This window comes from Chryseobacterium cupriresistens (genome assembly GCF_046614675.1).
Taxonomy (GTDB): Bacteria; Bacteroidota; Bacteroidia; order Flavobacteriales; family Weeksellaceae; genus Chryseobacterium; species Chryseobacterium cupriresistens.
The window spans coordinates 230,686-346,028 of the sequence record NZ_JBKKJT010000002.1 but is presented as its reverse complement, the minus strand read 5'-3'; the positions used below and the strand labels follow the sequence as shown (position 1 = coordinate 346,028).

Below are 115,343 nucleotides of genomic sequence, written 5' to 3'. Positions count from 1 at the left end.
CTGATAAAGTCTTTGTTATTTTTAGTTGTGAAATGCACTTTCTGTTGTAAGAAACCATCAACTTTTTCTATTTTTTCAATAAAAAAATTCGAGGCTGTATTGGTGCCAACTGTTACATTATATCCTAGTTTTTTAGCAAATTTGTAGGTACTGTCAGTTGAAACTTTATTACTTTTTAGGTCTAAAAATATATTTTCATTTATATGGTCGAAAATTAAAGGAAATAATTCTTCTCCAGTCCCCTCAATAAAATTTATACCATAACTACTTAGCTTATTCTTTTTAGGTTGTGTTAACGAAGGAGCAATAAAGAATACCTCTTTTTTATTGTCACCAAGTTGTTTTAAAATATCAGTAAAAATAAAATCGATATTAGTATCTTCTAGAGAATAACCTATAAATAGGATACAGTTTGACGCCATTTTATCCTTTACTGCATTCCAAAAAACAGAATTTTGGCTGTTAGGATTAAAGAAATTCGTATAATCTGTTTTTCTAATAATTATTGAATTACTGTCAGCTAAGTGTCCATGAATTTTATATATATGTGTTTTTTTAGGATTAGCTAAACTAATATGACTATTATTATATAAAACTTCACAATTTTCCTGGTAAGCACCTTCAAATAGTCCATCGTAATTTGTAGTTATGATTGTTTTAAAATGAGGAATTGATGAAATTATATCGTGGACAAAAGTAGAATCTGGTAGCTTTGCATAATTGTCTTTCAATATATTTATAACTTGATTATTGCTTTGATATAAGTGAAAAATATCATCAGTCAAATCTGCTAATGAACGTGTTGGCTCAATATATTCTTTTGCGCTAGCTGGTAAACTATTGTAAAAAATACTTTGAAGTTGAGCTCCCATAGGATAGCCAGCATATTTTGATAAACCAGCTCCAGCAAAAAGAATCACATCCTCTCTACGAATTAATTCCAATAACCTCTCTAAATTTGGTGTTTTCTGCATTAGTAATTATTTGTACTAAATATTATCTTATTATTATTTTCTTTTATTATACTAACTTTTAACTATTTTATAAAAAGTTGCCTTACTTCCAATATTAAAAGCTTTCATAATTTCCTCAATTGAAACATTCTTACTTTCATAAGAACTCTTTACTAAAGGTGCGATTTTTTTATATTTTTCGGTCATACCCTTTGGTCTTCCTCCGTTTTTACCTCTTGCCCTCGCAGACTTCAATCCAGCATTTGTTCTTTCAATCAAAACATTTCTTTCGTGCTCAGCTAAAACACAGAAAATCTGGAAAATTAATTTTCCACTTGCTGAACTTGTATCAATGTTTTCAGAAATAGATTTAAAATGTATTCCTTTTTCGTTCAGCTCTGTCACAAACTGAATTAACCCAACTGTAGTCCTCCCGATCCTATCTAATCTCCATACGGTTAAGGTATCCCCTTTACGGATGAAATTTAATAAATCGCTAAGTTGCGGTTTTTCTGATTTAACACCACTAACCTTATCAATAAAAATTTTTTCAATTCCTATATTCTTTAAAGCATCAGTTTGTAAATCGAGATTCTGTTCAAACTTGCTTACCCTTGCATAGCCAATTAACATAAGTTCATTTTACTCATTTATTTCAAATATACTGTAATTTGTTTTCGTGTACAACGAAAATGAACTAAGAACATAACAAAAAAGCTTTGCTAACGAGATATTAATAGAGGTACAGGAAACCGACCGAATTATTTATGAAATATTACAGGGGAAATAATCTTAATATAAGCTTATTAATAGTAGAAAAAATTTACTTAGATCACGAATTTAATTCTGCCAACATTTCCAAATCAGCAACTAATTGGTTCGACATTTGTTCATCTTGGACTACAAACCATCCTTTTTTAAGGATGGTTTTTGTTTTTATTATCATCTTTTATTTCTGAGTGAAATCAGAATAAACAATTTAAAACTATAGCTATGAAAAAACACTATTTCTTATTATTTTCTATTTTCACCATTTTTTTGAATGCACAAAGCTTCAGTTTGGACACTACTTTTGGAAATGGCGGATATTGCATGTATGATAATTTCAGAGAAACATCAGATGTGGTGATACTTCCGGATGGCCAATTCATTACTGCAACTTCCACAGGCTCTATCACCATAAGAAAGGTAAACCAAAGCGGAATTCTTGATAGCTCCTTCGGAGAAAAGGATTATGATATGGGCAGCAATTCATTGGATAAAAGCGAATCTATCAAAAAAATTATTTTAAATAATAATAAAATATTGATTTATGGAAGGGTAAATGCTACTCCAACCCACAGCTTATATGATTGGTTTTTAACCAGAATTAACCTGGACGGATCTCTGGACACCAGCTTTGGCACCAATGGTTTTACCACTCAATCTGTAAGTCAAAACGGTACAGCAGATGATTTTGCAGTAGATCAGAATGGAAACAGTTACCTTCTTATTTCCAACATGGGTTCTTATATGGTAAAAGTAGATTCCAACGGAGTCATTGATAACAATTTCGGAACCAATGGAAAGTTATTGCTTAATACATTTTATCCCAAAAAGTTTTATATTCAGAATGATGGGAAACTGGTAATGGCGGGAACCAAAACCAATACATTAACCTACACAGAAGATTCTTATATCGAAAGAAGACTGCCTGACGGCACGTACGATTCTACATTTGGTACTAATGGTTCTGTTTTTATTCCTAATACGCAAGGTTCTGTTGCCAGAAATTTTGAATATAATTATACTGATAATTCTATTTTATTACTGCATAGTAAAAATACGATATATGGGGGGACTTTCTTTTTATCTAAAATTCAAATTTCAGATGGCGCCTCTGTTTCCGGATTTTCCAATAATGGAAGAACACCTGATTATAGCTTTACCACTGCAAAGCAATTGTCATTGGGCCAGATTACCGTATTGCCCAATTCAAAAATAATAGTGACAGGAGGTATAACGAATATGTATAATGGTACCCCGAATCTTATTGCACAATTATTTGTAACAAGACTGAATGCTAACGGAACTGTAGATTATACTACATCAACTGCGGGCTTTCAATATTTTATGGCCGCACCTCCGACTACATCGCTAAGAGCTGACTATATTAAAAAGTTATTTAATTTAAATGACGGCTCACTTGTTCTTGCTTATTCCGGCGGCAGTGTAACACATGGCTCCAAATCTTTTCTGACAAAGTTTAACAGTGGTTTCCTTGGGGTGGATGATATTTCTGCAAAAGATCATAATACTTTTACCCTTCATCCTAATCCGGCCAGGGATCATATTACCATACAATATAAAAAAGAGGGTAATAAAAGTTTTGAGTACAGTATTGTTGATATGTCCGGGAAAAAAATTCAGAGCGGTTCTTCAATATTCAATGAACAAATCAATATTCAGAAATTAGAAAAAGGGAATTACATTATTCAGTTTGAGACTAAAAAAAGAGACAGACAATCGTTAAAATTAATAAAGAAATAAAAGCAGATGTTTGCCTTACTTAGTACGAATTTTGGAAGTGGATTCTGGACCTTTACTCTATTTTTAATAATAAAAGCTCCCATCTTTTAACGGGAGTTTTCTATTCTTCTAAAGAAAGACAATATATCTCAAAATCAAGCATTTACTTCTTTTACAAAAGCATTATATCAGATCGCATAAAAAAGACCTTTCATTGAGGTCTTTTTTTATAATAGCATGCTGTACTTTTATATTCTGTAAAAACTAAAAAAGTCTTGTAAGGATCACTTTATACTGTAAGCTTGCATCTCCATTGTTAGTAAGATCTATTGTTCCGGCTGTGGGCATTGTTAATGTATAATTAAATGCAATGTTAGTACCTCCTGCAGCACAATTTGGAATGCCTGACCAAACAACTGATGTTGTATATCTGTTTACTTCAGTAAAAGCAGGCGCTTTATCGGTGGTGTCTGTGTTTAAACTTCCATCCATTCCTTTAATAGAGAAAGAATTGTTAAGAGCATTATTAGTGACGTAATACTCTGCAATACCAATACGCCCACAAGTATTGCTGACATTGACCACAGCTTTATATACCGCATTATTGGCAAGTCCTGCAATCAAAGTATTTGTAGCACCTGGTGCTATGGTAACGGTGTTATTAATAACCGTTCCATAAATGTTATCAACAGCTTTATTCAGGACACCATTTGCGTCTGAATATACCGGCGTAATAAGGGTAGCGCCTGCAGCTACATCTATGGTTCTTACTCTGGTACTACCGGCAACATCCAAGGTATTGGTAGGAGTATTGGTAGCAACACCTATATTACCCAGGGTTAGATCCATTGCCCAATCACTTCCCCCAGGAATACGGGAAATAATAAATACCCCGTTATTCCCGTTGAAATTAGGATTTATACCCATTACTGCCTGTTTTACTCCCGTAGTTCCCGTAGTTCTTAAGATCGATAATAAGGAGTTATTGGCGATAGGATTTTCTATCAGCAATCCCGTATTGGTAGCTTCACCTCCTCCAATACCTGTGGCTGTTCCCTTATTTTTTATATGGAGATTCGATAAGGGTGTGAGATTACCGATACCTACATTTCCTGCCGAGGTTACTGTGAAGTCATTGGCTTGTTGTACGTCATTAGGAACACCGGTTGCAGGATTATCTTTTGCCCCATCTACATGGAGCATGCCTTGAGGGTTTGATGTATTTATCCCTACCTGTGAAAACCCAATGACAGAAAACAATATCATTGCCAAAGAGATTAAATTTTTTTTCATTTTTTAAGATTTAAAATGGTGTAATTTGAGTATTTAATTCAATACATTTATTTATGCTTTTCATTCAAATAAACATATATTAAAACCAAATTTACACTTTTTAAGCATTTATAATATTAAATTAACATAAACAACTTGCGATATAAATAATATTCACAACACAACAATTATAATTTACAATAGACCTACGCTATAGCAACTCCAGATCTCAAGAGGTAGTATTTTATATTTTGGGAAGTCCATAGTGTATTGTTTTAATTTTTTCGAAAATCGGGTCTTATTATAAAAACAGAGGTTACCGTTATAATCAATATTCCAACTTCTAATAATAGTCCCCATAAACCCGCGATAAAACACCTCAAAATAATTTCGGCTGTAAATTCTGCAGGGTTAGTATCTTTGTTGTACGTCATCCAAATCAGGAGTTCTCCCTGATAGGTAAAGATTCCAGCCCTATAATCCTTGAACACTGCACCTATTTCCTGGTAAAAAATTGATGCAGAACAAACTGTCATATACACACCTATAAGAATAAAAGGAAGAGAGATTAAGAAACTAGAATGTTTAATCTGCTGATTCGTGATATTTCTCTTTAAAATAAACAACAGTTTCCAGATCGGAATAAAGCCGAGAATAAGAAATTCAATTTCAATAAGGATTAAAAAAATCGAAATACAAAGCAAAAATTCGCTGGCATTAAAAAATATTGCTGCCACCAGAGGGACTAAAAATACAAACATTGCAACGGTATTAACGCAAAGTATTATATCTGACAATCCAGTGTTTCTTTTCACTCTAAAGCTCTTATTGTTAATATTTCTAATATTCTGTTTTGTACACGGGTATATTCTTTGTATCTGTCAGGAAAAATAGTAAAACAATAAAAACTACTTTTTCCCAAAACACCTTGAAAAAAAGTAGTTTAAGGCATTAATTGCACTTTATACCATCTGATAAATATAAAATATCCTGAACCTGATATCCTTTTATATTAATTTACTGCAACAGCATAAATCGCATTTTCAGACCATACTCCTCCCACTTTACCCAATCCGGCCCCTGTCACAGTACCACTAGCCTGAGTATTCCCTACAATATATCTATACGTTTTGGTTGTCCCGGATGTATTATTAATTTGTACTGTACCCGTAGCAACACTATATTTTTGTCCACCATTAAATGGTCCTTCCAATTGAAAACTCATTAAAGTAGGTCTTATGACATCTGCTGACTGAGTGCCTGTTTGTCCAATGGTTGTAAGATTTGCTTCTGAGAAAGTACTTCTTACAAACATCCAGTCACTTGCTGTAATTGTTCCCTGCGGTATTAATAATAATGAAATGGTAACCATCCATCTTCCCGGAGGTAAAGTAATGGAAGAACCTGTATATCTAAAATCAGAAAATTGAGAAAATGGTACATCATACCCTCCACCCAATGTTCCTACAGCAACATTTGATGCAGCTCTCTGCCATGTTGCCACTCCATTGGCATCAGAAGTTAATATTTTATTGGCCCCTTGTGTACCATCTACAATTTTCAATGCACCATTCGTTGAGGAACGAACATCCAGCACATTTGTGGGCGCCGTTGTACCAATACCTACTCTGCCATTTTTATTCAAAGTCATTAACGGGTCTCCTGCAGCCGGAGCTCCTGCAAACAACTGTAATACATTAGCAGCATTTCCCAATCCATAAAAATCATCTCCTGCGGCACTGTTCCATAATGCCAGTTTTTTTCCGTTACCGCTTCCCAAATCCAACATATTCTTAGGAGTTGTTGTTCCTATACCCACTCTGTTGGTAACTGCATCTACCGAAAATGTACTTCCATCCACTGAAAAGTGATTGGTTCCTGCGGTAGCAGTACTTGTAAAGGCTAAAGAACTGGTTCCCTGAGCTACTGTACGGGATCCTGTAAGTGTTCCGTTTGAATTGTAAATATTAGTATTTGCAGGAAGGTCCTTCCATGTTGCAACACCATTCGCGTCTGATGTTAAAACTTTGGCATTTCCCTGTGTTCCATCGACAATTTTTAGAGCTCCATTGGCTGTAGAGCGGATATCCAATTTATTGGTAGGGTTTACTGTTCCTACTCCGACATTTCCGTTACTGAGCACTGTAAAATCATTAGCCTGCTGAGCTGTAGTTGGAACTCCTGTTGAAACATTATCTTTGCCACCATCCACATGAAAAGAGCCTTGAGGATTTGGAGTATTTATCCCTACCTGAGAGAAGAATAAATTTGAGAAAAGCATTCCTGATGAAATGATTATTTTTTTCATTTGTTTACGTTTTAAAAAAGGTTTGATGTTAATTTTTTTTCTTGTGTGCATTTAGAATCGTACTGAAAAATATGACCGGTCTGAAATTTTCCAACGTTCGAATTAGATGATGCAAACTTACTGCCTGCAAATAAAAAAAATTCTACATCAAAGACACGTCAAAACACAACCAACTTAAAAACAACAAATTACAATCAACATGAAGTAACTTTGAAGCAAGTAAAAAAAGTGAATTATTAGCTCTTCATGAACAAAATTCAGAGATAAAGAAGGAAATTATAAAGCTCTGTAACTTCAATGGCTTTATCCTTAAAAGGCAGGGACATTACTATCCCCGCCCAAAACACAAACACTTAAGAATGAAAAAAATTTTCGTAGTAAATGTATCAATATTATGTACCCTGATTATTACTTCAAAAATACTTCACAACTCAATGAATTAAAAAACAACATTTTATATATTCAATGGAGTATTTTTGAAGTGTATCTTTTATGAATATTCCAGGTAAAAATTTTTGTTATTGCTTAATTTTTTAAAACATATTCATAAAAAAGTTATTTTTGTTTTAATAATTTTAAAAAATATGTTCCCCAATTTTAGAATTAAAACATTATACCTGATTTTCTTTTCTTTCTCTGCATTTTTTGATGCTCAAGACTATTCTTTTCAGCCTGAACCTATAAAAACAACATGGGAATATAAAAGTAAAGGTGATTTCGAAGGTGCTTTAAAATATAATACCAAGGCTCTTACCCAATATGAAGCGAATGGTGACACCAAAGGAATCATTATGGTATACACGAATATTGGCGGCATATTATGCAATTTCAGCAGATATAAAGAAAGTCTGGAATATCTTGACAAAGCTAAAAAGGAACTTAAAAATATCAGTTCTCCTCTTCTGATAGGAAATTTATATAATGAGTATGGTAAAAATTATACTCAACTGGGATTACTAGAACAATCTAATGCTGCATTCAACAAAGCGGAATATTATATTAAAAAGCTCACTGACGAACGTCAGAGAAAAGCCATTCTGTTTTATAATTATTCTTGGAAGCGTGCGAATTTTGTAAGGATGAAAAATCAGGATTCTTTACAGCATATAGAGAAAAAAATGCTGGCTGTTAACCCCGGAATACTTACTTATACGAGGATCGCTGATGGCTTTATAGCCAAAAAAAAACACCTGGATTCAGCAGAATTCTATATGAATAAGGCCATGCACAGCTTCAGTACTGCAAGAAGAACTGAAAAAGGGATCGCTTTATTTAGTTATGGAGATCTTTATAATGTAAAAGGTGATCAAAAGAAAGCATTAGAATATTATTTAAAAACCATTGATTTCTTCAAACAAACAAAAAACAAAACGGCATTACTTACCGTTTATGACACCATTTCCAGTGTCTACAAATCCCTCAATGAAATTGAAAAATCAAATGACTATTTAAGGCAATACACAGCTCTTAACGACAGTCTCAACAACAATGAAAAAGAAGCTGTAAATCTTGCTGTGAATACATTGGTAGAATTAAATAAAGAAGAAAAAGAAAAAGATAGAAAGACATTTTATGCAATAGCTCTGGTTATTATCGTCATATTTTTAATAGTATTCTATTTTATCCGAAAAATCTATATTCAAAAAGAACTTAAAAAAGATAAAATTATTGAAAAGAAGATTCTTGAAACGGATGTTCTTAAATCGAAAGTAAATGATTCATTTGATGAAATTATACAGCTGATGGAGAACAGAAGTCCCTTGTTTCTGATGCGTTTTAAAGAAGTGTATCCTGAATTTTATGAAAAATTAATTACCCATACCCCCGAACTTACAGAGCATGATGTAAAATTCAGTGCATATATCAGATTAAATCTTACGAATAAAGAAATCTGCCAATATGAAAACATTAGTTTGCGGGGAATAGAAACAAAAAGATACAGACTTAAGAAAAAACTGAAGCTACCCTCAAACACTGAACTTCAGAAGTGGATTCTGGAGCTTTAAGATATTTTGCTTGATTAAAAAAAGACCTCTATTTGAGGTCTTCTTTTGTTTATCATGTAAATATGTATTATTTTTTGAGCTCATCAATTTCTTCCTGTATCGATTTGATTCTATCCCTTAATTCCTGGCTTACTTTCCCTGGAATTTTTTTGACTTTTCTTAAGTCTAAAGCCAGCATAATGGAAGCTATTCCCATAAAAATAAAGGAAACACCGGTAAGGGTAACTAATGAAATTCCCGTAAATACCGGATTGAAAATCAGCAGCAGGGAAAATATAATGCCTCCCACACTGGCAAGAGCAACATTTCCCCAGCTCATTATCCTCATGCTTTTCAGATCAAATGCAAAACCCAGTAATTGAAATGAACGGAACAGCAAAGTAAATCCGATGACAAAAGGAAGTACTGCCATAGAAATCTGAGGGTTTGCGATAAGATAAATTCCTATTGCAGTGGTTAATAATCCACTCACTAGAAACCAGCCCCAACCCTGCAGGGATTTGCTGTTCTGTAAGGAAAAAAATATTTCTGTGATTCCTGAAAATAAGAATGAAACACTGAAAAAGATGGAGAGTGTAACATACGTTGCCAGCGGCACACTGAATACATAAAAACCACAAATAAGGAAAAGAATTCCGAAGATTAACGGGATGTACCAGTGCTTTACGGTATTGGTAAAAGTTTGAAATAAATTGGCCATAAGAGTGTTTTTTGGTCGTGCCTACTTTTTTGTAACGGTTTTCGGCTTCTCCGCAGATATCACAAACAGATTATAATTTTCACCTGAATTTGAAATATAACGTCTTACTAATATATGAAAAATAAGCGGAAATACGAAGTACTCACTCAATGAATGTTGCATTTCTCCTTCACTTAGAAAGTATCGCTAAAAATTTTCAGAAACAAAAAAGGTGAAAATCTTGTAATTTTCACCTTTCCAAAAACATATTTTTAAATGTCTTTACTATTTAATTCGGTTTATATAATTTATACATCACGAACAAAAAGCCAATCCATATCGGGATCAGAATTACCTGAATTTCCATACCTGTAATACTCATTAACCCTAAAATCAGAATTAAAAATGCAATACAGATATAGTTGGATACCGGATAAAATATAGATGGGAATTTTGAATGTATTCCTTCTGCATTTATTGATTTTTTGAACTTTAAATGGGTGTAGCATATCATCAGCCAGTTGATGATCAGTGTAGATACAACTAAAGCCATCAAATATTCAAAGGCTTTCTCCGGTACCAGTTTATTGATGATAATACAGATTCCTGCGAAGCATGAAGATATAATGATCGCATTGGTAGGAACTGAGTTTTTGTTCAGTTTTTTCAGGAATTTCGGAGCATTTCCCTGCTGAGCCAATCCGAAAAGCATTCTGCTGTTGCTGTAAACGCTGCTGTTGTACACTGACAACGCTGCTGTCAGAACGATCAGGTTAAGAACATTCGCTATTAATGTATTGAACTGAATCACTTTCCCAAAAAGGTTGAATTCGAGACCATTCAGATTTTGAAATACCATTACAAACGGGCTGGATCCTTCTGTAATATCTCTCCAGGGACTCAAAGAAAATAAAATAACCAACGCTCCTACATAGAAAATAAGGATTCTGTAGATCACCTGATTGGTTGCCTGTGGAATCGTTTTCTCCGGATTTTTAGCCTCTGCCGCGGTAATTCCGATAAGCTCAAGTCCTCCGAATGAGAACATGATCATTGCCATGGCTGCAAATAGTCCTGAATATCCGTTTTCTGTTTTGTTAAATAATCCTTTTGGAAAAAAACCTCCGTCATTCCACAGATTGGTAATTGTCGCTTTTTCTCCTCCTGTCCCACTTATCAAAAGATAGACTCCGAAAATAATCATCGCAATAATAGCCACCACTTTGATAATGGAAAACCAAAATTCTGTTTCTCCGTAAACTTTTACGGATGCCAGATTAAGCGCATTGATTACCACAAAGAAGAATAAACTGGAAACCCAGAGTGGTATTTCCGGCCACCAAAAATGGATGTAATGTCCGATTGCCGTAAGTTCTGCCATACTCACCAGAATATAGAGAATCCAGTAGTTCCATCCGGAAGCAAATCCCGGAAAATTCCCCCAATATTTGTAGGCAAAGTAGCTAAAACTTCCCGAAACGGGTTCCTGAACGACCATTTCACCCAGCTGACGCATAATAAAAAAGGCAATAATACCTGCTAAAGCATAGCCTAAAATTACGGACGGTCCAGCCAGTACTGCTGCCGGTCCGATTCCCAGAAATAACCCTGTTCCGATGGCTCCACCAAGGGCAATTAATTGTATATGTCGATTTGTTAATCCTCTAACTAAAGTCTCGTTTTGTCCTGTTTTATTTTCGTTGCTCATTAAATGAATTATTCGGTCGCTAAATATATAAAAACTTTTCAGAGAAATTCACATTCTCAGGGGTAAATTGAGAATTCGGCCTCATCCGTATATTTTCTTTTTACATCATTCTAGATAAAGTTCGGAATACAGTTACAAAAATAGTTTTAACGATTGTAGTTAAGATTCTATTTTAGCCCGTCAACATTAATATTTAACATCTCATTCAGATCAAAAAAAATGATCTCTTTCTATTTTTTGAAAAGAGATCATTCTTAAGAAATTATCTAAGCAATTAAGGTTTATAAAAATTCTTTCGGAACGGAAATATTATTCTTTTTCATGTATTCCAACAGACTTTGGTATTTATCTTCATATTCATCGTTTCCGCACTTATGCGAAATACTGCAGATGTCAGATGGCTTGATTTCTAAAATATCAGATATTTTAGTCAGTATTTCCAGGTTGATCTTCACCTTGGAATTCTCAATATCGGAATATGCCTTTTGGGAAATGCCCATTTCAAAGGCCATATATTCCTGCGTAAGATCTTTGCTCCTACGTATTTTCCTGATATTTTGTCCACATACTTTCATCGTTTTTGTTTTAGTAGTTTTCGGTATATTTTAGAAGATTATCTATTAGCCTCTAACAAAGTTAATAAATACCTTTGGCAAAACATTACACACGTTACATGATATTTATTTTCAACATAGAAAAGGTTTAAAAATACGCCTTTTTTCAGAGAAAATATCACTTCGGTAAACACTATTGGAATTTATGGAGACGCAAAAATTTAATTATGACAATAATATTGTCAGAGCATTCCTCTATGCGACTATCGCATTCGGACTTGTAGGATTTCTGCTGGGGCTTACAGCTGCATTGATGCTTTTTTATCCTGAATTGCCTGAATTTTTATTCGGTACGGATGATACAACTATTAAAAGCTTGGCTTCAGGTAATATTCAGGGGCTAATCAATACACAGGGAGCCATGGGCTTCGGAAGAATCAGAATGCTTCATACCAGTGCCGTAATTTTTGCTTTTGTATGTAATTCCTTTTTCTGCGGTGCTTATTACAGTATGCAGAGGCTTCTTAAAACCAGAATGTATAGTGATACCCTTTCATGGATTCATTTCTGGTCATGGCAGCTGATGATCGTCAGTGTGGTTATTACATTCCTTATGGGAATCAATACTTCTAAAGAATATGCCGAACATGAGTGGCCCATCGATATCTTAATTGCATTCTCATGGATCATTTTCGGAATCAATATGTTCGGAACTATTGCCAAAAGAAGAGTAAGACATTTGTACGTAGCCATCTGGTTCTATATGGCAACCTGGCTTGCTGTAGCAATGCTTCACATCTTCAATAACCTGGAAGTTCCGTTATCTTTCACAAGCTGGAAATCTTATTCTGTATATGCAGGTGTAAAAGATGCATTAGTACAATGGTGGTATGGGCACAATGCAGTTGCATTCGTATTAACCACCCCTGTATTAGGTCTTATGTATTATTTTATGCCAAAAGCAGCTCAGCGACCGGTATTCTCATACAAACTATCCATTATTCACTTCTGGTCGCTGATCTTCGTATATCTTTGGGCCGGGCCTCACCACCTGCAATATACAGCTTTACCGGCATGGGCTCAGGCGGTAGGAACAGGGTTCTCTATTATGCTTATTGCTCCGTCATGGGGAGGAATGCTGAATGGTCTTCTTACCTTAAGAGGAGCCTGGGATAAGGTAAGAGAAAATCCGATTCTTAAATTCTTTGTAGTAGCGGTTACATGCTATGGTATGGCTACTTTCGAAGGACCTTTACTCGCTACAAAATCATTAAATAAAATTGGTCACTATACAGACTGGGTTATCGGACACGTACACATTGGTGCACTCGGATGGAATGGTTTTATGGCATTCGGAATTGTTTATTACCTGGTTCCAATTATGTGGAGAACATCTCTTTGGTCTAAAAAACTGGCTAACTGGCACTTCTGGCTGGGAACTTTAGGAATCATCTTCTATGCAGTTCCAATGTATATTTCTGGATTTACACAAGGATTGATGTGGAAACAGTTCAACCCGGACGGAACCTTATTATGGAAAAACTGGCTGGATACTGTAACAGCTGTCATTCCTTACTATAAAATGAGATTCTTAGGAGGACTATTTTATCTTTCAGGGGCTATCCTGATGGTTGTAAATGTTATTAAAACAATCAAAGCCGGTTCATTCCAGAAAGAAGTTCCTGCAGAAGCTCCTGCCTTAGCCAATATCGGAAGTTCAAGAAAAGAAGGTGAAGGCTTACACCTTTGGCTGGAAAGAACGCCTACTCTTCTTTCTGTATTAGCTTTCATTACAGTAGCAATTGGTGGATTGGTGGAGATTGTTCCTACACTGTCACTGAAGCAAAGTGTTCCGACAATTACTGCTGTAAAACCATACACGCCACTGGAACTGGAAGGTAGAGACTTATATATCCGTGAAGGATGTAACTCATGTCACTCACAAATGATCAGACCTTTCCGTGATGAAGTCGTAAGATTTGAAGGGAAAAACGGACAGTACTCCAAAGCAGGAGAATTCGTATACGACAGACCATTCCTATGGGGATCTAAAAGAACAGGTCCTGATCTTCACAGAGAAGGAGGAAGAAACCCGGATTCATGGCATTTTAAACACATGTATAACCCAAGAATTACTTCTGCCGGTTCCATTATGCCACGTTTCCCATGGTTAATCAGTAATAAACTGGACAGAACACAAATGGTGGATAAAATGAAACTGATGAAAAATGTCTTCGATGTTCCTTATACAAAAGCTCAGATAGATTCTGCCAGCCAATGGGCGGACAACCAGTCCAAAGCAATTGTACAGAGAATTTATTCTGAAGCAACGGATGTAAAAGATCAGATGACTAAAGAAAAAACAGCAAAAGGATCTGCCTATGTACCGCTTGAACACAGAGAAATTGTAGCCATGATTGCTTACCTGCAGAGATTAGGTACAGACATCAAAACAACACAGGTACAGACTGCTAGCGTAGAATAATATTTAAAATTAAACTGCAATGAAAACGAGAACCCCCATTTCAATATATATCGCAACAACGATAGGTTTAACGATCATGGCCTTTGAAATGTTTGCCGGAGATTCAGGATATTTTTCTTCTCCTTTTTTCTGGGCGCTGATACTAATTGCCATTATCCTGCTGCTGATAATGAATTCGATTGGTGACCTGGTAGAAAATGAAAGTTTCAACAGATTATCCGAGGAAGAAAAAAAACAATATCTGGAAGAAAAAAAGATTCCTTATTACCAGAAATTATGGAACTCTGCGTTCAAAAAACAAAGCGCTACAGAAGAAAAAGATATTCTTATCGACCATGGTTTTGATGGAATTACAGAGCTGGACAACTCGCTTCCGAAATGGTGGATTGGCTTATTCTGGTTCGGATGTATTTTCTGTGCCGTATATCTGGTAGCCTTCTCTTTTACAGATTATGCCCATCCGGATGCAGAATACACGAAGGAAACAAAAACCATGCTGGCTTCCATAGAAGAGTATGAGAAAACGGCGCCTCAGATCAATCTGGAATCTGCAAAATACAGTGCTGATAATATTGCCGAAGGACAGGAACTTTTTAAAACAAATTGTGTGACCTGCCACGGAGACGGAGGAAAAGGAGGTATAGGTCCGAACCTTACCGATACCCACTGGATCAATATTAAAGAAAAAAGCTTATTTAAAAATGTATTCTGGATGCTTGAAAACGGCTCTCCGAACAATCCTACCATGAGACCTTTCATTAAAGAAGGAACCATTACCGGAAGAGATGCAGAGAAAATTGCCGCTTATATTTACCACATCAATCAGGAAACCGCTCCTATCACAACGGCACAAGGTGGTGCAGCTCCTCAGGGAGAAGAAGTGAAATGGGAGAACGGAAACAACTAAAATTATTATTATCTATCAATAAACCATGCCACGCCCCCTTCACAACTACTAACATTTGAATTTCATTTTTGCTAACTAACCTTTTCAACATTAAAAAATGATAAAAGGGGGCGTTTTTTAAACATAATAATCCCTGCCTTGACTCGTCTTACTCAACTATTCACTTGACAACTACAAACTAAAAATTCCATAATAAGACAGCCAAGGCAGGATTTTTGCATTCGCAAAGGGTACCACAACAAAGACCAAGTAAAATAGTATTGTTATCTTTGTTAGAAACCTCATCGCATTTGAAACTGAAAATCAACACCACAAAACTCTTAAGGCGTATTGTAATAACCTTTATTTCAATATTGGTTCTTCTTACCCTGTTGATACTAAGCTTAAAGCTTCCAGCCGTTCAAAATTTCATCAAAGACAAACTCATTGTTTACCTTGAGAAAAAAATCAAAACTCCCGTAAGCCTGGAAAGAGTCTATATAGGATTCCCGAACAGCCTTGTCATGGAGAACCTTTATCTCAAAGGGCAGGATGTAGATACTCTTCTGGCAGTGAAGAAACTGGATGTAGGTTTACATATGCTGAAGCTTCTTAATTCTACGGCAGATATTACTTCTGTTGAAATGGAAGGAGCACGTGCCAATGTAGTGAGGAAACCGGATGGCAAATTCAATTTTGATTATATCATTGATGCTTTTGCTTCCAGTGATAAAGAAGAAAGTCCCTCCAAACCCTTTATTATTTCCCTTGATAAAATCAATTTAAAAGATGTTGGGGTAACATTTAACGACCAGCAATCGAAGAATGATATTCAGCTCTATTTTAAGTCATTCGATACCAGAGTTAAAACTTTTGATCTTAACAAAAACAACTATGCTGTTAATGATATCAATCTCGACGGTTTAAAATTAAAGTTAAAGCAGGGACTTGTAGAAGAAGTTGCCAACAAGGTGGAGAAAAAAGTAGATTCTCTTAATGAAAAAAAGCCTATGAATATTGGCTTAAGAGGAATAATACTTACTCATTTCGACATTGATTACGGCGATGAAAATACAAAGACATTCGCAAAAGTTATCTTCAAAGAACTGAGTACAAAGGTTAATAAACTGGATCTTGAAAACAACGCTTTCAACGTAGCGAATGTATTTCTTTCGGGGGCAGACATTAATGCCAACCTTTATCTTCCCGCTCAGAATGCCAACCCAAAAAAGACCAAAGAACCTGAAATTTCAAAAGTTTCCGATCAGGATAAAGCCATGAAACTGCTTTTAGGAAAACTTGTTCTGAATGATGTGAAGGTCAATTATAACAATACCGCTATCGCTCCCACTAAACAGGGAATAGACTTCAATCACCTTAATTTTTCAAAGATGAACGTGGAGGTGAGAAGCTTCAAGATGGAGAACAACACCTTTGCCGGAACAGTGAATTCGGCGGAAATCAAAGAAGGCAGAGGACTGGATATTCAGAAGTTCAATACGGATTTTGTGTATGCTGAAAAGGAAGCTTATCTTAAAGATCTTTATCTGCAGACTCCAAAAACACTATTGCGTGATGAGGTTATTTTAAACTATAATTCCATTGACCAGCTAAGCTCAAACTTAGGCGCCGTAAAAATTTCAGCCAATATCAAAGATTCAAAAATAGGGTTTTCCGATATTCTGAATCTGGTTCCGACATTGAGAAATACGGTTCCATTCAATAAATACCCGAATGCTATCCTGAATGTAAACGCCAATGTAAAAGGAAGCGTTAACGATCTTTTAATTCAGGATCTGAAAGTTTCAGGTTTGGATCAACTGAGAGTAATGGCCTCCGGAAAAATCAAAAATGTGATGAATCCGGATCAGTTATATTATGATCTGAGAATCGGAGAGTTTTCATCCAATGCCAAAACAATATTCAATCTTGTCCCTAAAAATACAATTCCTTCGAATATTTCGCTTCCTTCCCATTTCAGCATCAAAGGAAATGCAAAAGGAACAACGAAAGTGGTGAATACAGATCTTAACCTCTACTCTACTTTGGGGAACGCTGCCATCATCGCTCAGGTAGACATGCGCAGAAAGAATCATGAATTGTATGATGTGAAAGCCAATCTTCAGGGTATACAGGTTGGGAAAATCATTCAGAATAAAGATATTGGTCCTGTTACAGCACAAATTGCCGCCAAAGGAGAAAGTTTTGATTTCAAAAATGCCAATGCCGACTTAAAAGGCCATGTTGCTTCCGCAGTCTACAAAGGATATCGTTACCAAAACATGAACCTTACCGGAAAGATCAAAAAAGGAGCTTATCATGTGATTTTGGATTCAAAAGATCCGAATGCCAGTCTGCAGCTGACCGCTTCCGGAGTTTATGATGAAAAAAATCCTACGGTAAAAGTGAATGGAGAAGTCATCAAACTGGATGTCAACAAACTTGGTTTCTATGAAAAGCCGATGATCATTGCCGGAAAAATTGATGGAGATTTTACTAGTTTAGATCCGAATAATCTGAATGGATATCTCAACCTTAAAGATTTTGCATTCTCGGATACCAAAGAAGTGTATCCTGTACAGGAAGTTAATCTGAAAGCTTCCTCTACACAGGATTCCACACAAATTGTTTTCAACTCTCAGGTGGCAGATGTGGAGCTGAAAGGAAAATACAAGCTTACCCAGATTTTTGGTGCTTTAACGCAAACGGTCAATCAGTATTATCAGTTCCAGAAGCCGGATAAAAGCCAAAAAATTGATCCGGGGCAGCATTTTAACTTTACTGCAAAGATTAAAAATGACGATCTGATCAGAAAATTTGTTCCGGATCTGAAAGATTTTGAAACCATTAATCTTGTCGGGAATTATGATGCAGATTCTCAGAAAATTGAAATTGACGGACAAATTCCAAGGTTATTATATGGTGAAAATACCATTGAAAAAGGTGCTTTAAAGGTAACGAATGAAAATCAGGCATTACAATACAGCCTTAATGTAGCGGCTTTAAAAAGCTCAAGCTTTTCTTTAAATAAAATCAATATTGACGGAGATGTTGCGGACAATACCATCCGGTACAACGTTACTACAAAAGACGAGAAAGATGCCACTCAGTTCCTGATTGCAGGAAATGCAAAATCGTTGAATGACATTACCGAAATATCTCTTAACCCGAACGGACTTAAGCTCAATTATACGGATTGGAATGTTGCAGAAAACAATAAAATTCAGATCAGCAACAAAGGAATTCTGGCGGATAATTTCATTCTTTCCAATGGCAGCAGTGAAATCGCTGTTCAATCTGAAAGCAGCAGCCCAGGCAGCCCTTTGAACATTTCATTGAAAGATTTCAAGATTGAAACCATTACGGAACTTATCAAAAAAGATACAGTTCTGGCTAGAGGAACCATTAACGGGACAGCACAGCTTCGGGATATTACTAAAAATATGACCTTCACTTCCGATCTGAATATTTCCGACCTGATTGTCTATGGAAGTCCTGTCGGAAACCTTGCTGTAAAAGTAAACAATGCTTCACCGAAGGTTTTAAATGCAGATATTGCCCTTTCCGGAAATAACAATGACGTAAAAATCCTTGGGGATTACAATACCTCTTCCAGTACTTTCGACCTGAATATGGCAATTAATCAGCTTCAGATGAAGAGTATTCAGGGATTCTCCATGAATGCCATTACCAATACGGAAGGTTATCTTTCAGGAAACTTAAAGATTACCGGAACGAGTGACAAACCAAATATTTTAGGAAAAGTAAAATTCAATGATGCCGGATTGGAAATTGCCAAAACGGGAAGTGATTTCAGACATCTGAGTGATGAAATAGACTTTACCAGTCAGGGAATAGAGTTTGATCAATTTAAAATCAAAGATAAAGACGGAAATGCCCTTGTAGTGGATGGGCAGGTTCTTACGCAGACCTATAGGGATTTTGCTTTTAACCTTAATGTAAATGCAAAAGATTTTAAAGTAGTTAATTCGGAGAAATCCAATGATGCGATCATGTATGGTATTCTGGCCATTGATGCCGGACTTCATATCCGCGGAAACCTTGATCTTCCAAAGGTAGACGGAAGGTTGAGCGTGGCAGACAACACCGATTTCACTTTTGTTCTGCCTCAATCCAGCCCTTCTCTGCAGGAGAGAGATGGTATTGTAGAATTTGTGGATCAGGATCAGGTGGTTTTAAACAAAACGATCAAAGCCGATTCTCTTAATGCCCAGAGCCGTATCAAAGGAATGGACGTAAGCGTTAATATTGAAGTCAGCAAAGAGGCAAAACTATCGCTGATCATTGATAAAGCCAATGGTGATTTTGTACAGCTTCAGGGTGAAGCAGAATTAACCGGAGGAATAGATCCGTCAGGCAAAACCACATTGGTAGGTGTATATGAAGTGGAAAAAGGAAGCTATGATCTTTCGGTGAGTTTCCTGAAGCGTAAATTTGACATCCAGAAAGGCAGTACCATTACATGGACAGGTGAACCTACGATGGCTCAAATGGATATTACCGCCGTATATAAAACAGAAGCTCCGCCTATTGACCTTGTGGAGCAGCAGATCAGTGGAGAAAGTGCCTCAACGATGAATCAGTTTAAACAGAGGGTTCCTTTTAATGCCTTGTTAAAAATGAAAGGTGAATTATTGAAACCTCAGCTTACTTTCGATATTACTACAGATGAGAAAAATAATTCTGTATCTACGAATGTAAAAGATGTTGTTGATCAGAAGCTTGCTCAGATCAGAACCCAGGAGTCTGAGCTGAACAAACAGGTATTTGCCTTATTGCTTCTGAACCGTTTTATCGGAGAAAATCCATTTGAAAGCGGTGCCGGAATGTCTGCGGAGACCATGGCAAGGCAGAGTGTAAGTAAGATCCTTTCCCAGCAGCTGAATAATCTTGCAGCAGGGCTGATTAAAGGAGTAGATCTTAATTTTGGTCTTGATTCTTCAGAAGATTATTCCACCGGAGAAAAAAATACCCGGACTGATCTTAACGTCGATATCAGCAAAAAACTGTTGAATGACCGACTGAAAGTAACGGTAGGAAGTAATTTCGGACTGGAAGGCCAGGCACGCCAGAATGAAAATATGACCAATATTGCCGGTAACGTTTCTGTAGATTACAGTCTTTCCAAAGATGGAAGATATATGCTCCGGGCGTATCGTAAGGATGAATATCAGGTAGCACTTCAGGGACAGATCATAGAAACCGGAGTTGGATTCATTATTACATTGGATTATGACAAATTCCGGGAGATTTTCCAGAAATCTAAAGAGAAGAAGCCGAAAAAAAATCAAAATAACCAAGTGGTAGAATTTAAATAATGAATAGTAAGTTCCATATATATTGTAAGTATCTGTTGGTTTCCGGAATGGCATCCACGGTAATCTCGTGCAGCAACACCAGGTTTTTGAAAGAAGGCCAGATGCTCTATACGGGAGCCAAAGTAAAGATTGAAAATGATACGATTTCCAAGAAAGAAAAAAAAGATCTTGAGTCTGCACTGGAAGCAAACCTCACCCCAAAGCCTAATTCTACATTTCTGGGATTGCGCCCAAAGCTGTATTTCTATAACATAGCCAAGGAGCCTAAAAAAGACAAAGGTTTTAATTACTGGCTTAAGTACAAAGTGGGTGAAAAACCAGTATTATTGGGAGATGTAGATCGTGAGTTCAATAAAGATATCATTGAAAATTATTCTGAAAACAAAGGATATTTTAATGCCAGAGCAACTTATGATACGGTTTCAAAGAATAAAAAAGCTCAGGTTATTTATACAGTAAGGCCTGGCTCAAGATATCTGATAGACGGTGTAAAATTCCAGAAAGATTCTACACTGGTTAACCAGGAAATTCAAAACCTTACGGATAAAACTCTTCTTAAAAACGGAAAACCGTTTGATCTGGATGTCATCAAAGCAGAAAGAGAAAGAATTGACAACAGGTTAAAGGAACGAGGTTTTTATTATTTCCATCCTGATAATATTATCGTGCAGGCCGACAGTACGGTGAGTAAGAATCATAAAGTTGAGCTTAATGTAAAATTGAAGGATAACACTCCTGATTTAGCAACACAGCAGTTCAGTATTGATAATGTTATTGTATTTCCCAATTACAATATTCAGGATGTAAAAGATGGTAAATACAGCATCCCGATGGATAAAGATTCTCTTTCCAAATATCGTTTTGACGATATTTATGTCATTGATCCGCAGCATAAATTCAAACCGAAGATTTTTGACAGAGCCTTATATTTCAAAAAAGGAGATCTTTACAACCGTTCCAACCACAATCTTACCCTGAACCGATTGATCAGTCTGGGAGTATTCAAATTTGTAAAGAACGAGTTTATTGTATCTGATTCTTTAAGCCATAAATTTGATGCGTATTATTTGTTGACTCCAAGACAGGTACAATCGCTCCGTCTGGAAGCTTTGGGAAGAACCAATTCCGCCAACTATGCGGGTAGTGAGCTGAACCTTAACTGGACCCACAGAAATTTCTTCAGAGGCGCAGAACAGTTTAAAGCAGCCATCTACGGAGCTTTTGATTTCCAGATGGGAGGTGCCCAGAATGCCAATAATATTTTCCGTGCAGGAACAAACGTACAGCTTTCAATTCCGAGAATTGTAGCACCATTCCGTTTTCATTCTTCCAGTGAATTTGTTCCCAGAACGAATATCACATTGGGATATGAATTCCAGAACAGAACACAATATTATACCCTAAATAATTTCACGGGATCATTCGGATATGTGTGGAAAGAAAATGCAAGGAAAGAACATGATCTGAAAGTGATTGATATTACTTTGGTATCGCCAGCAAATGTTACAGATGAATATAAAGCTAAATCTGCCAAAAATCCTGCTATGCAGCGAATTGTCGATAAACAGTTAATTTTTGGCCCAACCTATTCTTATACCTATACCAACACCATGCTGCCAAAGACCAATACCGTTTATTATAAAGGAACGCTGGATCTGGCAGGAAATATCACGGGATTGGTTACCGGAGCTGATGTAAAGAAAGATAAGGAAAAGAAAATATTCGGAATTCCTTTCAGTCAGTATGTAAAGATTGAAAATGATTTCAGATTCTATCATAAGTTCACTGAAAAATCTTCATTGGCTACAAGATTTATCGGAGGAATCGCCTATCCATACGGAAATTCAGAATTTGTTCCTTTCTCCAAACAGTTTTTCTCAGGAGGAAGTAACAGTATCAGAGCATTCCGTGCGAGAACATTAGGTCCGGGTAGTTTTGACCCGAGAACGATAGAACCGGGTGCTTATTTTGACCAGTCCGGAGATATTAAACTGGAATTAAATGCAGAGTACCGTGCCAATCTTTATAAGTTCTTAAATGCTGCCGTTTTTGTAGATGCCGGAAATATCTGGCTGCTACATGATGATGAAAACAGACCCGGGGCTAAGTTTTCAAAAGATTTTTTAAATGAAATTGCGGTGGGTGCCGGAGTAGGTCTGAGACTGGATTTTTCTATCCTGATTTTGAGACTGGATCTTGCCATGCCACTGAGAGTTCCTTACTATCAGAAAGGGGACAGATGGGCCTTCGATAAAATTAACTTCGGAGACTCAAGCTGGAGGAAAGATAATCTTGTTCTCAATATTGCCATCGGATATCCATTTTAATATGATTAAAACTGCCAAATTTTTCTGGGAAGTTCTGAAAGACACCTTTACAGAATGGAACAATTCTTCCGCATCAAAAGATTCGGCAAGCCTTGCGTACTATGCCATTTTTTCTATTCCGGGTTTATTGATCATTATTATCTGGGTACTTGGAAATTTCTTTGGGGAAGAAGCCATTCGCGGGCAGATCAGCACCCAGATCAGTGGTATTATGGGACCGGATGTGGCTAAAAGTATTGAAGGTATGCTCGCCGGTGCTTTGATTGACAAAAAGAATATTTTTATGAAGGCAGTAGGGGTAGGATCATTGGTTTTCGGTTCTACTACGCTTTTCTTTCAGCTGCAACATTCATTAAATACACTTTGGGAAGTAGAAGCTGCTCCCAAAAAGGCATTAGTGAAATTTTTACTGGACAGGGCGAATTCTTTAGGAATGATTCTTATTCTGGGATTTCTTTTGATGATCACCATGATTTTATCTTCTCTGATCAGCCTGTTTAATACAATTATCACCCAGTATTTCGGTTTTGAGACCTATATGCTGGTAGAATTTGTCAATTTCGCCGTAGGTTTTGGCCTTGTGATGCTGTTATTTGCCTTAATGTTTAAAGTACTGCCTGATGTTTTGATCAGCTGGAAACCGGTATGGAAAGGAGCATTTCTGACAACGGTTTTATTTACCCTCGGAAAATTTTTATTAAGTCTTTATTTTAACCAGGTAAAACCTACTTCAGCCTTTGGCGCTGCCGGAACAGTTATTCTGATTATGATGTGGATCAATTATTCGTGTATGCTGATATTCTTTGGTGCAGAATTCACTAAAGTGTATACCTACAAAAAGGGCTATAAAGTAGTTCTTTCCAAACATGCACGATGGACTCCTGCTAAGTTGTACGCGGATAGTCTGAAACAGATGCAGGGTGAAAGTAGTGATAAAATGTAAATTTGGGTTGCGAGGTTCGGGTTGCGAGATTTTGAGATCCGGGATATTTCTGATGCGAGATTATTGATATATAAAAAATAGAAAGAAAGCCTCCTGAAATTTTTCAGGAGGCTTTCTTTCTATTTTTACATTCTGTTTACGGTTCCGATTCCCAAGAGTTCCAACGATTTTTTAATCGTCTTTGCTGTGAGATCTGATATATTTAAACGGAATTGTTTTAAATTCTCATCTTCCAGTTTCAGAATAATATTACTTTGATAGAACGAATTATAAGATTTAGCCAGATCATAAATATAATTGGCAATCAGGGCCGGGCTCAATGCATCTGCTGCTCTTTCAACAATTGTTTTGTAACTGGTCAAAAGCATAATCAGTTCTTTTTCATACTGGTTTAAAGTTACATCCGATATTTCTTTATACTGGTAATCTGCTTTTGCCAGCAAAGACTGCGTACGAGCGTAGGTATATTGAATAAACGGTCCTGTATTTCCATTAAATTCAATACTTTCTGCCGGATTGAACAACATCTTTTTCTTAGGATCCACTTTCAGCATGAAATATTTGAGTGCTCCCATTCCAATGATTTCATAAGAAGCTACTTTTGCTTCTTCTGAAAGACCTTCAAGTTTTCCCTGTTCTATAGCTTTTAATTTTGCCGTTTCATGCATTTCTGCCATCAGGTCGTCTGCATCTACAACGGTTCCTTCACGGGATTTCATTTTGCCTTCAGGAAGTTCAACCATACCATAAGAAAGGTGGAATAACTGATCTGCCCACTCATACCCCAGTCTTTTAAGAATCTTAAATAAAACCTGGAAGTGATAATCCTGTTCGTTTCCTACAGTATAGATCAGTTTCTGAATATCATTTTGCTTAAAACGCTCAACTGCCGTTCCAAGATCCTGAGTCATATAGACTGAAGTACCGTCTGAACGAAGTAACAGCTTCTGATCAAGCCCTTCATCTGTAAGGTCACACCAAACAGAACCGTCTTCTTTCTGATACAGAACGCCTTTATCCAACCCAGCCTGAATAAGATCTTTTCCTAAAATATACGTATTGCTTTCATACTGAACCTGGTCAAAATCAACACCTAATCTCTTATACGTTTCATTGAATCCTTTGTAAACCCATGAGTTCATTTCTGCCCAAAGCGCTCTCACTGTTTCATCTCCACTTTCCCAATCCAACAACATCTTCTGAGCTTCCTTCATTACCGGAGCATCTTTTTTAGCCTGCTCTTCTCCTACCCCTTGTGCTACAAGCTCTGCAATTTCTTTTTTATAATTTTTGTCAAATTCTACATAATAGTTTCCAACAAATTTATCGCCTTTGGTATCGGTTGTTTCAGGAGTTGCTCCGTTCCCGAATTTCTCCCATGCCAGCATAGATTTACAGATATGAATACCTCTGTCATTGATAATCTGGGTTTTGATTACATCATATCCAGCCTCTTTTAAAATCTGAGCAACTGAGAATCCTAATAAATTATTTCTGATATGCCCTAAGTGCAATGGTTTGTTGGTATTCGGTGAAGAATATTCTACCATTACCGTAGCATTTTTCTTTTCTATAGTGGAAAAATTCTTGCTTACAGATCTGAAGTTGTCCACAAACAGCTGGTTTTTCACTTTAACATTCAGGAAACCTTTCACTACATTAAAGCTTTCGAAAAGTTCCGTCTGTTCTGTTAACGCTTCACCTAATTCAACCCCGATACTCTCAGGATTTTTCTTCAATTGTTTGACCAACGGGAAAGTAACAATAGTAAAATCACCCTCAAATTCCGTTTTATTTTCCTGAACTTCCAGCTTGATGTCTTTTAACTGATATACATTTAAAATGATCTCCGAAAGTTTTTGTTCTATAATATCTTTAATATTCATGTTTCTAAATTCTCTTTTTAATGCTTATCGCTGAAACATTTTTACAGTCTGTTTCAGCTCAAAATCTGAGTTACAAATATACGGAAATAAAAAAACCGCCCGAAGGCGGTTTAAAAATTTAAATGGTCCTAGTTATCCCACCAAACGGGTATACTTACATCACTCACGACTGCTGCATTATTATTTAATGTTCTTTCAGCTTTAGGAGTTATTAATCTCAAAGGTATTTTTTTAGATTGGCTATTCTGATTAGGCGTTAATACAGGGAAACCTGTACGTCTCCAATCATTATAAGGCTCCATTGTGGTAAACAGGGAAGAATATTTTTGAGTAATTATATTCTGTAATGTTACTGCAGCTGAAGCTGTAGTAGCAAAGACAGGATTATCAGTACCAGTAACATCTATCAAAGATGCACTTACAGCAGTTTTCAGGGCAGCTTGAGCACCTACAGTATTTCCAAGTCTGAATTGTGCTTCTGCTTCTATGAATTTAATTTCACTATAGCTAAATATTATATTCGATGTACTTGCACTTCCTGCAAAGTAACTCCCAAAAGGAGAAGCATCTGTGTTGCTATCTTCCGGAGCTGATCCGGAATATCCCCCGGATGCATCTAATCCTGCATAATGAGGTAGCCTTGGATCACTACTATTCTTTAAAAGATCTATAAAATATTTTCCCATAGACATATAACCTGATCTTTGATTATTAAATGCAAACCAAAGATTTTGATTATTTCCTCCATCAAACCGAGCCACCAAGTTATCTGAACTGGAAGTAAACGAGTTTTGCAAGTAGTTTAAAGCCTTCTGAGCTGCTACAGTACTTCCTTCTCTTTGAGTTAGTCTTAATGCATATCTTGCCTTAATGGCATAGGCTAATTTTTTCCATTTATCTATATTTCCTGCATAAAAGATATCATCACCTGCCGGTAACCCTAAATTAGCATTTTCAGGTTTTGATAAATCTATTATTGCACTATCCAAATAACTTTGAATCTGAGAAATGATATTTTGCTGAGAATCATATTTTGGAGAGAAATTATTGACTCCTTGAAACGCTTCTGAAAAAGGTACATCACCCCATGTATCAGTAGCATACCCCATATTTAAGGCTAATAAAATCTTAGCCATCCCTGAATAATAAGGATATTTATCCCCAAACTGAGTGATAATCTGATGAAGATTTACTCCAGTCTTATAAATATTAGACCAATCTGTTTCATTATCCAGTTCTGTTAAAAAATAATTAGTATAATCTAATGACTGAAACAGATTACCATTGGTATGCTGAGTCAACAAACTTATTTGTCTTGTCAAATTACCTGTTGAATTATTAATTGTTCCTACTGCTGCACCTGTAAATAAAGTTTTAGGAGATGTAACTTGCGTAGGACTATTGGGATTTTCATTAAATGTATCTAGCTCATGCTGACAAGAATTTAGAAATAATCCGGCAATAATTATAGGTATGTATATTATTTTTTTCATAATTAGAAAGTAAATTTAAAGGATAGTGTATAACTTCTCGTCCCGGGATTATTGAAATAATCAAATCCATTAGTATTTGAACTTGCACCGGCAATAGATGTTTCCGGGTCTACACCTTTGTAGTTAGTAATTAAAAATAAGTTTCTAGCAGAAAAAGTAATCTGAGCATCTCTTATAAAAGATAGAGTTTGAGTATTAGATAGCATTTTACCAAAATTGTATGATAAACTTACATCTCTTAGCCTAAGCCAATTTATATCTCTTTCCATCTGTTGTTCATTTGCACTACCAGATCCATCTCCTAAAAAGCTTGAATAATACAGTTTGTTATTAATTGCTTTCGTATTAGGAGCACCAGTTTCAGTAACGCCTGGTATTGTATACATTGCTGACCTATCATCAGCAGAAGTCTGGGTTATTCCTAATCTATGCAATCTCGCTAATGTTCCGTTCCAGATATCACCACCTTTACGAATATCCAGTAAAAAACTTAAAGACAAGTTTTTATAACTGAAATTATTTCTGATTCCTCCTAACCAGTCCGGATTAGGGTTTCCAATAATTTGAGATTCTGCTGAAACTAATGGTAAACCATCAGATCCTATAATTAAGTTCCCAGCCGAATCTCTTTTCCAAGCCGTACCATAAAATACTCCCAAAGGTTCACCTTTAATGATGGCAGGAACAACATTTCCAGAAAAGAAATCACCTCCTTCACTAGAAAAATTTAAATTGTCTTGTATTTCAACAACTTTATTTACGTTTTTAGCCCAATTAAGATTTACACTCCAGTTAAAGTTTTGATTTTTAAGAATATCATACCCTAATTCTACTTCTATACCTTTATTTTCAACTGTAGGACCGTTGGTAAAATAATTCTGAAATCCCGAAGACGGTGCAACTGGAGCTTGGATAAGTAGGTCATAGTTGGTTGATTTGTAAGCACTCGCATTTAAGCGTAACCTTTTAAATAATTCTAATTCTAAACCTACTTCAAATTCGTCATTTCGCTCAGGCTTTAAATTTGGATTTTTCGCAATGGTAGTCAGTCCATAGGCACCAACTCCCATATATGGAGAAGTTAATTGCGGACCAAATGTATCAAAATAAGTTGGAGTTCCATAAGTGTTAACAATATTGTAAGGATTAGCAGATGCAAAAGTTTTCGCATAAGCTACTCTTACTTTTCCTAAATTAACCCAGTTTGGTAAATTTAATGTCTTATTAAACAGCCAAGATCCTGAAAAAGAAGGATAGAAATAGGAACTATTTTGTTTAGGCAGTGTACTGCTCCAATCATTTCTTCCTGTTAATGTTAAATAAAATTGGTCATAAAATCCTAATTCTGCCGAAGCCAATATCCCTCTTTTAATTTGTTTAAAATCTGTATTATTGGAGACAAAAGTCGTAAAATTAGAAAGGTTGAATTGATTAGGTTCCAACATTGTAGATCCTTGAGTATATTGATCATTTCCAAATTTAGAAATTATCTGCCCCCCAAAACTATAATTCAAATTAATGTTATCAGTAAAGTTAATTAATCCACTAAAGATCAAATCTAAATTGTATTGACTTTGTGTATAAATGTCTACAACGACCTGGCCTGTTCGGTCAGCTGTTGAATTACCATTACTTGAGAATGAATAATTCTGCTGAGCATGGGTTGTATATGTATCTACTCCCGCTCTCAACAATACATTCAAAGCTTTATTATAATTATATGTTAAATAACCACTGATAATGGACCTATTTGTCTCATCTTTATATGGATTATTGTATACTGTATAATATGGATTGTCATATGCTGCAAAATAATTTTTATTATATCCTTGTACAGTCTGATAATCTCTAAGGTCATAAGTTGCTGGTGTTCTCAGTAAAGACAACATTACTCCAGCAATATTACTCCCTTTCTGAGCTCTTACCCCATTTGTATTGGAGAACTTTACATCAGCTCCAGCTTTTAGCTTATCGGTTAATTTAAATTCAGAATTTACACCAAAACTTGTTTTTTTAAGCGAAGTATTTGGAATAATCCCGGTTTGATCAATATGTCCAAATGAAGCTCTGAAATTACCATAATCCCCGCCTCCTGAAAATGCCAGGTTATAATTTTGTGCAGTACCAGTCTCAAAAAAGTTTTTAGCATTATCATAGGCCTTCAAACCAGATACACTTGAAATTAAGGGTCCCCAACTTTGATTGGTTCCCCCTGTGACAGGAATACCATCAGAGCCATATTGAGCAGGTGCAATATAATTAACTCCATTAGTTCCGGCGGCATAAGTATTTTGAAGTTTCGGCAAGCGGGTAATCATATCAAAAGATACAGCTGTGGAGAAATCAATCCCAATTCCTTTTCTTTTTCTCCCTTTCTTGCTTGTATAAATAATTACACCATTTCTGGCATTTTCTCCATATAGTGCCGCTGCTGCACCTCCTTTCAAAATTGATACACTCTCAATATCATCAGGGTTTATATCAATAGCTCTGTTTGAGTCATCTACTCCAGCCAGATTACTGCCCTGCCCCGCATTATTATTGACAGAGTTATCAATGATCTGGCCATCTAAGACAATAATAGGCTGACTTGAAAGATTAATTGACTTTTGACCTCTGATCAGAATTTTACTTGATGCTCCCGGAGTACCAGATGAACCTGTAACCTGAATCCCGGCTGCTTTTCCTGCTAAGCCTTGAATAATATTTGCCTCTCCTGATTTTTTTAAATCATCTCCGTTTACTTGTGATGTAGCATACCCTATTGTCTTTTTCTCCTTTTTAATCCCGAGTGCGGTTACCACAACACCTTCAATCTCTTTTGTCTGTGTAATAGTATCTTTTTTCTTCTGCTGGGCATTTACAATAGCAACAGAAGAAGTTAATACTACAACAAGCAGACTCATTGTTAGTTTCTTCATATCAAAATTAATTTTTAGCCCGTAAAATTGTATTTTAATTAACAATTCAGCAAGAAAAAAATTAAAAAATAACAAATAAACCAACAAAAGAAAGCAAAAACAATTAAAAAAATTAAAAAATTACATAAAAATTAAGAAAATTAATAAAAAAAATAACATCAATATTTCGATTGATACTATTAACATAGATCCAGACATAATACCATATAAATCTGACGTTTATACATAGAATACACAAAATACGTTTTTTATTTTCTAAATAAATCCATTTCTAAATGATATTAAATTTAAAAAAACATTATTTGCACAAATAAAAAACCACCCGAAGGCGGTTTAATTTAATATGAATGTTAATAAAATATGTGTTAATTTTTATCCCAGAAAAGTTTTGTTGTAGCCTTATCTCCGCCAATTTTAGTACCCGCAGCTTTTACATTATCTCCGTTTAGCACATACTCCTGATCAGAATAAGGCATTCTATAGGGTACAGAAGATAAATTTGACTTCGGAGGATTCACAAGAATCGGATAGTCTAAACGTCTGGTAAAATTCCAACTTGCAAATCCTTTGTTAAACATAGCAATCCAAGCTTGTACACCTATAGACTGTTTCCAGTTTGCCGGATTATAAGGATGTGCAAGCACATATGCATCTGCAATAGTAGCGCTTACACCATTCTCCCTCATAGATTCATTCACTGCAATTGCATAAAGCTCTGCTGCTGTACCTCCTGCTGAATAACCTCTTGCAGCAGCCTCTGCTTTTAAGAAGGCTACTTCCGCATAACTAAAAAGGTTGGATGCTGCAGTAGCACTTCTGAAATAAGAGCTTAATTGAGAGAAGTTAGTGTATGGATCATTCAGCTCTCCAAAAACTCCTCCTTTATATACTCCTCCTACTTTGGTAAACCACACATCCATTCTTGGATCGGAAAGAGAACTCATAGTATTGATTGTTAATTCACTAGGCAAAAAATCATTTCTATTTGATGCTACTAAATTATCAAATACCGGATTTGAGAAAGTTCCGCCGTCATATTTAAATTTGTAAGCGTCGTCGTCAGAAGAAATAACCCCACTGGCTATTGCAGATTCAACGGTAGTTTTTGACAATGCAGGATCAACATCTGCTAAATTTATTCCTAATCTTAATTTAATAGAATTTGCAAATTTCTTCCATTTGGTCATATTACCTCCATAAACCAGATCTCCATAACCGGTAGCTGCAGGTTTTATAGTAGCCGTAACAGCATCGATTCTTTTGATCAAGTCAAGATAAATAGTCTTGGCATCATCATATTTAGGGGTTAATATTTCATCAGGTTTGAAAGCCTCAGAATAAGGAACATCTCCATAAGTATCCACGATATTTTCCCAAATAAATATTTCTTCAATTTCTAAAGTAGCCAATTTATTGATTCTAACATTTTCATCTGGTTCTACTTCTTTTACCAGGTTAACCTTTGCTTGTTTCAGATTATTAATACTGTAAACATACATTCTGTTAAAATGATTACGAGGCTGATTACGGGTTACTAAATTATATTGAGTTTCGTCCGGATATTGAGTTTCTGCCCATTGTTGTGTAAAGAATCTGTAATTATTAAAATTCACACTGGGGTTATCCATATAATAAGATGACTGATATAAGGCAGTAGCTAATAAATTGTCAGACGGAAGGATTGATGGATGTTTAGGGTCATCGTTAAGAGAAGTCAAATCACTTTGGCATGAACTTAAAGCCAACCCAATGCATGCAGACGCCAAACTTATTTTTATAATATTTTTCATTTTTAAAGTAATTTAGAATTTAAATGTAACATTGATACCCAAATCTCTTGTCGTAGGCATGGAACCAATTGACCATCCATAAGAGCTAAGTCCGCCGCCTACCATGGCTTCAGGATCAGCATATGGTAAATTTTTATGAATTATCCACAGATTTCTACCTACAATTGAAATCTTGGCATCATAAATCTTGGTACCTGCCAGTAAAGATTTTGGAAGCATATACCCAATACTTGCTTCTCTAAGCTTAATAAAAGATCCATCATAAACAAATTCGCTTGCTGGTCGGGTTTTGTATCCGGGAGAACCATTATTATCAACCGGTGATAATCCAATATTATTTGGAGTACCGTCAGGAAGAACACCAGGTAAAACAATAGGTTTATCCCTAAAATCTCCTTCAGCTGTTTCTTTGTACAGACCGGATGACAATCCATAATACATATCTGTTGAGAATATATCCCCTCCTTTACGCATATCAATTAAAAAGCTTAAAGAGAAACCTTTATAGCTAAAGCTATTTCTAATACCTCCAATCCAGTCCGGGGTAGTATTACCTATCACCTGATTTGGGTTTTGTAAATATTTTCCTGTCTTAGGATCGATAACTTTTTGTCCATTTAAATAGGTATAATCAGCACCAATCAATGTTCCCCAAGCTTCACCAACTCTGGCGTTTAAAGATACCCCACCCTGAAAACTATTTAATAGATAGTTATTAATTCCCGGATATAATTCTACTACTTTATTTTGATTTTTTGACCAGTTGGCATCAATATTCCAAGTAAAATCTTTTGTCTTTATTGGCACTAGTCCTAGCTGTACTTCAACCCCGCTATTATCAATTCTACCAGCGTTGAATATTTTACCTGTATATCCTATAGCTGCAGAAGTAGGAAGTGGAGAAAGTATCTGAGGAGTAGTTCTTGTTTTATAATAGGCGAAATCAACCGTTATTCTGTCTTTTAAGAAATGTGCTTCAGTTCCGACTTCAAATTCATTGGCCTTTTGCGGTTGCAGACCTGGGTAAGGTTGATTTAAAATAGAGTTATAAATTCCTTGATTAGATAAAATTCCAGCAGGTCTATAATTATTAAATAATTGATAAGAAGCAGCAGATCCTCCAACCTGAGCATAATTTGCTCTTATTTTCCAGAAATTCATCCATCTTTTAGTATCTAGAATTTCGGACATAATTAACGATCCTGTAATAGAAGGGTAGTTAAAAACATTATTACCTTTTAAAAGGGTTGATGTTTCTTCTATTCTGAATGTTGCATCTAAATAGAATTTTTTATAAAAATCAAAGGAAGCTGTTGCGTACCATGAGTTAGTTTGTATTGTATACTCAGTTTCATCTGCAGCTAGTGGTGCCTTTTTAGAGTTGGATAGGGCATAAATCCCAGGTACAATTAGTCCTCCTTCTGTTGATGCATAGACTGAATTATAATAATTTCGACGTATATTTCCTCCTACAACTCCGGAAAGGTTAATATTATCCGTGATATCAAATTTGTAATTCACCATTAAGTCATAGTTGGTCTCTGTCTGCAGTATGTCTCGTCTTCCATATCCAGAACCAATGGTGTTATTTGATTGTCCAAAAGCCTGAGGCAAAGAACCAACTGCCAATCTAGTTTCTGCTATAAGATTTGATCTGTCATATGAAACTTTTCCGGTAACAGAAATATTATCAAACAGATCATATGTTACCAGGCCATAAGTGAAATTCCTGTATCTTTTGTCTGAAGAATAATTCTGATAGGCCTGAAAATATGGATTGTTCCAATATGCAGGTGCTCCATTTGCTGCAGACTTTCTGTTCCAGGTAACATTACCAAAGTTATTGGATGCATTGGCTACATTTGGATCTACATTTGCAAAATATAAGTTTTGCAGAGCATCAATATCTACGTTAGTCTGCCACCATTGTCTGAAACCGGTAGCTATATTGTTTGAATAACCCGTAATACTCCTACCTTTAGTATCCTGTAAAGTTATTGTTGAATAGAAAGACGAATGCAATTTAGGCGTTAGATCATAATTAATCTTTAAAGAGAAATTATTTTTATTAAGATGAGAGTTAGGTATTAACCCATCGGACATCATATTTTCATAGGTAAAACTAATATTTTTTCCTTTTTGCCCTTTTTCTAAAGTTACGCTGTTAATATATGAGGCTGGATTTTCGAAAAATTTAATCGGTCCATTCTTAGCGGCCACCCAAGGAGTTGCTTTTTGATAATTGGGGGATAAAGGATTAAATGAATCCCACTGATATACCAATAAATTAGGATCAAATTTAGGGCCCCATGAAGCATCTGCTCCAAAATTCGCATTATTCAAACCATCAGAAGCCTGTGTACCGAATTTTTGAGAATAACCGGCACCATATCTTGTCTGATATTCAGGAAAAGTAGACTTATCAATAAATCCTACCTGTACTGCTGAGGAAAACGTCACACCCCAAGAACCATCATCTTTTCCTTTTCCATTTTTAGTTGTAATAACAATTACTCCATTTAACCCTCTTTCACCGTAAAGGGCTGAAGCCGCTGCTCCTTTTAATACGTTTATGGATTCAATATCTTCCTGGTTGATATCAGAAAGAGCATTACCGTAATCAATTGAGTTTTCCCGGGTACTGGTGTTGTTAACAGGTGATCCATCAATAACAATTAACGGATTTCCGCCGGCAAGCGACTTCACCCCTCTTATAACCAAATTGGAAGATCCTCCAAAGTTGTTATTTGTAGTAACATTAAGACCGGCCACCTTACCTGATAATTGCGCTGCAATATTTCCTGTATTTGTTGTCCCGTCTGACAAAGCGCTTGCTTTAATTTCCTGCGACGCATACCCCAAAGATTTTTTTTCTCTTTTAATACCAAGTGCAGTGACTACCACTCCTTCAATTTCTTTTGCTTTAATTGTATCTTTCTTCTCCTGAGCACTTACAATTGCCATAGAGGAAGTCAATACTAAAACAAGAAGACTTGTTGTTAGTTTCTTCATATCAATTATTTTTATATCCGTACAAATTTGTCGAATATATTCAATAATTCAAATAAAAATGTTAAAAAAAATAAAAATTTATCACGAACAAGCAGTAAAAACTATTAATTAACAAAAATTTTAAATTAAAAAAAAGATATATACAAATAAAATACTATAGTTTTAACAAATTAACAAAAATATTTCAATCAACTTAAGCACTTAAAATAATTTAATTGCTAAATAAATGATATTATTAAATAAAAAAAACCGCCCGAAGGCGGTATAATATGAATGTTGTTAATACGTTTTAATTTTTATCCCAGAAAAGTTTTGTTGTTGCTTTATCTCCTCCAATTGCATTCGCAGCTGCTGAAACGTTAGCATTATTGACTACATATTCCTGATCAGAATATGGCATCCTGTAAGGCATCCCCCCAATATAAGATGATGCTGGAGCAGTAAGTACAGGACTATCTAATCTTCTCACAAAATTCCAAGCAGCAAAAGGATTATTCCACATAGCAACCCATCCTTCATATCCGATAGATTGTTTCCAGTTTGTTGCATTATATGGATTGGCTAAGATGTAAGCTGCAGCATCAGTTGCAGATATTCCATTTTCAGTCATAGATGCAGTAACTGCTGCAGCATATAGACCAGCTGCTGTTCCTCCTGCATTATATCCTCTTGCCGCAGCTTCAGCTTTCAGGAATAAAACTTCAGTATAGCTTAATAGATTTGCAGGAGCATTACCTGTTAAAAAAGTAGGATTTACATGAGAAAAATTAGAAAATGTGTTTAAAGTACCGTAGACACCCCCCTTATAAGCTCCTCCAATCTGAGTAAAATAAGCTCCTCTTCTTGGATCTGATTTAGCATTCATTGGGTTTACAATAACATCCGATGGTAAAAAATCATTCCTCCCTGAAGCTACTAAATCATCAAATAATGGATTTGTAAAAGTATTTCCATCAAATTTCAATGAATAAGAGCTATCATTTGAATCAATTACTCCACCACTGATAGCACTTTCAGCTACTGATTTTGATGTTGCAGGATCAACATCTGCAAGATTAATTGCTAATCTTAATTTAATTGAATTGGCAAGTTTAACCCATTTATTCATATCTCCTTTGTAAACAAGATCTTCAGGGTATCCAGCTTTAGTCTTATTAATTTTTGCTATTGCTGCATCTAATCTCGTTATTAAATCAAGATAGATTGATTTAGCATCATCATATTTTGGAGATTTAATAGTTTCTGCTTGCAAAGCCTCTTTATAAGGTACATTACCAAATGTATCCACAATATTTTCCCAAACAAAAATGGAAGCAATTTCTAGAGTAGCCCATTTGTTATTAACTACATCAGCATCAGCATTAATCTCTGTTGGAAGATCTTTTTTAGCTTGCTCAAGAGGTGCTAATGTATAAACATACATTCTTCTGAAGTGATTTCTTGGCTGAGCTCTAGTAGTCAAATTATAATTGGTTTCCTGTACATAGGTTGTCTCTGTCCATTGTTGCGTAAAAAAACGATAATTATTAAAGTTTACACTACCCGTATACATATAATAGAATCCTTGAAACATACTTGTTGCCAATAAATTCCCTGTTGGTACAGTTGAAGGGTGCTTGGGATCCTCATTCAGAGAGGTAAGATCGCTTTGACATGAGTTAAACAATAATAACGAAGCAACAACACCTCCAGCGTATAATATATTTTTAAACTTTTTCATTTTAATAAATTTTATTTTTAGAATTTAAAGGTAAAATTAACACCCAATTCTCTTGTTGTAGGAAGAGCTCCCACAGATGATCCATATGAATACAATCCACCCATTTGAGATGATTCAGGATCTGCATATGGAAGATTCTTATGAATAATCCAAAGGTTTCTACCCACGATAGAGATTTTAGCCTCATTCATGAAGGTATTTGCCAATATACTCTTAGGAAGAGAATACGTAATACTAGCTTCTCTTAGCTTTACAAAAGATCCATCATATACAAATCTTTTGTCAGGAGCAATGGCATACCCATCATTTGGATTGTTACCATATTCTAAAGGATTAACTACATCTGTGTTAACTGGTGTTGTATTTACCTGACCATTAGGATTAACTCCGGCTAATACAGGTATATTTGTTCTATAACCATCAACAGCAGTTTCAGGGAATAATCCACTCGCTAATCCATAATACATATCTGATGAAAATACATCCCCTCCGTGACGAACATCTATTAAGAAACTTAATGAGAAATTTTTATATCTAAATGAATTTCTTAATCCACCTGTCCATTTAGCTTGAACATTTCCGATTACTTTATTACTCTCTGTTTGATACAATCCTGTCTCAGGATCCACCACTTTCTCACCATTTAAGTAAACATAATCACTACCATAGATATCTCCCCACTGGTTTCCAACTGAAGCCACTATGGAAGCGCCTCCTACTAATCCTACGAGTTGATATACCTGCAGACCAGCATCTAGCTCTACAACCTTACTTTTGTTTTTAGCCCAGTTGACATCTATATCCCATGCAAAATCTTGTGTTTTTATTGGGCTTACTCCTAAATGTAATTCGATCCCTTTATTGTTAATTTGTCCCGCATTGATTGCTGCACCAAGTTTCCCGGAACCAGCTGAAATATCCGGAGTAATAAGTTGGTCAAATGTCTTTGTATCATAATACGCCCCATCAAGAACAATTCTGTCTTTTAAAAAGTGAACTTCCGTACCAAACTCAAATTCTCTGGATCTCTGAGGTCTTAAATTTTCATTTTTTAGAATTGTTTGAGGTCTGTAGATATTAATATTTCCATTTCCTGTATTAAAATATCCTGCTGTATAATAAGAATATTTCAATTGGTAAGAATCAGCAGTACCTCCTACTTCTGCATAGTTTCCTCTTAATTTCCAAAAATTCATTACTGATTTATCAGATTTTAAAAGTTCTGATAAAATTACTGATCCGGAAACAGACCCATAAGTATATTTGTTATTACCATCAGGTAAAGTTGAACTCGCATCTCTTCTAATTGTTCCATCCAGATAGAATACTTTATTAAAATCAAATGAAGCCGTAGCATATAAACTGTTAGTTTGTATTGTTCCTTCAAACTCTACTGGGTTTAATAAAGGAGCTTTGGAATTATCTAATGAGTAATATCCTCGCTTAATTAGACCACCTTCCGTTGATGCTTCGATAGAACTCTCATGATTTCTTCTTACATTTCCTCCAACTATACCACTGATGTTTAACCACGAAGTAATATCATATTTATAATTTGCGAATAAATCAAAGTTTGTTTCACTTCTACTTAAATCATATCGATGATATCCAGAGCCTATAGCTTTTCCTGAAACTCCAAAATTTTGAGGATACGACCCCTCAGCAAGCCTTCTTTCAAAAACTAAATTAGTATTATCGTAACTAAGCTTACCTGTAATATTAATATGATCATTTACATCATAAGTTAACTGAGCATACGAAAATGTTCTTGTTCTATCATCAGTAGAATAGTTTTGATATCTCTGAAAATATGGATTGTTCCAAAAGGCAGGCTTTCCATTTGATCCACTTTTTCTATTCCACGTAACATTTCCGTAGTTATTAGCTACTGTAGGATTTCCAACATTATTAAAGTAAGCATTTTTCAACGCTTCCAAATCAACATTTGTCTGCCACCATTGTCTGAAACCTGTAACAATATTGTCGTTATAACCAGTCTCTGTTCTACCTGTCGTTCCCTGTATTGTTAGGGTTGTATAGACTGTCGCGTGTAATTTAGAATTTAAATCGTAGTTTACTTTAGCCGAAATTGTATTTTTTCTTAAATCTGAATTTGGTAAAAGACCACTAGACATGTTATTATCATATGTCAAATTAAAATTAAATCCTTTACTTCCCTTTGATAAGGAAATGGAATTAATAAATGACATAGGTGTTTCGAAAAATTTAAGAGGCCCATTTTTTGCCGCTACCCAAGGGGTTGCTTTTTTATAATTAGGGGATGTTGGATCAAATGAATCCCACTGATAAACTAATAAATTAGGGTCAAACTCTGGCCCCCATGATGCATCTTCTCCAAAATTGGCATAATCTTTACCGTCTGCTGCACTCCCATAATAAAATGAAGGATCATATCCACCACCATATCTAGTCTGGTATTTTGCAAATGTAGATTTATCTATAAAACCAGCCTGTACTGAGGATGATAAAGTTACCCCCCAAGAATTGTCTTCTTTTCCTTTACCGTTCTTTGTTGTAATTACAATTACACCGTTAAGTCCTCTTTCTCCGTATAAAGCAGAAGCAGCAGCTCCTTTTAGTACGTTTACAGACTCTATATCTTCTTGGTTAATATCTGATAAGGCATTACCTAAATCAAACCCTCCATTCTGATTACCAAATGAGGTAGATGAATTATTGACTGGAGAACCATCAATTACAATTAAAGGATTACTTCCTCCTAAAGATTTTACTCCTCGAATAACCAAGTTTGAGGATCCTCCGAAATTAGAATTCGTTGTTACATTTAAACCAGCAACTTTACCAGATAACTGAGATGCTATATTTCCCGTATTTGTAGTTCCATCAAAAAGTTTATCCGCCTTAACTTCCTGCGACGCATAACCTAAAGATTTTTTCTCTCTCTTGATTCCAAGTGCAGTAACGACTATACCTTCAATTTCTTTAGTCTGTGAAGTTGTATCATTTTTCTTCTGCTGAGCATTTACAATTGCAACGGAAGAAGATAATACAACAACAAGAAGACTCATTGTTATTTTCTTCATATCAAATTAATTTTGTACGCTACAAATTTGTAAAACTTTCTTAATAACACAAAGAAAAAAACAAAAAAAATAACAATATTTCAACATTATATAAAAAAAACTAATGAAAGTATACTATTTTTTGTTAAAAAACAAATATTTAACAAAAATAAACCATTAAGACATTATATTTTTTTAAGAAATATTAACAATAATAAATATTTATATTATCTATAGAAAAAATGCACAAAAAGTACATCAAACCAACTGATTAACAATAAAATAAGTCACTTATAAAAGATAAAAAACTCTATAAAAATCAAAATACAATGCAATGCATATGATATTTTCACCCTGAAAAAGGAATCAATTACCCACAAATAGTGAAAAAAATATATTTAAATTACCAGAATCCGAATAGAAATAAATAATAACTGAAATAATGACAATAATAAATCCTATAAAATACTTTCCTGTAAAATTTTATATTTTTGCAGTATATAACAATTCATGGAGCTAATAAAAAACTGGTCAAACCTTTACATCGAAGCAGGATGTGATGAAGTAGGAAGAGGGTGCTTAAGTGGGCCGGTGGTAGCGGCAGCGGTAATTTTGGATGATGATTTTGAACAAAATCTGGTTAATGATTCAAAAAAGCTAACGTTTAAAACACGTATGGAACTGGATAGCTACATTAAAGATAATGTGAAAAACTACGCCATCGCAGAACTACCTCCATCCTTTATTGATGAGCATAATATTCTCAATGCAAGTATCCATGCAATGCATCGTGCGCTGGACAGACTAACGATAACTCCTGAACTTATTCTGGTGGACGGGAATAAATTTCATCCTTATAACTACATCCCTCATCAATGTATTATCAAGGGAGATTCTAAAGTATTATCGATTGCTGCAGCGTCTATTCTTGCCAAAAATTATAGAGACAAGTTAATGATTCAGCTTCATGAAGAACATCCTGAATATGGGTGGGATACCAATTTTGGCTATGCTACTAAAAAACATCAGGATGCGCTTATTAAACATGGACCGACCCGATATCACAGACAGTCTTTCAGACTGAAATATGATTAAAAGTAACTGATTTTCAATTATTAAATTTTCATCCACTGATTGAAAATTTAAAATCATTCTAAATAAATTACAGATAAAAAAAGAGAAGCAATTGTTCAATTGCTTCTCTTTTTTAACGTATTATTAAGAATTTATTTCTTTTTATTTCTTTGTTGTTCCTGAGCTTTTTGCTGCTCCTGAGCCTTCTCCATCATTTCTCTCATTCTCTTCTGGAATTTACCTTCCGCTTTCGGTTTTTCCTTATTAGACTGAATCTGGGCATGGATTTTCTTTTCATCCAGGATCAAATACTTAATAACAAGGATAATCAGAATATTAATCGCATTCGATACAAAATAATACCATGAAAGACCTGAAGCCGAAGTATTAAGGAAGAACAGGAATGTAATCGGGAAGATATACATTAATACCTTCATGTTTGGCATTCCTTCCTGCTGAGGCTGCTGCATATTTCCTGAAGTCATAACAGTATAGATTAAAATAACAACTGTACAGGCTAAAGCGAAAATACTTAAATGGTCTCCAAGGAAAGGAACTTTAAACGGAAGCTTGATCAAATCATCATACGCTGTCAAATCTTTGGCAAACCAGAACCCTTGACCTCTAAGATCAATAAAGTTCGGGAAGAAACGGAATAAGGCATAGAAAATTGGAATCTGTACCAATGCCGGTAAACATCCCGCCATCTGATTCACTCCGGCTTTTCTGTAAACCTCCATCGTTGCCTGCTGCTTCTTCATCGGATCTGCATCCTTAAACTTCGCATTCACCTCGTCAATTTCCGGACGAATCACCTTCATCATAGCACTTAACTTGTGCTGTTTATACATAATTGGCGACAGGATCAGCTTTACGATGATCGTCATTACAAAAATCACCCAACCTGCTGATAATCCCCACGCAGCAATAATACTGTATAACCACATGAAAAAATAACGGTTCATTGCCCCGATGAATGACCAGCCTAACGGAAGGATTTCATCAAAATTCTTATCGTAAGATTTAAGCAATGGCAAATCCAATGGCATAAAATACCATGTGAAATCCTGATTCAGCTCACTTCCGGTCATCTGAACAAAACCTTCGTAGTTGAATTTCTTCAGATACTCTCCTTCTTCAACATTTTCCTGATTACCTTTACTTTGTGTAAATCCGTTTTTAGCTTCAATCACTGAAGAGAAAAACTGCTGCTTTACACCAATCCAGTTAAGAGTCTCTTTTTCTTCCTCCATGGTAGTTCTTCCATCATAATCATAGTCTTTATAATTATTGAAGGCATAAGAAAATTCTGAGTGAGACTGTTCCTGAGCTCTACCTTTTTCAAGGTTTCTTACGTTATAATCCCAGATAAAATCTGCTTTGTTATCAGAAGTAATTTTAGAAAGTCCCTGAGTTCTTACTTTAAAATCAAGGGTATATTTTGGTAATAGTGTGTAAATGAATTGAATGACGGCACCATTGTAATCTGCAGTTAAGGTTACAGCATTTCCATTAACAGCTGGTGAGAAAACTAAATCTTTAGTATTAACGATTTTCCCTGTTTTATCTTTAAACTGAAAACCGTAGTTTGAGTTATTCTTTGTGATAAGATAAAGCGGCTGATCTGCATTATCTGTTTTGTGGTTGTAGGCTTTATATTTTAAAAGTTCTACTTTGGAAACCTGTCCTCCTAAGCTTGAAAATTCAAGTTTCAATTCATTATTCCCAAGACTTGCTGTCTGAATGGCATTAGGAGTTACATTTGGATTGATATTGCTTGCCTGAGTTTGCTTTACGGCATTTTTTGCCTGTTCCGTTTTCTGCTCCTGAGCTTTCAACTCCGCTTCTTTCGTTTGTTTGTTCTGAAAATAGAACATAAAACCGAAGAGAACAAGGCATAAAACCGCGAAACTAATCATTTGCTTCTTATCGATTCCGTTGTTTTGTTGCATTTTATTTTATATTAAAATTTTAAATTTAAAATGTACGTACGGGTGTACATAATTTGAGCTGACAAAAATACTGTTTTTTTATCAAAACTCTATGCTTTACGTTGTTACTATATAATAAACTCAGGCTGATTATTCTCAGCCTGAGTTTATATGTAGACGTTTATGATAAAATTTTACCTTATTTCTTTTCGCAAGCTTTGATGAAAGCTCTGAATAAAGGATGCGGTGTTGCTACCGTACTCTTATATTCCGGGTGATACTGAACCCCTACATAGAACGGGTGATCAGGAAGTTCAAGCGCTTCTACCAAACCTGTTTCAGGGTTAGTACCTGTAGCAAGGAAACCATTCTTTTCAAATTCCTGAAGATAATCACTGTTGAATTCATAACGGTGACGGTGTCTTTCAGAGATATTTTTGTTTCCGTAGATATCGTATAATTTAGAACCGTTTTTCAATGAGCACTTCCATGCTCCAAGACGCATTGTTCCTCCTTTATCTACTACATTTTTCTGTTCTTCCATCAAAGAAATTACAGGATCAGGAGTAGCGGTATCAAATTCCATGGAGTTTGCTTTGGTATGTCCTAAAACATTTCTTGCAAATTCAATCGTCATAATCTGCATTCCTAAACAGATTCCCAACATTGGAATTTTATTTTCTCTTGCATATTTTGCGGTAAGAACTTTTCCTTCAATTCCTCTGTCTCCGAAACCTGGAGCTACAAGAATACCATTCACACCTTTCAGTGTATCTTTGATATTTTCTTCCGTAATATCCCCACTGTATACCCATCTAACTTTGACTTCAGTTTCAAGGTCAGCTCCGGCATGTTTGAAAGCCTCAGCAATTGAAATGTACGAATCCTGAAGGGAAACATATTTTCCAACCAAAGCAATTTCAACGGTTTTCTTAGGATTCTGGAATTTTTTAAGGAAACTCTTCCAGTCTTTAAGATCAGCATCTTTATCACTTTTCAGATCCAGTTCTTTCAAAACTACATCATCAAAGTTCTGCTTCTGAAGGTACATCGGAACTTCATAAATGGTTTCAAGATCTTTACATTCAATAACATTATCTAAAGGAACGTTACAGAACTGAGCCAATTTTGCTCTCTGATCTTTAGGAATTTTATGTTCTGTTCTGCACACCAAAACATCAGCCATAATTCCGCTTTCCATCAGCTGACGAACGGAATGCTGGGATGGTTTTGTTTTTAATTCTCCACTTGAAGCCAGATAAGGCAGTAAAGTAAGGTGAATCACCATAGAATTACTCTCTCCCAATTCCCACTTCAACTGGCGAACAGTTTCAATGTATGGTAAAGATTCGATATCTCCTACAGTTCCTCCGATCTCAGTAATAATGATATCGTAGTTCTGTTTTGAAAGGATTTTAATTCTACGTTTGATTTCGTTAGTAATATGAGGAATTACCTGAACTGTTTTTCCAAGGAAGTCTCCTTTTCTTTCTTTTTCAATTACAGTCTGGTAGATTTTTCCTGTAGTAACGTTGTTGTTTTGGGATGTAGGAGCATCAAGGTAACGCTCGTAGTGGCCTAAATCCAGATCCGTCTCTGCACCATCTTCAGTCACATAACACTCTCCGTGCTCATAAGGATTCAAAGTTCCTGGGTCGATATTGATATAAGGATCTAATTTTTGGATCGTTACATTAAAGCCGCGTGATTTTAGTAGAAGTCCCAGAGAAGCAGAAACGATTCCCTTTCCCAAAGATGAAGTTACACCTCCTGTCACAAAGATGTACTTTGTATTCTTTTTACTCATTAGATTAGGTTTGTGCAAAGTTAGGGGAAAAAGAAATACAAAGCAATCTTTTACATTTTGAAAATGATAAAACACCCCTCAAACAACTATAAAACCAGATAAAAATTTTTATTAATATTGATCTAAACAAATGAAACAAAGCTACAACCCAAAGGATTGTCGCCTATCAGCAAAAAAGGTTTTCCATTTGAGCGGAAAACCTTTTTATATTTTATATTCTGAATATTATTGCTTAGTCAGTTCAAAGTAAGCTGTTACTTCAACATCTTTCGCGATTCCGGCTCCTGACGGGTCATATTTGATTCCATAATCCAGACGATTCACGGTAAATTTGGTCTGAATTCCCATAATCTCTTTTCCGTCCTTATTTTTTGTAATTCCTCCAAACGTAACCGGAGCAGTAATTTCTTTTTCCACGCCCTTCATCGTCAGTTTCCCTTTTACGATGTAATTATTGTTCTTATCTTTTGTAACGGAAGAACTCTTAAATTCAATCGTAGGATATTTGGCAACATCGAAAAACTCTTCGCTGATAAGATGTCTGTCTCTCATGTCCACTCCTGTATTAATGGAAGGGACACTGATAGAAAAACTCAAATCGGCATTATCCAGATTAGCACCACCAGTGGCTGCTTTTCCGTCAAATTTATCAAACCTTCCCTGCACAAAACTGATTCCCATGTGCTTGATATTAAAATTGATTGATGAATGCATCTGGTCTACCTGCCAGCTTCCCTGTGCAAAAGCAACAATACTTACAAGCGTAAATACGAAAGATAAAAATACTTTTTTCATTGTAATGATATTTTACATTAATATATTTTAATTGAATAAAGCTAAGATATGAAAGATATTCCTATCACAGACGTATTAGTTTTTTTATATTAAACCCATTTACATTCTGAAAAAAAAATGCTTTTTTATAACTTCGCAGTATGGCAAAACTGAAAACAGCATATTTCTGTCAAAACTGCGGAACCCAGTACCCTCAATGGCTGGGGCAATGTAAAAACTGTGGAGAGTGGAATACATTAGTGGAAGAGATTGTGGAAAAACCTTCTCACAAAACACCTCCCTTTTCGAAAACCAAACAACATGTTATCAATATTGTTGAAGTAGAAACCAGCGAAGAACCTAGAATAAAAACACCTTCCGAAGAGCTGAACCGTGTTTTAGGAGGCGGCATCGTTTTGGGTTCTGTGACCCTGATTGGTGGTGAACCGGGAATCGGGAAATCTACCCTTCTGCTTCAGCTTGCTTTAAAAATGAAGAAAAAAATCTTCTATGTTTCCGGGGAAGAAAGTGCTTCTCAGATCAAAATGAGAGCAGACAGGCTTACGGATATTCAGAATCCGAACTGTTTTCTTTTTACTGAAACTTCACTGGAAAAAATCCTTCATGAGGCCAAAAAACTGGAGCCGGATTTCATGATCATCGATTCTATACAGACGCTGCAGTCTCAGCTGATAGAGAGTTCTCCGGGAACCGTATCCCAAATCCGGGAATGCTCCAATGAGATCATCAAATATGCCAAAGAAAACAATACTCCGGTATTTCTTGTAGGCCACATCACCAAAGACGGACAGATTGCCGGGCCAAAGGTTCTTGAGCACATGGTGGATGTTGTTCTGAATTTTGATGGAGACAGGAATCACCTGTTCAGATTACTAAGAGCCAATAAAAACCGTTTCGGGTCCACTTCAGAAATCGGAATTTATGAAATGATCTCACAGGGATTGAAAGAGATTAAAAACCCTTCGGAAATATTGATTACCAAGAAGTTTGAGGAACTTTCAGGGAACTCCGTTGCAGTAACTCTGGAAGGAAACAGACCTATGCTTCTTGAAATACAGGCACTGGTAAGTACCGCCGTTTATGGTACTCCTCAAAGAAGCAGCACCGGTTTTGATTCCAAAAGGTTGAATATGCTTTTAGCCGTACTGGAAAAAAGAGCTGGTTTTCAATTGGGGGCAAAAGACGTTTTCCTTAATATTACCGGAGGAATAAAGACAGACGATCCGGCACTGGATCTGGCGGTGATCGCTTCTGTTCTTTCATCCAACGAAGATATTGCTATTTCCGAACATTACTGCTTTGCCGGAGAAATTGGTCTGAGTGGAGAAATACGTCCGGTAGCCCAGATTGAGCAGAGAATTACTGAAGCAGAAAAACTGGGTTATGAAAAAATATTTGTTTCCAACCTTAATAAAATCCCGAAAAGAAAATTTGGAATCAAGATTGAAGAAGTGAGTAAAATTGAGGATTTTCACGAGAGACTGTTCTAGAGTGAATGGTCAATTTTGCTTCGCAAGTCAATGGTCAATTGGAATGAAGATAAAAAAATTCACAAGCGAAGAGGATTCATTATAGGTAAAATTGTGAATGGTTAATTTTGCTTCGCAAGTCAATCGTCAATTGAAATGAAGATAAAAAAATTCACAAGCGAAGAGGATTCACTATCGGTAAAATTGTGAATGGTCAATTTTGCTCCGCAAATCAATCGTCAATTGGGGTGTGGATAAAAATTCACAAGCGAAGCGAATTGACAATTGATAGAATTTTGACTGGTCAATTTTACTACGTAAGTCAATAGTCAATTAATATCACGATAAAAAATTCACAAGCGAAGCGAATTCACTTTTCACCTTTCACTATCCACATTTAATTCATACCTTTAAATTATGAATTATCTGGCTCATTCTTTTCTTTCTTTTACCGACGGGCAAATCGTGGGGCAATTTCTCGAAGATTTCATCCGCAACAGAGATCGTTTTTCTTTCCCGAAGGAAATTCAGGACGGAATTACCCTGCACAGAGCGATTGATACATTTACAGATTCTCATCCTGCTATTCACGAAGCCAAAAAAGTATTTGCTCCTTTGGTAAGACTGTACGCCGGTGCATTTGTTGATGTTTCAATGGACCATTTTGTAGCCAGAGATCTTTCCCTGAATTCCCTGGCAGAATGGAAAGCACATTCTCTTCATGTTTACAATGTTTTGAATGCCCATGAACAGTGGCTTCCTGAAAATTTTAAAAAGATTCTGGTTAAAATGGAACAGGATGACTGGCTTTATAATTACCGTGAAGACTGGGGAATTAAATTCAGTATTCAGAATGTACTGAATAAAGCCAAATATCTGGATAAAGATATTCCTGTTTTTGAAGCTTTTTTAAAAAATAAAGATCTTTTTCAACAGTGTTATGATGATTTTTTTCCTGATCTGCTGGCTCACGCCAAAGGAATCAATACATTGCTTCAGCTGGAAAACTGATATTCTTAAAACTGTTTATAGAGATAACGGTTGGGATAGGTAAGTTTTTCACTGTTTCTTTGCCCGTTTACAATGATATGAACAATATTGATCTGATCATCAAAAAGGTTATATAAAAAACTGACAGCAGCTTCTACTTTTTTCGGAACGGGCACCGGTTCTGACTCAAGAAAGATATCTACAGATTCCTGATCTTCTTTATAACCAATATAATTTACTTTTAAAAATTTGTTATCAGCCTTTAACCTGAAATATTCTGAACAATATTTTTGCAGGGCATCATTCAGTTTCGCCTTATATTTTTCGTCATTAAAATGGAAAGCACTTCCATATTTTTTCCCCAGCCCATTTTCCATGTCATCAAGAAAGAATCTTCCGGTTACTTCAAAGGTTCTGGATTTTGAATTATAATTAATTTCAACAGATCCTACATGGTATGGATGAACCGCATCACTGCTCACAAAGCTCTGAAAAACAATTGTCATCAAAAAAAGAAATCCCCAAAAAAACTTACCCGGCATGAATTTTATTTTACAGCAAATATAAAAAAAGCAGCAGTTATACAACCGCTGCTTTTGATTATAATGGATTGATGAATTTATTGCTTCATTACTTTTTTCGTAATTTTTGTGTTATCATCCAATGCAATGGTAAACAGATACGTTCCTCTTACCAGTTCTGAAACATCAATTTTACCGGAATTTTTATCTACATTGACCGTTTTAACCAATTTTCCTGAAGCATCATAAATAGTTACTGTCCCTTTAGAATATCTGCCTAACGATACATTTACAAAATCTTTTGCAGGATTCGGGGTGATGTTCACTTCTGAATTTATTTTAATATCTGCTGTTCCCAATGTTGTTCCTGTTTTTACAAAATATCCGCCAAAACCTGTCGTCTGGAAGCTCACTTCCCAATATTGGTAAGTATCATTCCAGATAATATCTGCAATATTCGGGGTAATCATTGTGGCAGTTCCTCCAAAAGAAGCTACGGTACCTGTAGTACTTGTTCCTGTATATTTTTCAATAAGAAGATTTGCTTTATTCGCAACATCAGTAGGTGAAGTAGGTAATTTCACTGCATTGGTCAGATTATAGGCATCGAAATCACTCTGTTTGAAATATAAGGTTACTTTACCGGTAGCTGTGGTAGTGTTTGCATCCGAATTGATTTCATATCTTCTTGCCACATAGTTGGGCTGTGCATTATCAACCCACACTTTGGATGTTACATTTCCTGTTACGGTACTGGCTGTTTCTTTTTCTATTCTTGAGATAAGCTGGCAGGAATTTGTAAAATAATTGTAACCATTTGTCACCGTACCGGCTTTCGTCTGGTTGGAAGTTGCCAAATTCTTTACTTCAGCAACATTTTCGTAGACCACGGCTCTCATTTTAAGATCAAATGTTCTTGAAGTCCAGGTAGTACCGTCTGTAGAAGTCTTAGATCTGTTATTCACTACTGCATTTTCAGCTTTCATGGCAATCCTTCCTCCTAACCCGTTTACGACAATATAAAATTCTTTTCCGGTTACCATTTGAATATTCAGATCTGAAAGGTTCACATAATTCCAGGTAAATCTTTGAACGTTATTAAGCCATGAAGTAATGGTTTTAGTTGCTATAATATCTCCTGGGTTTCCATTGGCATCCACTTTTCTGATTTGGATATCAACCGGAATATCCGAAGGAAGAGAAGTACCTGTTAAGAATGAAAAACCGCCCAGTTTTCCTGTCAATGTCGGCGTATATCTTACTGCCAGGGCAATATTATCAAAGTAATAATTAGATTCTGTATTGGCAATAATATAAGGTTCATCGTATCCTACAGTTTCAAAATTAGATTTTACACAACCTAATTCATCCGTAACAGCTTTGTAAATATCTAATTTCCCATATCCCCATCTCATATTGGGAACAGTTCCTGTTGCCCCATCCATTCTTGCATTGGAAGTAAGACGTGCTTTCACCTGAGCTGCCGTTAATGAAGGATTAGCCTGAAGCAGTAAGCCGACAGCTCCTGCTACCCCCGGTGAAGACATACTTGTTCCCTGGTTTTTTACATAATAATTGGTTCCGGCAATAATATCTGTTGAGCCAGGAGCAGAATCAGCTGATCGGGAAGAAATCACGTTCTGTCCTGAGCCTGCAATATCCGGTTTCTGAACACCATCTACTCTTGGTCCCTGGGCACTGAATGAAGAGATGGATTCTTGCGGAGTAAGTGTAAAGTAGCCGCTTGCTCCACTGTACCAACTGGCTCTTCCCATATAGGAAGCTACCGTGATGGCGTTGGAAGCATTTCCCGGTGATCCTACAATATATTCATTATCCCCGTTTTGTAAGGTGGTTTGCACTCCCTGACTATACAGCCAGCCGTGGGCTGTGATCTGCTGGGTTCCGTTGTTGGTAATTTCCAATGAATAATTCCCCTGAACATTGGTGGTTCCGGAGGTTCTGGTTACTACCAGCTGCACATACCTTTTATTGTTGTCGTTACTCCAATAGTTGTACATAGTTGCGGTAAGACCTCCTCCCAATATAGTGTGAGCAGTGTTTGTACTGATATTCTGTGTATACTGCTGTCCGTCCGGAGTGGTTAATTTTGCAGTAACGGGAGTATTGTCATTGGCATACATAATGAATGAGAATACTGAAGCTGCGGAAGTGTTGCTTGCTACGGTAAAGTTATATGTTTGTGCCGCACCGGCTGCAATATCTACTTTTCTGTGAAGATTAGCTCCATAATCATTTCCTGCTGAAATCACAACAACTCTTCCCGCTCCTGAAGTGGTAAAACTATTCACTGCTACTTCATGGCTGGAGGTTCCGTCGTGGGCACTACTCTGACCACCGATACTCATATTAACGACAATGGGCTTATTAAGAGCCGTTGCCACGTTCTTGAAATACGTTAAAGCATTAATGGTATTGGTTGTGGGAAAAGACCCGTTGCCACCTTTTACAAAAACAATATCTGCATCAGATGAGAATCCCTTATGTCTTTTATCGGCAAAGGCTGCACCATTCCCGGCTGCTGTACCTGAAACGTGGGTTCCGTGACCATTAATATCATTTTCACGAACAAAACCTGTTGGTGTTCCGTCCAGTTCATCTTCAATCTGCGCTCGGGTATATTCTACACCAGTAGAAAACCCTATCGGGGCGGTTTCTCCCGCCTGTGCAGTTAATGTCTGATCCCAAATGGAAACAATTCTGCTTTTGGTCTGATCATCGGCTTTTCTGAAATCCGGGTGTTTCCAGTCTATTCCGCTGTCATAAATTCCTACCAGAACACCTGTTCCGTTATAAGCGGTGTTATTGAAAACTCCATCCTGCAAAAGGCTTGCTCCGGACTGAGCTCTGCTCACATCATTATGAAGTTCATCAAATTCCGGCGCCATTACAGAGGTTACATAAGGAAGCTGCATCAGTCTTTCAATATCTTCAATGGTAACCAAAGCTGTGGAGAAAGCCGGCAGCTGGCTCTGAATAATAAAACCGTCTGCTTTCAGTTTTTCCGGTTCTTTGGTATAAATAATACATGAATACATGGTTTGTGCTCCCTTTGAAGTCACTACCAGATGCTTATCAAGTTTCATATCAGGACGTTCCAAATCCCTAACAGATCTTCCATTGGCTATATTTTCCTTATTTTTCAATAAAATATCAAACCGGGAGTCCAGTTTTTGTACCTGTCCGTAAAATGCATAGGAATATAATCCTAAAAACGCTGCTGCAGCATTTCTGAGAAGCTTCGCTCCTCCGGGTGAAATGTTTACATTTGTAGAAAATAATTTTTTAATATCCATAATTCATTTTTAAGCAATACAATTATACAATTTTTATTCAACATATCAATAAGCCAAGATATTAACAACAATCAAGCTTAAAAATTAAACCAAATAATAAAATCAATCATATTTTAACAATATATTCAAAATATAAATTTTTTTAACCAAAATGCAGGATTTTCTTTTTTATTTAAACCTTGGATGGGAACACATTATTTCACTGGATGCCCTTGATCATCAGCTTTTTGTTCTGGCTTTAATTGCTGTTTATTCTTACAGTGACTGGAAAAAAATTCTGATTCTTGTTACGGCATTCACCATTGGACATTCCATTACATTAGCACTGAGTATTCTGGATATTTTCAGAGTTCCTTCCGACTGGGTGGAATTTTTAATTCCTTTAACCATTGTTCTGACCTCTCTGGATAATATTATCATGAAAAACCAGAAACAAACTCTGATGCGGGCCAACTATTATCTTGCACTGATCTTCGGCCTTGTTCATGGGATGGGATTTGCCAACACCGCAAGAGTAATGATTGCCAAAAGCCAGAGTATAGCCTTACCTCTGCTTGGCTTCAATATCGGACTGGAGCTTGGCCAGATTGTAATTGTTTTTGCTATTTTGATCGTCCTTTTCATTCTGCTCAATCTTTTTAAAGTGAATAAAAAAGACTGGATTTTATTTGTCTCTTCAGGCGTATTTGCTTTATCCCTAAAAATGACTTTGGAAAGAATTCCTTTTTAAAATTTAAATATTCATATTAATTCAACAGGTAATTACTATCTTTGATCATCAAAAAATCATTTCGGTTATGAAACTAAAAGTTGTTATACTTTCACTTTCTGTATTTGCATATACAGGTTTCACCGCACAAAATATTCAGAATAACCCAGGCAGCAATCATGGTAACAAGTTTGAGCAGCTGGGCACTATTCTGCCAACACCCAACATTTACAGAACGGCATCAGGAGCTCCCGGTCACGGATACTGGCAGAACAGGGCCGACTACAACATCACCGCTTATCTGGATGAGGATAAAAGAAACCTGAAAGGTTCAGAAACGGTAACTTATTACAACAATTCGCCTGATGATCTGGATTATATCTGGCTTCAGCTTGATGAAAATGAACATTCCAGCATTAGAAATGCCGGGTATGATACTTCATCTGTTCTTCACCCTTCAACAACAGACCAGCAGCTTAAAGTAACAGAACTTCCTGTTAAGGATAACGGGTATGGTGTAAGTCTTGAGAAAGTGACTGATGTTTCAGGTAGTCCTTTGAAATATACAGTCAACAAGACTATGATGCGTATTGATCTTCCCAAGGTTTTGAAAAAGGGTGAGAAATTCGTTTTCAAAGTAGACTGGAACTACAATATTCCCAATAGAATCAAAATGGGCGGCCGCGGCGGTTATGAAAATTTCCCTGAAGACGGCAACGATCTGTATACCATGGCACAATGGTATCCGAGAATGTGTGTGTATAGTGATTTCCAGGGCTGGCAGAACCACCAGTTTACCGGAAGAGGTGAATTTGCGCTGGTTTTCGGAGACTTTAAAGTTTCAATGAATGTTCCTTCCGATCATATTGTTGGCGGAACCGGAGAGTGTAAAAATTATGACCAGGTATTAACGTCTGATCAGCTGTCAAGATACAGAAAAGCTGAAAATGCTTCTGAACCTATTGAAATTGTAACTTTGGATGAAGCCAAGAAAGCGGAAAAAAATCATTCAAAACAAAGAAAAACATGGGTTTTTGAAGCGAAGGATGTTCGTGACTTTGCCTGGACTTCTTCCCGAAAATTTGTATGGGACGGAATGCGTGTAACCATTCCTGAAAACAATAATAAAGTAATGGCAATGAGCTTTTATCCAAAGGAATCTTATGGTCTTTACAGAAATTTTTCCACAAAAGCGGTTGCTCATACCATTAAAACCTATTCGGAATTTACCATTCCTTATCCATACCCTGTAGCCCAATCTGTAGAAGCGGCCAACGGAATGGAATATCCGATGATCTGTTTCAACTTCGGAAGAACCGAAAAGGACGGAACCTATTCTGAAGGGACCAAAAACGGAATGATCGGAGTTATCATCCACGAAGTTGGGCACAACTTCTTCCCTATGATCATCAATTCTGATGAAAGACAATGGGCATGGATGGACGAAGGTCTGAATACTTTTACAGAATACCTTACAGAAGAAAAGTGGGATAATAAATTCCCATCCAAAAGAGGACCGGCATGGACGATCGTAGATTATATGAAACTCCCGAAAGATCAGCTGGAACCTATCATGAGTAACTCTGAAAATATTGTTCAGTATGGGCCGAACGCCTATTCAAAACCTGCTACAGGACTGAATATTCTTCGTGAAACAATCATGGGAAGGGAACTTTTCGACAAAGCTTTTAAAACGTATGCCAAAAGATGGGCATTCAAGCATCCTGAACCCGCAGATTTATTCCGTACCATGGAAGATGCCAGTGGTGAAGACCTGGACTGGTTCTGGAGAGGATGGTTTTACGGTACAGATCCTGTAGACATCGCTATTGATAAAGTGACGGTAGCCGTTCCTGATCTTGAGACGAATCCTAAAGCTGCTGCTGAAGTGAAATATCAGGTAGAAAAACCATTGGTCAACAATTTTGAAGATCTTTCAAAAATCAGAAACAGAGAAGATAAGAATATTAAATTCTATGTAGACGGCGATAAGGATGTTCAGGATTTCTATTACAAATATGACAGAGGCCAGGAAAAGGTAGATAATAATAAGCAATATAGCATCAAAACCGAAGCTGGTCTTCCTTTAGATGCTAAGGATAAAGAGAAATTCAAAAATATTACAGGATATCAGATCGATTTTGTCAACAAGGGCGGATTGGTAATGCCTATCATTCTTGAGTTCACGTTTGAAGACGGTTCAAAAGTGTATGATAAATCTGCTGCACAGATCTGGAGGCTGAATGAACAAAAAGTTTCCAAGACTTATTATTTTGATAAGAAAGTGAAATCTATTCAGCTTGATCCCATGAGAGAAACTGCTGATATTGATACCACCAATAATTTCTGGAGCAGTACCGGAGCGGGTACTGAAACTTCTAAATTCCAGCTTTTCAAACAAAAACAGGAAGGCGGAAATGTAAGAGGAGGCTCAACCGGAAAGGTTAATCCAATGCAGGCTGCAGGAAAAAGTTAAAACCAGGAAGTTGTAAACTTTAACAAATACAGCACTACTTCGTATTAAAAAGAATAATTCTTTTTTTAATATGAAGTAGTGTTTTTTTTTGCTTAAATCTGCCTATCCAAAAGTTCAGTAATCAATTGAACTCCTGCAAATACCAACACCTGTTTTCCGTCTATAAAAAAATATAACAACCTGACTTAAAAAGTTTTATATTTGAATCACCATAACACCAAATGTCAAAAACCTGATTGACAATAAATGCTCAGGATTAAAAAAACAAAATATTACTTATGAAAAATGCCAAATTACTAAGCAGAGATGCTCAGAAAACCATCAATGGCGGGCTTGCTGCCAGACTCGTATGCTGCGAACGCGACGACAACGGAAAATGTACTTTATGGATCGGACCGGGACAAAATTGTCCTTAATCTGTAACCTGATAACAATTAAAATAAAGCCGGAGTTTTCCGGCTTTTCTGTTTTATATTCTCAAGCTCCGGATTTCGGATAAAAACCATTAATAACTGATAATCAAAATTTTATTATAAAAATTACAAACAAAAATATATCACATTATAAGGAAAAATAGTATCTTTGATTCACTTCTTTTACACCAAATGTCAAAATCCTGATTGACTTTAAATGTTCAGGGATATACAAAACAAAATATTATTAACTATGAAAAACGCTAAATTATTAAGCAGAGATGCTCAGAAATCAGTCAATGGCGGAGCAGCAGGACGTATTTGCTGTGAGTACAATTACAAAGGACAATGTATCCTGTGGATCGGACCGGGACAATATTGCCCATAGTTCCAATCCTTAGATAACAATTTAAGATAAAGCTGGAAATATTCCGGCTTTATTTTTTAACTTAAATGTTCTTTTACATTCTTTTTATAAGTTCTCCCTAACGGAAGCTCATCGCCGTTTTTCAAAAAAACATGGCTGGAATTATACGAATTAATATGTTCGGACAATACAATATAAGACTTATGGATCCGGATAAATCCCAAATGCTGGAATTTCTCTTCAAAATTGGACATTCTCTCCAGAATCATATATTTTTTCAAAGGCGTCATCAAAACAATATATTCACCGAATCCCTGTATCCACAGAATATCTTTAAGGAAAACCTTGTTCATCACATAATTGGATTTGAACATAATAAAGTCTTCCTGCTGCCGGCTGCCGGCCGAACTTTTAAACTGAACAAAATCCCTTGCTTTATGGACTGCTTTTTTAAAGGTATCAAAATCCACAGGCTTGATAAGATAATGAACGACATCCAGCTCAAAGGCTTTCACTGCATATTTTGTTTCCAGCGTAAGAAAAATACATAGCGGCGGATCAGGAAGCTGCTGCAAAAGCTCTACTCCATTAATCCCAGGCATATTAATATCGAAAACAACAAGATCTACTTTATTGGTTTTCAGAAATGCCAGTGCTTCTTCCGGTTTCTGAAATGAAGCCAGCAGTTCAACCTCTTCAAGCTGATCACAATATTGTTTTACAAGCTGTAATGCAGGATATTCATCATCTACATTTACGATAGTCAGGTTAGCCATTGATAATAATTGTTAAAGCAATTTTATACTGATCATTTTCTTTCGGGCCGGAATAGAACTCATACTGATCAGGATAAAATTTTTCCAATATATGAATTATGGCTTCATTTCCCAACCCGTGATAATCAGATTCAACCGCATGAGTTCTATCTTTCCCGACAGAATTTATAATTTCAAAATACAGTTCAGAGCGCTCAATATGACAGAATAATTTTATAAAAGCGTGAGCATCTTCTCCTATTGCTGAATGTTTTAAAGCGTTTTCAAATAAAGTCAAAAGTATAGCAGACGGAATTTCAGCAATTTCAAATTCTTCCTGATCTTCAATATCCATGACAATATCCAGCTGATTATTATATTTAAGCTGATACAAAGCGGCAAGTGCCTTCAGGGAAGAAAATTCCTGAGAAACGGTTACTTTTTCTTTTCCGCTGTCATAAATAATATATTTCAAAAGCTTGCTCAACTGCAAAATAGAATCCGATGTCTTCTCCGAATGGGTCACACTATTGGCATAGATATTATTAAGGGTATTCAGCAAAAAATGAGGGTTCAGTTTAGACTTCAGCAAATCAAGATAAAGCTGATCTTTCTCTTCTCCAAGGCTGATCACATCCTGTTCTATTAAAAATTTGTCTTTGGTAATTCCCAAAAAAGAGCCTACCAGAATGATGATTCCCTGTGAGATATACACGTTATACAAGAATCCGACGTGGTAGCCTTTACCACTGAAATCCATCTGAAAAACGGCAGGTCCCCAAAGAATTCTGAAAAGACTGGAGACTAAAAAGAGGATCAAAGCATAGAGGATAAACTCCGGGTATTTATTGGACAAATAGAACCGGGGAACCAGATAATAGTACACCAGATAGTAAATTCCCACATTGAAAATGGTGTTCAAAATAATGCTTATTACCAACTGAGTTGAGTCCAGGAAGTAGTTTTCGGTGAAATAAGTCATCAAAATGAAGATAAAAAGGAAAAAAATGTGCTGAAACCTCAACAAAAATTTCCAACGGTATTTCATAAGACTTTCCAGAATCTTACCACTAAATAAAATTCTGATAATCAATAATATAACAATAAAATTAATGATTAAAAACATAGTCCATACCTTATTTTGAAACGCCTCAAATATAAATATCTTTTTGCCTCAAAATGCAGTTCGTTGAGAAAAACTGTCATTGATTGAAAAATTCCAGAGCCGCTCTTTCTAATAAATATATTTGAAAAAGTACAATATTAACCCAATATTATATGAAAATCAATATAAAATTAACCCTTATTTTATCATTATGTTTATTCAACGGACTTTATAGTCAGAGTAAAGATAATTACAATATGTGGTTTCAGTACCTGATGTCGGCAAAACTTACCGATAAAAGTACTTTAACTGCACTTACCCAGTACCGTTCCTTCGATCTGGCTTATGACACAAGACTTTTTCTGGTAAATGCCTATGTAGATTATGAAGTAGCTGAAAATATAAGACCTGCCGCTGGAGCCATGTTTCTGATCCTTGAATCTTACAATGCTGACGATTCTAAAAAAATACGGTATGAAAAGAGACCATTCCAACAGGTAACTGCTGATTATTATATCGGAAGAACATCAATTTCCAACCGTCTCAGAGTGGAAGAGCGTTTTCTCAGCAACCCCGATGAATTTGAGGTAAGACTCCGGTATCTGATCTCTGTCCGTATTCCCTTCAACAAAAAAGGAGAAAAAGAAAAACTCTACGGTATTCTTAAAAATGAAATAAGAATGAATATGGATAAAGAAGAACCTTTCGACAGCAATCGTATTACCGCAGGCCTTGGAATAAAAGTGGGAAAAAATTCTGCTCTGGAACTGGCCTTTATCAATCAGATGGAAACCGGAAAAACAAGCAATTACGGATTTATAGGCTTCAGAAACAGTTTTGACTGGAGAAAAAAGAAACAACAATAACCTCATTAATATTTATAGATAACTATGCTTACATTTCTTGGTTTTTTAATGATTTTCATCTTCATGATCCTGATCATGAACAAAAAGATGACCCCGCTTACGGCTTTGGTCATTGTGCCGGTAACTATAGCCCTTTTTGCAGGCTTTGGTCCTCAGTTGGGAGACATGATGAAAAACGGTGTCAAAGAAATAGCTCTGACCGGTGTTATGCTGATCTTTGCGATCCTTTATTTCAGTTTAATGATAGACACGGGACTTTTTGAACCGTTAGTGAATATAATTTTAAAAGCAGTTGGAGACAATCCCATCAAAACAACCATAGGAACTGCTGTTCTTACATCATTGGTTTCATTGGATGGTGATGGTTCATCCACCTATTTAATTGTCGTGGCTGCTATGCTTCCGTTGTATAAAAAACAAGGGATGAATCCGCTGATTCTTACCTGTATTATTATGCTTGCCGGGCAGATTATGAATATTCTTCCCTGGGGAGGACCAACAGCAAGGGTAATGAGTTCCCTGAAGCTTGGCCACACTGAAATATTTGTGCCTATGATTCCTATTATGGCAATAGGTATCCTGTGGGTTATATTTGTTGCCTATATTTTGGGAAGAAAGGAAAAAATACGAATCGCAAAACATGGTAAGTTTACACGCTACAACAGCAATGATATTATTGGCGAAGCAGATCCTGCACTTCGCCGCCCGAAACTGATTCTGATCAATCTTGCTCTTACCATTACCCTTTTGGTAGTCATGATTCTTGATATTGTTCCTTTAGGGATTGCCTTTATGATTGCTTTCTGTATCGCTTCCATCATCAATTATCCCAAATTAAAGGACCAGCAGAAAATCATTTCCAAACATGCAGGAAATGCCCTTTCAGTGGCCGGAATGATCTTTGGAGCCGGAATTTTTACAGGAATCCTGAACGGATCGGGTATTATGCAGGCAATGGGAAACAGTATGATAGAAATAGTTCCTAAGAGCTGGGGCGGTTATATGAATATTGTGACAGCCTTATTCAGTATACCGTTTACTTTTTTCCTATCCAATGATGCCTACTACTTTGGAATATTGCCTATTATCGTTGCTACCGGTCATCAATTGGGAATTTCACCGGAAATATTGGGAAGAGCAAGTCTTATCGGGCAGGGTTCTCACCTTCTCAGTCCATTGGTTCCGTCTACTTATCTGTTGGTATCGCTGGCGGGTGTGGAGTTTTCAGATCATTTGAAATATACATTAAAGTGGGCCTTAGGATCATCAGTCATCATGTTGCTGAGTGCATTGATTCTTGGTATTATATAAGGTTATATCTTTGAATTTCGTAATCTTATTATCTATAAAAAAGTGAATGATGAAAACTGTTAAGCAAAAAACATTTACAGACTCCTATTTAAGAAACCTTACCCTGTATGTTTTCACGGCTATTATCTGTGGCGCATTAACGGGTTATTATTTTCCGGAAGTCGGTAAACAGCTGGAAAAGGTAAGCAGTTACTTTTTTATGCTTCTTGAAGTGTTGATCATTCCTGTTATTTTCATTGCGGTGACCTATGGCGTAAGCTATATTTTCAGCACTAAAAATGCTTTTAAAATTGTAATCCAGATGGTTCTGTATTTTTTAATCATCACTTCCATAAGCATTGTATTGGGAATCGGGTCCGGTCTTCTTTTAAAGCCGGGAGCCAACACGGGAATTATTATTTCTTCGCACAAGGCACTTCCGGAAAGATTTTTAACAACGGCCAGCAACCCACTGCATATCAGCAACTATGTACTTTTTCTTTTCATATCCATATCTGCGGGAGTTGTGATTGGTATTTCGAAGAAGAGAAATAACATCTTTAAAGCTTTAGACGCAGGAAGAAATTTGTTTTTCAGGCTCATCAAATATGTGTATCTGTTTCTGCCAATAGTCATTTTCTGTAACATCGCTTATGGCATTTCGGTATATGGAATCAATACTTTGCTGCCTTTAAGTAAAATTGTGGCCACCGTGTATCTTACCAGTGTATTTTTTATTTTCGGAATATTAGGGATTGTAACGGCTTACTTTAAAATCAACCTCTGGGAATTTTTAATCAGTATCAAAGAAGAAATTATTCTGGTAGTAGCCACTTCTTCTTCCAAGATGGCATTCCCTATGATTTTTGATAAAATGGAATCTCAGGGTTATGACCGGAAGATTCTTCGTCTTATTATTCCTCTCGGGTACAATTTTAATCTGGCAGGAGCTTGTATTTATCTTTCTATTTCATGTATTTTCCTCGTTCAGCTTTACAATATTTCCCTTACGCCAATGGATTATTTCTGGCTTTTTATCACCATTTCCATTGCTTCCAAAACAGCTTCGGGAGTACCGGGATCAGGCTTCCTTGCGCTGATGTTTACCCTAAGCAGGTTTGGAAAAATTCCTACCACAGATCTTGCGCTGTTGTACAGTGTAGACCGCTTTATGAATGAAGCCAGATCTGTCACCAATTTCATCGGCATTTCAGTTTCTGCTGCCATTATTTCAAAACTTAATCAAAATTCTATTCCTTTAAAAAATGATGTTTCCTGATTTTACCCACCTTTTCAATGACATATTACAAAACCCTGCAAAATCGGCTGCCATTATCGGCAATCTGATCCTTATCGAAAGCCTTCTCTCCGTAGACAATGCTGCCGTATTGGCGACCATCGTCATGGACCTGCCCGAACATCAAAGAAAAAAAGCCCTGAAATATGGAATTCTTGGAGCTTATATATTTCGAGGGCTTGCTCTTATTTTCGCCTCCGTACTCATTTCCGTCTGGTGGCTGAAACCACTGGGAGGATTATACCTGATCTATATTTCCTTTGACTGGTTTGTCAAAAAAATAAAAAACACAAATGATGAAGAAAATCCGGAGGAAAACCCGGACAAAGAATCCAGCTGGCTGTATAAAAATTCGATCGGGCTGTTGGGGCAGTTCTGGGCAACGGTTGCTATTGTGGAGGTAATGGATCTTGCTTTCTCCATAGATAATGTCTTTGCGGCAGTCGCTTTTTCAGACAATTTACTTCTGATTACGTTGGGGGTTTTTATTGGAATTTTAGCGATGAGATTTATTGCGCAGTGGTTTGTCCGTTTGATGCAGGTATTTCCTTTTCTGGAAACGGCAGCTTTTATTGTCATTGCTATTTTAGGAATTAAATTAAGCCTGTCCTTATACGAGCACTTCTACCCTGCTAATGCATTCGCTCATTTCTTAGGCAGCCATACCATGGAAATTTTAGTTTCCGCCATTACCGTTCTGTTGTTTGTAGTGCCTGTAGCCACCAGTTATCTTTTGGGATTTCCGGCCCGCAAAAAATAATTTTTCTGCCAAATTTTCACATTCGGAAATAAAAATCTGCCATTTCAGCCATCAGCGTCTCATGGCATACATTTAGAGAATTACAACACAGAAATAATTAAAAAAATTAAATATATTATGTCAGTAAACTTTAAACCATTGGCAGACAGAGTTCTGGTAGAGCCAATCGCAGCAGAAACTAAAACAGCTTCAGGAATCATTATCCCGGACACTGCAAAGGAAAAGCCGCAAGAAGGTACTGTAGTAGCAGTAGGTCCTGGTAAAAAAGACGAGCCTACAACGGTTCAGGTAGGTGACAAAGTACTTTATGGTAAATATTCAGGTTCTGAATTGAAGTTGGAAGGTAAAGATTATTTGATCGTAAGAGAAGCTGATTTATTGGGAATCATCGGTTAAGCTTCTGGCTATTGGCTTCTGGCAAATGGCTTTTTTTCTACATGAAAATTAATGTATGAGAGATTTTAAAAAGTTTGAAGTATGGCAATTAAGTCATCAGTTGACATTGAAAATTTATACTTCAACCAGAAGTTTTCCAAAAGAGGAAATTTTTGGACTCACCTCTCAAATCAGAAGATCATTTGCATCTATTGGATATAATATCTCAGAAGGAAGCGGCAGAAATTCAGATAAAGAATTTGCCAATTTCATTAATATTGCTCTGGGATCATCCAATGAAGCCGAAAACCAATTAATTCTCGCCAAAGATTTAGGATACATTCATGAAAATGATTATCACAATCTTTTGGAAGAGTTGACAACATTAAAAAAGAAGCTTGTCACTTTGTGGAACAGGCTCAATGGAAATTAAAAATTAAAGTTAAACACGCGAATTGCAAAAGCTAAAAGCAAAAAGCAAGTCGCCAAAAGCTAAACAAACATGGCAAAAGAAATAAAATTCGATATTGAATCAAGAGACGCTCTAAAAAGAGGGGTTGATGCATTAGCAAATGCAGTAAAAGTAACTTTAGGTCCTAAAGGGAGAAACGTAGTAATCGAAAAATCTTTCGGTGCTCCACACGTAACTAAGGATGGTGTTTCTGTAGCAAAAGAAATCGAACTTGAAGATAAGGTAGAAAACATGGGAGCTCAGATGGTAAAAGAAGTAGCTTCCAAAACCAATGATATCGCAGGAGACGGTACTACTACCGCTACTGTATTGGCACAGGCTATCGTAAGAGAAGGTCTTAAGAACGTAGCGGCTGGTGCTAACCCTATGGATCTTAAAAGAGGGATCGACAAAGCAGTAACGGCTGTTGTTGAAAACCTTAAATCTCAATCTCAGGAGGTTGGAGATTCTTCAGAAAAAATCAAGCAGGTCGCTTCTATCTCTGCCAATAACGATGATACCATCGGTTCTCTAATTGCTGAAGCGTTCGGAAAAGTTGGTAAAGAAGGAGTAATCACTGTAGAAGAGGCTAAAGGTACTGATACAACAGTAGACGTTGTAGAAGGTATGCAGTTCGACAGAGGATACCAGTCACCTTACTTCGTGACGAACCCTGAGAAAATGTTAGCTGAACTTGAAAACCCATATATCCTTTTAGTAGAGAAGAAAATTTCTTCAATGAAAGAATTGCTACCGGTTCTTGAGCCAATTGCACAAGGTGGTAAGTCTCTATTAATTATCTCTGAAGAAGTTGAAGGGGAAGCTTTAGCTACTTTGGTGGTAAACAAATTAAGAGGTTCTCTTAAAATTGCTGCTGTAAAAGCTCCGGGATTCGGAGACAGAAGAAAAGCAATGTTAGAAGATATCGCTATCCTTACAGGTGGACAGGTGATCTCTGAAGAGCAAGGTTTCACTATGGAAAACATCTCTTTAGATATGCTTGGAACTGCTGAGAAAGTAACGATCGACAAAGACAACACTACAGTTGTAAACGGTGGTGGTGACGAAGCGAAAATCAAAGGAAGAGTAGCTCAGATCAAAGCTCAGATGGAAACTACAACTTCTGACTACGACAGAGAAAAACTTCAGGAAAGATTAGCTAAGTTAGCTGGTGGTGTGGCTGTACTTTATGTAGGTGCTGCTTCTGAAGTAGAAATGAAAGAGAAAAAAGACAGAGTAGATGATGCTCTACACGCTACAAGAGCTGCTGTAGAAGAAGGTATCGTTGCAGGTGGTGGTGTTGCTTTGGTAAGAGCCATCTCTGCGCTTGACAATCTTTCAGGATCTAACGCTGATGAAACTACAGGGATCAAGATCGTGAAAAGAGCCATCGAAGAGCCATTAAGACAAATCGTTGCCAACGCAGGTGGTGAAGGTTCTGTAATCGTTGCTAAAGTAGCAGAAGGATCAGGAGACTTCGGATACAACGCGAAAACTGACGAGTATGTTCACATGCTTGAAGCAGGTATCATTGACCCAACTAAAGTAACAAGAGTTGCCCTTGAAAACGCAGCTTCTGTATCTGGAATGCTTTTAACAACTGAATGTGTTATCACTGAAGTGAAGAGCGCTGAACCAGCTATGCCAATGGGTGGTGGAATGCCAGGAATGATGTAACAGCGTGTCGCTGAGACAAATTAATATACTAACCGCTTTGCTTTTGTAGGGCGGTTTTTTTATACAGAAAATCCAATGGACTTTCTACTTGAAATTTTATTTGTAATTGCACACATTATATATGGGCGTAATACGTAAATTTGAATGTTATCGGCAATCCGATAAACTAATGATATACAAAATTTAATAAAGAATTGAATGACAAAAAAAATAGTAGTTTTGATTATAACCTGGTTAGTTTTTGTTTTTGCTGACTACTTTTGTCTCCCCTATTTTGTTCAACCATTTTCTTGGCTTTTAGTGTGTATAATCTTGCTAATTTTAACAGTAAGACAAGTCATAAAATTAATTAAAGAAAAGAAAAACATAAAGGCAAACAGAATAATAAATCTTTCAGTAACATTGAGTTTATTTGTTCTAACGTTTTACAATTTCAACAAAATCCCCAACTCCATTATTGAAAAAATTGACTGGAGTATTTCTTACAATAAGCGCAATCAAATAGTAAAAGATGTTTTAACAGAAAAATTGAAACCCAATACAAAAATGAATAATGGCATTTGTAAACTTTCATTTGACTTCCCCATTATTTCAAATGGCGGAAATGATATTTGGATTTATCAAAATAAAACAGAAGGCACAAAAACTATCAAATTCTGGATTTCTCGTGGCTTTTTCGAAGCACCACAAACCTATTTTATATTCACAAATGATAATGAGACACAAAAGCAATATGAAGAACTAATAAAAGTAAAACCTGTATATAATTGGAAATTAGAAAAAAATTGGTACCGGATAATGGAACGAGATTAATTTTTTAATAAAAATTATCGCACTCGATAAAGGTGCTAAACTATACGATATTAGATGACCTCGGATACAATGCTAAAACTGACGAGTACGTTCACATGCTTGAAGCAGGTATCATTGACCCCACTAAAGTAACAAGAGTTGCCCTTGAAAACGCAGCTTCTGTTTCCGGAATGCTTTTAACCACTGAATGTGTAATCACTGAAGTGAAGAGCGCTGAACCAGCTATGCCAATGGGTGGTGGAATGCCAGGAATTATTCAACAACGTGTCGCTGAGACAATTTAATATTACTAACCGTTCTCTTTTTACAAGAAGGTTTTTTATATGGTTTCCCATAAGGAAATATTATTAATTTAGTGATATATTTAGTAGCATAAAAACAGATTATTGCAGAGTATACCTCTGTCATCCCAAAAATATTTATAAAACAAAATGATTAATCCAGAAAATTCGAAAGAAATTATAGGTGAAATAAAAGCACTAACTCCCGAAATTTATTCAGATGTAGCTAAGCCTGCCTTACAAGAAATAGGAAGTGTGGCAGGAAGAACAACAAAAGCCTTATTAGCGCCCTTAAGAGGAATGTTATGGGGCTGGGAAAAAATCGAAGAACTTATTGAAGAACAAATTAACAAGAAAATAAATAAAATACCTGAAGAAAAAAGGAAATCTCCTGAACCAGAAATTGCCATTCCTCTTTTACAAGCTCTTTCTTATACAGCAAATAATGAAACATTGAGAGAAATGTATATTAATTTACTTAGTAATTCAATGGATCTAGATAAGATAAATATTGTTCACCCATCATTTGTTGAAATTATCAAACAAATGAATTCCTTAGATGCTAAAGTTTTTGAAATGCTATCAATTTCTACAGGATACCAAAAAGTTTTAAATCCAAAAATATCTCTAAAAGGACAGAATAAATTTATTGCTGAAGCAACTCCTAAATGGTACCTAGGCTGGACAATTGAAAATTATTCAGAATTTGATATTTCTGCGAGCTTAATACGATTAAGCAAATTTGGATTAATTGAATTAATGTTTAATCAAACAACAGGCGACGCAAATTATACAGATTTAATTGAAATGCCTTTTCTTCAAAAATTATTAATAGAAACTCAAAACGAACATGCAGAACTGGAATTAGAAATTAGAGCTGACAAAAGTGTTCTATATGTGAATGAATATGGAATGCAATTTAAAAGAGCTTGTAAACCTGACTAAAATAATTACTGCTCACTAATCAAGGTTTCTTGAGCTTCCAATAAAACACTCCTAGTTACCACACGATTGTATCATGGGACTTTGACTTTGAGATTATACTATTAGAATGTTTAATTTGTAATACTATTATCATACAAGAATTTGTGCAACAGCTCCAAGGCAATTTAATATACGAACCATTCTACTTTTGTAGAGTTTTCTGGTTTTTATGGTTTCCCATAATTTTAATAAATATTATTTTATACTTTTATAGTTAATAAAATTATTATTTTATACATCAAAACTAAATAGCTAAATGAAAGTATTCTTATCACATAGTTCTAAACAAAAAAGCTTCGTTGAAATCGTTGCTAATAAATTAGGAAAAAATAAAATTATCTATGATCAATATTCATTTGAGGCAGGTGAAAAGACATTAGATGAAATTTATAAAGGTATTGAAACATCGGGTATATTTGTATTTTTTATTTCAAAAGATTCATTAGATAGTACTTGGGTTCAAAAAGAAATTTTACGAGCTGAAGAATTCATAAAGAAAGGGAAATTAAAAAAATTTTTACCTATAATAATTGATTCTAATATTACTCATAGTGATTTACTAATACCCCAATGGATTAAGGATAGTTATAACTTAAAGTACTTTTCAAAGCCTACAAAAGTATATGATTTAATCAGACAAAGTTTAGTGCTTGTAAATTGGGATCTATATCCTAATAAAAAAGAACTAAACCAGTTATTTATTGGCAGAACGGCACAAATAAAGGAATTTGAACAGCGAATTTATGATTTTAATTTACCTTCACCATCAACAATTGTAATTAGTGGATTACACAATATAGGGCGAAGAAAGTTTTTAAAGCATGCTTTAACAAATTCTAATAATATAGGTCAAAATTATGAAGCACCAAATATTTTTTTAGATAATAGAAATTCGATTGAGGACTTTATTGTAAAATTATATGGTCTAGGTTATTCGGAATTACAAAATGACGAAATCACAAATTTATCAACTAAAGATATTGATAGTAAAGTGGAAATAGCCTTTCAATTGTTACTAGAGTTGGAAAAAAGTAATGATATATTATTAATTGTAGATAGTTTTAGCATAATTTCATCAAATGGACAAATTGTTGATTGGTATTTAAAATTATTGGATAAGCTTAAGAATATTGACAAAATATTAGTTTGTATTATTAGTAGTTCAAAGTTGAAAGTTTTAAAGTATCTATCCTACCCGAATCTTTTTTCAATAAATATACCTGAATTAGAACCATACGAAAGAGCAAGCCTATTTCAAGCACTGTTGAAATTAGATGAACTAAGTATTAACAGAGCAAATTTTAGTAAGATTTCTAATTTGTTCAGTGGATATCCAGAACAAATAACTTTTACAACTGAATTATTAAAACAAGAAGGCGAACATTATTTAATTGAACACCTTAACGAAATTATCGATTATAATTCTGAAAAAGTCAGTAGAGTCTTAAGAAATTTTTCAGATAATAAATTAGCTATACAAATTTTAAAGATTCTTTCTGATTCTGAGTGTATTAGTATACTTTTTTTACAAGAAATATTAGGAAAAGACTTTGTTGATGCTGAAACAATTTTATCAGACTTTAGTAACTCGTTCATAATTGAGTTTTTAGGATCAAACAAAGAATTTATTAGACTTAATGATTCGATAAAAGATTATGTTCAAAGAATCAATTATACACTTGATTCACAATATAATCAAAATATAAGTAATCATATTAAAAATAATTTTCAAAAATATGAATCTCTTGAAAGTGATACTTCAGAATATATATTAACTGTAAAAGAATCTCTTAAACGCAATTTAAATATCCCAAAGGAATTTTTAATTCCTTCTCATTATTTAAATGCAATGCGTGAATTATATAATAATGAACGAAGATATAATGATGTAATTGTTTTAGCCGATAGAATATTACTGAATGAAAATTACTTAGATAAAAAAATAGTTAAAGAAATAAGATATTGGTTATGTTTAGCATTAAGTAGAAAAAGAGATGAAAGACTGTTGAAGGAGGTTCAATTTATAGATGGTGCTGATCATAGTTTTTTATTAGGCTTTTATTATCGAATGAAGAACAGAAATGATGATGCTATAGAAAGATTTAATGAAGTTTTAAAAATAAATCCAAAATTTTATCGTGCAAAGAGAGAGTTAGTTCAAGTATATATAAATGTTGAAAGATATAGTGACGCTCTTTTCCTTGCAAAAGATAGTTACTTAATTGACAAAAATAACCCTTTCAATCTTCAAAGTTATTTTAGGTGTTTAATAAAAACTGACGGATTTGCAAATAAACATGAGCTACAACAATTACTTCTTGAACTTAAAAAAAATCCACATGAAAAATCCAGAGAAATGTTCTTAACATGTAAAGCACAATATGAATGTTTTATCGTAGGTGATATTTATAATTCTCTTAATCATGTTAACGATGCTATTTCCATTTTTACAACTAATATATATCCATACCTTACAAAATTAGACATTCTTAAAAAATTTGAATTATACTCAGATATTGAAAAATTTGTAAATGAAATAAATGAAAAATTTGATAAAGATTCAGATATTTTTAGTAAACTAATGTATATTAAATCCTTAATATATATAAGTATTCATAGAGGTGATAAAGAAAACGCTTTAAAAATTTATTACAGTAAAATTGATGGCAGATATAATCAATCTGTTTATGATAACATTTTATTTGAAATCAATAAAATTTAATTAATCTCCCCTGCTTGTAAAGTCTCCCGACTTTGCACTCACAAAAAAAACAAAATCCGAAGTTCCCACTTCGGATTTTTTATAATCCCACCTCATCTAAAATACCTCACTCTCCCATTTCCTATCCCCCAACTTTTACTTATATTTGTTTCTATAACGTACACAAATATGCAAAACAAAAAAATACATCAGGGGAGAAATATCAAGCGTTTTAGGGAGATGTTGGGCATCAAGCAGGAGGCTTTGGCTTTTGATCTTGGTGAAGACTGGAACCAGAAGAAGATTTCGCTTTTGGAGCAGAAAGAAACTGTAGAAGAGGATATTTTAGAAAAGATTTCCCAGATTCTGAAAGTTCCTGTGGAAGCTATTGAGAATATGGATGAAGAACAAGCAGTGAATATTATTGCTAATACTTTCCATGATTCTTCTGCTTTTGCTTATACCGCAAATATAAAACCTACTTTTCATCCGCTTGAACAAGTATTAGAATTACATAAAGAAAAAATGGAATTGTACGAAAGGATGCTGAAAGAAAAAGATGAAATGATGGCCAGACTGGAGCAGCTAATTCAAAAATAAAAAAAAAACTAATAACCAACCCTTCATGAAACTCTATACTTTCATAGCAGTATTATTCTTGCTGTCCTTCAGCTGTGCAAAAAAAGACCAATACAGTGTTGGCCAGGAATGGAACTACAAAACCCGACCCACCGAAAAAAACTCAACACTTACCATATTAAAGATTGAAGAATATCCTGAAACCGGAAAAGTAATTCATATTTCTGTCAACGGTTTGAAGATGAAAAACCCTGCCAGCCCTACTGGATATGCAGAAAACCTCAGCCATCTTCCCCTATCAGAAGAAGCTTTGAACAAAAGTGTCATCAGCCTGAAAAAAGAGGCCTACAAAAAACCGGACTCCCTTGAAATGGATGGTTATTCTTACTGGAAAAAAGAATTTGATAAAGGAAATGCCGGGATATTTACGATTCCTGTTTCTGAAATCGTAAGTACAATGGAGAAATCTATTATTGCAGGGGATTATACTAAATAAAATACCTACATCACAAAGTCTCTGGACTTCAGAAACAAACTATATAATTTAGAATTATCCTTGTTACTGGTATGAAAAACTTTAGTCTGATTTTAGCTTTATTACTTTTTTTATCTTGCAACCCACAGAAAAAATTGCAGGGAACCTATAAATCCAACAAAGCTGAATTTGGTTTCTTCGTCACCAAGATAGATTTTAAGAATAACAATGAATTTAATTATGTGTTTTCCGGAGATCTTCAACATCAGGAACTTTCCGGGCATTATACGGTAAGCGGCCATAATTTGTATTTAAAATTCAATAAAAATAAAGAAGAGGTCGAATCTGTACATGATTCATTAACAATAGCTGACATGTTATCCGGCAACTATAATAATTATGATTTAAAAAACGAAAACGGGATCAACTACCATTTAAAATATAAAATCAAAGGAAATAAGCTCTTTGTTTATGACATCAAAAGTGGGCAACTAAAAAGAAAATCAAAAGTATATACTAACCAAAGGAAGTATGTATTTTGGGGCACCCGGTGGAAATACCAAACAGTTTATCTAAAAAAAATATAGTCCTGGAATGTTAATTTAATATCTAAATAAAATCAGAATGAAAATTAATTGCAACAAATGTAAAAATGAAGTGATTACTCTAAAATTTTCTGAAGAACAAAAGCTTGATCTTTATATTTTGATGCAAAACGATTTAAAATTATTTGCTGAAAAAAAAATAATTGACGAATTCAATGTAGACAAAAATGAAGCAAGAATTATTATTCAACATGTAAACAATAGAAATGGCAGATGTGCAGAATGTGGGTTTGAAAAATTGAATGGAGAATATACTGAATGTCCCAATTGTGGTGCTTTTAATTTTAATCTTAATGAACCAGTGTTTAATATGGAATTTTGCAGTCATTTAGAATGGTCTTTGGATTTTAAAAACATTGAAAATGAAAAAATAAAATATTATGCTAAGAGTTTTTGGTGTGATGGTATACATCATTTACCCGAAGACACAAAATCTTTACTTTATCATAATATTGAAAACAACAAGCAAATAATAACAAAAGCCTGGATTGGATATGGTGGCAATGAAATTTATGAAATGAAAATCAAGTTTGGGAAAAAAGCTATAGAAAATTATAAAAATAATAAAAGTTTAATCGAATGTATTCCAGGAAATAATGAAGTTCCGAATTGGATAAAGTTATTTATGGAAGATAAAAAGATTGAAATTCAATTAAAATAATAACTGTTGTTAACGCGAGTTTTAACCATTGTAGAAGACAGTAACTTTGCTCTACAAGATCTCCCGACTTTGCTCCTCACCCGCTGCCGTACAATTGTAGCCTGTGGCTTTGATTTTATATTATAAGAATCTTAATTTATAATATTATAACCGCACGAAAGGATTCTTGCAGCAACGGGGACATTCAGCAGCCTCTAAAAAAATAAAGCAACCCGAAGTCTGGACTTCGGGTTGCTTATACGAATATAATCTCCAATTACTCTGAATTTGGAAAATGTAAGGTATTCAGTATAAATGGGCATTTAAAGTGAATACTGGGCCGTTTAATACTGCTGCAATAAATACTTTAAAATATCTGTAGTAGTCACAATACCTTTTAGCTGGTCATTTTCTACCACCGGAACAGAATGAAAACTATGTTCGGATAAAATCTCTGCTACCTCTTTTATGGTAGTCTCAGGATTTACAGTGAGAGGAGCTTTTGTCATCACCTGCGAAATAGTAAATACGTCGTATACCACTGCTGACACTGGAATATCTTCCGTATCATCCGATTGTTCTACATCCGCATAGCTGATTTTTAATAAATCACTATAACTTAATACGCCTAATAACTTTTGATTTTCGACAACCGGAATATGCCTGATTTTATTTTTTTTAAATAAATTTTCAGCCTCATACAATGATTGTGTAAGATTGAGTGTAATCAGGTCTTTAGTCATAATTTGGGAAATTGGAACTCTTTGTTTCATAGCATTTTTGTTTAGATTATTGTGAAAATTTACAATGAAAAACGAACCTTAAATCCCTTTTTCATACTCAAAGTTAGCGAAGAAACATCTGCCTCATCATACCATTGCAGCTGATATTTATCAATTTTCCCCGCTGTATGATATGTTACATATCATGGTTCCATTTTTGTAATTTTTCGAAGAAATCCCTAACTTTAGTATATCATTTTCAATAATTTACGAAAAAACCATTCCACATTCTATGACACTAAGCAAGCAACAATATAGCTTTTTGTCCTCATCTAAAATACCCGCTCCCCCACCTACCGCACGATTGTATTGTATGGCTCGGTTAAAACTATATAATTTATAATACTGTAACCACACGAAAGGATTCGTGCAGGTAGCATGGTATTGCTGGAATTTGGGGTTGAATGTTAGCAATAGAACTATTTGTTTCAGAAATCTTCGTAATTTTACACGGATTATGCTTCGGTTGCCCCCGAAACTACAGCAATACCCGAAACGTTAGCAGAAATTTTATCATATACATCGCTTATCAAGCAAAACTTATGAAATTAAAACCAATTATTATTTTATCATCTGTACTTTTACTTACAAGTTGCGTAAAAGTTTGGAATCAGATGAGTGAATTGAAGCCACTTGAAGAGTACTCTACTCAAAACGCAAATATCCAAGAAAAAAATGTGATGGATGCGAAAATCACTTTCATTAACGATAAAACGATTGATGGAAAAATTAGAGGTCAAAAAAATATAATTTATGGATTTCTAAATGAAACTTCAATAAACAAATTTCTTCAAATTTATGATAAGACAGGAAAAAAAGAATACATCTATTTCCAACTCCTAAAAGAAATAACTATTAAAGATTATAACGGAAACGAAAGAAGATTTGTGAATAGAGGTTCTGAATATAAATCTTTGCAGGAGAACTTTTATGATGGAAAAATTAAATGGTTTAGAGAATATTACAATAACGCATATGATGGAAGCGTTCAGATAAAAGATCATTTCATCAATGAAAAAAATCAAGAAGTGAATGTTGGCACATTCAATAGTATGAAAAATAAACTGAAAGAAATTACCTCTTCAAAACCTGAATTATCTTCAAAAATTGAAAATACATCAACATTTGACAAAGAAACTGTTATTAGAATTTTAAAAGAATATGAACAATAAGAAAAATTTCTGATAACATCGGTTTTGCAATAGTGGGGCGAACCCACGCTCCGCAAAGTCTGGAGACTTTGCGCCATCATAAAAAACAAAATCCGAAGTCTCCCACTTCGGATTTTTTATATCCCTCCGCCTAAAATACCCCACTCTCCCGCTCCGCAAAGTCTCCCGACTTTGCGAAAAAAAATAAAGCACCTCTACCCTCTTCTATAAATCCTTCAGCCTCCGTTACAGGTTCCTCCAGCCACTTCATGAAGTATCTCCAGCCCCTTCCATAAGTCCTTACAGCCCCTTGGGTAAGGAAGTATCTCCCCTTCGGAACGGCCTTTACCCCCTTATGCAACCCCCTATAACCACTTCCTAAAGCCCCTCCAACCCCTTCCATAAGTCCCTTTACCCCCTTGGATAAGGGGCTATACCCCCTTCATGAACCCCCTATATCCCCTTTGGTAAGGGGGTAGCGATACCTGATGAAATATAAAGTGTGATTGAAATCGACCATTTTTTAGAAAAATAACCTCATGCTTGTCTGAATAAAGTAATTTTAAAATTCTCTTCAACTTTTTCCTATCTTTAAACCATGATTATCCTATTAAAGTCCGGTACTAAAAATAAATCCGGACTCCTATAAAGAAAATCAGATAAAACAAACACATTAAACCTCATACCATTGAAAACAAAATTATTAATCCTTTCATTTTTGGGCTCACTGCTCGCCCATGCACAAACACTTCAATTTAAAACGCTCGCCAATATGTCTGCAGGCAGAGGAGCCCTATCCAGTGTCATCGTAGATGATAATATCTATGTGAGCAACGGATATCAGGAAAGCGGAGGTATGGCCAATTATATTGAAAAATACAATATTACAAACAACAAATGGAGTGTTCTCAATGCAACTATCACTCCCAAAAAATTTGCTAATGCGGAGACGTATAATAATAAAATGTATATTTTTAACGGTTGGGGAAACAGCCATCTTGAAATTGTAGATCTTGAAACACTGAAAGTAACGAAGGGAGCTGTGAACCGTTCGTATACAGGAAATGCAGGTTCTGCCATCCATAACGGGAAAATATATGTGTTCGGCGGAAGCGGACTGAACGGCGCTGCAACCACTGCATTTTCCAACAGATTCCAATATTATGATATTGCTTCAGATACCTGGCATCCCTTACCGGATATGCCCACCGCCAGAGAAGCAAAGGGAAAAATTGTGAATGATAAATTGTATGTCATTGGCGGTTTCAACGGTACTTCATCCCGCCTGATCAATATCTACGACATCAATACCAATCGCTGGACCGATCAGATTACGATGCCGGCCGGGATATCAGGACATTCATTAGCGGTATCCGGTGATAAGATTTTTATTGCAGGAGGCTATAATAATCAGACGTTTATGGCCTACTTTGATACCGCAACCCATAAATTCCACCAGCTGTCATCCAATATGATTCCCAGAAGACACGCTGCAGCGGAAGTTTATAACAATAAATTATACATCATCGGCGGAAGTACAACGTCCGTAACCAAATCAGCTATTAAAAGTACACAGGCAGCTCATATTTCTGAGCATGCACTCTCATCAAATACAGCCAATGAAGATCGTGAGACCAAAACAAGAGTGTATACCAACGCATCTAAAGACGGTTTTATCATCAGCAATAAAAATAACAGCAATCAGTTTGAATTTACCGTCTACTCTTTAGATGGAGAAGTGATCAACAGGGGCTTTGCCTATTATAACAGAAATATAGATTTATCCAAAGTACAAAGAGGAACTTATATTTTCAGCTTTAAAGATGAGAAAGGGGTTTTACAGAAGATTAAAATTGTAAGATGACAGTAAGTGTTATTTATTAGATATTTGCATTAGCACCATAATCCATTAAAACAGCTTTGATGGATTTACAGGATTTGAAAACCAATAACCATACTATGACTGCTCAGGAACTTCAAACATTACTCACCGAAAGAGCTGAAAAATTTCATCTCAAAAATGAAGCATTTCACACGCTCCAAAAAATACTCTCAGAAGATCCTGAAGAATTGATAGGAGGCTTTGCCCGCCACGAAATTACTTTTGTATTTGAGGGATACCAATATCTGATTGAACAGCAATACCGGGAACCTGTTATCCGGGCAAGAATAAGTCTTTGTGTGGAAAATGAAATCTATCTTAAAAACCTGGAATCCATCGGGTACTATGATCTTGAAATGGATTTTGATGGCGAAATAGTAGATGACTGGTTTGTTATCGAAAAGGAGAAATATCTGAAAGACATCGGAATCATATCCTATTTTCAGGACATGAACAAAAAGATGCCTCCGCACTTTTTAAAAGGAAATCATGGCGAATATGAATTTGTTTCCTATATATCCTTAGTTGGAACACTATTCATAAGCAAAGATTTTGAAGGCTCCGGAGTATTTGTCGACCGAGCAAGCACTTATTTAAAAGATCATTCTTTACCTGATAAAGATTACTTAAAGGAATGCAGGTATTTCCTGAAAATAATGAGCCGCTACCTGATAGAAAATAACCTGGTTTCTGAAGAACTGAAACAGAAATTAGAAGATTATAAGATTAATAAGTGACAATTAGAAACTTGAATTAATATCATCAGATTAAATTATGCGCTGCAAATATCCAATCTATCTACTTCTAAGCCTTATCGTATTAAGCTGCCAAAGAAAAGATCAAGTTGTAAAAAGAGATAATGAGCCCGACATTCATATTCTGCAGGGAGAAGACACCGAAATGAATACTGCGATAGAAAATGCCCAAAAATCATTATATAAGTTCAAAGAAGCAATAGAAAGCCGCAATCCGGATTACTACAATTTTGCACTGAAAGAAAGATTTAACACCGCAGGTTCCGGAGGCGAGCATATCTGGATAAGTGAAGTTCAATATTCTGATGATAAATTCTATGGAATTGTAGATGGAGATCCCATATCAACAACAGAAGTAAAACTGGGAGATACTATTGAAATTAATCCACACAATATTACAGATTGGATATATATCGACAAAAATATTGTGAAAGGAGGTTATACTACCAGAGTTTTAAGAAAAAGAATGTCACAAAAAGAACGTGAACAAATGGACAAAGAAAATGGGTTTACAATTGAAAATGAGTAAACCTCATCATTTTCCCTTCCTTCATTTTTTATCCCTCCAACTTTCCCTTATATTTGTTTCAATAACGGTCTGATCAATGATGACGGCACAAACCAAACAAAAAATATGACAACAAAAGAAGACTTCTGGGACAGGAAAAAGAAATTAAATGATGATTTTTTCGTAATGAGTTCCCTGGCAAATCCGGCCACCGAAGAACAGATTACAAAGTATGAAGAAAGTACAGGTTTTACATTCAGTGAAGATATTAAGGATTTCCTGACAACATTTGGCTCCTTGCTTCTTGAAGTTAGAGAAGAAGTATGGAAACGGCCCGAAGAATTTGATGTTCTTCCAGCCTGGAAATTCGGGTACGGCTTTTTCGTGTACGGGCTTTCGCAGGACGAAGAAATGCCTTCATGGATGGGTTTTGAAGAGAAGCATGCCGAAGCTCTTGAATATAAAGAAAAGCCTCTGGGCCAATTATTTTTCAAACGCAGTGGAAATCTGTACAGAGCTTATACCGACAATGGAATCATAAAAATTGAATATGACAAATATGACGAGGAAGATTACGATATATTTGAAGGAAATATTTATGATTTCCTGATAGAGGAAATTAACAAATTAGAAGAAGATTATCAAGAATATATCAACGAAGGAAAATCCTGATCTGAATATGAAAAAAGCATTTGAGTTTCTCACCCATTTAAAAGAAAATAACAACCGGGAATGGTTCGCAAAGCACAAATCCGAATATGATACCATTGTAAAGGAAAATAAAGTTTTATTTACTCAGATCTACAATGAACTTCAGGAGCATGATCAGCTTAAAGGAATGCATATTTTCAGGATTTATAATGACGTCCGTTTTTCCAAAAACAAAACACCCTATAAAACCAATTTTGGAGTGGGATATTCCCGTTCGAAGCCCATGCTGAGAGGTGGATATTATATTCAGCTGGAACCGGGCAACAGTTTTGTAGGTGGTGGATTCTGGGGGCCTGAAGCCAAAGATTTACTTCGCATCCGTAAAGAATTTGAAATCAGCAGCAAAGAAATTGAAAAAATTATCGCTGATAAAACTTTTATACAATATTTCGGAGAACTTAAAGGAGACTCTGTAAAAACTGCACCGCGGGGCTTTGATAAAAATCATCCGGCTATTGATTTAATCCGAAAAAAACAATTCCTGGTGATGCGGGAATTTACAGATAAGGAGGTTCTGTCAGACAGCTTTCAGAAGGAAGCCATCCAGACGTTGCTGGCAATGCGGCCCTTTTTTGATTATATGAGTGAAGTGCTGACAACGGATCTCAATGGAGAGCCTTTGTTCTAAAATCATTTATAACAGACTCTAATATCATCATTCATGAATAATATTTTTAGAGAATCAGCAGAACCTTTTATATTTTCAGCTATTCAGATTTATAATAGTACGAATGATTTAATTAATGAAATCCGTTCAGTTCAATTTTAAAATTACTGTTTAACACAGATCACTTAATATGAAAAAGTTAATCGTAGTTACGTGTCTGGTATTGGTACTGACTCTTTATAATTATCCTATTTTTGATGATAAAAAAATTACATTTGCTGTTATTTTTCTGTGCTTTGTTGTTCTTATATTTTCAATAGCAAAACTGTATTATCCCGATGAGAAAGATTATGATTCATTTGAAAGGGAAATGGATAGACAGCATCAATATGACGGAATTTTTCAATACACAGAAAAAGGGTTTTATATTAAGCAAAAGAATAACTCTGAATTTATAAAATGGGATGAAATTATTTCAATATATTTTTTCAGTGTCCCAACTCCATTCAGTGATAGAAAACAATCCGGGCTTGAAATCATTACCGGTAATAAAAGCTATGAATTTGATTATACTATAACACCTGGAATCGTAAAATTAGAAGATCAGCTTTCATTGCATCTTCCAACCTGGGATATGGATTCTCCAACGGTCACAATTAATAATTTCGGGCTTGAGAAAACAAAGTTATATGAAAAAAACTTGCTCTAAAGTATAGATGATTATGCCAGTCACCATTAAAATAAAAAACAAAACCAATTGGTTATTGATTGTATGGAAATTTTAAAGGACATGGAAATGAGAAGTTTACTTTCGGAAAAATCATTCTGGAAAATGGAAAAATCTTAAAATATTTTATTGAAACCGAAAAAGCGTCAATGGTTATGGTCAATGGTGTTAAAACTTTAATTCAAATTAAAAAGCCTTAATTGTTCTTCAACAAAAAATATTTTCCAAAAAATTCCATGTAATATTATCACACCTAAAAGTGTCTTATTTAAAAAAAATTACATGAAATCTATTCTCACCTGTATCGTTTTAATGTTTGCGATGCATCCTCTTTTTTCACAGAAATCCCAAAAACTGGAACAGTTATTTTCAACGTATGAAAAAGCAGGATTGTTCAGTGGTTCTGTTTTGATTGCCGAAAAAGGAAAAATTATTTTTGAAAATAGCTATGGCTACAGAAATGCTCCTAAAAAAGAAAAAAATACCAATAACAGTCTTTATAGAGTTTTCTCCACCACAAAAATGTTCACAGCAACCGTTATTTTTCAGTTGGAAGAACAAGGGAAATTGTCTCTGAATGACAAACTCTCCAAATATTATCCTGATTTTCCGAAGGGTGACAGCATTACTTTAGCTCATCTGCTTTCCCATACATCAGGAATTCAAAATCATACCAACTCTGAGGATACTGTAGATGAAGAAACATTTTTAAAATATATTTCTGCAAAACCCTTGAATTTCCCCCCGGGCAAAAATTGGGATTACTCCAATTCCGGATATTATATTCTGGGTTACATTATTAAAAAAATAACAGGTTCAGGTTATGATAAAGTGATAGAGAATAATATCCTGAAGCCCCTTAAAATGAACCATAGCGGATTCAACTTCAAGAATGTTACGGATGAGAATAAAGCATTAGGTTATGAATTTCTATCCGATAATAAGTCTAATGAAGCATTACGTTTCAAAACTGACCATCCTTTTGGGGCAGGAGCCATGTATTCTACGGTAGAAGATCTTTTCAAGTTTAACGAAGCATTAAAGAATCACACCCTTCTGAAAAAGGAAACCACAGATAAAGCTTTTACTCCCTATCTCAAGGATCATTATGGATTAGGCTTCCAGATTTCGACTGTTTTTGACAAAAAACGGGTGGGGCATGATGGCGGCGGACCAGGTTACAGAAGCAGATATTACAGAATTCCGGAGGATGATATTTGTGTGATTGTCATATCAAATTCAGAACTTTCACACACGGATTTTATCTTTCCTCAAGTAGAAAAAATACTGTACAATAAACCATATAGCATTCCGGCCATTGCAAAAGTGAGTGCAGAGGATTTAAAAAAGCTGGAAGGTGTTTATTCCACAGAAGATTCAAATTTTTACATCACCAGTAACGATGGACAACTTGTTTTCAAAGAGGGCAGCTATCCAAGAAATGCGTTGTTACCAAAAAGCAAAACATCTTTCCAGCTAGATGAAAAATTCACCTGTACATTCCAACGGGATCAAGACGGAAAAATAAATACTCTGGTCATTCATTTCTGGGATGGAACTGTAAAAACAGCAAAAAGAAAGGCCAATACTCTTACGTGGGGAATTATCGGAAACGCAACGCCGAACGGTTGGGACGGAAAAGATATACTGCTACAAACAGATCCTAAAAATCCGAATATTTATTTTCTGAAAAACTATACATTAAAAAAAGGTAATTTAAAATTCAGGTTTAATAATGACTGGGGATACAACCTCGGTCTGAATAATGACAATAAAAGTATTGCCTTCGATGCTTATGATTTCCCAATCCATGAAGATGGAATTTATGATATTGTTCTTGACATGACCAACGCTGTACAACCACAATACAGCATTAAAAAATCAAATCTATAAAACCAGTATTCACAAAGTAAAAAATACATATTTTAAAGCCGTTTTGTTTTCAAAACGGTTTTTATTTTTAATTTCCATTACTATTTTTTATTATTTTTATCTCACACAAAATCAAACACAAAATAGAATCTATGCCCCATTTTATAATAGATTGTTCACAGGATATTCTTCAGCAGAGAACACCCGATGAATTGATGGATGCAGTTTATGAAGCGGCAGACGGAACAGGACTGTTTGCTCCCAATGACATCAAAGTAAGACTTCAACCCTATCAGTATTACAAATTAGGCACAGGTAAGAAAAATTTTCTACATGTGTTTGGGTATATCATGCAGGGGCGCAATACAGAACAAAAAGCAGATCTTTCGAAGCAGATCTGTAACCAGCTTTCAGAATTGCTGCCTGATATTTCTTTTCTTTCTGTCAATATCAATGATTTCGAAGCAGCGACCTACAGCAACAAAGCACTCATTAATCCTGAAAATTCAGACCAGGACAGGCATTTTGGTTTATAACATTCACCTTTACACACACAACTAAACATTAATAATATGAGCTTAAAAACATTAGTCAGCAAAAGTGCACAGTACAACAACTGGGTAGTCAATAAATACATCGACTGGCTATCCACAAAGTCTGACGAACAGCTGAATCAGGAAACCATTTCCAGTTTTCCGACAATTTTAAAAACGTTACACCACATCTGGCAAACCCAGGAATATTGGTGGAGTCATATTTCTGAAAAGGATGATTTTGATTTTGTAAAAACAGCAGAGACTACCAGCAAAGAAGATGTTTTCAATGCCATAAAAAACAACTCGCAGAAACTGGTAGATTATGTGGAAAGTTTATCTGAAGAAGATCTTTCAAAAAATGTAAAAATAGAATCTCAGTGGTTTCAGTGTGATTTTTCCAAATACGAATACATCCAGCATGCTATTCTTCACAGCACGTATCACAGAGGACAAATCGTAACGATGGGAAGAAACATCGGAATCACTGATGCTCCTATGACCGATTTTAATTTCTGGAATATTTATAAAGATCAGCAATAAAAGCCCAATTTTGTGGATAAGTGTAAAATAGAATTTTCGGACACCGATCGAATCCAATTAAAATATTGATTTTAAATATTTTAAATCAAAACAGGCAGTTATCCACATTTTCAACTATTTGTGGATAACTTTCTATGATCTCTTTTTACCATTGTGGATAAACTATGGATAAGTTTTTAAGTCATTTAAAAAATCCCTTATAAATATCTATAAATCATTATTTTATAATGAATACCGTTTTTTATGGATTTTCCACAATGAAAAATCATGTGGATAAGTTCTGTGGATAACTTATCCACATTTTTTTGACCTTATTATTCGCAGGCATTATTTTTAAAGCAAATGCCAGAGGTTATCGACAAAATAAATTGCTCCAATTACCGGAATTGTTTTCATACCGGATTATTAGATTTTTTGTAAGTTAGTTGATAGGGGATAGAACCTCATTTCAATAAAATTTTAATGTAAAAAGTTCAATGTACAACACTACAATCCAAAAAGAGTGGTTCTCAGAAGGGGAACGTTATGCAAAAGGCATCAATGAAATGGTTGAGTTTGGTGAAAAAAACGGCTGGGAAAACTGGAAAGGTGAAGAACCTGAAGATAAAAGAGCCAATATTGCCCGCGAAGTTTTTGAACTGCTTAAAACTGCCAACAAAAAAGGAGACACAGAAAACTTCAGAGAATATTTCCCACCTGCTCACGCTCCTATCATTCCCTTAATGGAAAATAAAGCTCAGAATATTGAGCATATGCACTTTATCACTGATGAAAAAATTGTTTTCCTGACAGGCACTTCATATGAAAAAAGACAGGCTTATCTTCTTGATAAAGATATTGTCACAAAACTCGATGAAAATATCCATGCTATCGGGAAATCCAAACGGGAAAACATTTTCGCCATTGCAGATGCTCACAAAATATCTTTATACAAAGGTTGGAATGGAGACCTTATCAATGAATTTGAAATGGATGAAAACCCAGATTTCGGGATTACAGATTTATATCCTTTTAATGATGGAAGCAAAGTTGTGATTGTTTCCTCAGACGGAATTTTTCTGGTTTCAAATACTGAAAAAAAACTCATCCATCCCATCAATGAAGACAATGAAGAAGACTGGAGCTCTCAGATTGACATGGAAAATGCAGCATTATCCAACGACAATTCTTATATCGTAGTAGGAGATCAGTGCTATGATCACAGAATACTGGATCACGAAGGCAATACCGTGGGATCTATAGGACCACAATCATCTTATCCACATTTTTGTCTTTTTGCAAAAGATGACAGCCAACTGATTACAAATTCCTGCCACTTTTACAACGGAATTACCATCGGAATCAATGCCGATCAATATGCAGGAGCTGATATTGAAGCGTATACAGAAAGTGAAGACTTTACTTTCATTGATGAAGAAATGAGAGTTTATGAAGGGGCTGCCATAAAAGATTATTATATTCTGGGAGACGCTTACGGCTATATCAAAGCTTTTGATAAGAATGGAAATCAGCTTTGGAGACACTTCCTTGGGTCTACCATTACAGGAATTGCACTTTCTGATGATGAAGAAACCCTGTGGGTAGCGGCACACTCAGGTATTTTACACAAATTAAAACTAGAGAAAGGACATAGAGATACCCACACCATCGGCAATGGGAAACATTATGAAGAGTTCAGACTGCTGATCTGGAAAGATGAGCCTCAGATCTGGAAGTGGTAATTAAAATCTTATTCTCAATATTAATTAATAACAATAAAGTCATGCAGAATACTAAAATTTTCACCACGGCTTTTGCCAGTGTTTATCCACATTACCTTCAAAAAGCTGAGAAAAAGGGACGCAGCAGAGAAGAAGTGCATGAAATCATATTCTGGCTGACGGGATATGATGAAAGTGATCTGCAGAACATCCTTAACAACAAAACCGACTTTAAAACTTTCTTTGAACAGGCACCTCAACTCAATCCAAATGTTTCATTGATCAAAGGAGTCATCTGCGGATATCGTGTGGAAGAAATTGAAGATGAACTCATGAGAAACATCCGGTATCTGGATAAACTGATTGATGAACTGGCCAAAGGAAAGAAGATGGAAAAAATACTAAGAACAGTCTGAAAATTTAATTTCAAAAAGAGTTACTGCTTAAATATAATTAAAAAGCTTCTCCAATTCAAAAAACTTCCCGAAATTAGCGGTCTGTGCGTTAAATACTATTAATGAAATAAAAATTTAATTACAACATACAGCAAAACTTAGTATAAGTTTTCTTCGGGGCAGGGTGAAATTCCCTACCGGCGGTTACAGTCCGCGACTCCTTTCTTCGGAAGGGACTGATCTGGTGAAATTCCGGAACCGACAGTTAAAGTCTGGATGGGAGAAGAAAATGAGATGACCAATAAGATTCCTTATGGACTCTTGTTGCGTTGTATTTCATTTCCATGTACCGAAGTGTATTTTAACTTTTAAAAGTAAAATAACATGGAAAAATTATTAGAACAATTCGGAGCAACCTCCAAAGAACGTGTAGAAAAAGCACTTCAGACATTACAGCAGGGAAAAGGTATTCTACTGGTAGATGATGAAAACCGCGAAAATGAGGGTGATATCATCTTTCCCGCCTCCACTATTACAGAACAGGATATGGCACTTCTGATCCGCGAATGCAGCGGTATCGTCTGCCTTTGTATTTCCGAGGAAAAAAGCCGCCACCTTAATCTTCGTCCGATGGTGGAAAACAACAATTCAAAAAACCAGACCGCATTCACGATTTCCATTGAGGCAAGAGAAGGTGTGGAATCGGGAGTTTCTGCCAAAGACCGCGTGACAACAATCAGAACTGCTGTAGCAGCAAATGCTCAGGCAGAACATATTGCAAGTCCGGGCCATGTTTTTCCTCTGATTGCAAGAAAAGATGGTGTATTTGAAAGGCGTGGACATACCGAAGGCAGTGTAGATCTTGTAAAAATGGCCAATCTTGGTGAAGATGCCGTACTTTGTGAACTGACAAATGAAGACGGTTCCATGGCAAGGCTCCCTGAAATTGTAGACTTTGCCATCAAAAAAGATATGAGTGTCGTAACCATTGAAGATATTTATGCTTACCGTAAAATGGTAATAAGCAATTAAACCCAAGCATTTTTAACGCACAGACCGCCTGTTGATTCGATCAGCAGGCGTTTTTATTAAAAATATAATTAAAAAGAAAAAAAATTAACATTTGAATACTATTTTTTAATTATTTTTAACAAAAAAATTCTGACTATGAAAAAATCTCTACTCCTTTTACTAGGAGCATCTGCCATGATGTCTGCGCAGATCACGCTTACAAAAGCAGCCAATGACCCTATTTCCGGAAATATTGTTAATTACAACAACACAGCCGGCACCGTAAACAACTCTGCAACAGGTCCTAACGCAACATTTTCCAATGGCGGGCTTACGATGGGAGCAGCATCACAAACAACGTATTCAACTCCTAGTTCTACTGAAATAGCAACTTTCCCGGGTTCTACTCTTAAAATGGTAGACGGAGCAACAACCGTTTATTACAAAGCTTCAACTTCTAAACTGGAAATTACAGGAATTGTAAATACACAGGCCACTTTAAACTTTAGTGTGGATAACGGTACTCATATTAATTATCCAACAACGTACGGAGCAACACAGAACGACACCGCCAAAGGTACTTTTTCCTCATCTTCTGCCAGCGGATTATTCAGTGGTACAATGACTGCCATTGCTGATGCATATGGAACTTTAATTATAGGCAATCAAACATACACTAATGTTCTTAGAGTAAAATTCACACAGAATTTCAACCTGTATTCATCTCTGGATGTTACTTATTCTAACCCTATCGGAGCAATAACCAATACAGCCTATTCTTATTACGATGCTTCTCACAGATATGCCCTGCTTAATTCTACAAGCGGAAATATCAGTATTCCACTGTTGAGCATCAACCAGAATGTAAAAACTACATTTGCATTAAGTGAAACATTCCTGGGCGTAAACAGTGCAGTAAAAAAAGAAAACTTAGTGGTTTATCCTAATCCTGCACAGGATTTTATCGGTTTCAAAGGAAATACGGATAACTATTCCAAAGCAGATATTTACAGCCTGGATGGTAAACTGGTTAAAACTTCAGATGTAAAATCCGGAAACATACAGATTTCAGATCTTCCGCCAGCATCTTATTTCATTCAGATCAGCGGAAAAAATGCTGCAGATACAAAGAACACAAAATTCATTAAGAAATAATAAAACAAAATCCCCACTCCTACAAATGAGCGGGGATTTCTTATTAACATTCAAATTAGCATCTAAAAGGTAGCTGCAGGTGCAGTATCATTATTAAGCTTTCGCTGAATTTCTGTCTTTTTCCCTTTCGAGAAATCATAGCTCAGTCCTAATACAAACATGGATTTGTTGTTCATAATCTGTGTATGAACTTTATAATCTACGAGACTTTCCGGTAGGCTTTTCGTTTTATATTCCGAAGGCATTCCTATCCAGTACATTCCTGTAGAAAATGTCCAGTTCTTATGTTTATAGCTCACAAAAATATTATTCTGGTTTTCATTCGTATTAAGAAATGCTCCATTAAGGCTGTATACCGGAATATTGAACTGGTACTGAACAGAGAAAGATTTATATTCTGAAGAAAGCGAAAAGTAATTTCCTAAATAGTCATTTTTTATCAGAGCACCTTTACTAGTTCTTACTGTTTCAGATGTTGGTGTGATTACAGCTTTTATGACCAAAAGAGTATTTCCGAAAGGTTTATAAGATCCTGTTAACTGAACTCCATATCTCTGAGCATTCTTCCCGTTTTCATAAGTCAGGGCATATCCATTCAACACCTCATCGTGAACGTAGTACTGATTGATTACCCTGTTGGTATACCGGTAAAATAAGCCTGCATTAAAATCAAAATACTTATTATTAAAAGAATAAGTCAGGTTATTAGAAAAAACCTGCTGAGATTGTAAAAAGGGGTTTCCCCTCTGAACAATATTAGGAGCCAGCTGCACCACATTGCTACTCAAAGCATTACTCCATGGACTTACCGGATTATAACTTGCTGTAAAACGTAGGTTCTGATTCCCTTTAAGCTGATAAGCTAAAATAACCTTTGGAGTAAAAGTCCATTCATCAAAAGTATTTTCTGCACTTTTATTGTGAATATTGGTAAGCCCTGCTCCGATACGATAACTGAATTGATCTGCTTTTCCTGCAAATTCAGTATAAAAATACTGTTCCAGATAAGTAACATTATATTGAGAGTATCCGGCAAGATTATTCAGATCATTGGAAATAGAAGACCTTGAAATCCGGTATCCGGACGAAAGTTTTCCAGCCGTGAAATCATGCATATGCGCAAGTTCCCCAACCAAACTTGTTTGCTTTGCTTTCAATACCATATCATTGTCATATACAGACAATCCCGAACCAACAATCCATTCTTTGGCCGTTTCTGTGGTATTGGTGGTGTAATGAGAACCTACTACATTAATACTCAACTCATCTTTTTCACCAATCTTTTTAGAATAATATAGATCCAGCTTAGGAATCACATAATCCGAGCCATTATTTTTAAACATATTGTGTTCTTCTTTCAGATAATCTTCGGTAAAGACGCTCTGTCCTGTTCCTTTCGAAAACCTGCTGAAAATATCCATATTAAGTTTAGCCTGAAAAGCATAGTCATCGGGAACAAGTCTCGTATAGCGCAAAGCTATACTCTGGAAGGTATATCCAAAATGATCTTTGCGGTTTTCATCAGACCGGTAATGCTTCCCGTTCAGCTGATAATCATAGATGCTGTTGACTCTTCTGTCATTATAATCCCTAAGATTAAGGGAATATTCCAGTCCGAAATTATTTTTCCCTTTAGTATAATTGGCGTAGGCAGAACCGTTCACAAATCCGGTATTCAAAGCCGTAGATACATCAGCCCCGAAAACATACCCTGTTTCTGTGGATCTTGTCAGAATATTAACTACCGTATCTGCTCTCGTAGCCCATCTCGCTGGCGGAATGTCATAATATTCTACTTTCACCACTTCACCGGGCGCAACACTTCGGATCTGCATATCTGTAGCTTCAATCCCGTTGATAAGGAATAGTGTGGTTCCGCCTTTCGTACTGGTAATGGTATTTTCTACGGGATTCAGTTGTAACTCCGGGAGTGTGCTAAGTAAATCTTTTGCATAGCGTGCTCTGGCAAGCGCTTCTTTATCAAAAGTATAAACAGCTTTGTCTGCAAACTGTTTTTTACGTTGTGATTTTAAAATAACTTCCTGAATTTCTTTGGTTGTCCCTACATCAGCCGTATCATTTTTCTTCTCCTGTGAAAACATAAAAGCACTGCAAAGAAAGAAGATGGTATATATAGTTTTTTTCATGTCTGAAGATGAATTATACTAGTAGGACAATCAATGGCTGATGACTATTACATTAATAACAGCAAACAATTAAAAAATCAACATATTTTTTTATTTTCCATTTATTATGTTAAATTCAGCCCGTTTTTTGCTGGTATTTTTTTACATCACAAAATATTGAGTCATGAAAAAAGCATTCATAGTAATTCCGTACTTCCTGTTTTCGGTCCTGGGAGCTCAGGAAATTCAGAACAGCCCGGCAGAGAAGATGAATATCATCAAGACCAATGTCACGGCTTATACGTTCAGAAATATCAATCTGTCTTATGAAAGAGCTATCAGCCAATGGTTTTCTGTGAATCTCGGTTTCGGCACAATGCCTGAAGGAAAAGTACCTTTCATTAATGCTTTTCTGAAAGATGAAGATGAAAAAAGATTCCAGAATCTTAGAGTAAAAGCAACCAATTTCACCATTGAACCAAGATTTTATATCGGTAAAGGCTATGGAAAAGGATTTTATTTTGCTCCTTATTACCGGTACTCAAGTGTTACTTCCAATACTTTTGATTTTTATTATGATTATAAGGGTCCGAATGGAGTTACCTATCCAATTCCACTCAAAGGACAGGGGGACACCAATGGAAACAGTGGTGGATTAATGGTTGGGGTACAATTCTTTCTGACCAGAAGCCAGAATCTTGTCCTTGATTTCTGGATCGCTGGAGCCCATTACGGAAGCGGAAAAGGTGATTTTACCATGACCTCGGATTATGTACTGACGCCTGATATGCAGGCTCAGCTTAAAAAGGAAATTGAAAATCTGGACATTCCATTTGTTAAGTATACCGTAGAAACCAATGCCAATGGTGCCAGAATAAAAGTAGACGGGCCGTGGGCAGGCTTCAGAAGCGGGCTTTCCATTGGATATCGGTTTTAAGAAATCATTCTTAATATAGTATTCAACCGTTCTTTTTAGGAACGGTTTATTTTTTTCTGAATTTTGTATCTTGGATGTCATTATAAAAAAACTTTCTGGAAACAACATCTATGGACTCAGCCTCAATCACCACAGGTCAAAGAATCAAAGCCATCATTGGCGGATCTATCGGTAATCTCGTTGAATGGTACGACTGGTATGCTTACGCAGCCTTCGCCATTTATTTCTCCCATTCATTTTTTCCTGATTCTGATCTCAATGCCCAACTGATGAATACCGCAGGGATCTTTGCCGTAGGTTTTCTCATGCGCCCTATCGGCGGCTGGATGTTCGGAAGCATTGCAGATAAGATCGGAAGGAAAAAAGCAATGACGCTCTCCGTCCTGCTGATGTCTTTTGGATCTCTGCTGATTGCCCTTACTCCCACTTATCAGTCTATTGGTATTCTGGCCCCTTTATTACTTTTACTGGCAAGATTACTTCAGGGTCTAAGTGTGGGTGGTGAATATGGAGTTTCCGCCACTTACCTCAGCGAAATGGCCACGCAGGACAGAAGAGGATTTTATTCAAGCTTTCAATATGTCACTTTGATTGGCGGGCAGCTTATTGCTTTAGGTATTCAGCTTATTTTACAAAAATTATTACTCACTGAGGCCCAGCTTGAAGAATGGGGATGGAGAATTCCTTTTGTGATCGGAGCTATGCTTTCTATTATTGCCTTATATCTTAGAGCTAATCTTCATGAAACGGAAGCTTTTGAGAATACAAAAGAAGTCAGCGAAAAGAAAAAAGGAACGGTAAAAGAGCTTATGAAACATCCAAAAGCTTTGCTTACCGTTGTGGGGCTGACCTTAGGAGGAACGCTGGCATTTTATACCTACACCACTTATATGCAAAAATTCCTGGTAAATACAGTACATCTTACCAAGGAAGAATCTACATTAGTCTCCTTTGTTTCACTCTTTATATTTGCATGTCTTCAACCTGTATTTGGAGGATTATCAGATAAAATCGGAAGAAGGCCGCTTCTTTTAGGTTTTGGTATTTTGGGAACTTTATGTACCGTTCCGCTCCTTACGGCTCTCAGTACTACCACTTCAATATGGGGTGCATTTTTCCTGATTATGGCAGCTTTAATTATTGTAAGCGGCTACACTTCGATCAATGCGGTAGTAAAAGCAGAACTTTTCCCTTCTGAAATCAGGGCACTTGGTGTAGGTTTACCTTATGCTATTACTGTTGCTGTATTTGGCGGAACAGCAGAATATCTTGCGCTTTGGTTTAAAAAGATAGGGTCTGAAGAATATTTTTACTGGTATATTACCGGCTGTATTCTTTTTTCTCTGGTTGTTTATACCGGAATGAAAGACACCAAAAAGACCTCTACACTGGATAAAGATTAAATTATAAAAAACATGCACCGCAGATTTTCTGCGGCGCATATTCTATTTTTAATGATAGGCCTGTTTAAATTTTTCAATCATATGATCCAGATTATGACGCTGGACATAGATACTTTTTACCTCTTCATACCTCGGCGATTTGTAGAAAACCTCATGGAAATCCATACTGCCGTTTCCTACTTTCACAACTTTCTGTACTTCGATATTCAACTTTCTTAATTCGTCTTTGAAGACTTTAAATTCATCTTGTATACTACTACTCATTAATATTTTTAGTTTTTTAGTTAAAAATTCCTTTTACCCCTTCAAATGTCAGGGGTAACATCTCAAATTCCGAATAAAGTTAGTAAATTTATTGACACAAAGTAGCAGTTTGATAATATTTTATTATTTTTTTTACAAATAGTAAGTTGATATTACCCGATTGATGCATATTTCGTATTTTTAATCTCACAAAAAATTGTAACAACCTTATACAAACCATGAGTATCAAAGCATTTTTCACTTTATTCTTTCTAACACTGCTGACTTTTCTGCATGCTCAGAAAATGGAATTCAAAGCACCGGATTATGCTGCCATTCAAAAAAGTATTGAGGATAAAAATTCAGAATTCTATTATCCAAAGCTTTTAAAAAGATTAAAGCAGAACGATACGCTCCTTACCGGCAATCAGTACCGTCATCTTTATTTCGGATATACATTTCAAAAAGAATATCAACCTTATAAAATAGGAAAGAAAGCTGAAGAAGTAGCCAAATATTACCGAGGTGAAGGTATCTCCCAAAAAGATCTTTCAAAGGGAATCCAGTTGTTCCTGGGTGCATTGGAGGAAAATCCACTGGATTTGCGGGCTATGAATTATCTCGCTTACTTGTATCATTTGAATAAAGATGATGCTACCGCCGAAAAAATTGCAGGAAATTTCCACGGATTATTAAATGCCATTCTTACTTCCGGCGATGGTCTCACATGTGAAACAGGTTTTCATGTGATTTCTGTAACAGATGAATATGTCCTTTTAAACAGATTTCAAATGGAAACAAAATCTCAAAGCCTGAAGGGAAAATGCGATTATCAGGAGTTTGAAAAGGACCAATATAAAATTCCCGGATTTTATTTTGACATCAGCAGGTTCTATGGAAAAATATTGGATTAATCATCCCGAATAAATACTTATCAATTTAATATTATTGAACCATTAACAAAAAATCGCTAAAATAAATTTCATATGATTTTGCCCTGAACAAAAGGGTTGAGAAGGAGGAGAAATATTTTTTTTCAAAAAAAATCAAATAGTGTGTAACATTTTTTTAAGGTTCGTCTCTAAAAGACAAATACACTTTAAAACTTAAGAAATCATGAAAAAATTTACACTCCTTTTAATCATTATGTTGTTTTTTTTAGCAGTATGCAATATATTCGGCCAACAAACAGTGTATCCGTTTGAATTAAAGAAAACAGGAAACGGAAATCAGGCATTAATTTTCATTCCCGGATTTGCTTCTTCAGGTGACGTCTGGAATGAAACCATCGCAAAGTTTGAAAAAGATTTCACCTGCTATACTTTAACAATGGCTGGATTTGCAGGAATAAAACCCCAGACAGATGCCAGTTTTAAAGACTGGGAAAAAGGAATTGCAACCTATATCAAAGACAATAAAATTGAGAAGCCCATTCTTATCGGGCACAGTATGGGAGGTGGTCTTGCCCTGGCCATAGCGGCAGATTATCCGGAGCTTGCAGGTAAAATTATCATCGTAGACACGCTTCCCTGCCTGGCAGCGCTATCTGATCCCAGTTTTACATCGAAAGAAAATAATGACTGTTCGCCTGCTATTGCTCAATTGACAGCGATGAACGATGAGCAGTTCCGGAAAATGCAGGCACAGGCTATGCCACGTCTTATGGCTGATATTTCTATGCAGGAAACGGTAATCAACTGGAGTATGAAATCGGACCGAAAAACATTTGCTAAAATGTACTGTGATTTTTATAATACCGATCTCAGAGAGAAAATAAAAAACATCCAATGTCCTTCCCTTATTCTTCTGGAATCTTATTTTGTTACTCTAAAGCCAACGATCGAAAACCAGTACAAAAATTTAAAAAATGCCAATATGCAGTATGCTTCAAAAGGTTTGCATTTTATCATGTACGATGATAAGGATTGGTATCTTAATCAGCTTACTCACTTTTTATCTGCGAAATAATGGTTTTTGAAGAGATATATGAACTCTATTGGCAAAGGATATTCCGTTTATGTATGGGATATGTAAATGATGCCGAACTTGCTCAGGATCTTGCCCAGGAAACCTTTATCATCGTCTGGCAGCAGCTTCCGAAATTCAGGAATGAATCCAGTATAGGGACGTGGATTTTCAGAATTGCATCCAATAACTGCCTCCGGCAGATTGAAAAGGAAAAGAAATTCAGCAAAACCGGTCTGCCCATGAATCTGGAAGAGAAAAAACAGGAATCTATAGAACCTCAGATCCAGATGCTCTACCAGTTTATTTCAGAACTGCCTGAAACGGACAGAATTATTATTTCATTGGAACTGGAAGAGGTAAAACAGGCTGAGATAGCCCATATCGTAGGACTTTCTGAATCCAATATAAGGGTAAAGATTCACAGAATAAAAGAAAAATTAACGCAAAAGTTTAAAGAAAATGGATTCTAATATAGATTTTAAAAATATATGGAAGCAGCAGACTTCCCACAAACCTGATCTGGATGCGCTTCTCGGTAAGCTGAAAAAATTCAGAAATCAAAATCTGCGCAGACTAATCTTTGCTAATATTGGATTGATCGCTACCTCCTTATTGATTCTTTTTATCTGGTACCGTTACCAGCCTGAAATGATCACTACAAAAATCGGGATTGTACTTGTCGTGCTGGGAATGGTTATTTTTCTTCTTGCCTACAACAAAATGTTTATGGTATTTTACAAGATTGATCAGACGCAGTCAAACAACGAGTATCTCCAGAGTTTATATGTAGTAAAGAGTAAGCAGAAATTTATGCAGACCACCATACTTAACTTATATTTTGTCATGCTCTTTCTGGGAATATGTCTGTATATGTATGAATATACTTCAAGAATGCCCCTTAGCTCAGGTATTCTGGCCTATGCTTTAACATCTGTCTGGATTGCTTTCAACTGGTTTTATCTGAGACCGCGAACAATAAAGAAACAGCAAGGTAAACTTGACGAATTAATTAATAAATTTGAAGAGATCAATAATCAATTAAAAGAATCATGATATCTTCTGACAACAAAAATCACTGGGAAAATGTATATGAAACCAAAAATCCGGATCAGGTAAGCTGGACCCAGAAAAAACCTCAGACTTCCCTTGATTTTATACATTCTTCCGGATTGGGAAAAGAGGCCAGCATCATAGACATTGGTGGTGGAGACAGCAACCTTGTTGATTTTCTTTTGGAGGAAGGTTATAAAAATATTACAGTTCTTGATATTTCTGCTAAAGCTTTGGAAAAAGCACAGAAACGACTTGGAGCAGCAGCAGACAAAGTAAAATGGATCACTAGCGACATTACGGCTTTCGAACCTATGGAAACCTATGATATCTGGCATGACAGAGCAGCCTTTCATTTTCTGACAACCCCGGAACAGGTTTCAAAATATATCGGTATTGCAGAAAAGAATGTGAATAACTTTATGATCCTCGGAACTTTTTCGAAAAACGGTCCTACGAAATGCAGTGGATTGGATATTCAGCAGTATGATGAAGAATCATTATCCGAAAAATTTAAAGAAAGCTTTGAAAAAATAAAATGTATTACTGAAGATCATATCACTCCCTTTGATACAGTTCAGAATTTTGTTTTCTGCAGTTTTAAAAAGTAGTAATGAATTGTATGTATTTTTTATTTATTTTTAAATTCCCAACCATTTAAATAAAAATACTATGAAAAAATTATTATTTCTGCTTATTTCAGGCACATTCTGCTCAAATTTTTATTCACAACATTTGGAATTCCAGGAATGCGGAACCGATGAATTAATGAAAAAACATTATGAAAGGTATCCTGAAGAGAAAGCGCGTGACGATGCTTTCAACCTGGAATTGTCAAAAATGATCAAAAGTGGCAAATTTACGTCTAAGCTCAACAATCAGGTATACGAAATCCCTATTGTTGTACACGTTGTAGGAGACGGAAGTGCTATAGGAACTGCTAATAATAAGTCTGACGCAGACATCATTGCATGGATAAACTATACCAATGGTGTTTTTGCAGGAAGTTCCACCAGCGGAATGTCAGGAACAAGTGCAATACTGCCTGTCAAATTTGTTTTTGCAACCAAGGATCCTAACTGTAATGTAACTAACGGGATCAATAGAATCAATGCTTCAGGTCTTCCCAAATATGTAAGCGGCGGTGTAAATAATGACAATACAACCAATGCCGTAACTGCTTCTGAGATTACTGCAATGGGAATGTGGGATACTTCTAAATATTATAATATCTATGTTGTTAAAAAATTAACATCCAACTCCGGAGGATTAAATGGCTTCGCTTATTATCCGGGAGGAAGCAAAGATTATTCTTTTATGGCAGCAAGTGCATCCGCTGTTAATGCTCAGACTTTAGGGCATGAATTCGGACACGCTTTGGGACTCAGACATACGCATGAGGGATACAATGAAACTACAGGAGACTGCCCTGTCAACAATGACTGTACTTTAGAAGGAGATCTTGTTTGTGATACTGAGCCTATGAAAAGTCTTTATCATTCCTCAGTTCCTCACACATGTCAAACCGGACAGATCAATCCTTGTACCACCCAATTATACAATGGTGGTGAGAGAAATGTGATGGCTTATACCTACTGTTTCAGAGATTTATTTACACAAGGACAGACCAACAGAGCTACAGCACAGCTTTTACAATACAGACAATCGCTGATCAACTCACCGGTTGGATCTCCAACTACTATTAATAACAATGTAACATTAACCAATGCATGTACTCCCGCAACCATTACAAATCCGGGTAATTACAATGTAGGAATTACTTTGGTAAAGTTTGGAAGTATTAATAATTATTCAACTAATTATAAGCAGGCAACCAATAATTTTTATGAAAACTTTACCGGTACTTACTGTTTGGGGATTTCAAAAACCAATATTCCCCAAAATGCAGCCACCACACTTACTGTAGCTCCGGGAACAAACAACCCTCACATTATCAAAGCATATATTGATTATAATAATGACGGTCAATTCGATGAATCTACAGAGCTGGTTCTTAATCAAAGTGGAATAAGCAATGGTTCATTGGCTACAGCACAGGTAACTCCTCCTGCGGGTGCAATAACCAATACTCCTTTAAGAATGAGAGTCATTGGAGAGTACAACGGAACAGCAGTAACGGCATGTTATACTCCAAAGTACGGACAGGTGGAAGATTACTCCGTCATCATTGAACCTCAGAATGTATTAGCAATACAAAATACAGGATTGAAAAATGCACCTGTTATTTTTAAAGATGAAAATTCAGTATCTGTAAGAAGTAATGTGAAAATTTCCGCGGTACATATTTATGATGCTGCAGGAAGATTACTGATGAGAAAAAATGATATTAAATCTTCAGAATTCAAATATCCTGTTGACCAGAAAAATATAATCATCACAGCTACAGCAGTACTGGAAGACGGAAAAGTAATTACGAAGAAATTAAAATTCTAAAACTCATTCATAAAAACAACAAAAACTTTACAAAACCACAAAAGTCACAAAAGCTTTTATTTTAAAATACGTTACCACTTAAGTAAGTTCAAAATGATGCTGCAAAAAAAGCTCACACAAATTGAAAATCAAAGATTTTCACAACACTTAGGTGTACTTATTATATATAAAGTTTGTTTCTAAAAAAATCAAGTGTTTAAGACTTTTGTGTCTTTTGTGGTTAAAATAATCAATGTAAATGGTTAAAACTTCTTTATAAAAAAAGAGAGTTGTTACTGACTCTCTTTTTTGTTTATTATCATTCCTTATGGATTATGATTCTTTTTTTTCTTCCATTTCCACTTCATGTCGAAGCTGAGCTTTATAAAGCGTGGCATAATATCCGTTCTTATCCAGAAGTTCAAGATGCTTTCCTTCTTCTACGATTTTACCATGCTCCATCACAATAATCTTGTCTGCTTTCTCAATGGTGGAAAGTCTGTGGGCAATAATAATGGAGGTCCTATTTTTCGTAATTTTCTCTGTAGCTCTCTGAATCAGCTTTTCACTTTCATGATCAATGGAAGAGGTAGCTTCATCCAGAATTAAAATTTTAGGATCTGATAAATAAGCTCTCAGGAAAGACAGTAACTGTCTCTGACCTAAAGAGATTGAAGAGCCTCTTTCGCTCACTACATAATCATATCCACCGGGAAGCTGCTCGATAAACTGATCTACCTCAATTTCTCTCGCTCCCGCTTTTATTTTTTCCAGTGTGATACTATCATCCCCGAAGGCAAGGTTTTCAAAAATACTTCCGTGGAAAAGGAATACATCCTGCAGCACCACGCCGATATGACTTCTGAGATTATAAAGCTCATAATCTTTTAAATCCACATCATCAATCAGGATATTTCCGGAGTTGATATCATATAATCTTGTAATCAGACTAATGATAGTAGACTTTCCGGCACCTGTAGCACCAACGATGGCTACCGTTTCTCCCGGATTTACTTTAAAGTCAATTCCTTTCAGTACTTCCTGCTTTTCATCATAAGCAAAGTGTACTTTCTGGAATTCAATTTTTCCTGCAAAATGATCTTTCTTCACGGTTCCGTTATTCGGCATCGAGTTTTCTTCATCCATTAATCCCAGCACTCTTTCTGCTCCTACAATTCCTCGCTGGATATTGTTAAAACGGTCAGCAATCTGTCTCAAAGGACGGATCAGCATTGAAATATACTGGATAAATGCAATCACGACTCCGGCACTGATGGTAATATATCCTCCATAGAAAAGAATAAATCCTATGAATAATGAAGAAATAAGTTCCACCACAGGGAAGAACAGTGAGAAAATAAATACGGTTCTCAGCAATGCTCCTTTCAGGGTAATATTGATATCATCAAATTTCTTAAACTCAGATTCCTGTCTGTTGAATACCTGAATAATAGACATTCCTGCCAGTCTTTCCTGAACAAAAGAGTTCTGATTGGCTGTCCAGTTTCTCTCATCCCCGAAAGCTTTCTTCAGTCTTTTCTGGAAGAATCTCGTAATGACTACCATCAAAGGTAAGATGGCCAGTGTAATATAACTGAGGTGAACATTGGTACTGAACATCATCACCAATACAAACAGAATTCTCAGGATATCTCCAAATACCATCAGGAAACCATCTGTATATACCGTCGCAATGGTTTCCACATCTCCTACAGCCCGCGTCACCAGCTGTCCGATGGGTGTTTTATCAAAAAATGAAGTTTTGAAATAGATCAGTTTAGCATATAATCGCTCTCTGATATCCCTGATCACATTTTGTGAGATAAAATTTGAAAAATAAACCAGGAAAAAATTTAAAATCGTTTCAGCAAACACCAATCCCACAAGGATATAGATATGTTTCATCATCAAAGCCTTATCATGAAGCTTTGTTATATCATTATCCACCACCTGCATAGTGAGATAAGGCCTGTAAGTAGAAACTATCGAAAGGAATATGGAAATGATAAGGGTAAGGATGAACCAAGAACGAAATTTCATTCCGATAAAGAACAGCCTCTTTATAATTCCCCAGGTATCTTGTTTTTTCATTGTACGAATCGAAAGAAAGAATTAAAATATTCTATGCAAAAATAAGACATTATAACCGGACTGCCTTTACAACTTTTGCAAATCGTCATAGAAAATATCAGATACCTACCATTTACAATATGAATAGATTAAGTATTCTTTTGTATCCAGCCTAAAACATATTCTGCTACTTCTTTCCAATTTTTCTCTCCACAGATGAAATGACTTCTCCCTGCAAACTCTTTAAAATCGACAATGCTTCCCGGATCTTTGTAAGCCCCTGCTATTTTCTTTGAAAATGCTGCCGGGAAAATATGATCATTAGAGCCTGCAATGAACAGCAGCGGTTGATGGGGTTTCTTTAAATCTAATTTTGCAGAAGCTTTAAACAAAGGATCTTTTGCCAATTTTCTACTTTCAGGAACTGCTACTGTCTCGTAAAGCCTGTCACTTTCTTCCTTTGAATAATTATTGAAAAAAGCTTTGTGATACCATTCTTTTGTTCCCATATATGGACTGTTTCCTTTGAAGAAATTCACTACAGGCCAAACAATTTTAATGGTAGAAAAAGGAGCCATGATATTTTTCGGAGGAGCACCGTCAATACTTATACCAGCTGCTGCTTTTCCCATGTCAATCAGCTTCTGAACCATAAGTCCTCCAAAAGAATGTCCGATAACAATAGGCTTTTCGGGAAGACTGTCAATCAGTTTCACAAGATTGTCCACGGTATCGTCAAAACCGACATGTCTTAATTCTCCGGGAATATTATTTTTTAAGTATACGGGATCCCCTCCATGTCCCGGATTTGAGGGTGTATGTACAGTATATCCCTGCGCTTCAAAATAAGTTTTCCATTCTTTCCAGCTTGTATTATTCACAAATAACCCATGAATGAATACGATCGTTTTTGTTTTCATAATTTTCACTTTTTTGTTTTGTTAAATTGATGAAACAAATTTCTGCAGATAAAATGACGAAAACTTTAACCCAGGTTAAAATCGTACTATTTGCCTGAAATTCTTTTTCTTATCCTGCTCAGAGAAGGTCCCTGAATCCCTAGATAAGAAGAAATATGATACAGCGGAACATTACTGAAAATATCCGGATGCTCTTTCATCAGATCCAGATAACGCTCTTCCGGAGACTTTAATAAAAATCCTTCTACCCTTGTCATGGTAACGTTAAATGCTGCCTGTGCCAGAAGTCTCCCAAATTTTTCCCATTGATGCGACTGCTGGTAAAGAGAAATAAGATCTGCATGCCGGATAAAAATAATAGAAGTATTCGTAAGGGCCTGTGTAAAATAATCACATGGGATCTGATTGAGAAAACTTTTAAAAGAAACTACAAAACCATTGGCCGAATAAAGAAAAACATTCTTTTCTTCACCCGTATCTCCATTGATGACATAAGAACGAAAAACTCCATCGACAATAAATCCTAAATAAGAACAGACGTTTCCCTGAAGATTATAAAATTCTCCTTTTTTATATTCTTTTGGAAACCAAAAATTTTCAGACAGTCTGAAATCTTCTTCTGAAAGTCCAGCAAAATGATATAATGCGAAGGCTAATTTATCAATTTCAGTCATGGCTATTTTTTTAGTATTTCTTACAGTATTTAAAAATAATCTTAATTTCCGATACTAAAAAAAGAAATCTTACTGATCAATAGTCTTCCCTATCTCTTCAATTTCGATGGTCTTTGCCGGTCTTTCTTTGATAAATTTATTTTCAAGGAATTTATAAACTCCCCAAACCGCAACAATAGAGATTAACCAGCCAACGATATTCACTGCTGAAAATCCTGTATAATTGACATTTTCTGCGGATTCAGGATCTGTTAATCCCATATATATACCATAACCTAAGCCTAACAAAAGCTGAGTTCCCAGATAAATACCGATAGCCAGAACACCATACTGCCACTTTGTTTTTCCAAACCTTTCTGCTAATTGTGCATAATACCGGTAAGCGCCGATAAGAATAAAAATTGATAACATGATTATTATTTTGTTTTTAGTTTTTTTATTTAAAATTCATATCCCACATCTACAAGATACAGCCCGTGTCCCGGTGCTGAAGTTCCCGCGGCGTTACGGTTTTTGTCTTCAATCACTTTACGGAGATCTTCAGGTTTCAGTTTTCCGGTTCCTATTTCTACCATCGTTCCGACAATTGCGCGAACCATATTTCTTAAAAAGCGATTCGCAGAAACTGTAAATTTAAGTTCCGTTCCGTTCTGTTCCCATTCTGCTTTGTAGATTTTACAGATATTGGTTTTGTTGTCGGTTTTTAATTTGGCAAAACTGGTGAAATCTTCATATTCAAAAAGAATTTTACAGGCTTCATTCATGGCATTAATATCCAGTGATCTTTTCCAGTGTTGCCATGCAGATTCCTGAGTGAAGGGATTTTTTTCCAATGAGATAAAATATTCGTAGGTTCTGTACGTGGCATCAAAACGGGCATGAAAATCATCTTTTACCGGAAAAATCCTTTTAATGGAAATATCAGGAGGAAGAAAACTGTTCAGCCTTCTTGTAAGCTGATCATCCAACTCTTTTTCCGTATCAAAATGGGCAAATATTTTTTTGGCATGAACTCCTGTATCGGTTCTTCCTGCTCCTGTTGTTTTAATCTCTTCGCGCAAAATGGTAGAAAGCGCTTTTTCCAGTTCTTCCTGTACAGAAATAGCATCCGGCTGTATCTGATAGCCGAAATAATTCTTTCCGTTGTAAGAAAATTCAATAAAGTATCTCAATGTATTGTAATAACTCCACAAAAATACTTTAATTTAACGAAATATTTGTTGAAAAGTCTTCGAGAATATTACATCAATGCTTATGAAAATTCCTATTTTTGCAATCGTATGAAAAGATGGTACCTTTATCCTTTTTCCCTTGGTTATCATTTGGTAACGGGTATCCGGAACACAATGTATGATCTGGGAATTTTTAAGTCGACAAAATTCAAAACACCGATAATCAATGTCGGGAATCTTTCTGTGGGCGGAAGCGGAAAGTCACCTATGGTGATGTATCTTGCTCAGTTCCTGTCCAAACATTACAGAACCGGAGTGCTTTCACGGGGTTATGGAAGGCTTACCAAAGGTTATGAAGTAACAAATTACGAAAGCAACTACAAAATGGTGGGTGACGAAGCGATGCAGCTTTTTGAACGTTTTAAAAACCGTTTCGTAATTGCCGTTTCTGAAGAACGTGTTCCCGGAGCCAAAAAAGTAATTGACGATATGGATCTTGAAGTTCTTGTACTGGATGATGCCATGCAGCACAGAGCCATCAAAGCCGGATTCAATATTCTGATGACCGATTTCAGTGATCCTTTTTTCAAGGATTATCTTCTTCCTGCCGGAGATCTTAGAGAATCAAGAGCCGGATATAAAAGGGCCGACATCATCATGGTCAGCAAATGCCCTGATGAACTGACGGAGGAAACAAAAAGGTATTATATATCAAGAATACGACCTTCTTACGGGCAGAAAGTATTCTTTTCATCCATCGGTTATGACGAAAATGTCTACGGAAAAGATAAAATGCTTCCGGATAATAACCTGAATTATTATGATATTTTACTGATCACCGGAATTGCCAATCCTAAACCGCTTCTGGAACATCTGGCAAAATTCTCAAAAAGGGTGAAACATTTAAAGTTCAGAGATCATCATAATTTCACGGATGATGATATTAAAAAAATCCTTGCCGAGTATAAAAAATTAGGAGAATATAAACTGATATTAACCACAGAGAAAGACTATGTGCGTCTGAAAACTTTTGACTATCTTAGAGAAATTGTTTACTACTGGCCTATCAATGTATTGATTGATAAGAAAGAAGAATTCAATCAAATCATCTTAGATTATGTTAGAAAAAATTAAAGAAACTGCAGATTTTATTAAAAATATTATTCAGGAAACCCCTGATTTTGCAGTGGTGTTAGGATCCGGACTGGGAAAATTACAAAATGAAATAGAACTGATCCATGTTTTAGAGTACAAAGACATTCCTCATTTTCCACAGACTACAGTGGCCGGACATACCGGAAAACTGATTTACGGAATTCTGGAAGGAAAAAAAGTACTGATGATGAGCGGACGTTTCCATTATTATGAAGGACATTCTATGGAAACGGTGACATTCCCCATAAGAGTTTTTCATTTGCTGGGAATTCAAAACCTTATTCTTTCCAATGCCTGTGGTGGTGTAAACCCAGCTTACAATGTTGCAGACATCGTTATTCTGAAAGATCATATCAACATGATGCCTGAGCATCCTTTACGTGGAAAAAATATCGATGAGCTCGGGCCACGTTTTGTGGATATGAGCGAGCCTTACAACAAAAAAATGATTGCCACAGCGGAAAAGGCTGCTGCCAACCACCAGATTAAAATTCATCAGGGAGTTTATGTGGCACTACAAGGACCAACTTTTGAAACCCCGGCCGAATATGGCATGATTAAAGCTATTGGTGGGGATATGGTAGGAATGAGCACCGTTCCCGAAGTTATAGTTGCCAGACATATGGGAATGGATGTTTTCTGTATTTCCGTGATCACGGACCTTGGCGGACCGGATGTCGCTTTTGCCGTTTCCCACGAAGAAGTTCTGAATGCTGCCAATAAAGCAATGCCCAATGTAATTGCCGTTGTCAAAGGCCTGATTAAAAACTATCAGTAAAAATAACCTAATACTGCAACTGAAGACGTAATATTCCCATCCTCTGGAGGGGTAGCAAAAACTCAAAGAATTTTTGACGGGGGTGGTTTTCACACTCTCACTCTCCTATTCCATAGAATCCATCAATATTATAAATTTTTCCTAATTCACCGGAAATCAGTTTCAGATTCCAATTCATTGTTTAGATTTGTACCCATGAAATTGTACGAAATGAAAAAGCTGATATTAATTTTTATGATGGGTATTTTTGGGATAAGTTATTCACAAAAAGCACCTGCTGTCCTTAAAACAGGATTTTCAAAAGAAGCTTTACAGCAGAAGCTGGAAGATGAAAATGGAAAAACCGTTACCATCCAGCAGATTCTGAATCAGCATAAAGGAAAAGTTTTAGTGATTGATTTCTGGGCCGGATGGTGCAGAGACTGTTTAAATGCTCTTCCAAAAGCTAAAGAATTAGAAGAAAATAACAAGAATATTGATTTTGTATTTCTATCATTAGACCGTTCAAAAGAAGGGTTTGAAAAAAGTCTGGAAAGATTTGATATGAAAGACAAAGAAAACTATTGGTTTTCTACAGGCTGGAAGAACGATTTCAATAATTATGTAGATCTAAACTGGATCCCGAGATATATGGTGATTGATCAGAAATCTTCCATTGCAAAATATTATGCAATATCTCCTGAAGACCCTGAACTTCAACAAACCATAGACAAGCTTTTAAAATAATTATTATTTATCTAATCCGAAAAAACATAAAAAAACTCATTGAAAACCAAAAACTTTCAGTGGGTTTCAAATTTTATACCCATAGCACCATGATTACAAGAGAAGCCACAGAGCAGGATTTAGCAATCCTTTTAGAATTTGAACAGGGAGTTGTTACTGCCGAAAGACCGTTCAACAGTACATTGATTGAAGGAGAGATTCATTATTATGATTTAAAACATTTAATACAATCTCCGCAAGCAACCGTAATTGTTGCTGAAGAGAATCATGAAATCATTGCATCAGGATATGCTCTGATTAAGAAAGCGGCAAAAGATTATTATCAGTTTAAAGAATATGCCTATCTCGGTTTTATGTATGTAAAGCCCGAACACAGGGGAAAAGGAATCAATAAAGTCATTACTGATGAACTCATTTCCTGGTCAAAATCAAGGGGAATCAATGAGGTAAGACTGGACGTATATGCTCAGAATGAATCTGCCATAAAAGCGTATGAAAAGGCAGGTTTTGAACCTCATCTTCTTACCATGAGACTGAAGGCTTAAAGGCAGGAAGCTGGAAGTAGTTTATGCACTAAGAATAGCCTGTGATTTTTTAATTAATTTTCAATAAACAGGTCATCAATTTCTATATCGTCCTCATTAACTTCCAGCCTCCCGCTTCACACTTCCATCATATAAAAAACTTCCCTTCTAAAAAAAATTACCGTCAATAAAGGAATCCATATCTTTGTATATGGATTTTTCTTTGCCTCTTCGTAAAATTATTCATGTGGATATGGATGCATTCTATGCTTCTGTAGAGCAGCATGATAATCCTACCTTAAAAGGCAAGCCAATAGCAGTAGGAGGACAGCATCGTGGCGTTGTCGCTGCCGCGAGCTATGAAGCCAGAAAATATGGTGTCCGTTCTGCCATGCCCAGTAAAACAGCCAAAGAAAAATGCCCTCAGCTTATTTTTGTTCCTCCCCGCTTTGCCCGATATAAAGAAATCTCGAAAAAGATCCGGGAAATTTTTTACGAGTATACCGATCTGGTAGAGCCACTTTCTCTGGATGAAGCCTATCTGGATGTCACCGAAAATAAAAAAGGAATGGAATCTGCCAACCTCATCGCCAAAGAAATCCGCCAGAAAATTTTTGAACAGACAGGATTAACAGCTTCTGCAGGAATTTCAGTGAATAAGTTTCTGGCTAAAGTTGCTTCTGACATCAATAAACCTAATGGCCAGAAAACCATTCATCCTGATAAAATGGAACAATTCCTGGAAGAATTGCCCGTAGAAAAATTTTATGGGGTTGGAAAGGTTACGGCTAACAAAATGTTTAGTTTAGGAATTTATAAAGGAAAAGATTTAAAAAAGAGATCACTTGAAGATCTGATAAGGCTTTTTGGAAAATCCGGCCAGCATTATTATAATGTGGTTCGCGGAATCCATACATCCGAAGTGAAACCTCACCGGATTCAGAAAAGTGTAGCCGTAGAAAGAACTTTTTTTGAGGATCTTCTTGATGAACAGCAGATCAATGAAAAGCTGGAGAGCCTGGCTGAAGAAATTCATCAGAGACTACAGAAAAATAATATTCTCGGAAGAACTTTAACATTAAAAATAAAATATAAAGATTTTTCTCTTTTTACAAGAAGCATTACGAAAGAAGATTATTTCTCCTCACCGGAACAATACTACAACACCGGAAGAAAACTCTGGGAGCTTCGCCCTTTTGATAAAGCTGTCCGGCTGCTCGGATTGTCTCTTTCCCACCTGAATACGGAAGAAAAGAAACAGGTTTCCGTTCAACTAAAAATCCCGTTTGAGGAATTTGAAAATGAATAGGTCATATTTTTTTGCTATCTTGTATCAATCAAATCAGCAAATTTATGAACCCAACCATGATTCAGTTTTTTCACTGGTATTCTGAAGGAGACGGAAAGTTGTGGAAAGAAGCCGAAAAACAGGCAAAATATCTGGCAAAACTTGGAATTACTTCTGTATGGTTTCCTCCAGCCTATAAAGGAACAAATGGCGGTTACTCGATTGGTTATGATGCCTATGATCTGTATGATCTCGGAGAATTTGACCAGAAGGGAACTATTCCTACCAAATACGGCACTAAAAACGATTATATAAAAGCTATCAAAGCCTTAAAGAAACAAAATATACAAGTCATTGTAGATATTGTTCTGGGACATAAAGCCGGAGGTGATGAGCTTGAAAAATTTAAAGTCGTAAAAGTAGATGAGGAAAACAGGGAAAAAGTGATTTCCGATGTCATCGAAATAGAATCTTATACGAAATTTACGTTTCCCGGAAGAGGAAAAAAGTATTCTGATTTTGAATGGAACTTCACCTGCTTCAGCGGTGTGGATTATGCCGAGGGTATGGACTCTCATATCTTTAAAATCCAATCCGAATATGGAAATGACTGGGAGGAAATGATTGATGATGAAAAAGGAAATTATGATTACCTGATGTATAATGACATTGAGCACCGGAATCCTTTTGTACGGGAAGAACTCAACCATTGGGCAAAATGGTATTTCGACCAGACAGGTTTTGACGGCGTGAGACTGGATGCTTTAAAGCACATTTCATTTGATTTCTACAAAGAATGGCTCACTCTGCTTCGTTCCAATTCCGGGAAAAATATTTTTGCCGTAGGCGAATACTGGGCTCCGGGATATTTACATTTACTTCAAAAGTATATTGAAGTGACAGAAGGCTGTATGAGCCTTTTTGACAGTTCATTACAGAATAACTTTCATACAGCATCACGGGAAGGCGCTTCGTATGACCTAAGAAGAATTTTTGATGAAACCCTTACCCAGGCAGATCCCCTACATTCAGTAAGTTTGGTAGCCAATCATGATACGCAGCCTTTACAGGATCTTGAAGCTCCTGTAGAGCCATGGTTCAAGCCACTTGCCTATGCTCTTATTTTATTGAGAAAAGACGGTTATCCATGTGTTTTCTATCCGGATCTTTATGGTGCTCATTATACGGATAAAGACAGAGAGGGCAACGATCAGGAAATATTCATGCCTAAAATTGATGGAATTGAAGAATTATTAAAAGCCAGAAAAGAACACGCCTATGGTGATCAGCATGATTATTTTGAGGATGCCAACTGTCTTGGATGGGTTCGTACAGGAGATGACAAACATAGCGGATGTGCAGTCGTTTTAAGTAATAAAGATGCCTACAATAAGCCTATGGAAGTAGGAAAACTTTATGCCGGAAAAAAGTTTAAAGACCTGCTGAAAAGATTCGAAGAAAAAGTAATTATTGATGAAAACGGCTGGGGAGATTTTCCTGCTCCGGCAGGAAATGTAAGTGTCTGGATTCCTGAATAAGATTAATTTATCAGAAACCCCTGTCAAGGTTTCAAACCTTGACAGGGGTCTTTAAGATTTAGCAGTAAATATATCTGCAATTCCAAACATCTATAGCCCATTCACAGCAATACCCTTCTTCGTTGGAAGTACAGCATACTCTGTCCCTGTTGATATCTCCGGCTTTTAAACTCTTTAATTCCAGACGGTTCAGTTTTCTTACTTTGAAGTTTCTGTTTGTTTTCATAATTATTATTTTTATGGTTTAGATAATAAATATACATTAAAAATTACAATTATGAATAAACATTTAATACTAACTACCTGATTTAGTATATACAATTTTCATTATTAAAGATAAATATTGAGAATATGATGAACCACCCCGTCAAAAATTCTTTGAATTTTCGCCACCCCTTCGAGGGAGGGGAATGTTTACGTCTTCAGTTGGGGTATTTGTTAAGATTAGATGAGTTTGATCTCTAGTTACATCTTTTGAAGCTCCAGGATTTCCGGTCTTTCTGAGGTATCAGCAATTTTTCCGGTTCTGGCAAATTCAGCCCAGAGCGCTCTCAGTTTTTTACCATTCTCATGAATACGACTCCATGGAATATCTTTCAGCAATTCGGAAGATTTCCAGGCTGATTCATTTCCGAAAATTAAAGGAAGATCAATACAATGCGGTGCTCCGATATGATTGTCTTTCAGTTTTGAATGAATTCTGAATAGATAGACATTTCCACCGGCATCCGCCAGATTCCGGGCAAACTGTCTTGCCGGATTTCCATAGATCAATGCTGTAGTTTTTTCAACCGTTTTATCCATGATTTTTAAACCTAATCCTTTTCCGAAATATTTATTTAAAGCTTCTGAGGTTTTAAGATAGAATGCCGTTTCATCATTATTTAAACCAATCAGGACATCAAATTTCTGAGCATTTTTTTTCCACATTTCCACAGAATCTTCTTCTTTACACAAAGGAAAATGTCCGTATTGAGTTCCGAAAGGCATCGCAGCTTTCAACCCATATTTTATTACGGAAGGCACACATGCTTTGTACTCATCCATCATTTTTAAAACATCGGTTTCCTCTTTCAGCACTTCTGTTTTTTTCAGAAATTCTGCAGACATTTTTTGTCTTTTATGACGTAATCCCAAGGGAGCACTTTGAATAATCACACGCTGGAATAAGCCTTCCACACCTTCCGAAATCATTAAATGAGCAATAGCATCGCCTCCTGAAGACTGCCCGAGAAGGGTAATATTATTTTGATCGCCCCCCAGATCTGCTATATTGTTTCTGATCCACCTTAATGCTTCGATGATATCCAGCAATCCAAGATTGGCAGGTCTTTTCTCATCTCCCCCTAAAAAACCAAATAATCCCAGACGATATGAAACACTCACAACGATAATATGCTGTTCTTTTACCCATTCGGCAGGATCGGCTGTAGCCAGATCTCCACAGCCTATTTCATGAGAGCCTCCATGGATCCAGACCACCACAGGAAGTTTTTCATTTTCAGATATAATTTGCGGCCGGGTTATGGAAAGATACTGGGTAGATTCATCTGCTTCAAAACTTTCAACAGGTGCCGCTCCGATCATTTTTTCTACAAGCGGACTTAAAGCCTGCGGGCACACCGGAGTTTTTTCCGGAGAAATAATGTTTGAAGATAAAGAGGCTTCTATGGCGACTGGTTTTTTAAATCTTTCAGAATGGGCGTATCGGATACTTTTAAGCCTTATAACTCCTTGTTCTTTTAGAGCTGTAATTCTCCCGAATCTGGTATTAAAAACAGTAGTGTCTTGGTGATTTGGTGTCATCTTAAAACTGTGAAAACTTTTCTCTTTAAATTTAATTATTTAAACACAAATTTCACAAATGAGTACACAAATATTCACTAATAATTATGGTGTCATTGGTGAAAAGATTAGCGTTATTCGTGTTAAAAATAATTTAACCACTAATTCCACAAATGCAGGCACAAATATTCACAAACCATTATTGTGTAATTCGTAAAAAAATTAGTGTTATTCGTGTTAAAAAACTAGTTCAGGGTTTTATATTCGCTGGGTGAAATTCCTACTTTGGTTTTGAACAGCCTTGTAAAATGCTGTGGATATTTAAAGCCCAGATCATAAGAAATTTCGCTTATTGTTTTTCCCTGATCCAGAATCTGTTCTTTAGCTATATCAATCAGTTTATTGTGGATAAACTCCTGAGCTGAGATTCCCAGTTCTTTTTTGATCAGATCTCCGAAATAATTGGCAGAAAGATTTAGCTTTTCCGCAAAATAGTTCACCATAGGAAAACCTATATTCTTCGGATTTTCAGATTTTAAATAATCATCCACCAGATTTTCAAATTTACCTATGACACCCTGATTGATATGATCTCTTGTAATGAATTGCCGGTCGTAAAAACGCATACAGTAGTTCAGAAAGAGTTCAATATTATTAACAATTAAAGATTTACTATGTTTATCAATAGCCTGTTCCAGCTCCAGTTTAATATTTTTAAAGCAATCCAGCACCACTTCTCTTTCTTTTTCTGAAAGATGAAGCGCTTCATGTACATCATAAGAGAAGAAGGAATAGTCTTTCATATTCTTCCCTAAGTTGGTTCCTTTAATTAAATCAGGATGAAAAATAAGGGCAAAACCTGCAGGCTGGATAAATCTGTCATTATTATAAATTCCATACGTCTGTCCGGGAGCAATAAAAACTAAAGTTCCTTCCTGATAATCGTAGCTGTGTTTCCCATACTGCATATCTCCGCACATTACATCTTTCAGAAAAACGGTATAAAACCCGAATTTTCTTTGGTGCTGGCAGATAGGATCAGATTTGGAAAAATCAATAATACTCACCAGCGGATGCAGGGTTTCATGATTGGCCATTTTATTGTATTCCGAAACACTGTTGTAGATTTCAACCTTCTGATTTTCCATGAAGTATATTTTTATTGCTATTCAAAATTACCACTTTCATTTGTAACTGAAATGGTGCCTGTAAAATTGGTAAGTAATTCGGTAATCTGTATAAGTTTTGTTTACAGGAAAGTTTCGACTTTTGTATCGTTATAGAAACTTTTAATACGGACATTCCTCAAAAAGGGAAAAGCTTTTCCGGATTAGTTCTCTTAAGGAACAGCATAGGTTCATATTGAATATCATAATTTATAACCCTAAATAAACTAAATATAAAAATGAGTACAATAACAGTAAAAGCTTATGGTGCAGAGTCTACCACAGCAGATCTGAAAGAAATGAATATTGAAAGAAGAGAAGTCACCTCAAAAGATGTAGAGATTGAAATCCTATACTGCGGGGTATGCCACTCTGACCTTCATACAGCCAGAAATGACTGGGGCGGATCTTTATATCCTGTAGTTCCGGGACATGAAATTGTTGGAAGAATTACCAAAGTAGGAAGTGAGGTTTCCAAATTTAAAGCAGGAGATCTGGCGGCAGTAGGATGCATGGTGGATTCATGCGGACATTGCGACAGTTGTCAGCACGATCTGGAGCAATATTGCCAGAATGGATTTACAGGGACTTATAACGGAAAAGATAAGCACCTTGGAGGTCATACTTTTGGAGGATATTCTCAAAAAGTAGTTGTTGATGAACATTTTGTTTTAAGTGTTCCTGAAAATTTAGATCTGGCAGCAGTAGCACCCCTTCTGTGCGCAGGAATTACCACATGGTCACCGTTAAGACACTGGAACGCTGGTCCGGGTTCAAAAGTAGCCGTTGTAGGATTAGGCGGTTTAGGTCATATGGCTATCAAACTAGCAAAAGGACTGGGAGCAGAAGTTACTTTATTCTCAAGAACTCCGGGAAAAACGGATGATGCGAAACAGCTTGGAGCAGATCACGTAGTAATCTCTACGGATGATTCTCAAATGGATGCTGTAAAAGGTAAATTCGACCTTATCATTGATACGGTACCTTACGAACACGATATCAATCCTTATATGCAGACTCTTTCTCTGAACGGAACTCTGGTTCTCGTAGGATTCGTAGGTGAATTCCAGGAAACGCAGGTAAGTACAAGACCTATGATCTTCCAACGTCGTTCTGTAGCAGGATCTTTAATCGGAGGTATTGCAGAAACCCAGGAACTGTTAGATTTCTGTGGAAAACATAATATTGTATCTGATATTGAACTGATTAAAATGCAGGATATCAACAACGCATATGAAAGAATGCTTAAAAGCGATGTAAAATACCGTTTCGTTATTGATATGCAGTCTTTATAATTCTTCTATAAAATAGTAACAGAAACAGGTTCTTCAGATCGAAGAGCCTGCTTTATTTTTTCAGATTTTGGCTAAAAGCATTCTGATCCTGATTCGTTATATATCTGTTTCCTTCAGTACATTTATTATCATTTCTTTCCATATCCTGAAAAGCCCATGCTGCCATGGCATCAATCACTGGAGCCAGTTCATTCCCTGCTTCACTCAGTTTATAGGTCACATGAGGTGGCACTACAGGTTTTGCTGTTCTGATAATGAGTCCGTCTGTTTCAAGCTGTTTCAAATGCTGGATAAGCATTTTTTCTGTTACGGCAGGAATTGCTTTTTTCAATTCGCTGTATCTTTTTTCTCCTGTGGAAAGATTGAACAGGATAATCGGTTTCCAGAATCCTCCAATTCTTTCCATAACGTACATTACAGGACAATCCTGCACTGTTTTTTTATTCTCCTGAATGGTTGAACTTTCTTTAATCGCTGTCATATCTACATACTTTAGGGTAAGTACTTGTATAAAAGTAAGTACAAATATAACTTTGTTCTCAGAAATAAAAAATATTTACATATGAAAATTATAATCACAGGATCACTAGGAAATGTAGCTAAACCATTAGCACAAAAATTAATTGCCGACGGGCACAATATTACCATAGTAAGCAGCAGCGATGCCAGAAAACAGGATATTGAATCTCTGGGTGCAACTCCGGCCATTGGGTCTATCACAGACGTTGATTTTTTAACACAAACATTTGATGGAGCGGATGCAGTTTTTGTGATGACCCCTCCAGCGATCAGCCCGGATAAAATTGTGGAAAACACGACCAATGCAGGAAAAAATTATGCTGAAGCTTTGAAAAATACGAATGTAAAAAGAGCTGTCATGTTAAGCAGTGTAGGTGCAGAATCTCCGGTAGAAAACGGTCCTATTGCGGGTCTTCACAATATTGAAAAAATATATAATGACGTAGAAGACACTTCTTTTACTTTTTTAAGAGCCGGATATTTTTACAATAATTTTTTCAATGATATTCCTTTAATTCAAAATGCAGGAATCATTGGAGGAAATTATCCTGCAGATATTGAAGTACCTGTAGTACATCCCAATGATATAGCCAACGCTGCCGCTGAAGAATTGGTAAAAGATGAAAAAGCTAACAACATCAGATATATTGTAAGTGATGTAAGAAAAGCTTCTGACTTTGCAAAGGTTCTGGGAACATCTGTTAATAAACCTGAACTTCCATGGGTAGAATTCTCTGATGAAGATTCTTTAAACGGAATGCTTCAGGCGGGATTACCTGAAGATATGGCTAATTTGTATGTTGAAATGGGAAGAGGAATAAGAACCGGTGTTGTACAGAAAGATTTTATTGATCATGGTTCCCCGATTACAGGAAGTGTTAAATTAGAAGATTTTGCAAAGGAGTTTGCTTCTCAATTTTAATTTCTTTTGTCTTGAAACAAAAGTTCAGGACTGGAATTAAAATGCTGGCTATAAGTAAATTCGGCGCACCTTTGGTGCGCCGAATTTATTTTATAATATCTTTAAATCAATACTATTTTTTGTTTTTTAAAGTTCTTTTTAAAACTTTCAGTTTTCCATCAATAGGCTGATCAATTTTTAATCCTAAAACCTCAGCTACCAATGGATAAACATTGATGTTCGCAAATTCGCAGATCACCATATTGCTTTTAAATTCCGGTCCCCAGGCAAAGAAAACCGCTTTCATTTCCGGTACAACTTTAGGGTTATAGCCGTGTTTTCCAACAGATGTTTTCTTACCTTTTTCCAGAAATATTTTTGGGGCTTTAGGAATCAGAAGAATCTGTCCTATTCTGTTGTACTGGTCATCTCTTGTTGCAAAGTGAAGGTATCTGGGAAGTTTTTTATCAAGATATACTTCGTAATCATCCGTTTTATTAGCCTTCAGTTCTTTGTAAACTGCTTTTACCTCATCCGGATTTTTAACATAAATTCTCAACAAAGTCTGGGAATTATAAAAATCAAATCTGTTTTTATCAAAAAGAAGAGCAGGAATTTCCAAAGGTGTACCACTGTCTACTTTAATCATCCCGTGATCGGAAACAAAAACAAAGTTGACATTTTTCAATCCTAATCCATTTACTTTCTGAACAAGATCACCAATAGCCTGATCTATCAGATGAACAGCTGTTTCCGTTTCTTTCGCATCAGGACCAAAATGATGCCCGCTCCCATCTACTTCCGGGAAGTACAATGAAATAAAATGAGGTCTTTTATCTTCAGGCAGTTTCAGCCAGTTTACCACTTTTTCTACCTTTTCGGAAGGTGTGAACTTTTCGTGATATGGATAATAATAAGTGGGTCTCATCCCTCCTGCATCGCTGGCAGATCCTACCCACATTAAAGAGGCCGACACCATTCCCTGTTTTTCAGCAAGCCCCCAAAGCGGAGTTCCTCCATACCAGCTTCCGTCCTCAGCATTTTTCTTATTGCTCATCGCATATCCTTCTTTTCTCTTATAATCATAGAAAAAATTATCAATCAGGCCATGATGGGAAGGATAAAGCCCTGTGATAAGACTCCAGTGGTTGGGGAAAGTAATACTTGGATAGCTTGGAATCATTGCTTCAGCCTTTACACCGCCATTAGCCAGTTTTAAAAGATTTTCAGCATTATATTTCTTAGCATAATCATAACGGAAACCATCCGTTGATATCATAATCACATAAGGTTTCGACTGTGCTTCAGTACTGTTTTGTCTTTCTGGTATTACAACCTGGGCAGTATCAATATTGGCCTGCTGGGCAAAAGCCGTAAAGGAAATGAGCAGCAGTAAAAAATGGATTCCTCGCTTCATTATTTTAAAAATTTTCGGCAAAGTTACATCCTATCCTTCTCCCTGAAAAGTTTAAGAGATTAAAAGTATATTAAAACCTCTTATTTTGTTTGAATCAAAATTAATCGCTGTTAAATAGACCTTTTCATTTCAAATTGTGACAGCCAGTTGTTCAGTCCTATTTTTTCGCTAAGAAACTTATCTGTACTTTCTGAAGAATCATCCACATTGTTTAACGCTATCGCCTGCCCGTTATTTTTTTCTCTGATAGCATTAAAGAGTTTTGTACCAATTCCCTTATTTCTGTAATTCTTATCTACAGCAAACTGATATACTTTTTTCGATGCAGGACCATAAACAATATATCCGACGAGCTTTTCCCTTTCATAAGCACCTAAAGTCACATAATTTTCAGGCATCGGTTCCAATACGAAAACTGATCCCTGCCATGAAGGTTCAATATCCCAGAAAGAACATAACAACTCCCATTGAAATTCTTTCAAATCCTTAATAGAAACCTCAGCATTTTCTTTTCCCTGCTGAATACTTCCGTTGAAGCAAAGTAATCTTCGTACAATCGTAAACCCAAGATTTTCATAAGCTCTGATGGCAGGCTGATTTCCTTCAATCACTTCAAGCAATAAGGTATTGGCATTTCTATCCTTTAAAACAGGAATGATAAAATCATACATTTTTCTCACCAATCCCTTGCCTCTGCTTTCCGGAACTACTCCTGTACCGCCATTGTAAATAATTTTCTCCCCGTTTTCAATTTTTTCAGACTGAAGGATAAAGCCAACCAGTTTCCCCTCTTCAAATGCTCCGGCAGACAAACTCAGATCTAATTTTTCTGCTGCAATTTTTGAAACAAGCACTTCTTTTGTCAAGTGAAAAGGAACAACATAATCAGAAAATGAGTAATTGAATACTGATAAAAGTTCATCTATTGTGATATCAGCTAAGGTTTTGAATTCCATAGGATCGTAAAAATTATAAGGTCAAAAAATTTTCCTTTATTAAGAATCAGGATACATACAAATATAAGAATTTTAAAGCAATCACCCTGAAATTGGGACTTTAAGAAAAAATGATACCCCTGAAAAATCAGAGGTATCTGTTTAAAAAATATTGAGGTGTGTTTTTTCTGAAAAATTATTCTTTGATCAGTTTTTCATAAGATGTACTTCCATCTTTAAGCTGAATTTCAAGATAGTAACTTCCTGATTTCAGATTTTCAATACTGATGCTTTCTCCATCCGGTTTTATTGACAATACTTTTCTGCCTGTTGCTTCGTAGATATCAACGGATTTTATTTTGTCAGAATTTTTGAAATTAACGGTTGATTTTGCCGGATTAGGATATAGATTTACCTTTTTGCTATCAGCTGTAATTTCATTGGTAGATAAAGTGGCAGCTGTCATCGTCAATGTTGCATATCCTCTTCCTGCATCATGATATCCTAAAGAAGTTCCTCCACTTTTACGGGAATAGAAAATATTGATGGTTCCGGCAGCATTGGCAATGGCAAAATCTCCTGTTCCACCTGTAAGTGACCTTGTTGCCACTACAGTTCTTGTAGATCCGGA

At 35.9% G+C, this 115,343-nt stretch carries 95 protein-coding genes, 1 pseudogene and 1 riboswitch (2 of these 97 only partly in view); of the genes and pseudogenes, 59 read left to right on the top strand and 37 right to left on the bottom strand.

The window, feature by feature from the left end; genetic code table 11:
* Both ACLI50_RS06775 and ACLI50_RS06770 read right to left on the bottom strand, forming a co-directional pair.
* Positions 1-974, bottom strand: partial view of an SIR2 family NAD-dependent protein deacylase gene (locus tag ACLI50_RS06775; protein ID WP_411413430.1) — the 5' portion only. Its footprint begins 922 nt before the window's first position; only the first 974 of its 1,896 coding nucleotides appear in the window; it begins with the start codon at positions 972-974; the stop codon falls past the left edge of the window.
* Between the two features lie 51 nt (positions 975-1,025).
* Positions 1,026-1,586, bottom strand: a complete 561-nt coding sequence (locus tag ACLI50_RS06770; protein ID WP_411413429.1) for a recombinase family protein — start codon at positions 1,584-1,586, stop codon at positions 1,026-1,028.
* Between the two features lie 360 nt (positions 1,587-1,946).
* Here ACLI50_RS06770 and ACLI50_RS06765 point away from each other — a divergent pair, with 360 nt between their 5' ends.
* On the top strand, positions 1,947-3,482 hold the full coding sequence (locus ACLI50_RS06765) for a T9SS type A sorting domain-containing protein (protein WP_202841334.1): 1,536 nt from the start codon (positions 1,947-1,949) through the stop codon (positions 3,480-3,482).
* A gap of 243 nt (positions 3,483-3,725) precedes the next feature.
* Here the strand turns inward: ACLI50_RS06765 and ACLI50_RS06760 are convergent, their stop codons facing one another.
* The 3 genes from ACLI50_RS06760 to ACLI50_RS06750 all read right to left on the bottom strand — a co-directional run bounded on the left by ACLI50_RS06760 (position 3,726) and on the right by ACLI50_RS06750 (position 7,041).
* Positions 3,726-4,754 carry a hypothetical protein gene (locus ACLI50_RS06760; RefSeq protein WP_202841335.1) on the bottom strand — a complete coding sequence of 343 codons (1,029 nt, stop codon included), beginning with the start codon at positions 4,752-4,754 and terminating at the stop codon, positions 3,726-3,728.
* A 254-nt stretch (positions 4,755-5,008) separates the two neighbouring features.
* The gene (locus ACLI50_RS06755; protein ID WP_202841336.1) at positions 5,009-5,548 is read right to left on the bottom strand and encodes a hypothetical protein; all 540 of its coding nucleotides are present in this window, start codon (positions 5,546-5,548) and stop codon (positions 5,009-5,011) included.
* A gap of 197 nt (positions 5,549-5,745) precedes the next feature.
* Positions 5,746-7,041 (bottom strand): hypothetical protein, encoded by a 1,296-nt coding sequence (locus ACLI50_RS06750; protein ID WP_202841337.1) that lies wholly within the window; start codon positions 7,039-7,041, stop codon positions 5,746-5,748.
* A gap of 584 nt (positions 7,042-7,625) precedes the next feature.
* Here ACLI50_RS06750 and ACLI50_RS06745 point away from each other — a divergent pair.
* Positions 7,626-9,047 carry a tetratricopeptide repeat protein gene (locus ACLI50_RS06745; RefSeq protein ID WP_343643116.1) on the top strand — a complete coding sequence of 474 codons (1,422 nt, stop codon included), beginning with the start codon at positions 7,626-7,628 and terminating at the stop codon, positions 9,045-9,047.
* A gap of 67 nt (positions 9,048-9,114) precedes the next feature.
* Here ACLI50_RS06745 and ACLI50_RS06740 read toward each other — a convergent pair whose 3' ends face one another.
* The 3 genes from ACLI50_RS06740 to ACLI50_RS06730 form a co-directional block, all read right to left on the bottom strand.
* Positions 9,115-9,747, bottom strand: coding sequence for an HdeD family acid-resistance protein (locus ACLI50_RS06740; RefSeq protein WP_202841341.1), 633 nt, complete (start codon positions 9,745-9,747; stop codon positions 9,115-9,117).
* 268 nt (positions 9,748-10,015) lie between these two features.
* Positions 10,016-11,434 (bottom strand): amino acid permease, encoded by a 1,419-nt coding sequence (locus ACLI50_RS06735; protein WP_411413428.1) that lies wholly within the window; start codon positions 11,432-11,434, stop codon positions 10,016-10,018.
* Positions 11,435-11,715: 281 nt separating this feature from the next.
* Positions 11,716-12,009: a helix-turn-helix domain-containing protein gene (locus ACLI50_RS06730; RefSeq protein ID WP_202841343.1), complete on the bottom strand. Its 294-nt coding sequence runs from the start codon at positions 12,007-12,009 to the stop codon at positions 11,716-11,718.
* Between the two features lie 184 nt (positions 12,010-12,193).
* Here ACLI50_RS06730 and ccoN point away from each other — a divergent pair, with 184 nt between their 5' ends.
* The 5 genes from ccoN to ACLI50_RS06705 all read left to right on the top strand — a co-directional run bounded on the left by ccoN (position 12,194) and on the right by ACLI50_RS06705 (position 23,968).
* Positions 12,194-14,473: a cytochrome-c oxidase, cbb3-type subunit I gene (gene ccoN / locus ACLI50_RS06725; RefSeq protein ID WP_202841345.1), complete on the top strand. Its 2,280-nt coding sequence runs from the start codon at positions 12,194-12,196 to the stop codon at positions 14,471-14,473.
* 19 nt (positions 14,474-14,492) lie between these two features.
* On the top strand, positions 14,493-15,380 hold the full coding sequence (locus ACLI50_RS06720) for a cbb3-type cytochrome c oxidase N-terminal domain-containing protein (RefSeq protein ID WP_110008128.1): 888 nt from the start codon (positions 14,493-14,495) through the stop codon (positions 15,378-15,380).
* Positions 15,381-15,670: 290 nt separating this feature from the next.
* A complete protein-coding gene (locus ACLI50_RS06715) occupies positions 15,671-20,698 on the top strand; it encodes a translocation/assembly module TamB domain-containing protein (protein WP_411413427.1) in 5,028 nt (1,675 codons plus the stop codon).
* Positions 20,698-23,025 carry a translocation and assembly module lipoprotein TamL gene (tamL, locus tag ACLI50_RS06710; RefSeq protein WP_411413426.1) on the top strand — a complete coding sequence of 776 codons (2,328 nt, stop codon included), beginning with the start codon at positions 20,698-20,700 and terminating at the stop codon, positions 23,023-23,025. The genes ACLI50_RS06715 and tamL overlap by 1 nt, the downstream gene beginning before the upstream one ends.
* Before the next feature lies 1 nt (position 23,026).
* Positions 23,027-23,968, top strand: a complete 942-nt coding sequence (locus tag ACLI50_RS06705; protein WP_411413425.1) for a YihY/virulence factor BrkB family protein — start codon at positions 23,027-23,029, stop codon at positions 23,966-23,968.
* A gap of 125 nt (positions 23,969-24,093) precedes the next feature.
* On the opposite strand, the gene argS is transcribed toward ACLI50_RS06705, so the two are convergent.
* The 7 genes from argS to ACLI50_RS06670 form a co-directional block, all read right to left on the bottom strand.
* A complete protein-coding gene (argS, locus tag ACLI50_RS06700; protein WP_411413424.1) occupies positions 24,094-25,854 on the bottom strand; it encodes an arginine--tRNA ligase in 1,761 nt (586 codons plus the stop codon).
* A 128-nt stretch (positions 25,855-25,982) separates the two neighbouring features.
* Positions 25,983-27,347 carry a SusD/RagB family nutrient-binding outer membrane lipoprotein gene (locus ACLI50_RS06695; RefSeq protein WP_411413423.1) on the bottom strand — a complete coding sequence of 455 codons (1,365 nt, stop codon included), beginning with the start codon at positions 27,345-27,347 and terminating at the stop codon, positions 25,983-25,985.
* A gap of 2 nt (positions 27,348-27,349) precedes the next feature.
* On the bottom strand, positions 27,350-30,268 hold the full coding sequence (locus ACLI50_RS06690) for a SusC/RagA family TonB-linked outer membrane protein (RefSeq protein ID WP_411413422.1): 2,919 nt from the start codon (positions 30,266-30,268) through the stop codon (positions 27,350-27,352).
* 365 nt (positions 30,269-30,633) lie between these two features.
* Positions 30,634-32,058, bottom strand: coding sequence for a SusD/RagB family nutrient-binding outer membrane lipoprotein (locus ACLI50_RS06685; RefSeq protein WP_343643108.1), 1,425 nt, complete (start codon positions 32,056-32,058; stop codon positions 30,634-30,636).
* A gap of 12 nt (positions 32,059-32,070) precedes the next feature.
* Positions 32,071-35,070 (bottom strand): SusC/RagA family TonB-linked outer membrane protein, encoded by a 3,000-nt coding sequence (locus tag ACLI50_RS06680; RefSeq protein ID WP_411413421.1) that lies wholly within the window; start codon positions 35,068-35,070, stop codon positions 32,071-32,073.
* 289 nt (positions 35,071-35,359) lie between these two features.
* Complete coding sequence (locus ACLI50_RS06675; protein WP_343643106.1) at positions 35,360-36,790, bottom strand: SusD/RagB family nutrient-binding outer membrane lipoprotein; 1,431 nt, start codon at positions 36,788-36,790, stop codon at positions 35,360-35,362.
* A gap of 17 nt (positions 36,791-36,807) precedes the next feature.
* The gene (locus ACLI50_RS06670) at positions 36,808-39,855 is read right to left on the bottom strand and encodes a SusC/RagA family TonB-linked outer membrane protein (protein WP_411413420.1); all 3,048 of its coding nucleotides are present in this window, start codon (positions 39,853-39,855) and stop codon (positions 36,808-36,810) included.
* Between the two features lie 489 nt (positions 39,856-40,344).
* Here ACLI50_RS06670 and rnhB point away from each other — a divergent pair, with 489 nt between their 5' ends.
* Positions 40,345-40,929 (top strand): ribonuclease HII, encoded by a 585-nt coding sequence (gene rnhB / locus ACLI50_RS06665; protein ID WP_110008137.1) that lies wholly within the window; start codon positions 40,345-40,347, stop codon positions 40,927-40,929.
* Positions 40,930-41,060: 131 nt separating this feature from the next.
* On the opposite strand, the gene yidC is transcribed toward rnhB, so the two are convergent.
* The 3 genes from yidC to ACLI50_RS06650 form a co-directional block, all read right to left on the bottom strand.
* Positions 41,061-42,860: a membrane protein insertase YidC gene (yidC, locus tag ACLI50_RS06660; RefSeq protein ID WP_227943270.1), complete on the bottom strand. Its 1,800-nt coding sequence runs from the start codon at positions 42,858-42,860 to the stop codon at positions 41,061-41,063.
* Positions 42,861-43,038: 178 nt separating this feature from the next.
* Positions 43,039-44,646 carry a CTP synthase gene (pyrG, locus tag ACLI50_RS06655; protein ID WP_110008139.1) on the bottom strand — a complete coding sequence of 536 codons (1,608 nt, stop codon included), beginning with the start codon at positions 44,644-44,646 and terminating at the stop codon, positions 43,039-43,041.
* 225 nt (positions 44,647-44,871) lie between these two features.
* Entirely contained in the window at positions 44,872-45,441 is a 570-nt protein-coding gene (locus tag ACLI50_RS06650) for a YceI family protein (RefSeq protein ID WP_110008140.1), read from the bottom strand.
* Between the two features lie 140 nt (positions 45,442-45,581).
* Here ACLI50_RS06650 and radA point away from each other — a divergent pair, with 140 nt between their 5' ends.
* Both radA and ACLI50_RS06640 read left to right on the top strand, forming a co-directional pair.
* Positions 45,582-46,931, top strand: a complete 1,350-nt coding sequence (gene radA, locus ACLI50_RS06645) for a DNA repair protein RadA (protein ID WP_343640748.1) — start codon at positions 45,582-45,584, stop codon at positions 46,929-46,931.
* A 396-nt stretch (positions 46,932-47,327) separates the two neighbouring features.
* Entirely contained in the window at positions 47,328-47,921 is a 594-nt protein-coding gene (locus ACLI50_RS06640) for an acyl carrier protein phosphodiesterase (protein ID WP_411413419.1), read from the top strand.
* A gap of 5 nt (positions 47,922-47,926) precedes the next feature.
* Here ACLI50_RS06640 and ACLI50_RS06635 read toward each other — a convergent pair whose 3' ends face one another.
* The gene (locus tag ACLI50_RS06635; RefSeq protein WP_411413418.1) at positions 47,927-48,442 is read right to left on the bottom strand and encodes a DUF6702 family protein; all 516 of its coding nucleotides are present in this window, start codon (positions 48,440-48,442) and stop codon (positions 47,927-47,929) included.
* Positions 48,443-48,519: 77 nt separating this feature from the next.
* Entirely contained in the window at positions 48,520-51,738 is a 3,219-nt protein-coding gene (locus ACLI50_RS06630; protein WP_411413417.1) for a S8/S53 family peptidase, read from the bottom strand.
* Between the two features lie 151 nt (positions 51,739-51,889).
* Here ACLI50_RS06630 and ACLI50_RS06625 point away from each other — a divergent pair, with 151 nt between their 5' ends.
* The 4 genes from ACLI50_RS06625 (at position 51,890) to ACLI50_RS06610 (ending at position 55,724) form a co-directional block, all read left to right on the top strand.
* Complete coding sequence (locus ACLI50_RS06625; RefSeq protein ID WP_227943265.1) at positions 51,890-52,468, top strand: HupE/UreJ family protein; 579 nt, start codon at positions 51,890-51,892, stop codon at positions 52,466-52,468.
* A 67-nt stretch (positions 52,469-52,535) separates the two neighbouring features.
* The gene (locus tag ACLI50_RS06620; RefSeq protein WP_411413416.1) at positions 52,536-54,923 is read left to right on the top strand and encodes a M1 family metallopeptidase; all 2,388 of its coding nucleotides are present in this window, start codon (positions 52,536-52,538) and stop codon (positions 54,921-54,923) included.
* 278 nt (positions 54,924-55,201) lie between these two features.
* The gene (locus ACLI50_RS06615; RefSeq protein ID WP_167348788.1) at positions 55,202-55,339 is read left to right on the top strand and encodes a hypothetical protein; all 138 of its coding nucleotides are present in this window, start codon (positions 55,202-55,204) and stop codon (positions 55,337-55,339) included.
* A 250-nt stretch (positions 55,340-55,589) separates the two neighbouring features.
* A complete protein-coding gene (locus ACLI50_RS06610) occupies positions 55,590-55,724 on the top strand; it encodes a hypothetical protein (RefSeq protein WP_262486832.1) in 135 nt (44 codons plus the stop codon).
* Between the two features lie 56 nt (positions 55,725-55,780).
* Here the strand turns inward: ACLI50_RS06610 and ACLI50_RS06605 are convergent, their stop codons facing one another.
* A complete protein-coding gene (locus tag ACLI50_RS06605) occupies positions 55,781-56,479 on the bottom strand; it encodes a LytR/AlgR family response regulator transcription factor (RefSeq protein ID WP_411413415.1) in 699 nt (232 codons plus the stop codon).
* Positions 56,472-57,440: a sensor histidine kinase gene (locus ACLI50_RS06600; protein ID WP_343640734.1), complete on the bottom strand. Its 969-nt coding sequence runs from the start codon at positions 57,438-57,440 to the stop codon at positions 56,472-56,474. Before ACLI50_RS06600 ends, ACLI50_RS06605 begins: the two co-directional genes overlap by 8 nt.
* 296 nt (positions 57,441-57,736) lie before the next feature.
* Between ACLI50_RS06600 and ACLI50_RS06595 the strand changes: the two genes are divergently transcribed.
* The 15 genes and pseudogenes from ACLI50_RS06595 to ACLI50_RS06525 all read left to right on the top strand — a co-directional run bounded on the left by ACLI50_RS06595 (position 57,737) and on the right by ACLI50_RS06525 (position 71,378).
* Positions 57,737-58,429 (top strand): DUF2490 domain-containing protein, encoded by a 693-nt coding sequence (locus ACLI50_RS06595; protein WP_411413414.1) that lies wholly within the window; start codon positions 57,737-57,739, stop codon positions 58,427-58,429.
* 24 nt (positions 58,430-58,453) lie between these two features.
* The gene (locus tag ACLI50_RS06590) at positions 58,454-59,740 is read left to right on the top strand and encodes a CitMHS family transporter (RefSeq protein WP_411413413.1); all 1,287 of its coding nucleotides are present in this window, start codon (positions 58,454-58,456) and stop codon (positions 59,738-59,740) included.
* Between the two features lie 46 nt (positions 59,741-59,786).
* Positions 59,787-60,998: a cation:dicarboxylate symporter family transporter gene (locus ACLI50_RS06585; RefSeq protein WP_411413412.1), complete on the top strand. Its 1,212-nt coding sequence runs from the start codon at positions 59,787-59,789 to the stop codon at positions 60,996-60,998.
* Complete coding sequence (locus ACLI50_RS06580) at positions 60,985-61,776, top strand: TerC family protein (RefSeq protein WP_411413411.1); 792 nt, start codon at positions 60,985-60,987, stop codon at positions 61,774-61,776. The genes ACLI50_RS06585 and ACLI50_RS06580 overlap by 14 nt, the downstream gene beginning before the upstream one ends.
* Before the next feature lie 117 nt (positions 61,777-61,893).
* On the top strand, positions 61,894-62,172 hold the full coding sequence (locus tag ACLI50_RS06575; protein WP_002976538.1) for a co-chaperone GroES: 279 nt from the start codon (positions 61,894-61,896) through the stop codon (positions 62,170-62,172).
* A gap of 55 nt (positions 62,173-62,227) precedes the next feature.
* The gene (locus tag ACLI50_RS06570) at positions 62,228-62,584 is read left to right on the top strand and encodes a four helix bundle protein (protein WP_110008151.1); all 357 of its coding nucleotides are present in this window, start codon (positions 62,228-62,230) and stop codon (positions 62,582-62,584) included.
* Between the two features lie 69 nt (positions 62,585-62,653).
* The gene (gene groL / locus ACLI50_RS06565; RefSeq protein WP_062675889.1) at positions 62,654-64,279 is read left to right on the top strand and encodes a chaperonin GroEL; all 1,626 of its coding nucleotides are present in this window, start codon (positions 62,654-62,656) and stop codon (positions 64,277-64,279) included.
* Positions 64,280-64,477: 198 nt separating this feature from the next.
* Positions 64,478-65,092, top strand: coding sequence for a hypothetical protein (locus ACLI50_RS06560; RefSeq protein WP_411413410.1), 615 nt, complete (start codon positions 64,478-64,480; stop codon positions 65,090-65,092).
* Positions 65,093-65,148: 56 nt separating this feature from the next.
* A pseudogene (locus ACLI50_RS06555) lies at positions 65,149-65,376 on the top strand (hypothetical protein); the annotation flags it as partial.
* Positions 65,377-65,523: 147 nt separating this feature from the next.
* Positions 65,524-66,318, top strand: a complete 795-nt coding sequence (locus ACLI50_RS06550) for a DUF4393 domain-containing protein (RefSeq protein ID WP_411413409.1) — start codon at positions 65,524-65,526, stop codon at positions 66,316-66,318.
* A gap of 295 nt (positions 66,319-66,613) precedes the next feature.
* Positions 66,614-69,079, top strand: a complete 2,466-nt coding sequence (locus tag ACLI50_RS06545; RefSeq protein WP_411413408.1) for a TIR domain-containing protein — start codon at positions 66,614-66,616, stop codon at positions 69,077-69,079.
* A gap of 168 nt (positions 69,080-69,247) precedes the next feature.
* The gene (locus tag ACLI50_RS06540; RefSeq protein WP_278352428.1) at positions 69,248-69,658 is read left to right on the top strand and encodes a helix-turn-helix domain-containing protein; all 411 of its coding nucleotides are present in this window, start codon (positions 69,248-69,250) and stop codon (positions 69,656-69,658) included.
* Positions 69,659-69,683: 25 nt separating this feature from the next.
* Positions 69,684-70,133 carry a hypothetical protein gene (locus ACLI50_RS06535; protein WP_411413407.1) on the top strand — a complete coding sequence of 150 codons (450 nt, stop codon included), beginning with the start codon at positions 69,684-69,686 and terminating at the stop codon, positions 70,131-70,133.
* A 71-nt stretch (positions 70,134-70,204) separates the two neighbouring features.
* Positions 70,205-70,699, top strand: coding sequence for a hypothetical protein (locus tag ACLI50_RS06530; RefSeq protein ID WP_411413406.1), 495 nt, complete (start codon positions 70,205-70,207; stop codon positions 70,697-70,699).
* Between the two features lie 37 nt (positions 70,700-70,736).
* On the top strand, positions 70,737-71,378 hold the full coding sequence (locus tag ACLI50_RS06525) for a hypothetical protein (protein ID WP_411413405.1): 642 nt from the start codon (positions 70,737-70,739) through the stop codon (positions 71,376-71,378).
* Between the two features lie 323 nt (positions 71,379-71,701).
* Here the strand turns inward: ACLI50_RS06525 and ACLI50_RS06520 are convergent, their stop codons facing one another.
* Complete coding sequence (locus ACLI50_RS06520; protein WP_202841377.1) at positions 71,702-72,130, bottom strand: CBS domain-containing protein; 429 nt, start codon at positions 72,128-72,130, stop codon at positions 71,702-71,704.
* 551 nt (positions 72,131-72,681) lie between these two features.
* On the opposite strand from ACLI50_RS06520, the gene ACLI50_RS06515 reads away from it, so the two are divergent.
* The 14 genes from ACLI50_RS06515 (at position 72,682) to ACLI50_RS06450 (ending at position 85,689) form a co-directional block, all read left to right on the top strand.
* Complete coding sequence (locus tag ACLI50_RS06515; RefSeq protein WP_146207821.1) at positions 72,682-73,311, top strand: hypothetical protein; 630 nt, start codon at positions 72,682-72,684, stop codon at positions 73,309-73,311.
* A 667-nt stretch (positions 73,312-73,978) separates the two neighbouring features.
* On the top strand, positions 73,979-75,154 hold the full coding sequence (locus ACLI50_RS06510) for a Kelch repeat-containing protein (RefSeq protein WP_395971696.1): 1,176 nt from the start codon (positions 73,979-73,981) through the stop codon (positions 75,152-75,154).
* 59 nt (positions 75,155-75,213) lie between these two features.
* A complete protein-coding gene (locus tag ACLI50_RS06505; protein WP_411413404.1) occupies positions 75,214-75,909 on the top strand; it encodes a hypothetical protein in 696 nt (231 codons plus the stop codon).
* Positions 75,910-75,946: 37 nt separating this feature from the next.
* Complete coding sequence (locus tag ACLI50_RS06500) at positions 75,947-76,456, top strand: YegJ family protein (protein WP_411413403.1); 510 nt, start codon at positions 75,947-75,949, stop codon at positions 76,454-76,456.
* A 105-nt stretch (positions 76,457-76,561) separates the two neighbouring features.
* A complete protein-coding gene (locus ACLI50_RS06495; RefSeq protein ID WP_110008167.1) occupies positions 76,562-77,107 on the top strand; it encodes a hypothetical protein in 546 nt (181 codons plus the stop codon).
* 7 nt (positions 77,108-77,114) lie between these two features.
* Positions 77,115-77,774, top strand: a complete 660-nt coding sequence (locus ACLI50_RS06490) for a DUF2461 domain-containing protein (RefSeq protein WP_411413402.1) — start codon at positions 77,115-77,117, stop codon at positions 77,772-77,774.
* A gap of 169 nt (positions 77,775-77,943) precedes the next feature.
* On the top strand, positions 77,944-78,462 hold the full coding sequence (locus tag ACLI50_RS06485) for a hypothetical protein (protein WP_411413401.1): 519 nt from the start codon (positions 77,944-77,946) through the stop codon (positions 78,460-78,462).
* Between the two features lie 300 nt (positions 78,463-78,762).
* Entirely contained in the window at positions 78,763-80,373 is a 1,611-nt protein-coding gene (locus tag ACLI50_RS06480; protein ID WP_411413400.1) for a serine hydrolase, read from the top strand.
* A gap of 131 nt (positions 80,374-80,504) precedes the next feature.
* Positions 80,505-80,888 carry a 5-carboxymethyl-2-hydroxymuconate Delta-isomerase gene (locus tag ACLI50_RS06475; RefSeq protein ID WP_062675862.1) on the top strand — a complete coding sequence of 128 codons (384 nt, stop codon included), beginning with the start codon at positions 80,505-80,507 and terminating at the stop codon, positions 80,886-80,888.
* 36 nt (positions 80,889-80,924) lie between these two features.
* Complete coding sequence (locus ACLI50_RS06470; RefSeq protein ID WP_110008175.1) at positions 80,925-81,428, top strand: DinB family protein; 504 nt, start codon at positions 80,925-80,927, stop codon at positions 81,426-81,428.
* A 476-nt stretch (positions 81,429-81,904) separates the two neighbouring features.
* Positions 81,905-83,149, top strand: coding sequence for a hypothetical protein (locus ACLI50_RS06465; RefSeq protein WP_411413399.1), 1,245 nt, complete (start codon positions 81,905-81,907; stop codon positions 83,147-83,149).
* 41 nt (positions 83,150-83,190) lie between these two features.
* On the top strand, positions 83,191-83,544 hold the full coding sequence (locus ACLI50_RS06460; protein WP_411413398.1) for a DUF2200 domain-containing protein: 354 nt from the start codon (positions 83,191-83,193) through the stop codon (positions 83,542-83,544).
* A 145-nt stretch (positions 83,545-83,689) separates the two neighbouring features.
* A riboswitch (FMN riboswitch) is annotated at positions 83,690-83,815 on the top strand.
* A 92-nt stretch (positions 83,816-83,907) separates the two neighbouring features.
* A complete protein-coding gene (gene ribB / locus ACLI50_RS06455) occupies positions 83,908-84,555 on the top strand; it encodes a 3,4-dihydroxy-2-butanone-4-phosphate synthase (RefSeq protein WP_411413397.1) in 648 nt (215 codons plus the stop codon).
* Positions 84,556-84,690: 135 nt separating this feature from the next.
* The gene (locus ACLI50_RS06450; protein WP_343640676.1) at positions 84,691-85,689 is read left to right on the top strand and encodes a T9SS type A sorting domain-containing protein; all 999 of its coding nucleotides are present in this window, start codon (positions 84,691-84,693) and stop codon (positions 85,687-85,689) included.
* Between the two features lie 62 nt (positions 85,690-85,751).
* Here ACLI50_RS06450 and ACLI50_RS06445 read toward each other — a convergent pair whose 3' ends face one another.
* Positions 85,752-87,836, bottom strand: coding sequence for a TonB-dependent receptor domain-containing protein (locus tag ACLI50_RS06445; RefSeq protein WP_202841404.1), 2,085 nt, complete (start codon positions 87,834-87,836; stop codon positions 85,752-85,754).
* 163 nt (positions 87,837-87,999) lie between these two features.
* On the opposite strand from ACLI50_RS06445, the gene ACLI50_RS06440 reads away from it, so the two are divergent.
* Together ACLI50_RS06440 and ACLI50_RS06435 are read left to right on the top strand one after the other, a co-directional pair.
* The gene (locus tag ACLI50_RS06440; protein ID WP_110008182.1) at positions 88,000-88,752 is read left to right on the top strand and encodes a DUF3575 domain-containing protein; all 753 of its coding nucleotides are present in this window, start codon (positions 88,000-88,002) and stop codon (positions 88,750-88,752) included.
* 110 nt (positions 88,753-88,862) lie between these two features.
* Entirely contained in the window at positions 88,863-90,155 is a 1,293-nt protein-coding gene (locus tag ACLI50_RS06435) for an MFS transporter (RefSeq protein ID WP_411413396.1), read from the top strand.
* Between the two features lie 48 nt (positions 90,156-90,203).
* On the opposite strand, the gene ACLI50_RS06430 is transcribed toward ACLI50_RS06435, so the two are convergent.
* On the bottom strand, positions 90,204-90,419 hold the full coding sequence (locus ACLI50_RS06430) for a hypothetical protein (RefSeq protein WP_411413395.1): 216 nt from the start codon (positions 90,417-90,419) through the stop codon (positions 90,204-90,206).
* Between the two features lie 218 nt (positions 90,420-90,637).
* Here ACLI50_RS06430 and ACLI50_RS06425 point away from each other — a divergent pair, with 218 nt between their 5' ends.
* The 6 genes from ACLI50_RS06425 (at position 90,638) to ACLI50_RS06400 (ending at position 95,870) form a co-directional block, all read left to right on the top strand.
* Positions 90,638-91,312 (top strand): DUF4919 domain-containing protein, encoded by a 675-nt coding sequence (locus ACLI50_RS06425; RefSeq protein ID WP_343640668.1) that lies wholly within the window; start codon positions 90,638-90,640, stop codon positions 91,310-91,312.
* A gap of 202 nt (positions 91,313-91,514) precedes the next feature.
* Positions 91,515-92,366: an alpha/beta fold hydrolase gene (locus tag ACLI50_RS06420; RefSeq protein WP_202841407.1), complete on the top strand. Its 852-nt coding sequence runs from the start codon at positions 91,515-91,517 to the stop codon at positions 92,364-92,366.
* Positions 92,366-92,836 carry an RNA polymerase sigma factor gene (locus tag ACLI50_RS06415; protein WP_202841409.1) on the top strand — a complete coding sequence of 157 codons (471 nt, stop codon included), beginning with the start codon at positions 92,366-92,368 and terminating at the stop codon, positions 92,834-92,836. Before ACLI50_RS06420 ends, ACLI50_RS06415 begins: the two co-directional genes overlap by 1 nt.
* A complete protein-coding gene (locus tag ACLI50_RS06410) occupies positions 92,826-93,419 on the top strand; it encodes a hypothetical protein (RefSeq protein WP_202841411.1) in 594 nt (197 codons plus the stop codon). The genes ACLI50_RS06415 and ACLI50_RS06410 overlap by 11 nt, the downstream gene beginning before the upstream one ends.
* Positions 93,416-94,027, top strand: a complete 612-nt coding sequence (locus tag ACLI50_RS06405) for a class I SAM-dependent methyltransferase (RefSeq protein WP_202841412.1) — start codon at positions 93,416-93,418, stop codon at positions 94,025-94,027. Before ACLI50_RS06410 ends, ACLI50_RS06405 begins: the two co-directional genes overlap by 4 nt.
* Positions 94,028-94,088: 61 nt before the next feature.
* A complete protein-coding gene (locus ACLI50_RS06400) occupies positions 94,089-95,870 on the top strand; it encodes a GEVED domain-containing protein (protein WP_343640662.1) in 1,782 nt (593 codons plus the stop codon).
* 312 nt (positions 95,871-96,182) lie between these two features.
* On the opposite strand, the gene ACLI50_RS06395 is transcribed toward ACLI50_RS06400, so the two are convergent.
* The 5 genes from ACLI50_RS06395 to truA form a co-directional block, all read right to left on the bottom strand.
* Entirely contained in the window at positions 96,183-97,940 is a 1,758-nt protein-coding gene (locus tag ACLI50_RS06395; RefSeq protein ID WP_202841416.1) for an ABC transporter ATP-binding protein, read from the bottom strand.
* Positions 97,941-98,068: 128 nt separating this feature from the next.
* A complete protein-coding gene (locus tag ACLI50_RS06390; protein WP_343640659.1) occupies positions 98,069-98,839 on the bottom strand; it encodes an alpha/beta hydrolase in 771 nt (256 codons plus the stop codon).
* An 86-nt stretch (positions 98,840-98,925) separates the two neighbouring features.
* Positions 98,926-99,513 carry a Crp/Fnr family transcriptional regulator gene (locus ACLI50_RS06385; protein ID WP_202841421.1) on the bottom strand — a complete coding sequence of 196 codons (588 nt, stop codon included), beginning with the start codon at positions 99,511-99,513 and terminating at the stop codon, positions 98,926-98,928.
* Between the two features lie 69 nt (positions 99,514-99,582).
* Entirely contained in the window at positions 99,583-99,924 is a 342-nt protein-coding gene (locus ACLI50_RS06380) for a hypothetical protein (RefSeq protein WP_202841424.1), read from the bottom strand.
* A 29-nt stretch (positions 99,925-99,953) separates the two neighbouring features.
* Positions 99,954-100,685 (bottom strand): tRNA pseudouridine(38-40) synthase TruA, encoded by a 732-nt coding sequence (truA, locus tag ACLI50_RS06375; RefSeq protein WP_202841426.1) that lies wholly within the window; start codon positions 100,683-100,685, stop codon positions 99,954-99,956.
* Positions 100,686-100,793: 108 nt separating this feature from the next.
* Between truA and lpxK the strand changes: the two genes are divergently transcribed.
* The 6 genes from lpxK (at position 100,794) to ACLI50_RS06345 (ending at position 106,694) form a co-directional block, all read left to right on the top strand.
* Entirely contained in the window at positions 100,794-101,819 is a 1,026-nt protein-coding gene (lpxK, locus tag ACLI50_RS06370) for a tetraacyldisaccharide 4'-kinase (protein WP_202841428.1), read from the top strand.
* A complete protein-coding gene (locus ACLI50_RS06365) occupies positions 101,803-102,618 on the top strand; it encodes a purine-nucleoside phosphorylase (RefSeq protein ID WP_202841430.1) in 816 nt (271 codons plus the stop codon). The genes lpxK and ACLI50_RS06365 overlap by 17 nt, the downstream gene beginning before the upstream one ends.
* 210 nt (positions 102,619-102,828) lie before the next feature.
* On the top strand, positions 102,829-103,344 hold the full coding sequence (locus ACLI50_RS06360; RefSeq protein WP_202841432.1) for a TlpA family protein disulfide reductase: 516 nt from the start codon (positions 102,829-102,831) through the stop codon (positions 103,342-103,344).
* A gap of 89 nt (positions 103,345-103,433) precedes the next feature.
* The gene (locus ACLI50_RS06355) at positions 103,434-103,889 is read left to right on the top strand and encodes a GNAT family N-acetyltransferase (protein WP_411413394.1); all 456 of its coding nucleotides are present in this window, start codon (positions 103,434-103,436) and stop codon (positions 103,887-103,889) included.
* A 190-nt stretch (positions 103,890-104,079) separates the two neighbouring features.
* Positions 104,080-105,177 carry a DNA polymerase IV gene (gene dinB / locus ACLI50_RS06350; protein WP_343640650.1) on the top strand — a complete coding sequence of 366 codons (1,098 nt, stop codon included), beginning with the start codon at positions 104,080-104,082 and terminating at the stop codon, positions 105,175-105,177.
* Positions 105,178-105,221: 44 nt separating this feature from the next.
* Positions 105,222-106,694 (top strand): alpha-amylase, encoded by a 1,473-nt coding sequence (locus ACLI50_RS06345; protein ID WP_343640648.1) that lies wholly within the window; start codon positions 105,222-105,224, stop codon positions 106,692-106,694.
* 58 nt (positions 106,695-106,752) lie between these two features.
* Here the strand turns inward: ACLI50_RS06345 and ACLI50_RS06340 are convergent, their stop codons facing one another.
* The 3 genes from ACLI50_RS06340 to ACLI50_RS06330 all read right to left on the bottom strand — a co-directional run bounded on the left by ACLI50_RS06340 (position 106,753) and on the right by ACLI50_RS06330 (position 109,627).
* Positions 106,753-106,920: a hypothetical protein gene (locus tag ACLI50_RS06340; protein WP_202841437.1), complete on the bottom strand. Its 168-nt coding sequence runs from the start codon at positions 106,918-106,920 to the stop codon at positions 106,753-106,755.
* A 239-nt stretch (positions 106,921-107,159) separates the two neighbouring features.
* The gene (locus ACLI50_RS06335) at positions 107,160-108,500 is read right to left on the bottom strand and encodes a carboxylesterase family protein (RefSeq protein WP_411413393.1); all 1,341 of its coding nucleotides are present in this window, start codon (positions 108,498-108,500) and stop codon (positions 107,160-107,162) included.
* A gap of 224 nt (positions 108,501-108,724) precedes the next feature.
* Positions 108,725-109,627, bottom strand: a complete 903-nt coding sequence (locus tag ACLI50_RS06330; protein WP_343640644.1) for a helix-turn-helix domain-containing protein — start codon at positions 109,625-109,627, stop codon at positions 108,725-108,727.
* A 257-nt stretch (positions 109,628-109,884) separates the two neighbouring features.
* On the opposite strand from ACLI50_RS06330, the gene ACLI50_RS06325 reads away from it, so the two are divergent.
* Complete coding sequence (locus tag ACLI50_RS06325; protein WP_110008202.1) at positions 109,885-110,940, top strand: NAD(P)-dependent alcohol dehydrogenase; 1,056 nt, start codon at positions 109,885-109,887, stop codon at positions 110,938-110,940.
* A 52-nt stretch (positions 110,941-110,992) separates the two neighbouring features.
* On the opposite strand, the gene ACLI50_RS06320 is transcribed toward ACLI50_RS06325, so the two are convergent.
* Positions 110,993-111,421 (bottom strand): winged helix-turn-helix transcriptional regulator, encoded by a 429-nt coding sequence (locus ACLI50_RS06320; protein WP_411413392.1) that lies wholly within the window; start codon positions 111,419-111,421, stop codon positions 110,993-110,995.
* 81 nt (positions 111,422-111,502) lie between these two features.
* On the opposite strand from ACLI50_RS06320, the gene ACLI50_RS06315 reads away from it, so the two are divergent.
* Complete coding sequence (locus tag ACLI50_RS06315; RefSeq protein WP_343640642.1) at positions 111,503-112,381, top strand: NAD(P)H-binding protein; 879 nt, start codon at positions 111,503-111,505, stop codon at positions 112,379-112,381.
* A gap of 112 nt (positions 112,382-112,493) precedes the next feature.
* Here the strand turns inward: ACLI50_RS06315 and ACLI50_RS06310 are convergent, their stop codons facing one another.
* From ACLI50_RS06310 to ACLI50_RS06300, 3 genes are all read right to left on the bottom strand, one after another.
* Entirely contained in the window at positions 112,494-113,777 is a 1,284-nt protein-coding gene (locus ACLI50_RS06310) for an alkaline phosphatase family protein (RefSeq protein ID WP_411413391.1), read from the bottom strand.
* Positions 113,778-113,887: 110 nt separating this feature from the next.
* Complete coding sequence (locus ACLI50_RS06305) at positions 113,888-114,733, bottom strand: GNAT family N-acetyltransferase (protein ID WP_411413390.1); 846 nt, start codon at positions 114,731-114,733, stop codon at positions 113,888-113,890.
* Positions 114,734-114,908: 175 nt separating this feature from the next.
* A protein-coding gene (locus ACLI50_RS06300; protein WP_411413389.1) for a DOMON domain-containing protein crosses the window boundary here: on the bottom strand, positions 114,909-115,343 show its 3' portion. The gene runs 315 nt beyond the window's last position; the window shows 435 of its 750 coding nt (coding positions 316-750); the start codon falls outside the window, past its right edge; it ends in the stop codon at positions 114,909-114,911.

Excerpts from the sequence above, each read along its gene's own strand:
- ACLI50_RS06410 (WP_202841411.1), top strand. The coding sequence starts at position 92,826 with ATGGATTCTAATATAGATTTTAAAAATATATGGAAGCAGCAGACTTCC.
- ACLI50_RS06640 (WP_411413419.1), top strand. The coding sequence starts at position 47,328 with ATGAATTATCTGGCTCATTCTTTTCTTTCTTTTACCGACGGGCAAATC.
- ACLI50_RS06345 (WP_343640648.1), top strand. The coding sequence starts at position 105,222 with ATGAACCCAACCATGATTCAGTTTTTTCACTGGTATTCTGAAGGAGAC.
- ACLI50_RS06490 (WP_411413402.1), top strand. The coding sequence starts at position 77,115 with ATGAAAAAAGCATTTGAGTTTCTCACCCATTTAAAAGAAAATAACAAC.
- ACLI50_RS06575 (WP_002976538.1), top strand. The coding sequence starts at position 61,894 with ATGTCAGTAAACTTTAAACCATTGGCAGACAGAGTTCTGGTAGAGCCA.
- rnhB (WP_110008137.1), top strand. The coding sequence starts at position 40,345 with ATGGAGCTAATAAAAAACTGGTCAAACCTTTACATCGAAGCAGGATGT.
- ACLI50_RS06530 (WP_411413406.1), top strand. The coding sequence starts at position 70,205 with ATGAAAAACTTTAGTCTGATTTTAGCTTTATTACTTTTTTTATCTTGC.
- ACLI50_RS06495 (WP_110008167.1), top strand. The coding sequence starts at position 76,562 with ATGACAACAAAAGAAGACTTCTGGGACAGGAAAAAGAAATTAAATGAT.
- ACLI50_RS06720 (WP_110008128.1), top strand. The coding sequence starts at position 14,493 with ATGAAAACGAGAACCCCCATTTCAATATATATCGCAACAACGATAGGT.
- ACLI50_RS06480 (WP_411413400.1), top strand. The coding sequence starts at position 78,763 with ATGAAATCTATTCTCACCTGTATCGTTTTAATGTTTGCGATGCATCCT.
- ACLI50_RS06435 (WP_411413396.1), top strand. The coding sequence starts at position 88,863 with ATGGACTCAGCCTCAATCACCACAGGTCAAAGAATCAAAGCCATCATT.
- ACLI50_RS06450 (WP_343640676.1), top strand. The coding sequence starts at position 84,691 with ATGAAAAAATCTCTACTCCTTTTACTAGGAGCATCTGCCATGATGTCT.
- ACLI50_RS06550 (WP_411413409.1), top strand. The coding sequence starts at position 65,524 with ATGATTAATCCAGAAAATTCGAAAGAAATTATAGGTGAAATAAAAGCA.
- ACLI50_RS06670 (WP_411413420.1), bottom strand. The coding sequence starts at position 39,855 with ATGAAGAAAATAACAATGAGTCTTCTTGTTGTTGTATTATCTTCTTCC.
- ribB (WP_411413397.1), top strand. The coding sequence starts at position 83,908 with ATGGAAAAATTATTAGAACAATTCGGAGCAACCTCCAAAGAACGTGTA.
- ACLI50_RS06400 (WP_343640662.1), top strand. The coding sequence starts at position 94,089 with ATGAAAAAATTATTATTTCTGCTTATTTCAGGCACATTCTGCTCAAAT.
- ACLI50_RS06335 (WP_411413393.1), bottom strand. The coding sequence starts at position 108,500 with ATGACACCAAATCACCAAGACACTACTGTTTTTAATACCAGATTCGGG.
- ACLI50_RS06535 (WP_411413407.1), top strand. The coding sequence starts at position 69,684 with ATGAAACTCTATACTTTCATAGCAGTATTATTCTTGCTGTCCTTCAGC.
- ACLI50_RS06465 (WP_411413399.1), top strand. The coding sequence starts at position 81,905 with ATGTACAACACTACAATCCAAAAAGAGTGGTTCTCAGAAGGGGAACGT.
- ACLI50_RS06385 (WP_202841421.1), bottom strand. The coding sequence starts at position 99,513 with ATGACTGAAATTGATAAATTAGCCTTCGCATTATATCATTTTGCTGGA.
- ACLI50_RS06515 (WP_146207821.1), top strand. The coding sequence starts at position 72,682 with ATGAAATTAAAACCAATTATTATTTTATCATCTGTACTTTTACTTACA.
- ACLI50_RS06520 (WP_202841377.1), bottom strand. The coding sequence starts at position 72,130 with ATGAAACAAAGAGTTCCAATTTCCCAAATTATGACTAAAGACCTGATT.
- ACLI50_RS06525 (WP_411413405.1), top strand. The coding sequence starts at position 70,737 with ATGAAAATTAATTGCAACAAATGTAAAAATGAAGTGATTACTCTAAAA.
- ACLI50_RS06380 (WP_202841424.1), bottom strand. The coding sequence starts at position 99,924 with ATGTTATCAATTTTTATTCTTATCGGCGCTTACCGGTATTATGCACAA.
- ACLI50_RS06750 (WP_202841337.1), bottom strand. The coding sequence starts at position 7,041 with ATGAAAAAAATAATCATTTCATCAGGAATGCTTTTCTCAAATTTATTC.
- ACLI50_RS06610 (WP_262486832.1), top strand. The coding sequence starts at position 55,590 with ATGAAAAACGCTAAATTATTAAGCAGAGATGCTCAGAAATCAGTCAAT.
- ACLI50_RS06395 (WP_202841416.1), bottom strand. The coding sequence starts at position 97,940 with ATGAAAAAACAAGATACCTGGGGAATTATAAAGAGGCTGTTCTTTATC.
- ACLI50_RS06735 (WP_411413428.1), bottom strand. The coding sequence starts at position 11,434 with ATGAGCAACGAAAATAAAACAGGACAAAACGAGACTTTAGTTAGAGGA.
- ACLI50_RS06390 (WP_343640659.1), bottom strand. The coding sequence starts at position 98,839 with ATGAAAACAAAAACGATCGTATTCATTCATGGGTTATTTGTGAATAAT.
- ACLI50_RS06570 (WP_110008151.1), top strand. The coding sequence starts at position 62,228 with ATGAGAGATTTTAAAAAGTTTGAAGTATGGCAATTAAGTCATCAGTTG.
- pyrG (WP_110008139.1), bottom strand. The coding sequence starts at position 44,646 with ATGAGTAAAAAGAATACAAAGTACATCTTTGTGACAGGAGGTGTAACT.
- ACLI50_RS06605 (WP_411413415.1), bottom strand. The coding sequence starts at position 56,479 with ATGGCTAACCTGACTATCGTAAATGTAGATGATGAATATCCTGCATTA.
- ACLI50_RS06635 (WP_411413418.1), bottom strand. The coding sequence starts at position 48,442 with ATGCCGGGTAAGTTTTTTTGGGGATTTCTTTTTTTGATGACAATTGTT.
- ACLI50_RS06305 (WP_411413390.1), bottom strand. The coding sequence starts at position 114,733 with ATGGAATTCAAAACCTTAGCTGATATCACAATAGATGAACTTTTATCA.
- yidC (WP_227943270.1), bottom strand. The coding sequence starts at position 42,860 with ATGCAACAAAACAACGGAATCGATAAGAAGCAAATGATTAGTTTCGCG.
- tamL (WP_411413426.1), top strand. The coding sequence starts at position 20,698 with ATGAATAGTAAGTTCCATATATATTGTAAGTATCTGTTGGTTTCCGGA.
- ACLI50_RS06600 (WP_343640734.1), bottom strand. The coding sequence starts at position 57,440 with ATGACTTATTTCACCGAAAACTACTTCCTGGACTCAACTCAGTTGGTA.
- ACLI50_RS06695 (WP_411413423.1), bottom strand. The coding sequence starts at position 27,347 with ATGAAAAAAATAATATACATACCTATAATTATTGCCGGATTATTTCTA.
- radA (WP_343640748.1), top strand. The coding sequence starts at position 45,582 with ATGGCAAAACTGAAAACAGCATATTTCTGTCAAAACTGCGGAACCCAG.
- ACLI50_RS06545 (WP_411413408.1), top strand. The coding sequence starts at position 66,614 with ATGAAAGTATTCTTATCACATAGTTCTAAACAAAAAAGCTTCGTTGAA.
- ACLI50_RS06580 (WP_411413411.1), top strand. The coding sequence starts at position 60,985 with ATGATGTTTCCTGATTTTACCCACCTTTTCAATGACATATTACAAAAC.
- ACLI50_RS06310 (WP_411413391.1), bottom strand. The coding sequence starts at position 113,777 with ATGAAGCGAGGAATCCATTTTTTACTGCTGCTCATTTCCTTTACGGCT.
- ACLI50_RS06425 (WP_343640668.1), top strand. The coding sequence starts at position 90,638 with ATGAGTATCAAAGCATTTTTCACTTTATTCTTTCTAACACTGCTGACT.
- ACLI50_RS06445 (WP_202841404.1), bottom strand. The coding sequence starts at position 87,836 with ATGAAAAAAACTATATATACCATCTTCTTTCTTTGCAGTGCTTTTATG.
- ACLI50_RS06745 (WP_343643116.1), top strand. The coding sequence starts at position 7,626 with ATGTTCCCCAATTTTAGAATTAAAACATTATACCTGATTTTCTTTTCT.
- ACLI50_RS06315 (WP_343640642.1), top strand. The coding sequence starts at position 111,503 with ATGAAAATTATAATCACAGGATCACTAGGAAATGTAGCTAAACCATTA.
- ACLI50_RS06540 (WP_278352428.1), top strand. The coding sequence starts at position 69,248 with ATGCAAAACAAAAAAATACATCAGGGGAGAAATATCAAGCGTTTTAGG.
- lpxK (WP_202841428.1), top strand. The coding sequence starts at position 100,794 with ATGAAAAGATGGTACCTTTATCCTTTTTCCCTTGGTTATCATTTGGTA.
- ACLI50_RS06320 (WP_411413392.1), bottom strand. The coding sequence starts at position 111,421 with ATGACAGCGATTAAAGAAAGTTCAACCATTCAGGAGAATAAAAAAACA.
- ACLI50_RS06765 (WP_202841334.1), top strand. The coding sequence starts at position 1,947 with ATGAAAAAACACTATTTCTTATTATTTTCTATTTTCACCATTTTTTTG.
- ACLI50_RS06650 (WP_110008140.1), bottom strand. The coding sequence starts at position 45,441 with ATGAAAAAAGTATTTTTATCTTTCGTATTTACGCTTGTAAGTATTGTT.
- ACLI50_RS06630 (WP_411413417.1), bottom strand. The coding sequence starts at position 51,738 with ATGGATATTAAAAAATTATTTTCTACAAATGTAAACATTTCACCCGGA.
- ACLI50_RS06680 (WP_411413421.1), bottom strand. The coding sequence starts at position 35,070 with ATGAAGAAACTAACAACAAGTCTTCTTGTTTTAGTATTGACTTCCTCT.
- ACLI50_RS06595 (WP_411413414.1), top strand. The coding sequence starts at position 57,737 with ATGAAAATCAATATAAAATTAACCCTTATTTTATCATTATGTTTATTC.
- ACLI50_RS06460 (WP_411413398.1), top strand. The coding sequence starts at position 83,191 with ATGCAGAATACTAAAATTTTCACCACGGCTTTTGCCAGTGTTTATCCA.
- ACLI50_RS06355 (WP_411413394.1), top strand. The coding sequence starts at position 103,434 with ATGATTACAAGAGAAGCCACAGAGCAGGATTTAGCAATCCTTTTAGAA.
- ACLI50_RS06500 (WP_411413403.1), top strand. The coding sequence starts at position 75,947 with ATGCGCTGCAAATATCCAATCTATCTACTTCTAAGCCTTATCGTATTA.
- ACLI50_RS06675 (WP_343643106.1), bottom strand. The coding sequence starts at position 36,790 with ATGAAAAAGTTTAAAAATATATTATACGCTGGAGGTGTTGTTGCTTCG.
- ACLI50_RS06770 (WP_411413429.1), bottom strand. The coding sequence starts at position 1,586 with ATGTTAATTGGCTATGCAAGGGTAAGCAAGTTTGAACAGAATCTCGAT.
- ACLI50_RS06430 (WP_411413395.1), bottom strand. The coding sequence starts at position 90,419 with ATGAGTAGTAGTATACAAGATGAATTTAAAGTCTTCAAAGACGAATTA.
- ACLI50_RS06475 (WP_062675862.1), top strand. The coding sequence starts at position 80,505 with ATGCCCCATTTTATAATAGATTGTTCACAGGATATTCTTCAGCAGAGA.
- ACLI50_RS06365 (WP_202841430.1), top strand. The coding sequence starts at position 101,803 with ATGTTAGAAAAAATTAAAGAAACTGCAGATTTTATTAAAAATATTATT.
- argS (WP_411413424.1), bottom strand. The coding sequence starts at position 25,854 with ATGAATATTAAAGATATTATAGAACAAAAACTTTCGGAGATCATTTTA.
- dinB (WP_343640650.1), top strand. The coding sequence starts at position 104,080 with ATGGATTTTTCTTTGCCTCTTCGTAAAATTATTCATGTGGATATGGAT.
- ACLI50_RS06585 (WP_411413412.1), top strand. The coding sequence starts at position 59,787 with ATGATGAAAACTGTTAAGCAAAAAACATTTACAGACTCCTATTTAAGA.
- ACLI50_RS06730 (WP_202841343.1), bottom strand. The coding sequence starts at position 12,009 with ATGAAAGTATGTGGACAAAATATCAGGAAAATACGTAGGAGCAAAGAT.
- ACLI50_RS06505 (WP_411413404.1), top strand. The coding sequence starts at position 75,214 with ATGGATTTACAGGATTTGAAAACCAATAACCATACTATGACTGCTCAG.
- ACLI50_RS06705 (WP_411413425.1), top strand. The coding sequence starts at position 23,027 with ATGATTAAAACTGCCAAATTTTTCTGGGAAGTTCTGAAAGACACCTTT.
- ACLI50_RS06590 (WP_411413413.1), top strand. The coding sequence starts at position 58,454 with ATGCTTACATTTCTTGGTTTTTTAATGATTTTCATCTTCATGATCCTG.
- ACLI50_RS06440 (WP_110008182.1), top strand. The coding sequence starts at position 88,000 with ATGAAAAAAGCATTCATAGTAATTCCGTACTTCCTGTTTTCGGTCCTG.
- ACLI50_RS06485 (WP_411413401.1), top strand. The coding sequence starts at position 77,944 with ATGAAAAAGTTAATCGTAGTTACGTGTCTGGTATTGGTACTGACTCTT.
- ACLI50_RS06690 (WP_411413422.1), bottom strand. The coding sequence starts at position 30,268 with ATGAAGAAACTAACAATGAGTCTGCTTGTTGTAGTATTAACTTCTTCT.
- ACLI50_RS06740 (WP_202841341.1), bottom strand. The coding sequence starts at position 9,747 with ATGGCCAATTTATTTCAAACTTTTACCAATACCGTAAAGCACTGGTAC.
- ACLI50_RS06685 (WP_343643108.1), bottom strand. The coding sequence starts at position 32,058 with ATGAAAAATATTATAAAAATAAGTTTGGCGTCTGCATGCATTGGGTTG.
- ACLI50_RS06615 (WP_167348788.1), top strand. The coding sequence starts at position 55,202 with ATGAAAAATGCCAAATTACTAAGCAGAGATGCTCAGAAAACCATCAAT.
- ACLI50_RS06560 (WP_411413410.1), top strand. The coding sequence starts at position 64,478 with ATGACAAAAAAAATAGTAGTTTTGATTATAACCTGGTTAGTTTTTGTT.
- ACLI50_RS06625 (WP_227943265.1), top strand. The coding sequence starts at position 51,890 with ATGCAGGATTTTCTTTTTTATTTAAACCTTGGATGGGAACACATTATT.
- ACLI50_RS06405 (WP_202841412.1), top strand. The coding sequence starts at position 93,416 with ATGATATCTTCTGACAACAAAAATCACTGGGAAAATGTATATGAAACC.
- groL (WP_062675889.1), top strand. The coding sequence starts at position 62,654 with ATGGCAAAAGAAATAAAATTCGATATTGAATCAAGAGACGCTCTAAAA.
- ACLI50_RS06470 (WP_110008175.1), top strand. The coding sequence starts at position 80,925 with ATGAGCTTAAAAACATTAGTCAGCAAAAGTGCACAGTACAACAACTGG.
- ACLI50_RS06420 (WP_202841407.1), top strand. The coding sequence starts at position 91,515 with ATGAAAAAATTTACACTCCTTTTAATCATTATGTTGTTTTTTTTAGCA.
- ACLI50_RS06325 (WP_110008202.1), top strand. The coding sequence starts at position 109,885 with ATGAGTACAATAACAGTAAAAGCTTATGGTGCAGAGTCTACCACAGCA.
- ACLI50_RS06620 (WP_411413416.1), top strand. The coding sequence starts at position 52,536 with ATGAAACTAAAAGTTGTTATACTTTCACTTTCTGTATTTGCATATACA.
- ACLI50_RS06340 (WP_202841437.1), bottom strand. The coding sequence starts at position 106,920 with ATGAAAACAAACAGAAACTTCAAAGTAAGAAAACTGAACCGTCTGGAA.
- ccoN (WP_202841345.1), top strand. The coding sequence starts at position 12,194 with ATGGAGACGCAAAAATTTAATTATGACAATAATATTGTCAGAGCATTC.
- ACLI50_RS06760 (WP_202841335.1), bottom strand. The coding sequence starts at position 4,754 with ATGAAAAAAAATTTAATCTCTTTGGCAATGATATTGTTTTCTGTCATT.
- ACLI50_RS06330 (WP_343640644.1), bottom strand. The coding sequence starts at position 109,627 with ATGGAAAATCAGAAGGTTGAAATCTACAACAGTGTTTCGGAATACAAT.
- ACLI50_RS06360 (WP_202841432.1), top strand. The coding sequence starts at position 102,829 with ATGAAAAAGCTGATATTAATTTTTATGATGGGTATTTTTGGGATAAGT.
- ACLI50_RS06415 (WP_202841409.1), top strand. The coding sequence starts at position 92,366 with ATGGTTTTTGAAGAGATATATGAACTCTATTGGCAAAGGATATTCCGT.